A 115343-nucleotide genomic window follows, 5' to 3' on the forward strand; every position below is an offset into this window, starting at 1 on the left:
GTTGTCAAACATGTATGCTACAGCACCTGATACACCCATGTTCCCACCATTTTTACCAAATGCTGCTCGAACGTCTGCTGCTGTACGGTTGACATTATTTGTTAACGTATCAACAATCACCATCGAACCATTTGGCCCAAATCCTTCATAACGTAATTCAGAATAATTTTCATCTCCTGAACCTTTTGCTTTTTCTATAGCACGATCAATAATATGTTTTGGTACATTGTATGTTTTTGCGCGATCAATAACGAAACGAAGTTTTTGATTAGAGTGCGGATCTGGATCACCTGATTTTGCTGCTGCATAAATTTCAATTCCAAATTTGGCATAAACTTTACTGTTGTTTGCATCTTTAGCTGTTTTCTTAGCTACGATATTAGCCCATTTACGTCCCAATAGTCTCACTTCTCTTTCTTAATAAATTGTTTCAGTTGTAACGCAAAAACGTCCTGTTTTATTATACTTGCTTATTAGCATTTCGCAAAGTATTTTTTTCAATCTTAAACATAAAACACCGATTATCAACACGTTTTTTAACTTTTTTCCTCTAATACCTTTTATTTCCCAATAATATGAGCTATTCTTAGGTAGTAATAACTGTTCCATACAGATAGAAAGAGGTATATATTTTATGAAACATTTTAATACAATTGATTTTCCATCCATTCATATTCGATTACTTGATGGAAATAATGAAGCAGATTTGGTTATCTTTAAAGAATTTTTATTAAGAACCAAAGACTACTTTACTGATTATGTAACTGCTGTTCCAACGGATGAACAAGTAAAAGAATTCTTCACTTCGTTACCTCCCAAAGTATTACCTTCTCAAAAATACATGTATGGTATCTTTGATCGTGATAGATTAATGGGATTCATTGACTGGGTAGAAGATTATCCTCAAAAAGAAACTGGCATACTTGGTTACTTTATATTAGAAGAAGAATACAGAGGAACAAAACTCGCTCAAGAACTGTATAATGCCTTAGAAAAAACAGTATCTGATACAGGAACTAAAATCATGCATTTAACGTTTATAGAAGATGATAAACGTGCTTCTCGTTTCTGGGAAAAACAAGGTTATAAAGCTATCTCTACACATAATGGTGACTATGGCAAACAATTAGTCGTTGAAAAAATACTCGGATAATACAGAAGCGTAAAAATAAGATTAACTTATTTTTACGCTTTTTTACTTATGATATTTTATATTCACTAACAATTGTTTTGATTTCTTCAAATATTTCTTCCACTTCATCCATATCCTTAGCATTTGCTCCACTAGCCAATGGGTGACCACCACCATGATGTCGTTTTGCAACACCATTAATCACAGGACCTTTACTTCTCAAGCGAACTCTAAAAAATCCTTCAGGCTGCTCAACAAAAATTGCCCACGATAAAATCCCACGAATCTTTCCTGGTAAAGGAATAATAGCTGGTGTTTCCGAATCAACTACATCAAACTCTTTCAATGCATCCTGTGTTAATAACACCATCGCTGCACCATTTTCATCCGAAACCATATTTTCGTAGATGTATCCTGACAAACGCGAAATTTTTTCATCTACTTCGTCCATATATCGACTTAATCTTGCCGCATCGAAGTCGTATGTTAGCAATTGACTAGCTACCCATAATGTGTGAGACGTTGTTCCAGGATATAAAAATCGTCCAGTATCTCCAATAATACCGGCATAAAGTAATCTCGCAGCATTATCTGTCATAACAAGATGTTCTTTGTTTTCTTCATAAAAATCATAAATCAATTCACTTGTACTACTTGCTTGTGTATTTACCCATGATAAATCACCATAAGGCTCATCATCCGGATGATGATCTATTTTAATTAATTTTTTTCCTAAGTAATACTGCTCTCCACTTATTCGTGGAGCATTCGCAGTATCTGTCACAATAACTAAAGCATCTTGATACATCTCATCACTCACGTCATCCATCGTGACAAGGTAGTCTAAATCATTCACAGGGCCACCAACTAAATAAATGGATTTCTTAGGAAAACTTGCTTTTAATATTTCTCCTAAACCACCTTGTGAGCCTAGTGCATCTGGGTCTGGGCTTTGGTGGCGATGAATCATGATGGTATCATAATGTTTTATTTCTTTTAAAATTTCTTGACTAATAGTCATACTTTTCCTCCTAAACTGGATCCATTAACTGACATACTGCAATCGCTTTTGCAGAAACGATATTATCTTTATATACACTTACTTCAACTTTTCCTGAACGTCTACCAACTTCTATCACTTGAGTTCTGATTTCTATTTCGCTATCCATTTGGATTAATTTGAAATAATATAAGCTACTTTGCTCAATAACCGAATGAAAATTGTATCGTGATAACATCGTTGAACGAACAACACTTGAAATAATTTGATTTAATACACCAAAAGAGAGCGTTCCTAAATTATTAATCATCTGTGGCGTGACAACAAATGTAAAAATAGCATCTCCTTTTTCAGGCATTTCTTTTTCCACAATCTGGTTAGTAATATGATCCGTCAATTTATGTGCAGCCTGCGGTTGCTTTTGTGCTAATTGAACAGTTCTCATCACATCTTGTCGTGATATAATTCCGACAAGCGTTAGATCATCTTCCACCACAGGAATAATCTCCAAACCATCCCAAATCATTTGATGTCCGATACTTGCTACACTCATATGTGATTTAGCATATCGTGGATCTTTCGTCATAACTTTTTCAATAGATTGTGTCAGTGATTTATCAGACACGTCTTTTGCTGTTACCATCCCCACTAAGCGATTAGATTTATTTACTACAGGAAAACGTGTGTATCCAGTTTTCTCAACCAATTTAACATAATCTTCAACCGTATCTTTCGTTGTCATATAGAATGTTTCATTTTCAGGTGTTTGGATATCTTCTACCAACACGATATCCTTTTTAATCATCTGATCACTAATAGCACGGTTTATTAGCATTCCAACAGTAAAGGTATCATGAGATGTACGTAAAATAGGCATTTTAACTTCATCTGCTAAGTCTATAATATCTTGACTGATTTCAAATCCACCAGTTAACAGAACAGCCGCACCATTATTTAGTGCTAACCGCTGAACACCTTCTCTATCTCCAACAATCATTAAAGCTCCTGGCGTAATATAGCGTAACATGCTTTTTTCTGTCATCGCCCCAATAATAAATTTATCTAATGGTTTTTTTAATCCTTTTTTCCCCGCTAATACATCACCATCGATAATTTTAACAATTTCTTTGAAGGTTAGATTTTTTATGTTCTCTTTTGTTTTCGTTTCAATTCTTATCGTTCCAACTCGCTGTATAGTGGATACCAATCCCACATTTTCTGCCTCTTTAATGGCACGATAAGCCGTTCCCTCACTAACGCTTAACATTTTGGCAATGCCTCGAACAGAAATTTTATCTCCTACAGGCAAGGACTCAATATGTGCTAATATTTGATCATGTTTTGTCATGCTCATATGTGTCACCTTATTGCTTTCTTCTTGTTATAGTTAACTTAAAAAATCTGTATTAATACAAATCCTTTTGTAATGTTTATATTCTATCATAAAACACATTAAAAATACATTTGAATCCTATAACAGAAAACAAATAACTGATATAAAACAACACGTCAAAACGTAAATTCACGTTTTGACGTGTTGTACTTAATTTATTTTCTTTTCTGACTTGATTCCATAATAACTGGTAAAATAACTGGTCGACGTTTCGTTTGTTCGTAGAGATAACGACTTAATTGGTCTCTTATTTCTTGTTTCAAAATCCCCCAATCAAAATCTTGTTTCTCTAAGTTTTCTAAAACTACGGTTTCAACTATGTCGCCACTTTCTTTCATCAAATTGTTGCTTGATTTCATATAGACAAACCCACGTGACGTAATTCTAGCTGGTGAAATAATTTTTTTCTCACGGCGATTAATCGTAATCGCTGCAATAATAATCCCGTCTTCTGATAATATTTTTCGATCGCGTAACACAATGTTTCCAATATCACCAACACCTAATCCATCAATCAAGACATTTTCAACTTCAATTGAACCAGTCATACGCAAACGACCGTTTTCAAACTCTAAAACGTCTCCTCGACCTAAAATAAAGATATTTTTAAATGGAATGCCTATTTCATTAGCTAACTCTGCATGTTTTGCCAACACACGATACTCACCTTGAATTGGTATAAAGAATGTTGGTTTCATCAAATTCAGCATTAATTTTAAATCATTTTGATTCGCATGACCTGACACTTTTACTGTATCAGAAATAGTTTGTACTGTTCCACCGGCACGATAAACCATGTCTTCTGTTTTGGCTACCATTGTTTCAACAGCAGTTGATGGTGTTGTTGTGATGTAGATTAAGTCTCCTTCAGCAATGCGAATAAAACGATGGCGACCACTAGCCATTTTTTGTAATGTGTTTAACGGCTCACCCATACGACCAGTTTCTAAAATAACTAGCTCATGAGGCTCTTTATTTTTCATTTGTTTTTCTGTAATAATTAATTCGTCATTTGGTAAGGTTAATTTTCCTAAACGAATGGCTGTCCGAACAATTTGTTCAACGTCTTTGCCTGTTAACACAACAAAACGTTCACTTAAATAAGCTGCATCAAATACTTGTTGAATACGTTGTAAGTTACTAGCCACACTAGCAACAATGATTCTTCCTTCCCAATATCTAAAGGTATCAACAACTTCATCAGCCACTTCATTTTCAGAAGCTGACAACATATTACTTTCAGCATTTGTCGAATCACTTAATAAGGCTAAAACACCTTTTTTACCAATTTCTGCTAATCTTGCAAAGTCCGTTTGATACATTGGGCTAGCGCTTTGATCAAATTTAAAATCACCTGTATACACAATTTGTCCTTCAGGAGTTGTCAAGACAATTCCCATTGAATCTGGAACAGTATGTGTTGTCCTAAAGAAACTCACTTCAGATTGAGCAAACTCTATAATAGTATTTTCATCTATTACATGAAAATCATTAAAATCTTTTGTATTTGGATAATTTTTCACATTAATTTTTGCTAATTCAATAGTTAATTCTGACCCAAATACTGGAACTGAAACTTCTTCTAATAAATAGGGCAATGCTCCAATAGCATCTGCATGTCCATGACTTAAGAAGATACCCGCAATATTATCTTTTTTTTCAATTAAGTATGAAAAATCAGGAATAACCATATCAATTCCTAATTGTTCATTTTCTGGATACTTTAATCCACAATCTAAAACAAAGATTTCTTCTTCAATTTCTGCTACATAAATACTTTTTCCATTCTCTCTGACTCCACCAAGAGGAACTATTTTTACTTGACTCACTAAATTTCCACCTCAATTATGCTATACCAATTCATTCATATAGCTACTTTCATTATTTTTCTTGTTCACGATCTATATTTATTGATAATGCCACAAAATAATTGCCTACATAATTCTTGTGCGAATTATTTTTATCAATAAATTTTACACGTCTTAAGTTGATACCATTTTATCATAAAAAACAAAAAATTTCTGTAAGATATACTTTCTTACCCATTTATTATGAAATAAGTGTATCATTCTAGTATTTGTTTATTCCATTGTAGAATGATCTCTTTCAGTTTCAATACAAATAAATCCATTTTTTTCTTATCTAATCTTGCTATATTCACACGACAACTTTGACTGCTTTTGGTAATCGTAAAACTAGGTAATACTGCCAAACGGCTATCTATTAATAATAGCCAATCTTCTTTTGTCAATATTCTCCTATTGTAAGTTAACCAAATATAATACCCACCCTTTGGTAACGTAAAGTCAATATCTTTGGATAAAGTCATTTGAAGTAAATTAACAAAATAAGTCATTCGATTTTTAAGTGTTTCTTGTAGAAGAGATAATTTTTTTGAAAAATTTGGATCAGTTAATGCAAATGATGCCATAACTTGCGGAAAAATATTTAGCTGCGTTTCATACTCATCTCGTAATTTAACTACTTTATCTAATACATAGCTTGGTGCTTCAATCCATCCTAATTGCATACGACTTCCCAATATTTTAGATAAAGAACCTATATAAATAACAGATTGTGGTTCTAGCTCTTTTAACAATGGGTATGGATTTAGCGAATGAAATGATAGTTGACCAAACACATCATCTTCAATAATTGGAATACGATACCTCTGACACAATTCAATCAATTTTTTTCTGCGTGTCAAAGTCATAGTGGTACCAGTAGGATTTTGAAAATTAGGATTGGTTAAAACAAGTTGAATACTTTCTTTTTTCACGATTTTTTCTAAAACTGATACACTCATCCCGTCTTTATCAACTGGAATTTTAATCACCTTTATCGACATCGCATTTAAAACAGAAATACCATTAAAAAAAGAAGGATCTTCAACGGCAACTGTATCCCCAGACTTTAATAAAGCTTGAATCAATAAAACCAAACTTTGTTGACCTCCAGCAGTTAACATAAGTTCTTGTGATTTGGGATAATGTGAATACATATCATACACTAATTGGGCAATCTTGTTTCTTAATGGGAGGTACCCCAAATTAGATACTTCTTCCGATAAAAAAGATTGCCAATTAACATTAGGTAAACTAATATTCGGGATTAAGCTATAAGGTAATTCTCCAGTGTAACCATCCAATACACTGTATTTATCATTCAACAATAATTTTTCTAATTGCTGTTCGTACTCACTTTTTTGATATTTAACGTCATTATATTGAATTCTCCTTCTTAAATGATTTTCCTGTTTTTCTCCAGATTGACTCAAAATATACGTTCCACTACTTGCCTTTTTTTCTACGAATCCTTGTGCTTCTAATTCATCATATGCTCGAACGACTGTACTTCGATTAATAAGTAGCTGATTAGCTAATGTTCTTTCTGATGGTAAACGATCCCCTTCATATAAAAGCCCATCACTAATTTGATTAATTAATTGATTCATAATTTGTCGATATAAAGGAGTGTGGGATGATTTGTTGATTTTTATTTCCATAAAATCACCTCTTTGATGTTAGTATATCATAAATTGGATGGGTCCAGTTTTCTAAAACCGGATGTAGTTTTTTTTTATGAGCATGATAAACTTTAGTACAACATCACTAAGGAGCAAACTTTTATGGTAAAAAAAATATTAACAGTCGCAGGATCTGACGCTGGGGGTGGCGCAGGAATCCAGGCTGACTTAAAAACATTTGAAGAGTATGGCACATTTGGTTTAAGTACCATTACTAGCATTTTAACTGTTAGTCCTAAAACAAAAACACCTTTTATTTATCCTATCCCGATTGAGATTGTTGAAAAACAATTAGAGACAGCTTTTTCTGGTGGTCCACTGGATGCTTTAAAGATTGGATTACTTGGAAGTTTACCAGTGATTGATTTATTAGAAGCCTTTATCAAAAAAGTAAATCAACCACATATTGTTTTAGATCCTGTCATGGCTGTCAAAACAAATAAAGATGTCTTACAACCTGAATTAGTAGAAGCGATGATAAAGAAATTAATCCCCCTAGCTGATATCATCACACCAAACTTGGTTGAAACAAGTATTTTAGCCAATATGTCAGTTATTGAAACTGAAGATGATATGAAATTAGCAGCACAAAAGATAGTTAATTTGGGAGCAAAATCAGTTATTATCAAAGGTGGCGCTCGATTAAAGGGAGATAGTGCAACTGATTTATTTTATGATGGAAAACAATTTTTATTTATTCATGAAGATAAATTAGAGACCAATACTAATCATGGTGCAGGATGTTCATTTGCTGCAGCAATCACAGCAGGAATGGCTAAAGGTTTAAGTACCGAATCAAGTGTCAAACTTGCAAAACATTATGTCACCAGTGCCATAAAACATGGAATTTATTTAAATGATTTCACAGGATATGTTTGGCATGGTGCGTTTCGAGAAGCAACAGATCGAATGATTATAGGAGATGAATATAAATGATGACAAGTACTAAATGGAGTATCAAAGAAACAACTTTAATGGGATTATTTGCAGCATTAACTGTGGTGGGAACGAGTATACGTGTTCCTCTACCAGCTCTTGTGGGCAATCCTTTCTTTCACTTTGGGTTACCTATTCTTTCATTAGCTGTTTTAACACTTGGATTTTTCAAAGGTTCATTAGCTGGAGGAATCGGATTTGCTATTTTTGATATTTTAAATGGATTTGCTGCTGAAGCACCTTACTTTATCTTAGAAAGTTTTGTTGTGGGTGCCACTTTAACATTTGCTTATCACCGTTTTGAAAAATATGAAAGTAAAACCTGGTTTATCCCTGTTATTATGATTATTGCTGCAATTGCAAAAATTTCGATGACATTCCTGAAAAATTTAGTAATTCAATTGATGATGGGAAATGAATTTAGCGTTTCTGCATTCGCTAGTTTTTCAACTTTATATATTACGGTGATTAATGCTATTGCCGCTATTATCATTGTGTCACTACTATATAAACCCATTAAAGCTTTAACTAATAAGATGCTTTACTAAGATATAAAAAAAGTTGCCTTAATTGGCAACTTTTTTTGTGTGCTTAACTCCGATTCCAGTTAACGCACTTAAAATAGAAAAAATAGGTGATAACAAACTAAATAATACAAATGGCAAATAACTCATCGTTGAAACACCAAATGTATTGGCGACAAAACTTCCTGCTATTCCCCATGGAATTAAGTAATTAATTACCGTTCCGCCGTCTTCTAACGTTCTACTTAAAACAACTGGGTCTAAACCCATTTTTTTGTATACTTCTTTAAAGGCATTACCTGGTAAAATAACGGATAATAACTGTTCACCAATAAAGATATTAACACCTATACTAGAAAGCAAACTGACAATAATCAATTGACTTGGTGAAGCTAGACATTTAGCCAATGAGTCAATAACTGTTGTAACTAACCCTATCTTCATCAAAATCCCACCCAGAGATAAGGTTAAAATTATTAATAATACGGTAAACGTCATGCTATTTATTCCACCGCGAGTTAACAACATATCCACTTGTTCATTACCCGTTTTTGATACAAATCCATTCTCAACGACACTCGCTAAATTAGCTAAATCAATATTTCCTTGTTGGATTACAATCATCACCACTGCCACGATAACATTTAATAAAATAGTGATAATCGCTGGTAACTTCTTCCAAGCACATACTAGCATCAGTAGAATAGGGATGAGCGACCACATGGATATATGAAAATGTGTTTCAAGTACTTGTGTCACTTCTTTAACGTTTGTTAATTCTACTGTAGCATCTGATTTACCAATAATGGTAAATAAAATCAATGACACTAAAAAAGCAGGAATAGTAGACCACATCATATTTTTTATGTGATCAAATAAATCTGCCTCTACGACAGCTGAGGCTAAGTTAGTTGACTCAGAAAGTGGCGACATCTTATCTCCAAAGATTGCTCCTGAAGCAATTGCTCCTACAATTAGTGGTGGATTTAGTCCCAATGTGACGCCAATACCAAAAAAGGCGATGCCGATTGTTGACATGACAGTAAATGCACTCCCCACTGCACTCCCTACTATCGCACATACAAGAAAAATAGATGGAATAAACCATTTTACACTGAGTAATTTAAACCCTATCACCATAATCGTTGGGATAATACCTGCTTGTATCCAGACTGCAATCAGTGCACCAACCAACAAAAAAATAAAGATAGGGATAATACCTGGTTTTAAACCACTAACGATCCCTTCATTGACCCACTCTAACGGCATTCTTTTTATGACCATATAGCCAATGGTCAATGCAATAGCAAATAATATCACAACATTAGGAGAGAGTTTAAATACTATAACTCCCATTGAAATACAACATAGAATAATCAATAATACAATACTTGCTTCTAATAAACTAATCCTCTTTTGCATGATAATCCCTCTTTTCATTTAATAAATTTTTTATTTATCAAATGCAACGATATCGTATCATCCCACCACAACTCATGACCATTCTCCTTTTTTATAATAAAAAAAGTCGCCCTTATGCATTTAAACATAAGGGCGACTTTTTTCGCGGTACCACCTTAATTTAAAGATAGTCCATCTATCTTCATCTCTTTAGTTATATTTAATTAGATTCATCTTATGTGTAATTCAGATAAATAAGCTGGATCGATTTTCAGCAACCATCGACTTTCTAAACGCAGTTCTTATTCCCTACTTGCATAAAATGTAAAACTTTTACTCATACTATCTATTTATTTGATAAATGTCAATAGTTTATTTTTTATCCCATAAAAATTGACTCACTATCTCATCCACTTCCTGATTTTCATGAAGTCCACTATGATCTGCACCTTTTCCTTCTATCAACACGTGTTCTACTTGATTACCATGCTCTAATAACATCGCATTAACAGCAAAAGAACTGCTAAGTGGGACTACATTGTCACTCAAATTATCATCAGATAATTTCCCTGCAACTAATAACAGACTAACCTCTTTAGATAACCCACTTAACTCATTCCCATAGAGAATGTAACGATCACTTTTTTCATTTGGTCCGTTAGTTAATAAATCCTCCAAACTCTGACTAGTCAACGTATCAATAAACTCATTAAATGGTGATCCTATTGCTACTAACTTATTAACTTTAGGCAAATCAGTCGTTTGGCTATCTTGTAATAAATATCTCAATCCACTAATTCCACCCATAGAATGTCCTACAATATTTACTTCTTGAATATCATACTCTTTTTGCAAAAATTCTAATACTAGTTTTATCCATCTAGCTTGTTCCCATTCATTATTTCGATTATCTCGAAATAAAACTTGTATCATTGGATTATCCTCAGAAAATTGATTTGAGTCTAATTTATTTTCAGTTGAAATACTCCCGTCACTTGACACAATGACAACAAGTGATTTTGTCGCCACATCTTGACTAGCTAAACGATTAATCATGTGTCCTAATGATCCTCTTCCACCACCAGCGCCATGGATAAAAAGTGTAGGGACATTCGTATAATTTACGTTACTTTCTATTTTTTCATTAGTCGCGCCCGTTACTGATTTTTTTTCCTGCTGATTTATTTGACAAGACGTCAAAACAACTAATAAAAAAATCATAGGGATTAAAAAATGTTTCAAACGCATGAAAATCCCTCCTTAATAGAAAAAAAACATGAAAATAAAAACCGATAAAAATATCGGTTTTTATAGTTTATCTACTTGATCAAAGTCTAATTCTGTACTTGTTTCGCGACCAAACATATCAATATTTACTTTTAATTTTTGTTTTTCTAAATCGATTTCAGTAATCTCTCCAGTTAAACCAGAAAATGCTCCTTCTGTAATTGTCACGGTTTCACCTAGCTCAACATCTAAATCTGTGACACGTTTGCTCATTCCTATTTTACCTAAAATATGAGTCACTTCTTCTGGTAATAGTGGAGCAGGCTTACTACCAGCACCGTGTGATCCCACAAAGCCTGTTACACCTGGTGTATTACGTACAATATACCATGATTCATCAGTCATAATCATTTCAACTAACACATAGCCTGGGAAAGTCTTTCTAGCTGTTACTTTCTCTTGACCATTTTTGATTTCTCTTTCTTCTTCTTCAGGAACAACTACACGGAAAATAAAATCTTCCATCCCCATGCTTTGCGCACGAGATTCAATATTTGTTTTTACTTTGTTTTCATAACCTGAATATGTATGTAATACGTACCACTGTCTTTCAAACGATTCCACAGAATTCAACCATCCTTTTCATGATAAAATAAAAAAACCTCAGAGAGCCGAAGTTTTTCTTTCAACTTAATTGTAACACTCAAATGTGCATTTTTCTAGTTATATCTACAGACCTTTTAGCCCAAGATATGAAAGTTTTGCTAATAAAAAGTCAACCGCTGCGAAAAATAGAGCAAATAAGATAGTTGACTGAATCACTGTAATCACATCTTTAACTAATTTTTTACGACTAGGCCAAGTAACAAGTTTCATTTCTTCAATAACGCTTTTGAAAAATTTCATTCTTTTTCTCCTCCTTAATGATGACTATTTCGTCTCTTTATGAAGTGTATGCTTTTTACAATACTTACAGAATTTTTTTACTTCTAAACGCTCAGTACGTTGTGAATCACTAACTGCTTTTGAATAGTTACGAGAACCACATGCGGTACAAGCAAGTGCAGATTTTTTTTGAGCCAAGGGTAGAATCCTCCCACTTTATTAATAACGTTTAAAGTATAACGTTTAAAAGAAGTTTTGTCAAACACGCTCATTTACTGAACAGGTTATTGTTCTTTTATTTAATCATTTGTTTATGGTATTATTAGATTATAATAAAAAATGAAGGGAGCTACATATTATGTTAATTGAATCAGTCTGTATTCCAAAAAGATTGCTAACAACCGTTAGTGAAACTTGTACGCTAGAAGATGCGTTGAATATCTTAGAAGAATCTGGTTTTCGTTGCGTCCCTGTACTTGACGAAACTGGAAAATTCTTTAGAGGAAATATCTATAAAATGCATATATATCGTCATAAATCAAACGGCGGTGACATGACTCTACCTGTCACACATTTAATAAAAAATGCGACAAAATTTATTCATTTGAATTCATCTTTTTTCAAAATCTTTTTCACTATTAAAGAGTTACCATACATCGCTGTTTTAGATGCCAACGATCAATTTTACGGCATTTTAACACATAGTAGTTTATTAGGTATTTTATCTCAATCATGGAACGTTAAAGAAGGACGCTTCGCATTAACGATTGCTTCAACTGGCCGTAAAGGTGACCTAGCAAACATGACGAAAATTATTTCTAAATATTCTGATATTGCAAGTTGTATTACACTTGATGTTGGTCGCGATGAATACATTCGTCGAACGATTATCACACTACCAGCAGATACTGATAAAGAAACATGTGATTTAATCATCAAAGCATTAAACAAAAAAGATTTCTTTGTCGCTCAGGTCGAAGATTTACAACAACCCTTAAATTAAAAAAATGCAGCCAATTAAATTTGGTTGCATTTTTATTTTCATGATTAAAATTTTTCAAAGTGAACCATACGATTAATTCCAAACATAATTGGTGCTGATATACTCATAATAATTAATTCACTCAAAAATAGTGAGCCATATGTTGCCCAGAAAAAGTTTGAGCCAATCGATTGATTAGAAATAATGCAAATCATAATAGCAATTAGTATCATACTTACTGAAAAAGCAATCGTATTGATAACCATTCGTATTTTCTCACTCTTAATCCATCTAGCAGATATAGCTGTGATACTTAAAGCCAACAATGTTTGACCTCCACCAAACAAGACATCCATCATGCCTCCTTCAGAAAAGAACAAATTAAATGCCACGACTCCTAAAAGAACACCCCATAATAATTTTTTATTAAACACAACTAAATGATTCAAACTCTCAGATACTCTAAACTGAATCGGCCCTTGCGCAATAGGGGCTACAACAAGTGTTAACACAACATAAAGTGCTGCTATTAACCCATTGACAACTAATGTAGTCGTCTTTGATTGTGATACTGATTTTTCCATTTTTCTTTTTCTCCCTTCCTAGTTTTGATATCGCAGGATGGTATGAACGAACTGCGGTTATTCAACATAACGATATTATCCTACCTGTTGTTTACCCAAATGTCAAAGTTTTTTGGTATGATAAGAGCATGACTAACAAAAAGGAAGAAAATGATGTCACTTATTATTCAAAAAATCAAAACGATTACAACACAGCATTTCTCTTTATTAAAACAAGCAGATCCAGATGAGGATATGATTAATTCATATATTTATCGTGCTTTTTTGTTCGAATGCCTTTATAATAATAAAATTGTAGGTGTTCTAGTATTAAATCAGAATAAAGGGAACGCATTAGAAATTTTAAATATTTCTGTCCTTGAAGAATATCAACATCAAGGCATCGGGTCTTCTCTCTTAGTTTTTACTGAAAATTTTGCAAAAGAAAACCATTACTCTACACTTGAAGTTTGTACAGGTTCTACAAGTATCTGGCAACTTTATTTTTATCAAAAACACGGCTTTCGCATAACAGACATCCAGATTGACTACTTTCTCAAAAACTATTCTGAACCTATTTTTGAGCATGGTATTCAATTAAAAGACCAACTACGTCTTAAGAAAGTGGTTTAATCATATCGTGTTTATTAGTAGAACCGTCAGAATTTAAGGAGTTACTTTATGAAAAAATTAATCTTACATTTATTAGTTAATCAACATGCTGGTTCTGGAAAAGGAGCTAAACAATATAAAGAAGTTCAAAAACAATTGATAGCAAAAAACATTCCATTTAAAACCTATTTTACTGAATATGCTGGTCATGAAAAAGAGATTGTCCAAGAACTATTAAACGGTATTCTTACCCCTTATAAACAAGATGAACCATTTGAAAATTTATTAGTCGTATTAGGTGGTGATGGTACTTTACATGAAGTTGTCAATGCTTTAAAACACGAGCCGACTATTCCTATTGGCTACCTCCCAAGTGGTTCTGGAAATGATTTTGCTCGGGGGGTCGGCATTTCAAGAAAAATAAATGCGGCCTTAACACACTTGTTAGATGTAAACGAACCAAAACCAATTAGTTTAATGGAGGCAATGGATGTTGACTCAAATGATACTCGTCTTATTTTAAACAATGTTGGTGTAGGGATTGATGCGAAAATTGTGGCAACCGCCAATCATTCAAAGGCTAAATCATTATTAAATCAGATGAAATTAGGCTCTCTATCGTATGTTAGTGCGGCTCTATCTTCCCTGTTTAAGCAACCTTCTTTTCCCTTAATTATTGAAACAACCACAGAAAAAAAAGAATTTGAAAGTGCCTTTTTATGTACCACTACTAATCATCCTTATTTTGGTGGAGGAGTTGCGATTGATCCGACCGCTTCAGCTTATACAGATGACGTTCACTTAATTATTGTTGAAAAAATTTTCCCTTTATCTTTAGCTTGGTTAATTATAAAATTATTTTTTAAACAACATTTAACCTCCCCACATCTACATCGCTTTGTCGATTCAGAATTGACACTAACCTGTCCTCTTGCACAAGTGGGACAAGCAGATGGTGAAGAACTAGGAGAAAGAGACTTTAAACTACACTTTAAAACCACTCAACATTTATTTTGGATGTAAAAATAAGCCATGGCAAAAGCCATCGCTTATTTTTTTATTTCAAAATCGTGAGGAGTTTGGTCACTCATTCCAATCATTGGATCAATGGTAAGATAATTATCTAGTGTTAAAACATATGGTTTAGGAGTCTCTTCATCTACTTTTTCAAACAAAGACACTTCTTTAACGTTTGATTTTTTTGGTAACTGTTCAAGTTTTTCTTCTACTTTATGATGTAGAGTTTCTTTAACTTCTTGCTCTTTTTCATCTAAATAATTTTCTTCCTCTTTAGCTCGTTTAACTAATAACTCATCGCTTTCAACAAGTCGTTCCACTAAAGTTGTTTGTCGCTCTAATGTCTGACTTTCAATTGCTCTGACAAAAGCATCAGGTTCACCAAGTAAAATCAAAAAATCTCGGCTTCTTGTCACAGCTGTATAAAGGAGTTTTCTTTGAAGCATTCGACCATATTGATTCACTAATGGTAAAATCACCATTTGAAACTCGCTACCTTGTGATTTATGAATCGAACACGCATAAGCTAATGTAATTTTTTGCCATTCATTCCGTTTATAAACCACTTCTGTTTCATCAAATAAAATCGTCATCTCATCGACCTTATCATCTGTATCTTTTCCATAAGTAATCCCAACAATTTCTCCCATGTCACCATTAAAAACATTCACCTCTGGACTATTCACAAGATGTAGTACCTTATCACCAATACGATATAACTTGTCCAACCATTTTACTTCTTTTCTTTCGCCAGTATCATTGCTATTTAAAATCTGCTGCATCATAATGTTTAGTTGGTCAATCCCTGCTTTTCCACGATACATTGGCGCTAATACTTGGACTTCTTGATTAGAAAAACCTTTATCTTTCGCTCGTGATACCACTTGTTCAACAACTGACTCGATTTGACTAACATGGCATTGAATAAACGACCGGTCTTTTTTGTTTTCTGTTAAATCATTTGGTACCTTACCATTTTTGATATGATGTGCTAATGAAATGATAGAAGAACCATCATCTTGTCGATAAATATCCACTAATTCTTTTTTGGGTATTTCTTCTACTCTTAATAAATCTGTTAATACTTGACCTGGTCCAACTGAAGGCAACTGATCCTTATCCCCTACAAAAATAACTTGCATATTATTTGGCACAGATTTTAATAAAGTATTAACTAACCATGTATCAACCATTGACAACTCATCAACTATCAAAAGTCCACCTTCAAGTTCTCTAGCCTCTTCTACGCCTTCTTTTTCTCGACCTGTCAGACCTAATAAGCGGTGAATGGTACTAGCTGGAAGCCCCGTCATGTCATTCATCCGTTTAGCTGCTCGACCAGTTGGTGCGGCCAAAAGAATTGGAAATATCTTTTGCGTGTAATCCTCCAAATTTAGAGAAAAGCCATTTAATTCTGCATATAAAGACACCAAACCATTAATTACGGTTGTTTTACCTGTACCAGGTCCTCCTGTTAAAATAAAAAAATGGGACATGATGGCTTCTTTCAATGCTTCTTTTTGACTATTACCATACTTGATGCCATTTTGCTTTTCAATCATTTTAATCGTGGCATCAATTTCTTTTTCTTTATAAGGTAACTTTTTCTTTTTTTCAAGTAATCGTTTGATAGACGCAGCCGTACCAACCTCAGAAAAATACAACGATTTTTCAAACAAACGAGTTCCCTCTTGAATAATCACACCTTCTTCAGCTAGACGAATTACTTCATCTGCTACTAATTGTGGATCAATTTCAACAGGTCGACTATTTTCTAACACCTGAATCGAAGCTGATAATAATTGCTTTGCTTCCATGTAAGTATCACCAGCATTCAAGCAACCTTGATACAACTCATGAACCAATGCTGCTCGAATACGTTCTGAAGAAGTAGCAGAAATTCCAATTCGTTCTGCTAACATATCAGCTTTTTTAAACCCTACTCCCTCAATATCTTCCACCAACTGATATGGATTCTCTTCGATAATATTTAACGTATCACCTTTATAATATTGATAAATAGTAAAAGCTAGCTGGTTTCCAAAACCATAACGATTTAAGCCGACAACAATTTGTTCCATGCCGTAATTTTCTTTTAAAGAAGACACCAGTGTTTCTTTCTTTTTTTGATTAAGTCCTGCAACTTGATCAAGTAAATCTGGATTATCTAAGATGTCATCTATAGCCGTTTCACCAAGCAACTCAACAATTGTCTGAGCCGTTTTTTTCCCTATCCCAGGAAACTTACTACTTGATAAATAGTTTATCAATCCTTCTGTTGAGGTTGGTTTATCTTGTTCATATCGTTCTACTTTTAATTGTTCTCCATACCTTGGATGATTAACGATTTCTCCATAAAAACAATACAGTTCTCCCTCTTGAATCTGACCAAATGTTCCAGTGACAACAATCTCATCACCATCATAAGTTGTGTTAGTCTCTTTTACTTTTACCAACATGACCTTATAAAAATTTGTGGCATTTTCAAAAAAAATTGCTTCAACCACTCCCTTTAGAAAAGGCGTCTTTGGCATCTCTTCCATTGTCGTCACCTCCATCTATCATGATAAGAAATCTGTATTGTTCCAATCATCTAAAGTAAATTCTCCATCATTAAATGATAAAACTGTCACACTATTATTATCTAACATTCCCTCAACTTCACGAATACGTTCAATTGGTACACCTAAAAGCGTCCGCATACAGGCAATTAACATGGCACCATGCCCAACAAACAACAATGGCCCTGTTTCATTGTCTTCTATTGCTTCTTTTACAACAGTCGTGCTTCTTTTAATCATCGAGTCATAATTTTCTCCATTAAAAGCGGATGGATCATACTTATCTGGGTGATTTCTCAAATAAAACATCTCATTAGGAAACGTTTCCTTTGCTGTTAAAAACTTTTCTCCTTCTAAATCGCCAAAACTAAGCTCTACAAAGCCTGGTCTTTCATACATAGGGACATCATAGCCAAATTGTGACACAATGCCCTCAGCCGTTTCTTTTGCTCGTTTAATAGGACTTGTATACACTGCTTTAAACGGAATCTCTTTTAACGCTTGACCACATTTTTTCATGTCTTCATAACTTTGTGGTAATAAAGGAGAGTCTTTCACTCCTTGTAACCGATCGTCTAAATTCCATTCTGTTTTTCCGTGACGGACAAAATATAATTTCATTCAACTAACTCCTAGCTTAATTTATCATTGTCATAGATATGGACTGCTTCTAAATCAGGAAATGCCTGTTGTCTTAATGCTTCATAAACAACTAACGCAACGGTATTCGATAAATTCAATGATCGAACGTGTTCATCATTCATTGGAATACGGATGCATTTTTCTTCATTGTCTCTCATAAATGTTTCTGGTAATCCTGTTGTTTCTTTTCCAAAAATAAAATAATGGTCACGCCCATCATTAAACGCCACATCGCTATAAGTATTTCTAGCAAATTTTGTGACCAAATGTAGTGGCGAATCACCTAATGTTTCTAAAAAAGCATCTAAGCTTTTGTGATATGTAATATTCACATCATTCCAATAATCAAGCCCTGCTCGTTTTAAATGTTTATCATCTGTTGAAAATCCTAATGGCTCAATTAAATGTAATGGGGAATTTGTTGCAGCACAAGTTCGTGCAATATTTCCGGTATTTGCCGGTATTTGTGGCTCAAATAATACGATATGATTCATTATTTTGGGTCTCTTCTTTCCTATTTTTTTGCATAAAAAAAACGTATCGTCTCGGTGTTAGTTCACTGCGAGTCGCTACGTTGGCGGTTTGCCATCTCACCAACTTTTATCAGAACAGGAATCTGATAAAAACCGCTGAAAATGACTTGATGCTATTGTAGCACTAACAACTATAAAAAACAACCTTAGTTTTGGAAATCAATATTTTTTACCAACCAATATTTTCACATCTATTGTTAATTTCTGAAAATAATTATCACGAGCATGCTCTTTTGCCTGAATACTGGCTCCCCAATGCATTGGTGACATCATCAAAACATCTTGAAAATCTTCTTTTTCCACAACAAATTGATAGGTTATTCTTTTTTCTTCTATTAACTGCATATCTTTTAAAAATTTTTGATACACTTTTTCATTACTATATTGTTGTTTAGCTTGCTCATCATAATAAAATAGCTCACGTAATTCTTTTAAATAATGTTCTTCTGGAATAACTTTAATCACTAGCCCTTCTTTTTTTAAAACACGACTCATCTCTTCATAGTGACTAGGTGAAAAAATATTTAATAAAGTATCTACACTCTCGTCTTTAAATGGCATATTTGTGACATCTCCAATGAACCAAAAAGCCTCTTTTGAAAAGTCACTTGCTAATACCATACCATCCTTGGACAAATCAAATCCCATCTTAGTGCCAGAAATATCATTGTTTCTGATTAGCCTCTCTAAGATACTTCCTTCTCCAGCTCCCATATCCACTATTAAACCAATTTCCCCTTGATTTGAAATAATACGGGCTATTTCCTTTTCAATTGGCTGATATAATCCCTTTTGAATCATATTGCGTCGATGTTCAAGCATCTGATGATCATAATCACTTTCCATATGGTGAAGTGGAAAATGGATCGTTCCTTTTTTCGACAAATCAAAATGATGATTATTCTGACAAACTAAGCTATTATCTAATAATTCAAATGCACTATGACATTTGGGACATGCCATTGCACCCACTGTCGTTTTTAAGTGATCTATCGCATACTCTTTTTTCTTTTTTAGCATATTTAAACTCCTAAATAAATGTTACGACTATCATACCATAATTTTCATCGACAAATGATGGTTTATGCTATACTAATATTACAAGAATGAATGAATGAAACTCGGAGGATTTGTTTGTGATGATTAAAGAATTTTGTGCTGAAAACTTTACGAATATTCCAAATGCGATTGCTTCAGGTGCAACACGCATTGAACTTTGTGACAATTTAGCTGTCGGTGGGACAACAGTTAGTAAGGGTGTCTTGGCAGAAACCATGGCCTACTGTAGTGAAAAAGGCGTTCCTGTGATGGCGATTATCAGACCTCGTGGTGGAAATTTCGTCTATACTGACATTGAATTAAAAATTATGGAAGCAGATATTTTAGAAGCAAGACAACTTGGTGTTGATGGGGTAGTATTTGGTTGTCTAAATGAACAAAATAAAATCGATGAAGAGGCTATGTTAATCTTATTAGAAGCTTCTGAAGGTATGCAAGTCACCTTTCATATGGCGTTTGACTTAATGAAGCGTGATGACCAATTTGAAGCCATTGACTGGTTAAGCCAACATGGCGTTACTCGGATTTTAACTCATGGTGGAGCAAGTGTCGTACCAATTGAAAAACATTTAGAATACCTTAATGATTTAATTTCCTACGCTAATAACCGAATTACAATTCTACCTGGTGGTGGAATTACTTATAAGAATATTGATACAGTGACTTCCTTTTTAAATGTAAAAGAGGTACACGGAACTCGAATTGTTGATTTTCATTTTTAAAAAGTGCTTTGCGTTTTAGACGCAAAGCACTTTTTCTTTTACCAATTATTCTCAATAAACTGATCACGACCAGAAGTTCGTCGATAATTTTGATAATGCTCTTCGTTTTTTTGATAAAAATCTTGGTGATAATCTTCTGCAGGATAAAAAGTTTTAGCTTTTTCTATTTGCGTTACAATGGGTTGATCAAATTTTCCACTTTCCTCTAGCTCTTTTCTTGATTCTTTTGCTATCTCATATTGTTCATCATTCTCATAAAAAATAACTGGACGATAAGAATCACCTCTATCAACAAATTGCCCCATAGCATCTGTTGGATCTGTTTGATGCCAATAAATCTCAACCAAGTCTTTATAACTAATTATTTCAGGATCAAATGTAATTTCAACAGCTTCTGTGTGACCTGTTGTTCCACTACACACTTGTTCATACGTTGGATTAACTGTATGACCACCTGTATACCCCGAAACTACTTTAATAATTCCAGGTAACTCATCAAATGGTTTTACCATACACCAAAAGCATCCACCAGCAAATATTGCTTTTTCTTCCATTAAAATCATCTCCTTATCTTTTTCTAACCATTTTAAACAATCTTCTTTTATTCGTCACATAATATGATTTATTCACAAAATATTCCTTCTTTTAAAGGAATATTATTTTATAATATATAATATTTTAATTGAAAAAAAATTTCAATAAGATATAATAATCTTATCTCATATGAAAACGAATACAATCAAGAAAGGAGTTTAAAAAATAATGTTTGGTTTTTCTATTTTTATGAATCAACCTTTATCGAATGAAAAAAAGAGTTACATAGAAAAAATGAAAACAATTGGATTTACAGGTATTTTCACTTCGCTACATATTCCAGAAGATGATGCCGCTACCTACTATTCCAGACTAATTGAACTTGGCACGGAAGCTAAAAAAAACAATCTTAACTTAATGATTGACATATCAGGTGATGCTTTGTCTAAAGCAGGATTTTCTATTGATCGTCTTGATGAATTAAAACATATTGGTGTGACAGCTCTTCGAATGGATTACCATATTTCAAATGATACAATCGCCAAGTGCTCTCATCATATGACAGTTGGATTAAATGCTAGTACTATTACACAACATGATATTGATGACCTAATCAAACACAAAGCAAATTTCAAACACTTAGAAGCATGGCATAACTACTATCCTCGACCAGAAACTGGATTAGATAAAACCTGGTATTTAGAAAAAAATCAGTGGCTAAAAGAAAATGGATTTACTATTCAAGGTTTCGTTCCAGGTGATGATGATTTAAGAGGTCCACTTTATGAAGGCTTACCTACACTAGAGGAACATCGTTATATCCACCCTCTAGCAAGTGCTTTAGATTTAGCTAACCAACTTACTGATGACATTTATATTGGAGACGGCGGCTTAAGCGAGGTCACACAATCTCAGTTTAAAGAGTTTTTACAAAATGATACTCTCACTCTCCATGTTAATACCATTGATGAAGAATTTAGCTCTCTCTTTCTTGGTCAACATCACAATCGTCAAGATGAAGCACGCGATGTGGTAAGAAGCGCCAATGCACGATTTAAACAAATACCTGATATTCCCCCCAAAAAAAACCTACCACGCTTAAAAGGAAGTGTGACGTTAGATAATCACGCATATTTACGCTATATGGGAGAATTACAAATTGCCAAAAGAGATTTGGTTAAAGACGATAAAGTCAATGTTGTCGCATATGTGATTGAAAAAGACATTCCCATAATAGACCACATCAAAGCAGGCATGCGTTATGAATTAAGAAAGGATGATGATAATGAGTAAAGTCGATTTAACTAATTTAACTACTGAACAGCGCAACCAAGATACATTAGGTTTAGATACGATGAGTGTCAAAGAAGCTCTTTTATTAATGAATCAAGAAGATGAAAAAGTAGCCGAAGCAGTTAAAGATGAATTAGCTAGCATTGAACCAGTGATTATCCAGACAATTGAAGCCTTTAACCAAGGAGGACGTCTTATTTATATGGGGGCTGGCACAAGTGGCAGACTGGGTGTTTTAGACGCAGCTGAATGTGTCCCAACTTTTGGTGTTAGTCCTGATATGGTGATTGGTTTAATTGCCGGTGGAGAAAAAGCGATGACTATTGCAGTCGAAGGGGCTGAAGATTCCATGGAACTTGGTAGAAAAGATTTAGTTGATTTAAATCTTTCAAAACACGATATGGTCATTGGGATTGCCGCAAGTGGTAGAACTCCTTACGTGATTGGTGGTCTCAACTACGCTAGAGAAATAGGGGCAAAAACAGCTAGCTTATCTTGTAATAAAAACGCGTTGATTAGCCAAAGTGCTGACTTTCCAATTGAAGTTAGCGTTGGTCCAGAATTTTTAACAGGATCCACTCGACTAAAATCAGGAACAGCTCAAAAACTCGTTTTAAATATGATTTCAACTATTAGCATGATTGGAATTGGAAAAGTCTTTAATAATTTAATGGTCGATGTGAAAGCAACTAATGAAAAACTCGTAGAGCGTGCAAAACGCATTATTATGCAAGCAACAGAAGTAGATTATGAGACAGCTGAAACGTATTTTTATGAAGCAGATGAAGATGTCAAATTAGCTATTGTCATGATTTTGACAAATAGTAGCAAAGATGACGCAACGGAAAAGTTAACTCAGGCTAAAGGTTTTATAAAAAAAACATTATAAAGGAGAATCACTATGGCAAAGAATGACTTAAGTTTAAACGAATTATCACAACAAATTTACAATCATGTTGGTGGAATGAAAAACGTTGTCTCTATTGTTCATTGTATGACACGCGTTAGAATGACTCTTAAAAATCGTGATTTAGTTGATTTAGATGGGTTAAAAGCTATTCCTGGCGTACTAGGAGTAGTCGATGATGATCAATTACAAATTATTATTGGACCAGGAAAAGTCAATAAAGTAGCTAAAGAGATGGTTGATATGGCTGGCGTTGATTTAGGTGAAACGTTCCCTGAAGCCCATTCAGGAAAAGAAATGGTTAATGAAAAAGCAAGAGAAATGAAAGAAGCTCAAAAAGCCAAGCAAAAACAATCTACCTTAAAAGTCATTCTTAAGGACATTTCTAATATTTTCGTTCCGATGATTCCAGCTTTTGTTGGTACTGGTATTGTTGCAGGGATTGCTGCTATTTTAACCAACTTAGTAACAGCTGGTAGTATTAATGGGGCAACTTGGCAACAATATATCGACGTGATGAATATTCTAAAAAATGGGATGTTTGGTTATTTAGTTATTTATACAGGGATTAACGCTGCTCAAGTATTTAAAGCAACACCCACTCTAGGTGGGGTTATTGGGGCTGTTGTCATGCTAACAGGTATGAACCCTGAAGCACCACTTAAAAATCTCTTCACCGGGCAAGCTCTTTCTCCTGGCCAAGGTGGGATTTTAGGTGTTATCTTTGCTGTTTGGTTACTTTCTCTTGTTGAAAAAAGATTACATAAGATCATTCCTGATTCGATAGATATTATTGTGACTCCAACTCTATCTTTGATTATTATTGGACTAATTGAAATATTCTTTATTATGCCTCTAGCTGGATTTATCTCTGATGGTATGGTTGGTGGGATTAATTGGGTACTAAACGTTGGTGGAGCCTTCTCTGGATTTATTTTAGGAACATTCTTCTTACCAATGGTGATGTTTGGTTTACATCAAATACTAACACCCATCCATGTCCAAATGATTAATGAAACAGGACAAACCATGTTACTACCAATTCTAGCAATGGCAGGTGCTGGACAAGTCGGAGCTGCGATTGCACTATGGGTTCGATGCAAAAAAGACAAAGAATTAACAGAAATGATTAAAGGAGCTTTACCTGTTGGGATTTTAGGTATTGGTGAACCTTTAATTTACGGTGTAACCTTACCTTTAGGCCGTCCATTTATTACTGCTTGTATCGGTGGTGGTATTGGTGGGGCTGTTGTTGGATTAGTTGGAAATATCGGCGCGATTGCTATTGGCCCTTCTGGTGTAGCCTTAATTCCATTAATTGCGAATGGTAGATGGTGGGGATATGTTTTAGGATTACTTGCTGCTTACGCTGGTGGATTTTTAGCGACTTACTTCTTTGGTATTCCAAAAGAACAATTAGAAAAAAACACCTTAGCAGAAACAACAGAGGATATTATTGTCAAACCTACAACTCAAGTAAAAGAAGTGAGTTTAACTTCTATTGCAAATGGTGTAGCTCATACATTAGAAGAAGTAAGTGACCCTGTATTCCAAGAAAAAATGATGGGCGATGGTTATTTTATTGATCCAAGTGATGGTCATATCTATTCTCCAGTTGACGGAACAATTACCACTGTTTTCCCAACAAAACATGCCATTGGTATCACAACAACTAATGGACTAGATGTTTTAATCCACATGGGAATTGATACTGTCAATCTTGATGGAAAACCTTTTGATGTTAAAGTAACACAAGGTCAGAAAGTAAAACAAGGTGACTTATTGGCCAGGGTTGATTTAGAACAAATTAAAGAAGCGAAAAAAGAAACTTCTATGATTGTTGTTTTAACTAACATGGATGATATTGACACATTCGTTTTAACAAAAACAGGCACTGTAACACATACAGACCATCTTTTAAATGTAAAAATGACATAACGAAAAACGCTTGGAAAAATTTTCCAAGCGTTTCTTTTATCTTGTTTTTGTCACTTTTAACGCATCTTTAAATACTTGCATCATACTCTTATCACTATAAATTAAAACAGTTGATTTGTATACTTTAGCTGAAAGTTTAAGTAATAAAATAATTCCAACTAATAGTATGCCTAAAGAAATAAGAATTTCTGTATTGGTGACACTATCATTTGCGATTCTAACAGGCATAGCAAATGATGAGAAAAACGGTATGAATGAAAAGATTTTAATTAGCATATTTTGTGGATCAGACATTCCTAACATCATTGTTGGTAACGAGGCAATCATAATCAAATAAGTCACAGGTGTTACAGCTTTTGCAGCATCTTCTGATTTACTTACTAACGAGCCTGTAAAAGCTGATAAAATCGTATAGATTAACACACCTAATAGTAAATATAAGAGATTGTAACCTAAAATTCCTTTGATTAATTCATCAATTGATACTGTTTCCAAAAATCCTTTTACCATATCTATGTCTTTTGCTAAAACATAAGCAATCACGCCAGAAAACAGATAGATGAGAACTTGCGTTGAAATTACGAGGAAAATCCCCATAATTTTCCCGTAAAAATGTTTTGCTGCCGTTGTACTGGACAAGATGATTTCCATAATACGTGTCCCTTTTTCAGACGCCACTTCTTGCGCTGTAATAGAAGCATATAGTAAGACTATCATATACATCGCTAAAACAATAAAGAATCCCACTAGTGTTAATGCCATCCGATTATCTTTATTTTCCTTAATCTGTCCATCTGATACTTTGACTTGTTTTTCTGATAAAGTTGCTTGAGATAACAATGTCGTCACTTGCTCTTGCGTTAACCCTAATGAACCTGAATTAATACCTAGCTGCATTTGATTTAGAAATCCAAGTAGTATTTGTTGATTTGTTGTACCAAGTGTTTCTACTCCTGTATACTGTCCTTTTAATTGATTTTCAGAAACCGAAATAGAAAGATACCCATCAATTTCTTCGTTTTCAAGTGCTTTTTTTGCCTCAGATTCTGTCGTAATCTTCTTGTTTATATCGAAATCATCTTTAGCCATTTCTCTATAGGTTTCACTAATAGCCTTATCATCCGAGACAATCGCTATTTCATTTACGTCTGAAAATTTATCTCCAAAGTAACCCATTCCTAAAGAAAAGCCAATTAATAAAAATGGTGCTAAAACCATCATAATAAAACTTGCAGATTTAACATGTTTCTTATACGTTTCAAGTGCAACAACCCAAAATTTATTCATCCTCTTCACCAACCTTTAATTTAAATATTTCCTCTAATGTCGGTGGCTGTTGATTAAATATTGGAATATAATCAGTCACCTTGATTACTTCTTCAAATACATCTCGACCTACCTCTGAAGATTCCAATCTTAGATGATAATAATTTTCTCTTGAATTTTCTACTCTTAATACTCCAGGAATAGCCTCTAATTCTTCTTTAGATAGAGTTGTTTCTATCTCTAAGTGAGTTCTTCCAAATGATTCTCTAATAGCCTGAACAGATCCATCCAATACCATTTCACCATCTCGCAACATGACTAGATGATCACAAATTTTTTCAACATTTTCCATATTGTGACTAGAAAAAATAACACACGAACCGTTTTCTTTTAATTCGATAATACCTTCTTTTAAAAGCTCAGCATTTACTGGATCTAATCCACTAAATGGTTCATCTAAAATAATCAATTTAGGTTCATGGATAAGTGTTGCAATCAACTGAACCTTTTGTTGATTTCCTTTAGATAACGATTTTACTTTATCTGTTTTTTTCCCTTTTACTTGAAATTTTTCCATCCATTTATCAATTAGCGGAACAATTTCTTTTTTCTTTTTTCCACGTAAGCGACCAAAATAAATCAACTGGTCTTCAATTGTTACTTTAGGATAAAGTCCTCTTTCTTCTGGTAAATAACCAATAACATCATAATCTTTCTCTTTTAATGGTTTTCCATTCCATAAAATCGTTCCATCATCTGCATCTAAAAAGTTTAAAATCAAACGAAAGGTTGTTGATTTTCCCGCACCATTTTGTCCGATTAATCCTAAAATCTTGCCATCAGGTATACGAAAAGATACATCATCTACTGCTGCCATATCCCCAAAATATTTTGTTAATCCTTCTACTTCTAACATTCTTTCCCCTCCTATTGATTAAAAAATAACATACTACTAACAAATCCGAAAAGAGCCCCAATAATCATCGCAATAACCATATCTCTTCCAAATTTTTGGCTTCTATCTATTGCCTTGGGATTGTTATACAATTCTGGCCGTTTACGATATATCATTTTGAAATATAATAGTAAAACAGCCAACATCACTGGAAAAATAATCCCCAAAAATAATATGCCACTAATGATTGCTTTTAACCACAAGCCCATGTCAAAATGATTGAAATAAAACAACATCAGATATATAGCCAAACTTGGAAAAAAAGCCCATAAAGACTGTAATAACATCCAGACTGTTTCATTTTTCAAACGTTCTTTATAAGTTTGTCTGTCAGTATAGTTAAAAACATGGTTACCAGTTGATTTAAATACAAAATAACGATTTCGATAATTTTCGACTAGCGACCAACCTGAATCTTTATAAAACTCAACATACTCATTAATATCTTCTTTTTTCCCACTATAAAAATCAATGACCCAAGTTGATTCTTCTTCTGCTGCTTTTTTAAATACATAAAATCCTAAAGGACTAATTTTTTTTAGTTGCCACCCCTTACTAGCTTCTTTCGAAAAATAAATACTTTCTTTTTCAGCGTAAAAAGCTAAACCTTTAGATAGTTTAATTTTCGTGTTTTTCCATATCATACACATCCACCCTATCTCCCATTAATAGAGAACGTCCCGCTTCATAAAACATACGTCGTCTGTCAACTTCTTTTATCAATTCTTCTTGTCCTTGAGAAGTTATCACATATATTTTTTTTCTATCTTTATCCTCTTTGAGACGAATATCTCCTTTTTTTTCTAATTTTTTTAAAATAGTATACATACTTGCTGGACCAATTGTTACACTATCATGTGTCATCTCACTGATACCCTTCATTATTGCATAGCCATGTCTTGGTTCTAATAAACTTAACAAGATTAAATACGTCGAGTCTGTCATAGATTCCATTTTTTCACTCTCCTTTAATCCATATCCAACTATATCATTATATAATATATCTTTAACTGATATATTATATAATGATATAGTTTTTGTCAATAAAAAAAGATGATTTCAAGTTTTTGCTTGAAATCATCTTTTTAATAATAATCGTTTAAATTAGTTAACTCTTACACCAAAATCTGGTGAATAATATGACATACTTGTCACTTTAACTGATTCTCCTGGTTGTGGAGCATGAATATATTGACCTCCACCAACATAGATACCTACATGGTACGTCGCACCTCTAGAACCCCAGAATACCAAATCTCCTGGTTGTAATTCACCTAACGAAATTTGTGTTCCAGCACTTTCTTGTGGGACAGTCCATCCACCAATTTCTTTTCCTGCCGCTTGACGGAATACATAAGATGTAAATCCTGAACAGTCAAATGAACTAGGTCCTTTTGCTCCCCAAACATATGGTTTTCCAATATGTTTGTATGCTTCAGATACAACAGCATTACCATTTGCAGCTGGTGTTGTAGAAGTTTGTGATGGCGCTGGTGTTGTCGCAACAGGCGTACTTGTCTCTGTTGTATTTGTTTCTTCTACTTCTGGTTGTGTTTGAGCAGGTTTATTTTCATTAATATCGTTTGGTGTCACAACAGTCACTTGTTTATCGATTTTTCCAGAATTATCTGTTGTATTATTATTAGTTTCATTAGAAGTATTATCAGTATTATTACTATTAGCAGTATTATTACTGTCGCTATTAGTTTTAGCGGTGTCTACTTTTTCACTTTTGACAGTTTTAGTTTGTTCTTTCGCTGCTTGAGCTGCTGCTTCTACAGCTTTGCGTTGCTCTTCACGTTTTTCTTCTGCAGCTTTTTGTTCAGCTAAATACTGTTCTTTTTTATTTTCCTCTGTCGCTTTTTCAGCAGAAATTTGGCTAACAGTTGCTTGTTGTGCTAACTCCTGATCTTCTAATTCACCTTTTTTTGCTTCTAAAGTAACAGCTGTTTCCTGTACTTCTTTTGCTTTTTTTTCTGCAGATGCTTTTTTCGCTTCTACTGCTTCTTTATCTTCTTTTTGTTGTTTCATCATATCATTATTAGCACCTACTAGACGATTAGCCGCCATAACTTTTGTCAAAGCATCTGAAACAGAATCAGCGTTTAAAACTAAATCAATAACATTTGAGCTGTTTGATTCTACTTGAACCGATCTAGCTTGTTCTTTGATTGATGCATCACGTTTTGCAATACGTGCTTCTAAATCTTTTACTTCACTATTTAAACTAGAAATTTCTTTTGTTAATTCCACTTGTTTCGTTTGCAATGCTGATGCTTCTTCTTTAATTGATGAAATATTTTCTTTTATACTTGATAATTGCGTAGTTGCTTCTTCTTCTTTAGAGGCTAACTCCTTAATTTTTTTATTTTGTTCTTCTACTTTTGAGTCTGTGTTAGCTGCAGTAGCTAACGCTGGCGCACCCACTGTACTTAATAATATACTACTTAATAAAATCGTCGATAATACTTTCTTTTTCAAAGCTAGCCATCCTCCATTTTTTTCATTTCACATTTATTTTTATTTGATTAAATTTTTATTCATTTTTTTAAATTTACGTTAACTTTAACAATAACCAAATTCTAACATAGATACATGTCACTTTGATGATAGGAATGTTACAAAAACATTTCAAATAATCACTTTTTCTTGTAAACTCCATATACCTTTGATAGTGGTATAACTAACAGACATATATACAATACATTGATTAATAAAGATGGAGCTAGATTTCGCGTGAAAAAGTCTAAAAAGTTAGCATTAGTTAATTTGAAAATACTAAGTAAAACCGCTCTTCCTATGGACATAAGTGTGACAAACACAATAAAACTTAATATAAGTGTCAGAGTATTTGGTTCGACATATTCAAAAAGTCTATACATGAAAAAAACGAGGATGGGTAACAATATTAAATTAATTCCCAAAACGTTATAAAAATAAGAATCATATAATAATCCAATAACTGTTGCACAAATCATTAAATAAGTTTGATTTACTTTAAACGTCGAAAACATTAAAATTAGCAAAACTAAATGACTTGTAAATGTCATAGGAATAGATAACATCCCCATCATTGCACTGCTTACATGACCATCAACTAACATTGCAACAAACAATAAAACAGGTAAATAGTATGGATAGTATGATTTTTGTTCCATTACTCCACCCCTTGATTTCCAGCAAGACGTTTAATAACTGTTACGCTTGAAACGTCATACATATCAGCAACAGGAGTCACCAATACTTCTGCATTTAACCCTGTTTTATTTTTTTTCACTTCTTTGACTTCCCCAACAACTAACCCTTCTGGAGAATTGTTTCCTAAACCAGATGTTGAAACCAAATCTCCTTTTTTAATGTTATCCACACTCGTTAATTGGGAAACGATTAAAGTATGCGTCTTACTGTTATAACCTTCCATTAATCCATACGCAGATTTATCATCTTTCGTCTGAATCATTACAGGAAAATGATTAGTATTTTGATTTTGAGTGGTTAATAATTCTACCTTTGAACTACCAGATTCAGCAATAATCACTCGACCAATTAACCCTTTATCCCCCATTACTGCCATATTCACTTCTATACCATCTTTCGTTCCTTTATCAATAATCAACACATCTTGCCAACTGTCTGGTGAACGATTAATGACACTAGCATTAATCACATCGTAATCAGTTAATGTATCATTCAATTTTAATTGTTCTTTTAATTTTCTTGTCTCAGATTTTTGACTTGCTAACTCAGCTTCTAAAGAAGCACTTTTATCAATTTGTTTTTTTAATTCTTCATTTTCTGTATAGGTATTAAACAAATTATTAATACTCTTTACTCCGCTTTCAAGCATTCTAAAAGGAGCTTTCACGACATAGTCTACTTTTGCAATTACATTATTCGTTTGCGACTGACCTGGTAAACTTTTTTTATTATTATCTCGTTGCATCGCACTAAATGTCACTAATAAAATAATAACAATCACAACAGTGATCGCTATAATGATATTTCGACTCGAATTATTTTTTTTCACTATTTCACCCCGTAATATCTTATAATCTAAAAAACATACATCCTTGATTTTACCATTATTCTTCAATATAAACCACATAACTACCTATTTGTTTTCAAAATTTTAATAAACTAATTTACTATTGTCAGACTCTTTAGACTATAATAAGATTATCAACTCATCAGGAGGGTGTATTATGACAGTCAATGGTAATTATTGGCACCTTTCCGAACATTTAATTAACGTTGTATTACCTGTTATCTTATTTATAGTAGCTATCATTCTATTTATTTTATTTGATATTATCCCTTCAACTACAAATGCTAACAAAATTTATAAAATCATTGGACTAACTTTTCTTATTACTACTGTATGTATTTCCACTATTTTTTTAATAACAAAGGATTATCGTAAGCTCATTTCTTTTGAAACAAATGCTAATCGAAAAATAAAAATGGCTGTTTTACATTATCAAACACGACCTAATGATTCCTCAAATCGAGCCTCATTATACGATGTAGATAAAACATTAAATCTTCCATTTTATAAAAAAGAAGTCTCAATAGAACAAAATAGCATAAAATATCTTGGAAAAAACGACGTGTTTTATTATTTTACAGATGATAAGGACATCTACCAATCGGATATATCCCGTGACCTAATCCAGTTTAAACCTGTCAATCAAGTATCTATTTCCAAAGAATACGCTATTTTAACTGATGCCTCTTTTGCATCTGTTGGCTTCAAAGAAAAAATTGGACCAGGTATATCCTCTATTATGGTTCCTATATCTAAAGAAAATGTGCTCTATCAACCCAAAACAAAAACTTACGATTTATTAAAATAAAAGGTCGCCCCAACATTTGGGACGACCTTTTTTAACATGATTCTTTTAGTTACCTTCGTAAGAATCAATAATAATTTGTTTTAATTCACTAATTAATGGTTCTTTAGGGTTAGCAGTTGTACATTGATCTTCGTAAGCAAGTTCAGCCATACGATCAACTGTTTCATCCAATGTTTTTTTGCTTAATCCTTGTGCTGATAAGTTCATGTCGATTCCAACACGTTTTCCTAAATCATCAACAGCTTTAGCTAAAGATTCTACTAATTCTTCTGTTGTGTTACCTTTAAGTCCTAAGAAACGCGCGATGTCTGCATAATCCGTATCAGCTCTAAAGTAATCATATTTAGGGAACAATGCATGTTTTGAAGGATCTTTTGCATTGTAGCGAATAATATGTGGTAAAAGAATCGCATTAGTACGTCCATGAGGAATACCGTATTCTCCACCAATTTTATGAGCAATTGAGTGACAAATACCTAAGAATGCATTAGCAAACGCCATACCAGCCATTGTAGAAGCATTATGCATTTTTTCACGGTTTTCTAAGTTAGGATTTTTAACTGAGTCTTCTAAGTTTTCAAATACTAATTTAATAGCTTGTAAGCTTAAACCTCTCGTGTAATCACTTGCCATAACAGATACATATGACTCGATTGCATGTGTTAATACGTCCATACCAGTATCAGCTGTAACAGAAGCAGGAACACTCATAACAAATTGTGGGTCAATAATTGCCACATCTGGAGTTAATGCATAATCTGCTAATGGGTATTTCACGTGAGTTTCACTGTCAGTAATAACCGCAAATGGTGTTACTTCCGCACCAGTACCTGATGTTGTTGGAATAGCAACCATTTTAGCTTTTCTAGCTTCAGGAATTTTGTAAGCACGTTTACGAATATCTAAGAATTTTTGTTTAGCGCCAAAGAATTCTGTTTCTGGGTGTTCATAGAATAACCACATACCTTTAGCCGCATCAATAGCAGATCCACCACCAATAGCAATAATTGTATCAGGTTGGAATTTCATCATTTGTTCTGTACCAGCATAAACTGTATTGGTTGAAGGATTTGGTTCAACATCTGAGAACATTTCGAATTTCACTTTATTTTGTCGTTTCATTAATTCATCAATCACTTTTTGAGCATACCCAAATTCAACCATACCTGGGTCACAAACGATGAATACACGTTCAACGTCTTTCATTTTTTGTAAATATTGAATTGAATTTAATTCAAAGTAGATTTTTTCAGGTAATTTAAACCATTGCATGTTATTTCTCCGTTTCGTTAAAGTTTTAGTGTTAATCAAATTAACTGCTGAAACGTTTTTAGATACTGAGTTTTTACCATAAGATCCACAACCTAAAGTTAATGATGGAATCATTTCGTTGTAGATATCACCAATACCACCTTGAGCCGCTGGAGAGTTAATTAAAATACGACAAGCATTCATTCTTAAACCAAATGCCAATTGTAAATCTTCATCTTCAGAATGTAGAACAGCTGTATGTCCTTCACCATTAAGTTTTAACATTTTTTCACATAATTCTAAACCATGTTCAGTATTGTTAGCTTTAAACATTGCTAATACTGGAGATAATTTTTCACGTGATAATGGGTAATCTGGACCAGCATCTTCTAATTCAGCTACTAAAATTTTAGTTCCTTCTGGTACTTTAATTCCAGCATCTTTAGCAATAGATACTGCCGAGTGTCCAACAATTTTAGGGTTAACAGCAGTTTTTGTTTCATTCATTACTGCTTTTTCTAATTTTTCTAATTCGTTTGGTTTAACAAAGTATACTTGATGCGCTTCAAATTCTTTTTTCACTGCATCATAGATTTCTTTATCAACAATGACACCTTGTTCTGACGCACAAATCATCCCATTATCAAATGATTTAGATGTAATTAAGTCGTTTACCGCACGTTTAATTTTAGCTGTTTTTTCAACGTAAGCTGGTGTGTTACCAGGACCTACACCAAGAGCTGGTTTACCAGTAGAGTAAGCTGCTTTAACCATTCCAGAACCACCCGTTGCAAGAACAATTGCAACACCTTCATGGTTCATTAATGTATTTGTTGCTTCAATAGATGGCGTATCAATCCATTGAATACAATTTTCAGGAGCGCCAGCTTTAACTGCTGCATCTCTTACAACTTTTGCTGCTGCTGCAGATGATTTTTGTGCACTTGGATGGAAAGCAAAAATAATTGGGTTACGTGTTTTAATCGCAATCATTGATTTGAAAATGGTTGTTGATGTTGGGTTTGTTGTTGGTGTTACCCCACATACCACTCCGACTGGGTCAGCAATTTCAATGATTTGTTTTTGTTCATCTTCGTTAATCACACCAACTGTTTTATCATTTTTAATGTTGTTCCAAATACTTTCAGAAGCAAACATGTTTTTGATTGCTTTATCTTCATAAATACCACGGCCAGTTTCTTCTACTGCTAATTTGGCTAAAGGCATATGTTCATTCAAGGCAGCCATAGCCATTTGGTGAACGATATGATCCACTTTTTCTTGATCAAAAGTTTTCATTTCTTTTAATGCTTCTTGAGCATTAGCGACTAAATGATCAATTGTTTCTGTTACTGATTGTTCTTTTACTTCAGCTTTTTTATTTTTATCTTTCAAAGTAATACCCTCCTGAATTAAATTCGTTATGTATTTCACAAATATAATATACAACACTTTTTTCACCTTGTAAATACTTTTATGTGATTTTTTTCACTTTATTTAAATGAATACGTTTTCTCTTAATAAAACCTTAAAATAAACATTTAAATCTGATTTCATTCTTTATTCGAGTGATATTTTTCTTAATAATTACGATATTGTGACTTACATCACTTTATGTTTTCATTTAAGCTCTATTTAAGTCTTATATCTTAGACTGTATGCATATCCATTTTAAAGAGGTTGATTACGATGGGAATACTAGGAGTGCCTAGATAATAATTAAAAACGAATTAACTAATCAGTTTGTTTAAAACTGATTAGTTAATGTTTGTTTTTTGTGTACTTAAGGTACAAAAGAAGTGTAAATAAAGGAGTGAGATGATGATTAATATTTTAGTAATAGAAGATGAAAAAGAGATTTCTCAACATATCCGAGATATTTTAGTAGAGTTAGGTAATGTCACTCAAGTCTATGATGGAGAGGAAGCTCTTTATGAGGTAGAATCAGGCGGGTATGACTTTGTTATTCTTGATTTGATGTTACCAAATATGGATGGGGTATCTATATTAAAAAAACTTAGAAACGATAAAAATAATATACCTATTTTAATACTAACAGCCAAAGACAGTTTAGATAATAAACTGGAAGGATTTAAAGTCGATGCCGATGATTATTTGACCAAGCTATTTCACCGTGAATAATTACTAATGAGAAGTAAAGCTATCTTAAAACGAACCTTCGAATTATATGAAGACAATACCCTTAGTTATGGCGATTTGACCTGTCTTCTATTGCAACGAGAAGTCAAATACCAGGACAATATTCTACCCATTCAAGGAAAAAATATGATTTGCTTGTGTACTTGCTACAAAACAAAGACATAATACTAACGAAAGAACAAATTTTTAATCGTATCTGGGACTATGACTCTGATACAGCATTATCTGTAGTGGAAGTCTATATGGGTCATTTAAGAAAACATTTGAAAGAAACTAATCTAAACAAACAACTATCTACTATCCGAAACGTTGGTTACATCTTACAAAAAGAGGAAACGCTATGAAGTCACCTGCATCAAAAAAACAACGTTTAAGATTTTTCCTTATTAACTGTAGCGCTTTTGCCGTTATATTTTCTTTACTATCTTTTATCACTATTCAAGTCATCCAATACTCTGCTTATACAGAAACCGATTCTACTTTAGAAAGAATGGCTAGTGATCCCAGTCTATTAGACAGAGAAATCAGAATGTTAAATAAAGTTGGAAAAGACAGCCCTATTGGAACCCCAAAATTTAATTTTGATGGGCCCAATAATCAGTTTAATACAGTCGTTATTCTGTGGGATAAAAATGGAAAAATTTTAAATAACTCTTCGGTAGAAGATAGGTTAGAGAATTTAGAAGAACCTACACTAGATAAAAAAAAATACCGGTATTATTTCTACTCTATCTTTGAAGAATAAAAATAATGACTCTAAATTTTTATTTCGTAGTGTTACCATCTCCCCAAGTGAAAATAACCTGAACATAGCCTATACTCAAGTACTAGTCAATGTTAATCAAATAGATGAAGCAGTTAAACAATCTCGTCTGATTATTTTAATTTGTATGTTTATTTTTTGGATTCTATCGTTAGTTATCAGCTACGGATTATCTAATTTTACGATGAAACCCATATTAAAATCATGAAAAAAAACAACAAGAGTTTGTTGAAAATGCCTCTCATGAATTACGAACTCCTTTGACAATTATTCGTTTAAATTTGGAAAAATTATTTACGCACCCAAATAATACAATAATTAATGAATCTGAAACTATTGCTCAAGCCCTGAATGAAGCACAGCGACTTACCAAACTGACAAGTGACTTACTTCTTTTAGCTAAGGGAGATTCTAATACTTTAATCCTTGATAAAGAAACAATCGATACCAATACATTTATCCATAAAGTATTGGATCCCTTTCAATTACTCGCTGAAGAACAAGAAAAACAATTAATATTTAAAGAAAATAAGTCATTTAACGCCGATATAGATGTAGTAAAACTCCATCAAGTATTGCTAATTTTATTAGATAATGCCTTTAAATACACAAAAACTGGGGATTCTATTACTGTCACTTCCTCTCTTACCAATAAAAAGCAATGGGAAGTTTCGATTAAAAATTTCGAACCTCACATTAATGAAGATAAATTAAATCATATTTTCACTAAATTTTACCGTGAAGATGATTCAAGAAACAAAGAAACTGGTGGAAATGGTTTGGGGTTATCCATTGCTAAGCAGATTGTTGAAGAACATGGAGGCAATATACAAGCAAAAAACGTTTCTCCAACAGGTGTGGTGTTTACATTTAAACTACGAAATAAATGAAAAAAGATACCTCAATTTTGTTTTGAGGTATCTTTTATTGTCTCATTTTTCCAACTATATCTCCCTGAGAAACGTCAGTCTTTCCTAAAAATTCAAGTTGTTGATTCATCTCACTTAAATTAGTGAAAACAACAATAATATCTGATGATTTATTTTCAGTCTTCAACATATCTAAATCAACTAATGCTAATTTTGTATCTGAAGTAATCGTATCTCCTTCATTAACACATACCGTAAAAGGACGTCCATCTAAATCAACCGTATCTAATCCCATATGTACTAAACCTTCCACACCGTTAGTAGTGATAAATCCAATAGCATGTTTTGTTGGAAAAACAGATGTTACAGTTCCCTCTATTGGAGAATAAATCTCTTTATCAAAAGGTTTAACAGCAAATCCGTCACCCATCATTTTTTCAGAAAAAACAGGGTCTTCTACTTCTGTAATGTTAATAAATGTTCCTGTGACAGGCGCACTCAATTCGACTGCTTCTTTTTCTTTTTTATTCTTTTTAAACCTATTAAACAATAGAATCATCCTTTCAAATCTATTACTTGTTAAACACGTTAAAACTTATCAAACCCATCAATAATGATAAAACCAATATCAACCCCATGACAATTTTAGTTGATAAGGTTAATGACTCGTTCTCAGAAGAAGTATGCGACAATGAATAGAATGTTAATCCAGAAAGTATCACACCAACAATATTAAACGTCATGATTTGTTGGACGATAGAAAATAAAATAAACTTTCCAAAGATACTTTTTCGACTAGCATTACTTTTATCAACTTTAACTAACATTAATCCCATGACAAGCATAACACAACTTATTAAAAAACCCACAGAAAATGTTGGTGTGGTTGTCAACAACTCTTGAAAACTAATTGCTTGTTTTAAGCAGGTTAACCCAGTATAAGCTAGAAAAAGTGCTGGAACTAAAAACCAATACCCCATCAATAATTTATAAAATTTAGTTTGTTTTTTTATCATCATCATTCTTATTACTCCTCGTTTCCGTGACATATACTCTCAATAAATAATCTAATACTAAGTGTAAGGTAACAAATGATAGTGTGTCTTTATTATCAACAACTTCAAACTTTGTCAAATTGTAGAAAAAAGCATATTGGGCATGCTGTGATATAAAATTTGATCCATTACGAGTGATTGATACGATATCAATGTTTCTAATATTTAAATCTAAAATACTTTCTTTAATATCCGCTGTTTCGCCACTCAATGAAGCAATCAGCAACATATCTTGTGGGGTCATTATATCCGTCATGATTTCTAACTCTGTTTGATTAGGAATCACAATAACTTTTTTTCCACAAGTTATTAACTGTTTTCCAAACTCTTCCACTGCTTTTCTTTGAGAGTAACCAGTTCCGTAACAATAAACTATTTGACTATCTTTTATTAATTTTGAGGTTGCTTTCATTTTATCGAGATCAATATTTTTTAACGTGTTTTGAATATCTGCACTCTGACTTTTGAATAAATCGTATGTTGTTTTATTATTCATCTTTTTTTGTTTTATATCCCGACTTAGAGAAAACTTAAATTCAGAAAAGCCAGAAAAACCTAACTTTTTCATCAATCTTACAATCGTTGATTTAGAAACATACGTTGCATCGCTTAATTCACCAATACTCATCTTAACAACTGAATCGATATTTGAATTAATGAATGACAACAAACCTTTTTCTAAATCACTAAAATCATCTTGATTAATATTTAATAAAATTTTTGCTAACAATGATAAAATAACCTCCCCTTAGGCATTAACTATAGTTAATTATACCTTAAAATGAGTTAATAATAAGGGAAGGTGTTAACAATTTATTAAATTAATTTATTCTGAATTATTTTAATTCTGGCCAGAAATCTTTATTTGCTTCAACTAACGCATCTAATAATTCTTTTGCCACACCAGCATTTGGTACAGTTTTTGATAATGTCAAAGCTTGCCATAATTTTTGGTAAGATTTTTCAGCCCAAGCTTCAACAACTAATTTTTCCACAGCTACTTGTTGTTCCATTAAACCTTTTTGGAAACGTGGAATTTGACCTTGTACTAATGGTTCAGGTCCATTTACCCCTACAATACATGGTACTTCAACCATCGCTGTTTCATCAAAGTTAACTACTGCACCATTATTTTCAACAATTAAAAGCATTCTTTCATGTGTGTTGTACGCAATCGCACGAGCTAAATCGACAATATAACTTGCATGTTCATCAATTTCTAGTGCTGTTCCTTCAGATGTTCCTTTTTCAACAATTTTCGCACATTCACCAAAGACATGTTTTTCACGACCATCCATTACCTCATTAGCACGAGTATAGTCAGGATTAGCATGTTCTACTGCCTCTTGTGGGTAGTAGTAGTATTTTAAATAAGTATTTGGTAATGTATCTGGATCAACTGCATACAAATCTTTCGCTTTAGAGAATGTATCCATCCAACTAGCATCTGTATGTTGTGATTCTTCAATTTCTTCTTTTAATGAATAACCATACTCTGCTACATGTTTTTTGATTTGTGGCATCAAGTCATTTCCTTCTAAATCTCTAATATCTGTCCACCAACCAAAGTGGTTTAATCCATAATAACGAACAACCATTTCTTTTCTTGATTTTAGTCCAATTGATTTAGCCATACGTTCTTCAATACCAACTGGCATGTCACAAATGTTAATAATTTTAGAGTTTGGACGTAATTTTCTCGTTGCTTCCGCTACAATGGCTGCAGGATTTGAGTAGTTTAACATCCATGCATCTGGTGAATATTTTTCCATATAATCAATTAATTCTAATACGCCACCAATTGAGCGCATGCCATAAGCGATTCCACCAGGCCCACATGTTTCTTGTCCAACTACTCCATATTTCAATGGGATTTTTTCATCTAATTCACGCATTGCATATAATCCGACACGGATATGTGCCATCACAAAATCTACATCAGTAAATGCTTCCTTTGGATCTGTTGTTGCTAAAAATTTAATATCTGGTGCTTTTTCTTTAATTAAAATTTCACACGCATCAGCAATTTGTTTTTGTCTACTATCTAAATTGTCATAAAATTTAATTTGTCTAATTGGGAAACGATCCAAATTATTGAGTAACATTAATACAATCCCTGGTGTAAATGTACTTCCTCCACCTGCAATAACAATTGAAAATTTTTTCATGATTAAACGCTCCATTTCTATTTTTAAATTTATTTTTTATAATATTTTTTCAAACTGCTCTCTTACTTGTGGAACATCTAATCCAACGATTACTTGGAAAGCTGTTCCGTTTCTCACAACACCATGTGCCCCTCCTGCTTTAAAAGCAGCATCAGGCTGTACTAAACCCTCATCTTTTACTGTAATTCTAAGACGTGTGGCACAATTGTTTACTTTAGCTATATTTTCTGAGCCACCAAATGCTTCTAAGAAAATAATCGCACGATCAAGATATTGTGATTGTGTATCTGTTGCCCCTGTCCCTTTTGCTTGTTTCTCTTTGAAATCTTTTTTGCTATATAATTTAATATCTTGACTATCTGGTTCTCTACCAGGAGTCTCAAAATTAAATTTCAAAATTAAGAATCTAAAGACAACAAAGTAAATTAAAGTAAAGGCTAATCCAATAATTAACTGAGTAAAAATCATACCTTTATGATTTGTAAATAGTGGAATCCAGTTTTTCGCTAATAAATCGATAAACCCTCCACCCATGTCACCTACAACACCAAAAGCAAACATTGTTGCTGACATCGTTGCGGCAAGTAGTGCATGTACTAAGAAAAGAACTGGTGCAATAAATAGGAATGTAAATTCTAGCGGTTCTGTAATTCCTGCAAGCACCGCTGTTAAAGTAGTTGGAATTAAAATAGCCAGTACTTTTTTCTTATTCTCTGGCTTAGCTGTAAAGTAAAACGCCGCAGCAATACCAGGAGAAGCAAAGATTTTAGAGTTTCCATGTAAGGCAAAACCACCTTCAGGGAATAATTTTTTCAATGGTTCTTTTGTTTGAGCAAATTCATTTAAATGAGCCATCCAATATTTTGTAATTCCCTCTTCTACGACGGCTGGTCCAAATACAAATGGTGTGTAAATAAAGTGATGTAGTCCTGTTGGGATTAATATTCGCTCTAGGAATGTATAAAGCCAAACCCCAAATACTCCAGATGCTGCTAAGAACCCTTGCATTGAAGCAATCCCTAATTGTAACTTAGGCCAAATAACTGCGGTAATAAAAGCAATGGGTAGCATGACGAAGAATCCAATAATAACAACAAGTGATGATCCTTGAAACACTCCAAGGAAGTCTGGTAATTTAGTATCAAAGAAGCGGTCATGGATATAAACAACAATAGCTGAAATAATAATTGCTCCAACAATACCTGTATCTAGTGTTTTGATTCCTCCAATCAGTTTCAATCCACTATTACCACCTGCTTCCAAAGCAAAGTCTACATTAAAGAATGAACCAAAATATTTAATCATACCACTAACAAAATAATTAAATGTTGTATAGATAACAAAAGCTTCCATTGCTGCTCTGGCATTGGCTTTTTTTGCTAATCCGATTGCAAGACCTATAACGAATAATAATTCCATTTGATTAAATACTGTCCAAGCTCCATCTTCTATAATCGACCAAATGTTAAACCAAGTAGTCCCTTCAGTTGCAATACTTCCTACAAGAAGTGGATTCTTACAGATAATACATAATGCAACCATGATTCCGGAAAATGAAAATAAAAGAACTGGTGTAAACATTGCGCCACCAAAGCGCTGAACTTTTTCCATCATATTTGGATACAACTCCTTTCAATTTATAATTAAATTATGCAAGAATCTAACAACTTAAGCAACCGTTTACAACACTTAAAGAACAAGGTTCTTGTGATAAAACAAAGTATCACAGCTTGACACTTTGTTTCATAAATAACTAATAAAAAAAGGAGTAGAATTATCTACTCCAAAATGGTACGACTTTGAGAAAGCGATCATTTTTCTCTTATCTTCTATGTATTATATTTACTTCGCCACCTCAAATATTCTTTCAATCAGTGCTAAGACATTTCTTACTTCGTCATTTTTTACAATTGGTGTTGCATTATTAACAACGACATCATAGAAGTTTTGATAAAATCCATCATAATCAGCTTCAACTTCGATAATTGGTAACGTCGTTGTCGCATCTTCAGAAGGAGGCGACATTGTTTTAGTTAATCCTTGTCCTGCTTTAATTGGCACTAAATTGTGATGATCAATCACACCGGTTTGTTTCACTATTTTACCCGACAAATCCCAATCATCAATGACAGCCGTTCCTTCAAGGCCTTTGACATACCAACGTGGTAATTTCACAAAATTAGTTGTGCCAACTTCAACTAATGCTTTGATACCATTCTCAAACGTGATGTATGCAATAAATCCATCATCCACTTCGTCACCCAAGATATAGCTTAAATCAGCGGACACCTCTTTTACTGGACTATCTACCATAAAAAGAAGCTGATCCAGTAAATGAACGCCCCAATCAAGCAACATGCCCCCACCATGTTTTTCTAAATGACGCCAATCTCCTGGAATGCCATTCGCTCCATGAACACGTGACTCAATTTGAAATAACTCACCAATCGGTTTCTTTTGATACATATCTTGAATGATTAAAAAGTCATTATCCCAGCGTCTGTTTTGGTGTACCATAAACACTTGACCCGTTTCTTTTGACACTTTAATTACATCATCTAATTCTTTGGTTGACATCATAGCTGGTTTCTCACAAATCACGTGTTTTCCACTTGTCATCGCTTGGATAGACAACTCTTTATGGACATCATTAGGTGTCGCAATCAATACTGCATCAATCGTATTATCTGATAATAACGCTTCTAATGATTCATAACTTGTTAGTCCTGCATTTTTTGCTGCGTCTAAACGTTCTTTTTTTATATCATACGCCCCGACTACTTGTATCCCGTCTTCTTTTTTTATTAATTCCCGGTGATGGTAGCTTCCCATACCACCATACCCAATAATTCCTATATTAAGCATTTGACGACCTCCTATGCCCACCACATGTCAGTTGGTTTATCATGAATCATAATTGACTTAAGATTCGTCACTGCACGTGAAAAACCTTCATCAATCGACATCAACGGGTCTTCGTGTTCGATACTTAACACATAATCGTAACCATATAAACGCAACGCGCTAACTATATCTGACCAATCTTGTAAACTATGACCACATCCTACTGATCTAAATGTCCATGCTCTTGATTGAACGTTTGTATAAGGTTGCATATCTGTCACACCATACATATTCATGTTATCTTGATCTAGGTAAGTATCTTTTGCATGAAAATGATGAATCGCATTTTCTTTTCCTAAAATTTTAATCGCACCAACTGGTTCAATTCCTTGCCACCATAAATGAGAAGGATCCAAATTACACCCAATATTGACCCCAGCTGCGTCACGTAATTTCAACATAGTGTATGGTGTATGAGCTAAAAACCCACCATGAAGTTCAATCCCAATTTTCACTCCAGCTACTTGGCATTCGTGATTGATATCTTTCCAGTAAGGGATTAATTTAGTCTCCCACTGATAATGATAGATATCTGTGTAATCTGTTGGCCATGGTAAAACAGGCCAGTTCACAGATGTATCTGTTTCGTTTCCTCCACCAACACCAGAGAATCCATTTACCACTGGTACATTCATTAGAGATGCTAACTTAATTGTTTTTCTTAATAGTTCGTCCGCTTCTTTTGCTTCTGCAGGTGTTGGTGAAATAGGATTATGATGCGCACTAAAGGCACTAATTTCTAATCCTTTATCATTTAATTTTGCTTGGTATTCTTTTCGTTTATCACTACTGGCGAGTAACGCATCCACATCACAGTGCGCGCTTCCTGGAGAGCCACCTGTTCCAATCTCAACCATTTGTAACCCTTGCTCTGCTACTTTTTCAATCATCTCATCAAATGATAAATTGTTAAATAATGGGGTAAAAACGCCTAATTTCATGTTTGTTTCCTCCTTTTATAACTCTTCTAATGGTTCATGATGTCCATATGTTGGGTAGGTGCTATCCATTGGCTGACACCACTTCACTGCATTTTTAATCACTAGTTGAACTTGTTCGTTGTAATATGATGGATACGTTTCATGCCCAGGTTGGAAATAGAAAATTTTACCGTTTCCACGTCTAAACGTACAGCCACCTCTAAATACTTCGCCACCTTTATACCAATTCACAAAAATCAATTCATCAGGTGCTGGTATATCAAAATGTTCGCCATACATTTCTTCTTTTTCTAGTTCAATGTATTCACCAACCCCTTCTAGAATAGGATGACTAGGATTAACATTCCAAATACGACAGGTTTCATCTGCTTCACGCCACTTTAAATCACATGACGTTCCCATTAACGACATAAAAATTTTAGACATATGCCCTGAATGGAGTACAATCAATCCCATCCCTTGTAGGACACGTTGATGCACACGTTGAACAATTTCATCACTCACTTCATCATGAGCAATATGTCCCCACCAAACCAATACATCTGTGTTATTCAGTACACCTTCTGTTAAACCGTGTTCTGGTTCATCAAGTGTCGCTGTTTTAACGTCAAACTCTTCTTCTAAGAAAGAAGCTAATTGGTTATGAATGCCTTCTGGGTAAACTTTTTTTACCTCTTCATCTGTCTTTTCATGTCTGTATTCATTCCACACTGTTACGTGAATCATTTTTTCACCTACTTATTAAGATATACTGGCTCGCCAGTTTTTGAAGACTGGTAAATCGCTTCTAAAATTTCTGTGACAACTAAGGCTTGTTCTGGTAAAACAACTGGTTCTGTGTCATTTATAATTGCTTGTACCCAAGATTGTGCTTCTAAAAAAGCTGGGTCATTTCCTTCACCATCATAAAAATCAACGCCACCTGTTTCTAATTCAATGTGTTTTTCATATAGTAAACCATGATCCTCACCATTAATAGTCAAGCCATCAAACATATCTGCCCCACCTTTTGTGCCAGATAAACTGGTTTTGGCTTCTCCTATTTGACGACTATTTAATGCCCAACTTGATTCTAAAGAAATCGTTGCGCCATCTTCCATCGTAATAAAACCAAATGCTGAGTCTTCTACAGTAAATTTTTCTGGATCCCAAGGTCCCCATGCATTGGCTGCATTTTTTGTTGGTGACAGTTTATGATAGGTATTTCCTACCACATATTTCGGTTTATAATTATTCATCATCCACAAGGTTAAATCTAGTGCATGTGTCCCAATATCAATCAATGGACCTCCGCCTTGTGCCTCTTCATCAAGGAATACTCCCCAAGTTGGTACCGCACGGCGACGAATCGCATGTGCTTTTCCATAATAAATATCTCCCAACTCGCCTTCTTCACATACTTGATGTAAATAGTTAGCAGCTGTTGTAAAGCGATTTTGATATCCTATTGTTAATTTCTTTCCTGTTTCTTTCGCTGCTTCTAACATGGCTCTTGCTTCCTGACTTGTTTTAGCCATTGGTTTTTCACACATCACATGTTTATTCGCTTTCATTGCAGCGATGGAAATTCCCGCATGAGAATTATTTGGTGTACAAACGTGTACCACATCGATACTTTTATCTGCTAATAACTCATGATAATCTTGATACACAATTGCATCCATCGTCCCATACTCTACTTTTGCTTTTTCAGCACGTTCCACTATCACATCACAAAATGCGACCATTTCAACTTCTTCTACTTTGCTTAGTGCTGGCATATGTTTTCCATTAGCAATACCACCACAACCAATAATCCCTACTTTTAATGTCATAAAAAAACCTCCATCGTTTTCTTGTTGATAGATTCATCATACAAAAAAATGATAAGGTTTTCTTCCTGTTATTTTGGTCAATTATTCCCATATATTGTCTTTTGATATTTTAAAGGGGATAGTCCAACATGTTCTTTGAATACATGATGAAAGGTTTTAACACTATTAAATCCTGAACGTTCTGCCACTTCTATCATTGGAATATTTTCATGGGAAAGAATATATTTAGCTTGATTTAATCGGTACTCTGTCAGGAATTGACTAAAATTTTGCCCTGTATTTTTCTTAAAAAAACGTGAAAAATAATATGGGCTAAATCCTACATATTTGGCAACATCCTCTAGTGTAATCACCTCTTGAAAATGATTTTCTATGTAGATAAAGACATCATTCAGTCTTTCCAATGTCTGTTTTTGAAGAGTGGATTCGACAAAATTTCCTTCTTTGAGAGTACGATTTTTTTGAGGAATCTCACGATAATAGAAGACCAATAGTTGATGCAACAAACTTAATATAGCATAATCATAGCCCAACTTTTTTTGCTGTACTTCTTTAAATAATTTTTCTACAAGACTTCTCATCTCTTGCTCGACGTCGTTCCCCCAAAACCGACTAAGATTTTCCGCTTTTTCAAATAGCGTGACAATGTCTTTATAATCTGATTGATTTACTAAATAATTTTGAAAAACTGCTAAATCAAATTGATAAACAATCCGTGTACTGCCTGGTGAAGCTAAAAAATAATGAGATTCACCACTACCAAACATAAAAATTTCTCCCTCTTGTACTTGAAATAATTGATTATCATACCCAATATTGACTAGCCCTTTTGTCACATATATCATCTCAATTTCTTTGTGCCAATGTGGTGGTACAACAATCTCTCCTTGGTTTTCAAATGCCCTAAAAGGTAGGCTATTATCCCATTCTGGTATTTCTAAATATAAACTCATTATCTTCCCTCCTTAATTATCTCAAGTTGTCTTTCTTGTATTATATAAAAAAATCCACCAATATTCTAAAAAGAATGTGGTGAATTTTTTTATTAATAGTCTATGACACTTTCTCGTTCAATTAATTTGTGTGGAATAATCACTCTTTTTTTCAACTCATCCGGATAATTGACTTGGTTTAGACACTCCAGTACAGCTGACTTTGCTAGTTCACGTGTATTAATATCCACTGACGTAATATAAGGGTGAATTAATGTTGAAAAAATAGAATTATTAAAACTAATAACAGATACATCATCAGGAACTGTTAGACCAATCAATTGGATAAACTGAATCACTTTTAAAGCAAACATATCATCAATCGCAATGCATGCTGAGATTTTCCTTTCACTTAACAAGGTATCTAACTGAATAAATTCATTGCTTTTTTCTAAATCACATACCGGATAACAGGGTAAGTGATTATCTTTTAAACACATTTCATACCCATAAAAACGTTCCTTAAAGAAATTTTCAGTTGAATTATTTGTTACAAATAAGATATCCTTGTGTCCCTTATCAATAAGGTACTGTGTAACACTCCTACCTAGTAGCTGATTGTCATTATCAACACAGCTAGTATCATTATAATAACGATATGGGTGTCCAATAATTGTAAATGGGATGTTCTTCTCAATTAAAAAGTCTAAAATGAGATCATTTTCTTTTACATACATCAAGATAAAAGAGTCCACTCGTCTTTGTAAATAAAGTAGTGTCACTGCTTCCAGTAATTCGGTTTCGTTATTACCTGATGCTATAGCAAGACTTACTTGATGTTTACTTGCTTCTTCATTCATTGCCGTAATCGCTTCTAAATAAAACGGCTCACTTGCTCGCTCTTTGGATTCAATAATTGGCAAGACTACCCCAATAGCATTAGATAGTTTACTAACTAAGTTTCTTGCTGAAATATTTGGAACATAGCCTAACTTATCCATCGCTTTTCTTACGCGCTCTTTGGTTTCTCCTGAAATACTTGGATGATCTTTCAAAACACGCGATACTGTTGAAGGGGCAACACCTACTTCTTTTGCAACATCTTTAATTGTAACTCCCATAATCTACTCTCCCATTAGTTATTCCATATCAATCGACACAACGACACCATAATGATCACTAATACATGGATAATTTTCTCCATCGAAGATAACATCATGCGACCTCACCTGACAAGGTTCAGAGGCAAATATATAATCTATTCTTAACTGTTCTTTCGTGTGTTTCCATCCATCAATCTCTTCTGGGATGGTGTAACGCCCACTTGGATGTTCAGCTAATTCAAATGTATCCACAAAGCTTTTCGTGACTAAATCATATGTTTCATTTTTAATCGTATCAGGGCCATTAAAATCTCCACATAGCAAGATGAAACCAGATAATTTATCTAAAAAGAGTTTGCTTAAAGTCCATTCATCTTGAAACCCTTGTTTCGTTTCTTCATTCCACCAAGAATAATGACTACTTGTTACAAATAGTTCTTTATCCTGCACTGTTAGCTTTGAACAAAGCATCATTCGTCGTGTTACATCTGTCTTCTTATCCACTGATGATACTAACACTGCTTGTGATTGTAAAGGTTTTTTTGATAAAATTGCCACACCTTCTTCATAGATACCATATCCCACATGACTATAAGTCCAACTCCAATGATACTCTTCCCCTAACTCAGCTAATCGTTTAACTAAGCATAAGGCATAATTATCCTGTTTAATGATTGTCTTTTCATTGATTGGTGGAACAAAATGAAGTGGATTTTCCTCTGGTAACGCATCAATTCGTTGATTGACTTCTTGTAAAGACACTCCATCTAACCCACTAGATATAATATAGTGCACCAGTATATCCATCTTTTCTTCAGTATCTTCTTCCATCCAACTATGTATATTTAGTGTTAACCACTTCATCTTTTTTTCCTCACTTTATAATGATACTTGACCAATTTTTTCTGATGATTTATGTTCACCAACAGTTGATAACTCGAGCGTTTTAATTTCTTGTGTATTTGTAAAAACTACTACAATCGTGGTACCCTTCCCTTCATTCTCAACTGTTTTCCAATCGACTGTTGCTAATAATTGACCCGCTTTTACAGTATCACCTTCTTTAACTGATACGTCAAATACTTGTTTAGTCATCTCTACAGTATCTAGTCCCATATGTACTAACACTTCTAATCCTTCAGGTGTTAATAATCCTATGGCATGTTTTGTTGGAAAAATAGACTGAACCACACCAGATACTGGTGAAACCACTTGACTATTCGATGGTTTTACCGCAAAACCATCGCCCATCATTTTTTGCGAAAACACATCATCTGAAACAGTTTCTATCGAAATGACTTCTCCGTCTGCTACAGAAACAAATGGAATGGTAACATTTTTTTGAACAGTTGTTTGTTCGTTTGGCTCATTAATAACGGTATCAACAGTAAGAGAATCAATGTCAACCCCACTATCCAAAGCATCTTGCACATCAGATTTAATGACATCAGCTTTTGGTCCATAAATCGCCTGAACACCTTTATCTTTTATCACTAAACCAAGTGCTCCTGCTTTTTTCCATTCCTGTTCTGAGCCGACAAGTTCTGCATCTTTGACACTAACTCTTAAACGGGTCATACAAGCATCTACTTCAGAAATATTTAATTTTCCACCAAGTAGTTGGATGATTGATACAATTTGTGGAGAGATTCCTTCAGAACTTCCTGATGAAGTTGGGTTATCTAACGTATCCACATCATAGTTTCCATTTCTACCTGGTGTTGCTAAATTAAATTTCTTGATCATAAATCCAGCAATAAAATAAGAAACAATAGCAAACACAATAATACAAATTACAAAGTTAATCAAATCTTGTGATAAACCTGCTTTAATGGCTAATGGTGTTCTTGTTAATAACTCAATATTTCCAAATGAATGGACGCGTAATGAGATGATGTCGGCCATCGCAAATGCCGCTCCTTGAATCACTGCATACACTAGATACAACGGAACGGCTGCAAACATAAACATGAATTCTAACGGTTCCGTAACACCGGTTAAAAATACTGCCAACGCTGCTGAGACGTACATTGATTTATATTGTTTTCTCTTATCACTATCCACATTTTTATACATCGCCAAAGTAAAGCCCATTAAAATACCTGATGCGCCAATCATTTGCCCTACTTTAAAACGAGCTGGTGTCCAATTTGATAACACATAATTATATTGTTCGATATTTCCAGCATTTTTTAAGTTAAATAAATCAGTTGCCCAAGCAAGCCATAGAGGATCTTGTCCGTAGACAAGCGTTCCAGCTTGTGCCCCAGATAAAATCTCATAGGTTCCACCTAACTGAGTATAGTTGATTGGTATGGTCAACATATGATGCAATCCAAATGGTAGTAATAATCTCTCAAGTGTTCCATATAAAAACGGTGCCAAAATTGGTGCAGATTCTTGTGATTGAGCAATCCACAAACCAAAATTATTAATGCCTGATTGAATAACTGGCCATACAATAGCTAAACCAATTGAAACAATCGTTGACCAAAATATGACAACAAATGGAACAAAGCGCTTACCATTAAAGAATGATAATGCATCTGGTAATTTACGATAATTATAGTATTTATTGTAAGCCATCGCTCCGACAAATCCCGCAATAATTCCGACAAAAACACCCATATTTAATGCTGGTGCTTCAAGTACACTAGTGAAAAATCCTTTAACCATGATTTTAGTTCCAAATAATGTGTGAGTAAATGCTTCATCGTTTGTCAGCATTTCTGAAGTCACACCAAAAATTGAGCCAGTAATGCGATTAATCAAAATAAATGAAATACCTGCAGCAAAAGCTCCACCTGCACGTTCTTTAGCCCAACTACCACCAATTGCTAGTGCAAATAATAAATGAAGATTTCCAATAATTCCCCATCCTATATTTTCAATTACTCCACCAGTTGTTACTAAAAACGCCATATCTGGTGACATCATCGGAATCGTTTTTCCGATACTAATCATTAATCCAGCAGCAGGCATGACAGCTACCACAACCATTAATGCTTTTCCAAATTTTTGCCAAAACTCAAAACTTAGTAACTTTTTCATTGTACCTTACCTCTTTCTTAAATTAATCTTAAATGAAATCGTTTGCGTAATTCATATTATACGTATCAGTTTATGAAAAGTAAACACTTTTTTAAATCATAATTAAACAATATAAACAAAACATTTTTATTTTTATATTGCTTTCGCAATCGTTTGCGTATATCATGTAATTAACAACTTTAATCCATGGAGGGAATAGTATGACTCATTTAAAAAGACTGTTTGACATTAACCCATTTAAATTAACCACTCACTCATTACACAAAGAAGATATCCGTTTGCAAGAATCTTTAACAAGTATTGGAAATGGCTATATGGGATTAAGAGGAAACTTTGAAGAAGGTTTCTCAGGAGATAATCACAAAGGAACTTATTTGGCAGGTGTTTGGTATCCTGATAAAACACGTGTTGGTTGGTGGAAAAATGGTTACCCTGACTATTTTGGAAAAGTCATTAATGCAATTGATTTTATTGCTGTTGATATATATGTTAACAATCATAAAGTTGATTTAAATACGATAACACCTACAGATTTTTATCAAGAATTAGACATGCAACATGGCATTCTATCACGCCAGTTTACAGTAACTATTAACGATTGCACTGTTAAGTGTTCTTTCAAACGCTTGCTTAGCTTAACTATTAAAGAACTGGCTTTAGTTAACGTATCTGTCGAAATGTTAGAAGGCTCAGGCGAAATTACATTAGTCTCTAAATTAGATAACCATGTTCATAATGAAGATAGCAATTACGATGATATGTTTTGGGAACATAGACAAAGTGGTGAGAACTTTGTCACAGCGAAAACTATCAGCAACCCTTTTGGTATAGATGAATTCTGTGTGACAACGTTCATGCAAAATGATTTATCTCAACCAAACTTACCTACTAAAAAAGAATTCAAAGAGTTTGAAGCTTCAGAAATAATCACTACGACATTACAAACTGGCGATATCATCTCATTAGATAAAAAAGTGATTGTCGTTACAAGCCGAGATATTGCAGAAAATAATCAATTAGAGCATGCTAGAAATTTATTAAATCAAGTTAATAAAAATACTGTAGAAGAATTAATCTCTCAACATAAAAACGCTTGGTTAAAACGTTGGGAAGTAGCAGATGTGGTTATTACAGGTGATGACGAAGCTCAACAAGGTATTCGCTTCAATTTATTCCAATTATTTTCAACTTATTATGGTGAAGATGAACGCCTAAACATTGGCCCAAAAGGATTTACTGGTGAAAAATATGGCGGTGCTACTTATTGGGATACAGAGGCCTATGCTGTTCCACTTTATTTGTCCTTAGCAGAACCGAATGTAACGAAAAACTTATTAAAATATCGTCATAACCAGTTACCCCAAGCACAACATAACGCTAGACAACAAGGCTTACAAGGTGCTCTCTATCCAATGGTTACTTTCACAGGGGTTGAGTGCCATAATGAATGGGAAATCACCTTTGAAGAAATCCACCGAAACGGCGCTATTGCTTATGCTATTTATAATTACACAAACTATACTGGTGACACTTCTTACTTGAAACACGAAGGACTAGAAGTATTATCTGAAATTTCACGTTTTTGGGCTGACAGAGTTCATTTTTCTAAACGTCATGATGCTTACATGATTCATGGTGTTACTGGACCAAATGAATATGAAAATAATATTAATAATAACTGGTACACAAACTATATTGCACGCTGGGTATTAAGCTACACAATCGAAAATTATCAACTTTATAAAAACGATACAACTATATCCTTGTCTGAAGAAGAAATGGCACATTGGCAAGATATTATCGATAAAATGTATTTACCGAAAGATGAAGAACTTGGCATTTTTGTTCAACACGATACTTTTTTAGACAAGGATTTAATACCTGTCACTGATTTAGATAAAAAAGATGTTCCGTTGAATCAAAACTGGTCTTGGGATAAAATTTTACGCTCTTGTTTTATCAAACAAGCAGATGTACTACAAGGAATTTATTTCTTTAACGATCAATTTACTATTGAAGAAAAACGTAAAAACTTTGAATTTTATGAGCCAATGACCGTACATGAATCATCCCTTTCTCCATGTATCCATTCCATATTAGCTGCAGAATTAGGGATGGAAGAAAAAGCGGTAGAAATGTATCAACGAACTGCTAGACTAGACTTAGATAACTACAATAATGACACAGATGACGGGCTACATATCACATCAATGACTGGAAGTTGGTTGACCATTGTACAAGGCTTTGCACAGATGAAAGTTTTCAATGAATCACTTAGTTTTGCTCCTTTCTTACCAACAAAATGGGACAGTTATGCTTTCCATATAAACTATCGAGGTCGCCTACTTTATATCAGTGTATCAGACAACATTACCATTAATTTGTTAAATGGTGAACCTTTAGATGTCACAATTTATGGTAATAGGCACACACTAACCGACTCATTAACAGTTAAATTAATGACTAAAGGAGTGGAATAATATGTTTCAAGGAGTACTATTTGACTTAGATGGTGTCATCACAGATACGGCAGAATACCATTATAGAGCATGGAAAAGTTTAGCTCAGGAGTTAGGTATTGATATCGACCGAGAATTTAATGAACAATTAAAAGGTGTGAGTCGCGAAGATTCGCTAGACTTAATTTTGAAACACGGTAGAAAAAGGTCTGATATTGATGACGATACCTTTAAAGAGCTTGCTGCAAAAAAAAATGATGTTTACGTTGAGATGATACAATATTTTTCAGAAGACGATATTTTTCCAGGAATTCTTCCCCTACTAAAAGAATTAAAGCAACATCATATAAAAATAGCCTTAGCCTCCGCCAGTAAAAATGGCCCATTATTATTAGAAAAAATGAAATTAACGAGTTATTTTGATGCTATTGTTGATCCTACTAGTGTGGCTTCTGGCAAACCTGCACCAGATATTTTTATCGCTGCTGCAAAAGCCATTGATTGTCCGATATCAAGTTGTATTGGGGTTGAAGACTCAAAAGCAGGTATTACAGCAATCAAAAAAAGTGGTGCTTTACCAATTGGTGTTGGTAACAGCCAAGATTTAGGCACAGACATCACACTAGTTTCAACAACTAACGACTTAACCTATGAGTTTTTAACAAAAAATTGGGTGGACTAATCTATAAAAGCTTCGAGCCATGGAATAACCCAAGGCTCGAAGCTTTTTTCTTTGTTATAAAACTTGTTCAAACCATCTATTTTGACGTAACGTTAAAGAAACTTATCTGCTCTTAAAGTCAACTTAACCTTTTAACTAGCTTAGTTATTTTATTCAAAAAAGCAGTTCCTTTATATCATATAAGCCATTTTGTTGGAAAATACCGCAATTTATACTTTTTAAACAATATGAGATATTATAAAATATGTATCATATGATAATATTTTATAATATCTCATATGGCTACAAGTCTTGTCAATCATGAAAAATTTACCTTATTCGGTAACGAAAATATTACTTTTAGTCTAATAAAACTAAAAATAATACGCATAAAAAATAGTCCAATACCTTTATTAGACTATTTATCATAATACAGTATTAACATTTATTGATACTTTTTACTAATTTCTTCAGGTAAAGTGCACAACATATTAATTTCCCAATATCTTTGTGCATCATTTATTATCTTTTTAACTTTTAATCTATCCCTACTTTGATTAAATTGGTCTAAAATACTATCCAATAATTCTAAATCACATAAACAATCCTCTTTAAATACAAGTAAAAATTGCATTAATACCATATTAGAAAGTTTATTTAAAGATATCGCTTCTTTCACACCTAGTATAACCTTACTATGAATATCATTTCTTCGGTACTCACTCCACTCATAGTTATCTCTTTCAAAATATTGACCATCATAAACTTTTAATATTCTCCTCAAGGATTCTTCTGTTAACATGTCCACTAAAATTTTTTGAACTTCTTCACAATCACTTTTGATTTGTGCATTAATAAAATAAGTTCCAGATTTATACACGATAATATCAGGATAACCATGTTTATCAAACTCTTTCCTAATTTGATAAATGGTTGTATGTAAGTTACTTCCGCCTCGCTCACCAGTCATATCTGGAAATAATATATCAACTAGATCATCTTTAGTCACCAACTCTTCTCTATAATGGAAAAGATAAAAAAATAATTCATATGCTTTCTTTGTACGAAGTAAAATACGTTCTCCTTTGTCATTAAGTAAACGCCCTCTGCCAAAACTATTTATATAAATACTTTTTTGTTCCACCATTATATACCCCTTTTTCATTGTAATATCTGGTAGTTTATCATATAGCATATGCATATAATCATCATATGTAATAATAATAAACTTTTAATAAAAAAATAATTGATATTTTACATTAAATATCATTTAAATATATTTGATAATAAAAAAGACAACTTTTCAAAAAAAGATGTCTTTTTTTATTTATTTATAAATTATTTCAAATTCTTCACATACTACTTCCATATTTGTTATATCTACTTCTTTATTATAGATATCTTTAAATAATGTTTGCCAAAAATTGTAATGAACTTGTTTCCAGTATTTAAGTGATAAATCCCCTTCTCCTTCTTTATAGGCATGTTCTGGTGTTACTTCACAAAATTTTGTCATATAGACTTTAGTTGTCATAAGGACTGCTACTGGATTTCCACTTCCATCTAACAACATATCATAATGATGATTAGATTTTGGTAACGCCTCGTTTTCCCAGTCATACTCAACTTTAGCACTAGCTGTTGCTGTCTTGGTACCATTTAGTACAAGCTTTGCTAATTCATCAGCCATTTCATCTGTAGCTCCAAATGACCAAGCTTCACCGAATATTGGATTTTCAATCGTTGTTTGACTAAGAAACTTTTGCCAAAAAGCAGCTTCTTTTTTATTCATGCGATTATCCTTATATGATTATTTTTTTGATTGGTTATGTGTCATTTCGTGTACTTTTTTAATCGTTGTCATCTTATGATTCCAACACTCTGTTGATAAATCAACTGGATATTTTTGAGGGTTTAAATTACGTTTGTATTCTTCCCACAATGAGTCTTGATTGTCTTTAGATAATTTTTTGATTTCTTCTAATGTGGGCAACTCATACACTCGATTACCGTCTATGTAGATATCTTGTAAAACTGGACGTGCTGTAAAGTTTTTCACTGTTTTATTAATATAAGTATGAACTGGGTGGAACATGTATAACTCTTCTTGATTTCGTGGATCTTCTGTCCAAAGTGTGATGTAATCTCCTTCAGATTTCCCATCTTTACCAGTAATTCGCCAAACTTGTTTTTTACCAGGTGTTGAAACTTTTTCTGCATTACTTGATAACTTGATTGTATCCACCATTTTTCCATCATCATTCTCAATAGAAACTATTTTATAAACCGCACCCAGCGCTGGTTGATCGTAAGCTGTAATGAGTTTTGTTCCGATCCCCCAAACATCAATTTTTGCCCGTTGCATTTTTAAATTTAGAATGGTCGATTCATCTAAATCATTTGATGCATAAATTTTAACATCTGGGTATCCTGCCTCATCTAACTGCTTTCTTACTTTTTTGGAGATATAAGCCATGTCTCCACTATCAATTCTAACACCAATAAAATTAATTTTATCACCCATTTCATTGGCTACTCGTATCGCACTAGGTACACCAGAACGTAATGTATCGTATGTATCAACTAAAAACACACAATCTTTATGCGTTTGAGCATACGCTTTAAACCCTTCATAATCATTTAAATACGATTGAATTAAACTATGAGCGTGTGTTCCTGCAATAGGTATACCAAACATTTTACCCGCTCTAACATTACTTGTTGAATCAAAACCGCCTATATAAGCTGCTCTAGTTCCCCAAATTGATGCATCAAGTTCCTGTGCTCGTCGTGTTCCAAATTCCATAATTAAATCATCGCCACATACTGCACGGATTCTCGCAGCTTTTGTCGCAATCAGTGTTTGATAGTTTATAATGTTGAGTACGGCCGTTTCTATCAATTGACATTGTGCAAGAGGTCCTTCTACTTGGAATATTGGTTCATTATTGAAAACTAATTCTCCCTCTAGAGCAGATCGTACTGTACACTTAAATTTAAATTCTTTTAAATAAGTTAAAAATTCCTCAGGGTAGGTTGTAACTCGTCTTAAATAGTCAATATCTGTATCAGAAAATACTAAATTATCAAGATAATCAATCACTCTTTCTAATCCTGCAAAAATAGCATACCCATTTTTAAATGGCATATCTCTAAAATAGCACTCAAATACAGCATGTCTATCATCACGTCCTAATTCCCAATATGTTTTCATCATATTTAATTGATATAAATCCGTGTGTAATGCCAAACTATCGTCATGTAATCGATTAATCATCATCTTCTCCAATTCTTTTTCCTTTTATTCTATCATTTACATTTTACGTCTTATAAACAAAATTCTCAACTTTTATCCTTTTGAGACAATAAAAAAAAGAGGAAGATTTCTCTTCCTCTCAATTATTAAAATAAATGATTATTTTAATGTAATTGAAGCGCCAACTTCTTCTAATTTAGCTTTGATTTCTTCAGCTTCTTCTTTAGATGCGCCTTCTTTAATTGGTGATGGAGCTCCATCAACTAATGCTTTAGCTTCTTTTAATCCTAAACCAGTTACTTCACGAACTGCTTTGATTACTTTAACTTTTGAATCTCCAGCAGAAGTTAATTCTACAGTAAATTCAGTTTGTTCAGCAGCAGATCCGCCTTCAGCAGCGCCACCAGCTACAGCTACAGGAGCAGCAGCAGATACACCAAATTCTTCTTCAATAGCTTTAACTAAATCATTTAATTCTAAAATAGTTGATTCTTTTAAATCAGCAATAATTTGTTCAACGTTTAATGCCATGTTGTTTTCCTCCATTTTAAATCTTTCGATTATTTAATTTTTATTTTTTAATAAACTAAGCTGCTATTAAGCAACTTCTTCTTCTTTTTCTGCCACAGCTTTGACTGCATAAGCCACGTTTCTGACAGGAGCTTGAAGTACAGATAGTAACATAGAAAGTAAGCCTTCGCGACTTGGTAGTTTTGCCAAAGCAATGATTTCTTCTTTAGAAGAAACATTTCCTTCGATAATGCCACCTTTAATTTCTAGCGCTTCTGCTTCTTTTGCAAAATCATTCATGATTTTAGCAGGTGCAACAACGTCTTCGTTACTGAATGCTACAGCAGTAGGTCCAAAGAATACATCTTCCATACCTTCTAATCCAGCTTTTTCAGCGGCACGACGTAAGATACCATTTTTGATAACTTTCATCTCAACGTTTGCATCACGTAATTGTTTACGTAAGTTAGTTACTTCTTCTACCGTTAAACCACGATAATCCACTACAACAACAGATGCAGCTTCTTTTAGTTTAGCAGAAATCACTTCAACTTCTTGTGCTTTTTTTGCAATTGATGCTTCACTCATTTATTTTCACCTCCGTTAATTAATAGATGGTGGAATTTTTTATACAAAAAAACTCCATGCCACCGTTGACATAGAGGGACTATTGATTGTATTAATCATTGTCCTCGGTAGGAAATTAAGGTTCTAGAACCACCTACTGTCTTCGGCATAATATTTTAACCTAGATAACTATAACATCTACAGTTATCTAGGTCAACTGTTTTTATTAATTAGAATGAAAATTTATCAACTTTAACACCAGGTCCAAAAGTTGTTGTAATTGTTAAGTTTTGAATATAAGTTCCTTTAGTAGCAGCTGGTTTAGCTTTTACGATAACATCATTTAACGCTTCAAAGTTTTCAATTAATTTAGCATCATCAAATGATACTTTACCAATTGGGACATGAATATTCCCTTGTTTGTCTACACGGTAAGTTACTTTACCTGCTTTAACTTCTTCAACAGCTTTTGTTACGTCCATAGTAACTGTTCCTGTTTTAGGGTTAGGCATTAATCCTTTAGGTCCTAATACACGTCCTAATTGACCAACTTGCGCCATCATGTCTGGAGTAGCTACGACTACGTCAAAACCAAACCATCCACCTTTAATTTTTTCTACCATGTCAGCTTCACCAACAAAGTCAGCTCCAGCAGCTTCTGCTTCTTTAGCTTTTTCACCTTTAGCGAAAACTAATACAGATTGAGTTTTACCAGTTCCATTAGGTAATACCATAGCTCCACGTATTTGTTGATCAGCTTTTTTAGGGTCTACATTTAGACGGTAAGCAACTTCTACAGTTGCGTCGAATTTAGCAATGTTTGTTTCTTTAGCTAAAGCTACTGCTTCTGCTACAGAGTATTCTTTTGTTACATCTACTTTTTTCAATGCTTCTTGCATTTTTTTACTTTTCTTAGCCATTTTGTTTCCTCCTTGATTGTGGTTATAACGGTTGTACCTCCCACGTATTTATATTTTTCAATATAAATTCGACTGAGAAGCTACTTCAAGACTCGCTGTAGAAGTTTACTCTACAGTGATACCCATGCTTCGTGCAGTACCTTCTACCATGCGCATAGCTGCTTCAATATCAGCTGCGTTTAGGTCTTGCATTTTAGTTTCAGCGATTTCTTTTACTTGATCTTTAGTAACAGTTGCTACTTTTTTAGAGTTAGGCTCTCCTGAACCTTTTTCAATGTTAGCTGCTTTTTTAAGTAAAACTGCAGCTGGTGGTGTTTTTGTAATAAATGTAAATGAACGGTCTTCATATACAGAAATTACAACTGGAATAATTAAACCAGCTTGATCTGCTGTACGAGCGTTGAATTCTTTTGTGAATCCCATAATGTTAATACCCGCTTGACCTAACGCTGGACCTACCGGTGGAGCTGGTGTTGCTTTCCCTGCAGGAATTTGTAATTTAACTAATTTTTCAACTTTCTTTGCCACGAGACATACCTCCTTAAGTCCGTGATGTGGTTTAATGGAGATGTAAATTTCTCCTCCCACACTGTAAATAAAAAAGAAATACGTGTATTACACGCACCTTCATATTATACTATCATTTTTAAAATAATCAATACTCTTTTTTATATTTTTACTTTTTTGCAAGTTGCTACTATATTATACGCATGATATAGTAACAGTACTTAATTTATAGCAAAAGGAGGAACCGTTCAAAATGATTCGTTTTGCAGAAAAAAAAGATGCTAGCCAAGCCATCGACTTAGTGATGATCGTTCTAAGAGATATGGAATTAGATATCTTCGATAAATTACCTGAGGATGAGGTAAAAAATTTACTCGTTACTGGTTTTATAGAAAAGCCAACCCATCGTTACGGTTACAAAAATGCATTGGTAAAAGAAATTAATGGTGAAGTCGCTGGTGTGGCTTTTGGCTACCCACAACATTTAGAAAAAAATATTGATGAAGGATTCTTTGACATTCTAGAACAACACAACTTACCAATAGAAAAATATCGTTTATTTACTGAAAAAGAAGCCTTTGATAATGAATGGTATTTGGATACATTAGTAACCTCTCCTAATCATCGTGGTAAAGGTGTCGCAAAAGAGTTGCTTAACTCTCTTTCTGAATTAGCGACACAATCAAATCTTTCTACTATAGGTTTGAATTGTGATTTAGTTAATGACAATGCCAAAAGAATTTATTTGAACAATGGTTTTGAAAAATCAGGTGAAATTGATATTGCCGGTCATAGATACGAGCATTTACAGAAACATATTTAGCCAAAATTATAAAACCTCGATTATTCGAAAAAATAATCGAGGTTTTATTTGCTTTTTCTTGTATAAGGATATATAATTTAAACATGAACAAATATTCATATGATTGCCCACTTATATAAAAAGGAGTTGAACCACATGTCACAATCACAACATGCCGTTGACCATAATCATGAAAAATGTAGCCACGCACATAATCACAATCATGGTAATCTACCAGTCGTTCTATTCTTTCTAGGTTTCGCAACATTTCTGATTAGTTTATTTTTACCAGTTGGCACTTTAAAAACCATTCTTTCCGTTTCAACTATTGTTCTTTCTGGGTATCACATTATGATTGAGGGTTTTGAAGATACCATTAAAGAAACCAAACGACTTAAAAAATTTATGCCAAATGTCCATGTTTTAATGTCCCTTGCAGCAATCGGTGCAGTACTTATCGGAGATTATACCGAGGGGGCTCTTCTAATTCTTATCTTTGCTGCCGCTCACTTTTTAGAACATTATGTGGAAAATAAAAGTAAAAAAGAAATTACTTCTTTAATGAAAATGAATCCAACTGATGCTAAATTAATACTTTCAGACGGTTCTACTAAGACAGTAGATATTGCTCAACTAAAAATTGGCGATCATTTGAAAGTATTAAATGGGGAACAAATTCCAACTGACGGAATCATTCTAACTGGATACACATCAATTGATGAATCATCAATCAACGGTGAAAGTATTCCTGCTGAAAAAACAGTTGGTGATAATGTTTTTGGTAGTACAATCAATGGTGATGGAACTATTACAATGGTTGTAACAAAAGATAGTACAGACACTGTATTTGCTAAAATTTTACAGTTAGTCAATGAATCTCAATCAAACCTATCTAAAACTGCCACAAAGATTAAACGTTTAGAACCCAAATATGTCACGAGTGTTATGGTTCTTGTATTCTTATACATTGTATTAATGCCACTTGTTTTCAATATGGCTTGGTATGATAGTTTTTACAAAGGCATGGTATTCTTAACAGTTGCTTCGCCTTGTGCCCTTGCTGCGAGTGATATTCCAGCGACACTATCTGCCATTTCAAACTTAGCTAAACGCGGAGTTCTATTCAAAGGCGGCTCTTACCTTTCAAACCTTTCAGAAATTAAAGCTATCGCATTTGATAAAACTGGTACATTAACCGAAGGAAAACCAAAAGTCACTGATGTTCACTTTATTGATCACATCACAAACGAAGAAACATTCTATACTGATTTAATTATAGCCATGGAAAAACAAGCCAATCATCCATTAGCTAATGCGATTGTCGAATCAATTGAAATAGTTAATGACATTCCATTAACTATTGAAAATCAAATTGGGAAAGGACTCGTATCAACTTATAAAGGACATACATACAAAATCGGGAAAGCTTCTCAATTTACTAACGTATCTTCTGACATTGAATCATTTGAAAGAAAATATGCTGAAGAAGGAAAAACAGTCGTACTATTTTCTGAAGATGATGTGGTCATTGGCTTAATCGCCATGATGGACTTACCAAATCCAAAAGCACAACAACTTGTTGCATATTTCAAAGAACATAATATTCACACTACAATGATCACCGGTGATGCTGAACGTACTGGTCGTGCTGTAGCAAATACACTTAAAATTGACGAAGTTGCAGGAAATGTTCTACCTGAAAACAAATCACAAATTGTTAGCTCACTTCAAGACAAATATGGTTTAACAGCCATGGTTGGTGATGGGATCAATGATGCACCAGCTCTTGTAAAAGCTGATATTGGTGTGGCTATGGGTGATGGAACGGACGTTGCCATTGATGTAGCAGATGTTGTTTTAATGCAAAACGACTTAGACAAACTAGGTTACGCTTATCGTCTATCTAAAAAATTAGATAAAGTGGTTAAACAAAACATTATTTTCTCTATGGGTGTTGTCGCATTACTTGTTGTATTAAATATTTTTGGTCAAATGAACTTACCTATTGGTATTTTAGCCCATGAAGGATCTACATTAGTTGTCTTATTTAATGGATTAAGACTTTTAACACCACTTAAAAATTAAAATATATCATTATATTCAGGAGAGAGACTAAATTCTATCTCCTGTTTTTTTGTATCGCCGATTGTAAAATTAAGCTAGACAACCAAAGAAAACAAGGAAAGTGATCACAATAGTTTAAATAATTGGTTTAAAAAAATTTCCATGCCATCTATTTAAATCAATCAGCAAGCTAAATAATATTGATATTTATTTTGCCAATTCAGGAACACCCTAAAAAAGACTTAAACGAACTCTTTAATGGGTTATTACGCAAAGATAGATTACCTAATCAAATTGATTTCAATGGAGTTAAGGAATCTTTTATCCAATCTATCGCATCTAAAAGAAATAATATCCCTAGAAAATCATTAGACTATAAAACACCATTGGAAGTATTTTTGAGTTATATAGATAATGATATTTTGTCTAGCTTAATTTGACAAATAAAAAAAATAAAAAATAGCACTTAAAAAGTACTATTTTCTTATTATTCGTTATCTTTTTTTTCTTCTTCAGTGACTGGTTCTTCAACCACTTCAACTTCAGTTACTTCAACTTCTGACGTATTATCCTCTATAGGTTCATTAGATGTAGGTGCTGCAGGTGCTTTAACTGTTTTAATTGCTCCTCGTTCAAATTCTAAATAGATTCCTTCACAATCAAGAGTCACTGTGCCTTTTTCTTTATCTACTTCATGAACGATTCCGTATAGTCCACCAATAGTCACAACTTCACTACCAGGTTGCATACTATCTAATAATTGTTGACGTTGAGCTTGTTGTTTCTTTTGAGAACGACTCATAAAAAACATCATTCCACCCATCACTAATATCAATGGTATCAATGTTTGCATAACTTAGTTCACCTCTTTCTTATTTCACTCAACTATAACTGTAACAAATTTTTAATTATTTAACTACAAAAATTCTATAAATTTTAGAAATTCTTGGCATTTTCTTTATTAAAGCCATACTCTTCAAAAAACGCTTGTCTAAATTCTAATAAGTTATCATCCATAATAGCTTGTCTGACTTGTTTCATGGTATTTAATAAGAAATACAAGTTATGATAAGACGTCAAACGAATACCGAATGTTTCATCACATTTAATGAGATGACGAATGTAAGCTCGTGTGTAATTGCGACAAGTGTAGCAATCACATTTCTCATCAATTGGACGATAGTCTTCTGCGTATTTTGCATTTTTAACGACCAAACGTCCTTGACTTGTCATACATGTTCCGTTTCTTGCAATACGTGTTGGTAACACACAATCAAACATATCAACTCCACGAATTACGCCATCAATTAATGAGTCTGGCGTTCCAACACCCATTAAGTAACGAGGTTTATTTTCTGGAATCAGTGGTGTTGTGTATTCAAGCACTTTGTTCATCTCTTCTTTAGGTTCTCCTACTGACAATCCCCCGATAGAATAACCAGGGAAGTCTAAGCTAACTAATTCACGCGCACTTTGTTCACGCAAATCTTTGTACCCAGCTCCTTGAATAATACCAAATAGTCCTTGTCTATCAGGATTTTGATGAGCTTTTAGTCCACGTTCAGCCCAACGTGATGTTCTCTCAATAGATTTTTTCACGTAGTCATGACTTTCTTGGAATGGTGGACACTCATCAAAACTCATCATGATATCTGGTCCTAATTTATTTTGAATTTGAATAGCTTTTTCTGGTGATAAAAACATCTTAGAACCATTTAGGTGGTTTCTAAAATGAACACCAGATTCTTCAATTTGTCGCATATCTGATAATGACCAGACCTGGAATCCTCCAGAATCGGTTAAAATTCCTTGGTCCCAGTTCATAAATTTATGTAGTCCACCTGCACCTTCTACAATGTCCTCACCAGGGCGTAACCATAGATGATAGGTATTACTTAAAATAATTCCGGCACCCATCTCTTTTAATTCTTCCGGTGCCATTGTCTTTACAGTGGCAAGTGTTCCAACAGGCATAAACATTGGCGTTGGGAATGTTCCATGAGGGGTAATAATTTCACCTAGTCGTGCGCCAGTATGTTTTTCTTTTTTTATCAATCGGTATTTAATTGCTGGTTCTGTCATGTCTTTTCTCTCTTTCTTTATTTAACAAACATCGCATCGCCAAAGCTAAAGAAGCGATATTTTTCTTTTACAGCATGCTCATAGGCATTAAGGACGTTGTCTTTTCCGGCAAACGCACTGACTAACATAATCAATGTTGACATTGGTAAGTGGAAATTAGTTAAAAACGCATCGACTATTTTAAACTCATAACCTGGTTTAATAAATATATCTGTCCAACCGTTGTCTTCTTGTAATTTTCCATCAAACTTTGTCCCAATGGTTTCAAGTGTTCTGATAGATGTTGTTCCAACTGCTACAACTTTTCCACCTTGTTCTTTGACTTCATTCAATGTGTCTGCCGAATCTTTAGTTAAACGATAAAACTCACTATGCATTTTATGATTTTCCACATCATCCACACTGACTGGTCTAAATGTTCCAAGTCCAACGTGAAGGGTTAAATATACTAATTTAACCCCTTTATCTTCAATTTTTTTCAAGACATCTGGTGTGAAATGTAACCCAGCTGTTGGAGCGGCTGCTGACCCATTTTCTTTCGCATAAACGGTTTGATAGCGATCGTTATCACTTAGTCTCTCTTTGATATATGGTGGCAATGGCATTTCACCAAGTGACTCCAAAATCTCTAAAAAGACACCATCATAAGAAAAAGTAATCATGCGACCACCATGTTCTAGTTCTTCCTCAACGACTGCTTTTAATGCCCCATTTCCAAATGAAATCACGGTACCTTTTTTGGCACGTTTGGCTGGTTTAATTAAGGTTTCCCATGTGTCACCTGTTGTATTCGTTAACAATAAAACTTCTAAATGACCACCTGTATCAGGTTTTTCTCCGTGAAGCCTTGCAGGAAGAACTCTTGTATCATTCATAACAAGAGCATCTCCTTCATTTAATTCATCTATAATTGCAGGAAATTGCGTGTCCTCAATTGCTCCATTTTTCGAATCTAATATTAATAACTTTGATGCCGCACGATTTTCTAGTGGTGTTTGTGCGATTAACTCTTCTGGTAAATCAAAATCAAAGTCAGAGGTTTTTAATGTCATATCCTCACCTATTTCCTTTCTGTTCTATCTCCTGTTGTATTTTAACACTTTTACTCTTAAATAAAAACAGTCAAGATAGCTTAACTATTTTGATTATAAGGATAACCTAAATGTTGATACGCGTATTCTGTCACAACACGTCCTCGTTGTGTGCGTTTGATGAACCCTTTCTGTATAAGGTAAGGTTCATACATATCTTCTACTGTTTCACGTTCTTCGCTGATATTTACAGAAATGGTCGTTAATCCAACTGGTCCACCATTGTATAACTCAATCATCGCACGAAGCAATTTCTGATCGACATAATCTAATCCTTTATCATCGACTTGGAGCATTTTTAATGCATCATCAGCAATTTGTTTTGTGACTACACCTTCCCCTGTGACTTGAGCAAAATCTCTCACACGTTTTAATAAACGATTGGCAATACGCGGCGTGCCACGTGAACGTCTAGCAATTTCATACGCACCACTTTCCTCTATCACCACATCAAAAATATCTGACGAGCGAATAACAATTTCTTTCAAATCAGCTTCATCATAGTATTCCATATGACAAATAATCCCAAAGCGATCTCTCAAAGGTGCTGATAACATACCAGCTCGTGTCGTTGCCCCTACCAAAGTAAATGGAGGCAACTCAAAATGAACAGGATGAGAAGTAGGCCCTTGTCCTATCATAATATCGACATAAAAATCTTCCATAGCTGAGTACAAAAGTTCTTCCGCCACACGTGGTAAACGATGAATTTCATCAATAAATAACACGTCCCCTGGTTCTAACTCATTTAGTATTGCCACTAAATCTCCTGGTTTTTCAATGGCTGGTCCACTCGTTGTTTTAATGCTGACATCCATTTCATTTGCTATCACCATAGCCATCGTTGTTTTTCCTAATCCCGGTGGTCCATAGAGTAAGACATGGTCAAGTGCTTCATTTCGTTGTTTGGCTGCCTTGATGTAAATTGTCAATTCATCTTTCACTTTTTGTTGACCAATGTATTGCGATAATCGTGTTGGCCTAAGCGACTTTTCTACCATTTCTTCCGCGTCTAATGTTTCAGAAGAGACAAGTCTTTCTTCTTGTTCTGACATCTTCTTTACCATCCCCTACTTTTTCATTAATAATTTCAACCCAATACGTAAGTACTCGTCTGTTGTCTTATCTTGATAACTTTCAAGCTCTTTTTTGATTTTCTTAATCTCTCTTTCAGAATACCCAAGTGCTTTTAGGGCTTCGATTGCTTCATCTAATTGTTGCGTTGTCTCTACAGTAAATAAATCTTCTTGTGTGGAAATAGTGGTCGTTTCAGATGCTTCGACTGCAACATCATCTAATTTACCTTGTAAATCTAAAATCATTTGTTGTGCTGTTTTCTTTCCAACACCTGGGAATTTCGTTAAATACGTCGCGTCTTGCGCTTCGATTGCTTGAACTAAACCTGAATGGTCATCTAACGCCATAATCGCTAATCCACTTTTTGGTCCAATTCCTGAGACACTAATTAATTTTAAAAATAGTTGTTTTTCCTCTAATGTGGCAAACCCATAAAGTAAATGGGCATCATCACGAATAACCTGATGCAAGTAAACCGTCACCTCTTGATTTAAATAAGCTGAATAGCGAAATGGATTTGCCACCGCAATTTGATAACCTAATCCATTTGTTTCAACGACTATATAATAAGGACTAGTAAATGTTACTGTCCCTTTGATGTATTCATACACTTGTTTTCTTCCTTTCACGTACGCATGTTCCCTAAAATTGTACCATATCCCGAACAATTATCCTATGCTTTCCTTATTAAAAAAAGCCCCCATAAATATGGGAAGCCCTAGTTAATTAAACAGTGCTAAATATTCAGCATAGCCTTCTTTTTCTAAATCTTCAACTGGAACAAAACGTAACGCAGCACCATTAATACAATACCTTAGTCCACCTTTGTCTTGTGGTCCGTCTGGAAACACATGACCTAAGTGTGAATCAGCTTGGGAACTTCTGACTTCAGTTCGCACTCTTGCAAGCGTAGTGTCTTCAAGTTCTTTTAATGTTGCTATAGGCTTTGTAAATGATGGCCACCCACATCCAGCGTCATATTTATCCGTTGAAGAAAACAATGGTTCCCCACTAACGATATCTACGTAAATGCCATCTTTATCAAACTGGTCATACTCACTTGAAAAAGGACGTTCTGTGCCATTTTCTTGAGTGACTTGATACTGTAAAGGGGTTAATGTTTGTTTTAACTCTTCTTTATTTGCCAACTTTCTTCACCTCCCTAATTCTTTAAATAGTTGGTTTAAATAACCAACTGGTAAGCCAACGATAGAAAAATAATCCCCTTTTATCTCTTTGACAAACACACTTGCTTTTCCTTGGATACCATAAGCCCCTGCTTTATCCATTGGTTCACCAGTTTTAATGTAACCAGTGATGTCTTCTTCATCCAAATCATAAAACAACACATTCACAACTTCGATATGTTCATATATTTTTTCAGGGGTTATCACACAAACGGCTGTCATTACGCTATGTGTCTTACCACTTAGTTTTTCTAACATATCGTAAGCATCTTTTTCATCAATCGGCTTCCCCATAATGTCATTATCTAACACAACTGTTGTATCACACCCAATTACTGTTTCATTTGGATAAAGTTTAATAATTTCTTTAGCTTTTTCTCTGGCCATGCGACGAACATAATCTTTGGATAATTCATCTAAATTGACCGTTTCATCTATATCGGCTGGGCTTATCGTAAAATGACTTGTCACAAATGACAATAACTCTTTTCTTCTAGGTGATGCTGACGCTAGTATCATGTACGTCTTCCTTTCTAATGTGGCTCTTGAATTCGTTTAAATAATTTTTCCATATCCTGATTGGTAAAGTGAATCAACACAGGGCGACCGTGCGGACAATTAAACGGATTCTCACATGTTTCTAACTCGTCTAATAAGGCTCGTGCTTGACGTTCATCCAAATGATGGTTGGCCTTAATTGATTGCTTACAACTCATCATAATTGCTGTAGCCTCACGAAAGGATTTTACTTCAACTTTTCCTTCTTCTAGGAAAATATCAATCATTTCACGGATGGTCGACTCTTCTTTTCCAACTGGATACCACGTTGGATGAGAACGGATAATAAAACTCTGTTGTCCAAAATCCTCTAACTCAATCCCGACTTCTTCAAACACCGATAGATTTTCTTTAATCTTTATGTAATCATCTACTGAGTATTCCAAAATAATTGGCACAAGAAGTTGTTGTTTGTCTTCCCCAACGTCTCCTATTTTTTCTCTAAAATACTCATACTTGATACGTTCTTGAGCGGCATGTTGATCAATAATATAAAGTCCCTCATCACTTTGGGCAAATAAATAGGTGCCATGCATTTGACCAAAATATTCTAAATGGGGAAAACTGTGCGTTGATGTTTCTTGCGTATCAGTTTTTGGTAGATCAACCACTTCTTCAATCACTTCATGAGAAACAGTATTTGATTCTATGTCACTCTCTTGCGTATAAGTCGCATCATCTAATTTTTCTGAGACACCATTTGTGTAATCTTTTGCTTCTTTAAATAGTTCTTTTTCTTCATTATTTTTTAAATAAAATTCACCCGTCAATGAATCATACGCTAAATTGGTATCTTTAATTTGTTGTTCACGCTCTAGTGGTTTAGCAGAATGCTCAAATGGTAATTGTTGTTGCTCTACTTTAATCGTTTCAACTTGTTTTTTAAATGGTTTGCTATCATTCACGCGAGGAATCAGCACTTCCTCACCCAACGTTTTAGCAATGCTTGTTTCAATTAGCGTAACGAGTTCTTTTTCTTTACTTAGGCGAACTTCTTGTTTAGTTGGATGAACATTCACATCAACAAGCAATGGGTCCATCTCAATTGATAACACGGCAATCGGAAATCGACCAACCATCAGTTTTGAACCATATCCAGATACAATGGCTTTATTTAAAATAAAATTTTTGATGTAGCGACCATTGATGATGAGTGAGATATAATTACGGCTAGCTCGTGTCACTTCTGGTAAAGACACATAACCTGTTAGCTTAAAATCCAAATCATCCCCTGATACTTCAATCATTTTTTTTGCTGTATTAACACCATAAACACCGGCAATCGCTTGTTTTAAATCACCACTTCCTAGTGTTCGTAACATTCGATGACCATCATTAGTTAATGAAAACGAAATATCTGGATGGCTCATAGCTAACCGATTGACTACATCACCAATATTAGCTAACTCTGTTTGTAATGTTTTAACATATTTTAGTCTAGCTGGTGTATTAAAAAAGATATTTTCAACCGTTATACTAGTTCCTTTACGCAATGAGTGAGACTTATGCTCTTTCACCACACCTCCCGATAAGAAAAGATAGCTTCCTTCTTCACCAGTGGATGTTTCAAGTGTGACTTCAGATACTGAGGCAATACTTGGTAATGCTTCACCACGAAAACCGAGTGAACGAATACGAAACAAATCTTCACGTGTATGAATTTTACTGGTGGCATGGCGCTTAAAGGCATTTAACACGTCATCTGAAGAAATTCCTTCCCCATTATCAATTACTTGAATTTTCTTTAATCCTGATTCTTCAATAAAAATATCAATTTTCGTACTACCAGCATCAATCGAGTTTTCAAGCAATTCTTTAACGACTGAAGCGGGACGTTCCACTACCTCACCAGCAGCAATTTGGTTGGCTAAAATCTGTGATAACTCTTCAATTTTCGCCATGCTTCTAGCCTCCTTTTACTGCACTTTTTTTTGTAATTCAGATAAAATATTTAACGCTTCGAGTGGCGTTACACTTAACAGATTTAAATTTTTAATATCATTCACCACTTCAACTGATTCAGGTGTTTCTTCTGAAAACAATGATAGTTGTGCCGCATCTTCTGTTGATGTTATTTCTTTTTCAAAAATTAGATGTGCGTCACTAACTTCTGTTGTATGAACTGCTTGTGATTCAAAATTTTCTAATAAATCAGATGCTCTATGTAGTAAATTCGTTGGTAATCCTGCTAGTTTAGCTACATGAATCCCGTAACTTTTATCAGCTGGACCTTCCATCATTTTGTGTAAAAAGACGACTTCACCATTTTCTTCCACTGCTCCAACATGACGATTGCTAACACCTTTTAATTCTTGTTCAAGTGTTGTAATTTCATGATAATGCGTAGAGAAAAGAGTTTTAGCTCCCACATATTCGTGAATATATTCGATAATTGCTTGAGCTAATGCCATTCCGTCATACGTTGCAGTTCCACGACCTAACTCATCAAATAAAATCAAACTATTTGGTGTCGCATACTGCAATGCTTGATTTGCTTCCATCATCTCAACCATAAACGTACTTTGTCCTGATATCAAATCATCTGATGCCCCAATTCGGGTAAAAATCTGATCAAAAATAGGTAAAACTGCTTTTTCAGCGGGAACAAAACAGCCAATTTGAGCCATAATAACTGTTAGAGCTAGTTGCCTCATATAGGTACTTTTTCCTGACATGTTTGGTCCAGTTATTAGTAAAATCATCGTGTCTTTATCCATCTCAATACTATTTGGCACATATTCTTGACTGCCTAATACTTTTTCAACAACCGGATGTCTTCCATTATCTACTTGAATAATCGATTGATTCGTTGTCATTTCAGGTCGAACATATTGATATGTTTCACTAATTTCAGCAAATCCTTGTAAAATATCAAGTGTTGCCACAGCTTTTGCGAGTGACTGCAACCGTTCAATTGACTCTTTGACCGTTTCTCTTACTTCTAAGAACAAACGATATTCTAATTCTTGTGATTTTTCTTGTGACTCTAAAATTAGTGTTTCCATCTCTTTCAACTCAGGTGTAATATATCTTTCTGCGTTGGCTAGTGTTTGCTTTCTTTCATACCGATCAACTGGTACATCTTGAATATTACTTTTTGTCACTTCAATAAAATAGCCAAATACTCGGTTAAATTTAATTTTTAATGTTTTTATGCCTGTCGCTTGGCGTTCTTTGGCTTCCATTTCGGCTAACCATTGTTTGCCATTTTTCATAGCATCACGGTATTTATCTAACTCATCATTAAAGCCATCTTTAATAACATTCCCCTCAGTAATCGATAAAGGGGCTTCTTCATTAATTGACTCACTAATAATCGCAACTAAATCATCTATTGGTGTAATTTGTTCTAACAATGTACCAAACTGACCATTATCTAATCCTTGAATGATATTTTGAATCATCGGAATTTGCTCAAGTGATTGTTTTAATTGAAGCAAATCACGCCCATTAACTGTCCCAAATGCCACGCGTCCGGCTAATCGCTCTAAATCATAGACATGGCGTAAATACTCTTTTAAATCCATTCGCTCAAAATAAGCTTGAGTCAAACTTTCAACCATTTCTTGCCTCTCTTTAATAGCTGATAACTTTAATAAAGGGCGATCAATCCATTGTTTTAATAAACGCCCACCCATCGCTGTTTGGGTTTCATCAAGTAGCCAGAGCAATGTGCCTTTTTTATCTTTTGATCGAATGGATTGCGTTAATTCTAAATTATATTTAGAGTAATAATCCATTTTTAAAAAGTGACTTGGCTCATAGACTTGAGCTTGCTGTAAATGACTTAACTGTCTTTTTTGTGTGTTGGAAAGATACGTTAGTAATATCTGTGTTGATAATTTGGCTAACTTATCCTCTATTTTTTCCATCAAATAACTAAATTCAGATTCTATTTCGCCTATCGTTTGAGGTGACTGAACAATCGATTGTGATTCAAGCCACTCTAATAACGACTGTGGCAAGTCACTTCCGATTACGATTTCTTTCGTTCTTAACCCACTACACTCATTTTGAACTGTCTCTTCATCTAGCAATGTGGCAACATTCATTTCCCCTGTACTTAAATCCGTATAAGAAAAACCATAGCGGCCACTAACCTCATCATAGACAATCGCTGTTAAAAAATTATTTTGCTTTGCATCGGTTTCTTGCTTTCCTAGCGCAGTCCCTGGTGTGACTAACTGAACGACTTCACGTTTCACCATACCTTTTGTGGTTTTAGGATCTTCAACTTGCTCACAGATTGCCACTTTATACCCTTTTTCAACTAAAATATCAATATAATTGGCAGCAGAATGATGGGGCACCCCACACATTGGTATCGGATTTTCTGCATTTTTATTTCGACTAGTTAGCGTTAATTCTAATAATTGAGATACCTTTTCTGCATCCTCATAAAACATTTCATAAAAATCACCCAAACGATAAAATAAAAAAGCGTCTGGATATTGCGCTTTGATTTCAAAATACTGCTCCATCATTGGCGTATGTTTTGTTTTTTGTGGCATACAATCACTTCCCTACTCTTTTTCATTTAATAACTTTTCTAATGACTCGTTCACTTGCGATTGCAATAAAGACGTTAAATGATGCAACAAATCATTGGCTTCAACCAAACACTCCCTATATTCAAGTACTAGTGGATGATGATCAAATGCTTCTTGCAGTTCATCGGCTTGTCTTAACATTTCTTTTTCAGCATTTGGTTTGTCATAGTGAGCAAACTTCACTGCTTCTTTTTGCAGCTGTTTGATTTGTTCCACCATCTCTTTTAATCCATCGTGTTTATCAATTTTTTTCTCTATTCTTTTATAAGCTTTTATGGTGTCGTGATCTTCTAAACTCTCTAACAAGATAGATAAAGACTCATTTATTTGTGCATCATAGACTTCTCTTTTCTCCATCATAAAAGCCCCTTTCTTATTACACTATTCTCTAAACGGACTATCTGCACTAATGGTATTTGCTTCTATTTTTTTCGCTTTTCCTGTCTTATCATCAATATCAATCACACAATAAGATAAGATTGAACGCCCACTTGTAACCACTTCAAAACGATGTGGCAAAGCGGTACGAAACTTTTCAATAACAGCTGTTCTTTCCATACCTAAAATACCATCATATGGCCCTGTCATCCCAACATCTGATAAATAAGCTGTTCCTTCTGGCAAAATACGTGCATCATTTGTTTGAACATGTGTATGTGTCCCAACAATAGCAGAAACACGTCCGTCTAAAAACCAACCCATTGCTTGTTTTTCACTCGTTACTTCTCCATGAAAATCAATAAAAATATGAGATGTTCTTTGTGATGCTTCTTCAACTAATTTATCAATCACATCAAATGGATCATCTATTGGTATCATAAACGTTCTTGCTTGTAAGTTAATGACGGCTAACTCAATCGTATTTACTTTGACATAAACAATCCCTTTTCCAGGTGTTGTGTCTTTTGGAAAATTCACTGGTCGAACCATTTTTTTTGCGTCCTGTATAAACTCAAAAATATCGCGATTATCCCAAGCGTGGTTACCCAAAGTCACCACATCTGCCCCATATTGTAAGATTTCTTTGTATATTTTTTCTGTAATCCCACGACCTGCTGCGGCATTTTCACCATTCACAATCGTGACTTGGGGATGATATTTTTTCTTTAACTTTGGAAGATAGGTGCCTAAGGTTTCTCTTCCTAATGACCCGACAACATCTCCAACAAATAATAAACGCATTTATTTTCCTCTTTTCTAATTAGCTACCTATATATTTTAACAAGTTTCAAACCTAAATAAAAGAAATCAAAATTTTTTCTATCTTTCATTCTATTATTTTTATGTTAGAATGGAAAAAATAGTGTTTCTTGAAAGGGTGAAACATCATGCCAAACACACTACTTATCTTCGGAGGAAGCGGTTTTATTGGACAAAAAATTTGTCAAAAAGCGATAGAACAAGGCTATCACGTTTACAGCATTTCAACGCACGGTAAACCTAGTATAAATGAAAAATGGGTACATCATGCAAACATGACTTGGATTGCCAGTGATGTAGTAAAACATGACACTTGGCAAAACGATATTCCAAATTCTATTCACTATTGCATTAATTTAATTGGCATTTTAAAGCAAACAACGAAACAAACCTATGTTAATAGCATTATCAAACCAAATGACATTATTAGTAATTGGGCAACAACAAAGCAGATACCTTATCTGTTTCTCTCAGCAAAATTTGGGCCGTTAGGCTATATCAAAGCAAAAAAAGAAGCTGAATCTTTGATTATCTCTCAAGACAATCAAAATACTATTGTTTATTCTGGTTTAGTAACGGATAAAAACCATCTCTTAAAACAAACACAAGGCGTTTTATTGAAACTCGGTGCTAAGACACCTGTGCTTTCTCATTGGTGTAAACAAGTTTATCCAATAGACGTCAATCATTTGGCATGCGCCATTTTAAATGTCGTGAAGTCACCTAGTAAAACAAGTAAGTATGTTGATTTAACACAATAAAGGAGTGCGTTAACGTGAATATTTTAATTACGGCAGGAGGAACATCTGAAGCAATCGATTCAGTAAGAAATTTAACCAATCATGCAACAGGTTCGTTAGGGAAAGTAATAGCAGAAACATTTGCTGAATATGTTGATACTATTTTTTATGTTCATGGACCAAAAGCAGTCCTACCAAGTAATCCAGCTATCAAATTTTTTCCTATTGCTTCTGTTAGAGATTTAGAAAAAACGATGCAAGACATTTTAACTACGACACCTATCCATACTGTCATTCATAGTATGGCTGTTAGTGATTATGAGTTAGACTATACGACATCGGAAATTGACATAGCAAAAAACTTAGCCGATATGATATCAACTAAATCCCCTTCAACTAAAGATGAACTAGAAAATTTAATAAAAATAGCTCTTACTTCTGACGTATTAGCATCAAATACTGGTGAGAAAAAAATACGTTCAACTTCTGAACAACTCATTATTGCATTAAAAAAAGCACCTAAAGTAATTCACTCTATAAAAAAATGGCAACCAACCACTCAATTAATTGGGTTTAAGTTATTAGTTGGTGTGAGTGATGCTGATTTAGTAGCTGCTGCAACCGACAGTATCAAAAAAAATAAGGCTGACTACATTGTAGCCAATGACTTAGAAAATATTTTAGCAGATAAACACGAAGCCTTAATTATTAATCATCAAGGGATCAAAGAGAGATGTCATACGAAACAAGACATTGCAAACACACTACTGACATTGATTAAACAGGAGGGATAAACTTATGCCAAAAGTATTATTAGGAGTTTCTGCGAGCATTTCTGCCTATAAAGCAGCTGATATTATCAGTCAATTAAAAAAACAACAAATCGACGTCGAAGTAATTATGACAAAAAATAGCACACAAATAATTCCACCACTAACCCTTCAAGTGCTATCAAAAGAAACAGTCCATACAGACGTTATGTATGAACATAAACCAAGTGATATTAATCACATTGATATGGTAAAACGTGCGGATTTATTTTTAGTTGCACCTGCTACTGCTAATATTATTGGGAAAATGGCTAATGGAATTGCAGATGATATGCTATCTACCACAGCTTTAGCTGTCCATGATATTCCCAAATTGGTTGCTCCTGCCATGAATACCTATATGTATACAAACCCTGCGATGAAGCGTAATCTCACACAACTAGAAGAAGATGGTTACACGATTATTGAACCAAAAGAAAGTTTACTAGCTTGTGGTGATTATGGTAAAGGTGCCTTAGCTGATGTTGAGGTTATCGTTGATATAATCAAAAAGCAATTAATCAAAAAATAAAAAGGAGTTTCATTGTGAAAACAAAACGTTTAACACTTACCGCTATATTTTTAGCAATCATCATTTTATTTTCTTTTACACCACTAGGGTTTATCAACTTAGGTTTTATAAAAGCTACACTCGTACACATACCTGTTATTATTGGAGGAATTGTCTTAGGACCAAGAATCGGAGCATTTTTAGGGTTATCATTTGGATTACTGAGTATGACAATTAATACCATGACGCCATCTGCTTTATCATTTGCTTTCTCTCCATTTATACCAGTCATTGGGACAAACAATGGGAGTTTATGGGCAATTGTCATTGCGCTTATTCCTAGAATATTAACTGGTGTTGTCCCTTATTTTGTCTATAAATGGCTAAATTCAACTAATAAGCTACCTGATAGACTATCGCTCTTTATATCAGGTATTGCTGCTTCAATGGTTAATACACTTCTGGTTATGAATTTAATCTATCTATTATTCCAAGATGCCTATTCTCAATTAAAAGGGGTAGCCATCGGAGCTGGTCTTTATAAAGCTGTTTTAAGCGTTATTTTTATTAATGGTGTCCCAGAAGCATTAGTAGCTGGTATTGTAGTAAGTGCTATTACTGGCGTGTTGTTGAAAATCTATCAAAAAGGTGGACAACATCTATAGAAAAAATCGTTGTTTTTTTGAACAATTATGATAGAATAATAACTGACTTTATTATGAGACATAACCCGTATATCACTTACGCTTGCTTATGTACTTGTATCAGTCTACCCCACTTTAACCAAAGTGGGGTTTTATATTTAAATTAATCTACTAAAGAACAGAACATTTCCCTTAACTAATTAAAAATATAAAGTGCATTAACATGGTTGTTCTAACATCATTAATATTTTTCAAGTTTATTAATTGTCTGTCTCACTACTTTTCTAGGTGGTAAATATCTTCCTGATTCCTCATATCGTGTTGCTTTTAAATCCAATTGACCTATATTTGATAATTGACTCAACTCAGATAATGACATTCCATTTTTCTCAGCCAAATGCCACATATAATTTAATTCTTTTTGCCGTTTAATAGAATAATATTTTGCAACAGATAACATGGTTAGGTAAGCTATCATTAACCACATTTTTCCAGATATTAATAATACAACACAATAAATCCCAATCACTAGATATAAATAATATATTTTTTTCATTATTATGATACCTCCTTCTCTCTATTAGTATAACAAAAAAACTCTTACTTTTTCGTAAGAGTTTTAGTAAGTCATAATCATATCATCTTCATCATTTTCTGGATTTTTTGCTTTTATCTCAATCACTAGTTTATGTGGTAAACAGATACTGGTTTGGCCCACACGACTAATCCAACTTGTCATGACTGCTATTTGATCAGGACTATTGTCTTCTTTTACTCGAATACGTGTGCCGTCCACTTCCACTATATTATATTTATCTCCACCTGGATAATACGTTTTTTCAAAATGTTTGGTGTCCTCATTTAAATCAAACCGATCAACTTCTTTACCATTGATAGTTACAATAGCTATTGTGCCACTATCGTCTTTTTCTTTTGCTTGACTCATTCCAAAAACCACATACGGAACAAATGACAACACAACCAAACAAATGATTACAACGCCATCCATATATCGCCATTGTTTTTTTAATTCATGCCATAATTTCATCTTTTTATTTCCTTTCAAGCACTACTCTTAGTAAGATAACGTTAATTTCAAAAATCGTCAACTTTTTTATTTAAATATCTTTTTATGTACTTGTGAAAAAAACATCAATATTGCTATTTTTAAAACTTTTATCTATAATTGTTTGATACAAACTCTAGGAGGAATTACTGTGTCAAAGTATCAAGTATTATTATATTATTTATATGTCCCTATTGAAAATCCTGAAGAATTTGCCAAAGAGCATTTAGAATTATGTAAATCATTTAATCTTAAAGGTCGTGTATTAGTTGCCAAAGAAGGCATCAATGGTACTCTGTCTGGTCTAACTGAAGACACACAACGTTATATGGATTACATGCATGCTGATGAACGTTTCAAAGATATTTTCTTTAAAATAGATCCAGCTGACGAGCAAGCGTTCAAAAAAATGTTCGTCCGTCCTCGTCCTGAACTAGTCTCTTTAAAATTAGAAGATGATATCAACCCGTTAGAATTAACTGGAAATTATTTATCACCTCAAGAGTTTAAAGAAGCTATTTTAGATGAGGATACCATTGTCATTGATGCAAGAAATGATTACGAGTATGATTTAGGTCACTTTAGAGGAGCTGTTCGTCCAGATATTCGTACATTTAGAGAATTGCCTCAATGGATCCGTGATAACAAGGAAAAATTTATGGATAAACGTGTTGTGACTTACTGTACAGGAGGCATTCGTTGTGAAAAATTCTCTGGTTGGTTAGTTCGCGAAGGTTTTAATGATGTTGGCCAATTACATGGCGGTATCGCTACTTACGGTCGTGATCCTGAAGTTCAAGGTGAGCTATGGGATGGAAAAATGTATGTATTTGATGAACGTATTAGTGTCCCTATCAACCACGTTGATCCTGTTGTCGTCGGAGTTGATTGGTTTGATGGCACGCCTTGTGAGCGTTATGTCAACTGTGGTAATCCAGAATGTAACCGACAAATTTTATGTTCAGAAGAAAATGAAGCAAAATATGTTCGTGGTTGTTCTCATGACTGTCGTATTCATGAAAGAAATCGTTACATCACTGAAAATAACATTACACCAGAAGAATGGATTAAAAGAATTCATGACTTAGGTGAAGAATTTGATGTTGAAAGAATGGAAACAGTTGAGTGATCAATAAATATCTAAAGGAATCTTGCATTTTGCAAGATTCTTTTTTATATAAAAAAGCCACTAGTTTTCACTAGTGGCAAAAAGGAGTTATTTATTTACTTTGGAGGAGTAAATAAAATGAAAAAGTTTGTTAGGGTTGTTTTGTTGGTATGCTTATATACTAACCTCTTTTTATGAAAAAACGATGTCCTTTTTCATGCTTTTTGTGACCTTTTACTTAAGAAAACGTAAAGAACATCCCACATAAAAAAGCCACTAGTTTTTACTAGTGGCAAAAAGGAGTTGTTTATTTACTTTGGAGGAGTAAATAAAATGAAAAAGTTTGTTAGGGTTGTTTTGTTGGTATGCTTATATACTAACCTCTTTTTATGAAAAAACGATGTCCTTTTTCATGCTTTTTGTGACCTTTTACTTAAGAAAACGTAAAGAACATCCCACATAAAAAAGCCACTAGTTTTTACTAGTGGCAAAAAGGAGTTGTTTATTTACTTTGGAGGAGTAAATAAAATGAAAAAGTTTGTTAGGGTTGTTTTGTTGGTATGCTTATATACTAACCTCTTTTTATGAAAAAGCGATGTCCTTTTTTATGCTTTTTGTGACCTTTTACTTAAGAAAACGTAAAGAACATCCCACATAAAAAAGCCACTAGTTTTTACTAGTGGCAAAAAGGAGTTGTTTATTTACTTTGGAGGAGTAAATAAAATGAAAAAGTTTGTTAGGGTTGTTTTGTTGGTACACTTATATAGTAATATCAAACCATGATAAAACAATGCCTTTTTTTATTAGTTTATTTAAACTTTTACTTAAGAAAATATAAAGATAAATTCCTCTCTACTTTTCTTTATATAATTTAAATCCTGGAATAGTCAGCATGATACATAAACTTACTAAGTAAATAGCCGATAAACACACCACTACAGCTGTTAGGGAATAATTGTCCATTAAAAAGCCAATCACAACAGAAGAAAAACCACCAATTGCGCGACCTAAGTTCATAATCACATTATTAGCTGTCGCACGTATTTCAGTTGGGTAAAGTGAACTGATTATTGCACCGTATCCACCATACATACCATTAATAAAGTAGCCAACTAACATCGTTGACAGTAGTAAACTCCATTGACCTTTTGACAATATAATCAGATAAACTGATAAAGACGAAAAAATCAAAAATAATCCAAAAGATAATTTAGGGCCTAACTTATCCATCACCGTTCCAAATGTTAACATCCCTAAACTCATACCAAAGATAGTACTAATCATCCACAATGACGATCCTGATACAGACAAGCCTAGTTGTATTTGCATAATAGATGGTAACCAGTTCATCAACCCGAAATATCCCGCAATTTGGACCGTTACCATTAAAGTTAGTCCCACCGTTTGCCAAGTCGTTTGAGCGTCTTTAAATAATAAAGATAATGTTGGTTTTTCACCACTTTCTTGACGTTCTTTAAAACTTTCTGGCTCTGTTAGCCCTCTTCGAATAAACAAGACAAAAAATATTGGTAAAACACCTATAACATACAACATCTTCCAACCTAGTACAGGAATAATCAATGAGGCTAAAATAGCCGCAACAATTGCTCCTACTTGTCCACCAATCGCAACTACCGACGTTGCTCTTGCTAAGTTTTTCTTTGAAAATGTTTCTGAAACAAGTGACATACATGCCCCATACTCTCCACCTGCTCCCACACCTGCAATAAAACGGAATAAATAAACCAAATAAATATTTGAAGCAAAAAACATCAACAATGATGCCATAGAAAAAGTAACAACTGTATATGAAAAGACTTTAACTCTTCCTATTTTATCGGCTAAAAGGCCAAAAAAAATACCACCTGCCAACATGCCCAAATTAGTAATAGTGGAAATAAATCCCGCTTGAGCACTTGTAACCTGTAGTGATGAAATAATAGATGATAATGAAAATGCTAAAAACATGATATCCATGTTCTCTAACCCGATACCTGCTGCTGTTGATACTAAAACTTTTCGTTGATACTTAGACACGAACAATCGCTCCTTCTTTTAACCATTTTTACTATTAAATCATAATTATTCACAAAAAGAAAGAAAAATTTTCGTTTTTTATTATTTTGTTTTTTACAGCAATTAAAAAAGACATCAAACACCTCTTATTAGATGTTTGATATCTTTCTAATTATTTGTCATAAATAATCGTTACAGGTCCATCATTTTTTATATCAACTAACATATCCGCTCCAAAAATACCTTCTTTAACTTCTAGTCCTTCTTGACGTAATCGTTTATTAAAGTAATCATAGAGTTTACTTGCCATATTCGGATGACCTGCTTTAGCAAAACTTGGACGATTACCCTTTTTAATATCTGCTAATAAAGTAAACTGTGAAATGGATAAAATGCTACCTTCAATTTGATGGATATCAAGATTCATCTTTCCATCGTCATCTTCAAAAACTCTTAGTTTACTTATTTTTTTTGCCAGATAATCTGCTTCTTCTTTCGTATCTTCTTCTGCAATACCAACTAAAAGCATATATCCTTTTTTAATACTCGCTACTTTTTTGTTATCTATTGAGACACTTGCTTCTGATACACGTTGCAATACTACTCGCATACTGTTCTCACCTACCCTTTTGTTCGCTTCACGCTATGAACGTCTGGTATATTTTTTATCTTATCAACAATTTGTTCTAGATGAGCCAAATTACGAATACTTATTGTTAAATGGATGACACCCATTTTATTCTTAGCTGTCTTTGCTTCTACACTCATCAGTTTTTTAGTATTAGCATTCACAACGAGTAGCACATCATTTAATAATCCTGAGCGATTGTAGCCGTAAATTTCTAAATCAGCATTGTACTCCGTTTCACTATTGGCTGCTGTATCTTCCCACTCAACTTCAATTTGACGCTCTTTTACTTCAGGAGAACTATTCATATTTGGGCAATCCTTACGGTGAATAGACACACCCCGACCTTTTGTAATGTAACCAACAATTTCATCACCTGGTACAGGATTACAACAACGACTAATTCGGACTAATAAATTATCCGCACCCTGAATAACGACGCCACCTTCATGGCGAATTTTCATTCGATTAGCTTCTTTTTTCTGTGCAGATTGTTTCATTAATTCTTCGTTTTCTTCTTGTTGCTTTTTAATGCCTCGTTCTTTACGTTCTTTTTCTGTTAGACGATTAAACACAACTTGTGCGGTGATTTCACCAAAACCAACAGCCGCATACAAATCATCTAATTGCTGGAATGCAAATTTTTCTAATGCATCATCAACTTTTTCTTTTGTTAAAAAATCTTTGGCGACAAAATCATTGTCTTCAAACATTTTTTCAAGTTGATGTTTTCCTTTATCAATGTTTTCTTCTCTATCACGAATTTTGAAGAATCGTTTGATTTTATTTCTGGCTTTACTTGTCACCACCATATTAACCCAATCTTGACTAGGTCCAAATGAATTTTGAGAAGTTAAGACCTCAATGATGTCCCCGTTTTTTAGCTTATAATCAAGTGGAACCATCTTACCATTAACTTTTGCACCTGTAGTCTTATTTCCGACTTCAGTATGGATATTATAAGCAAAATCAAGGGGGCCTGAGCCTTTCGGTAATTCCGTTACGTCTCCTTTTGGTGTGAACACGTATACTTTATCACTAAAGATTTCACCTTTAACATTAGCCATAAACTCAGAGGCATCATAATTTTCATCTTGTAACTCAATGATTTCACGAAGTAGACTAATTTGGTTAGCATTATTATCCGTTTGTTGCTCTGTTTTTCCTTCTTTATACGCCCAATGAGCTGCTACCCCAAACTCGGCAATTTGATGCATCTCATGCGTTCTAATTTGAATTTCAATTGGACTACCATTAGGTCCAATAATTGTGGTATGGAGTGATTGGTACATATTTGTCTTAGGTACTGCAATATAATCTTTAAATCGTCCAGGAAGTGGTTTCCACTTTGTATGAATTGCGCCTAAAACAGCATAACAATCTTTAATTGAATCAACAATCACACGAATAGCTAATAAATCATAAATTTCAGAGAATTCTTTTTTCTTATCATGCATTTTACAATAAATTGAATAGATATGTTTTGGACGACCATAAATTTCACCGTAAATTCCCAACTCTTCTGTCGCTTCTCTAATCTCTTCTACTGCTTGAGCGACATATTGTTCTCGTTCACCACGTTTTGATTTCATCAAGTGAACAATGCGATAATATTGACGAGGATTCAAATAATGAAGAGAGCGATCTTCAAGCTCCCACTTAATCAAACTAATCCCCAATCGATGAGCTAAGGGAGCATAGATTTCCAAGGTTTCCTTTGCAATACGTCGTTGTTTGTCTTCTCTTAAATGATTCAGTGTTCGCATATTATGAACTCTATCTGCTAGTTTCACCATAATCACACGCAAGTCTTGTGACATGGCTAATAACATTTTACGATGATTTTCAGCGAGTTGTTCTTCATGTGATTTGTATTTAATTTTCCCAAGTTTTGTCACACCATCTACTAGCATGGCAACGTCTGGACCAAATTCTTTTTCCAAGTCTTCTAACGTAACATCTGTGTCTTCCACCACATCATGTAGAAACCCTGTGGCAACAGTATGAGGATCCATGTTTAATTCAGCCAAAATCCCTGCTACTTGGATGGGATGAATAATATATGGCTCCCCTGATTTTCTAAATTGTTCTTTATGTGCTTCTCTTGCGTAATCACTTGCTTTCTCAACAAATGCAACATGCTGAGGGTTCATATAAGTCGATACCATTTTTATTACTTCTTCAGCGGTCAAATCTTTTTCTTTTGGCATATTTTCCCCTCCTTATGAAAAAAAAGTACCACAATAGTACTTTTTAACTTAATTCTATTACTCTTATTATAACGCACTTAATTCACTATTTTCAATTTATCGTAATTTTTTTATTTGTTTATTCTTCACATAGTTCCCATTGATAACTCATAGCTGATAACGCGTAAAGTGGTGCTGTTTCAGCTCGTAAAATACGTGGCCCTAACGCACAACTTTTAACGTCATACTCTTCTAATATCTTAATCTCTTCTGGTGTTAAACCACCTTCTGGACCAAAAATAATCAGTAAAGACTCACCAAGGTTACAAGCCGATAATGTGGTAGTAAACTGGCTTTTCTCACCTTGCTTACTAGACTCTTCATAAGCCACTAAACAATGAGTGAAGCCCTTTGATTTTTCCAATAACTCTTTAAAAGAACGATATAGTTGGATATCAGGCACAACTTGTCTATGGGATTGTTCAGACGCTTCTTTTACGATTTTTTCCAATCGTTGCGTTTTCTTAATTCGTTTTTTCTCATCCCATTTGACGACAGACGTTTTTGAAGGAAAACCGATTAATTCATTCATGCCAAGCTCCGTACCTTTTTGTGCGACTAATTCTAGTTTATCGCCTTTAGTATACCCACAAGCGATTGTCACATTGACTGGCATCTCTTTTTTCATCTCTTCTTTTGAGACTTCACTAAATATAATCGTAGACTCTTCTATAGACACAATGATTGCTTTGATGGCCACTTGGTTTTGAAAGACTAAAAAGCATTCATCATCTACTGTCATACGCATCACATGTTTCGCATGATGAAAATCATCTCCAACTAATTCAAACGTTTCTTGTCCCTCATAATCATATGGCAAAAAATAACGTTGCATGTTTAATCCTCCAATTGTTTTTTAACAATGATGGCATACCAATCTTTTTGTTTAAATAATTGATCCACAATAAACTTTTCTTTTTCTAATTCTTCTAAAATCATTGGTACCTTGTCTTCAATAATTCCTGAAATAATCAGTGTTCCGTCATCTTTCAGGCAACGATGCGCATCTTTTAACATCAGCACAATAATGTCAGCCAAAATATTTGCCACAATGACATCCGCTTTTTTATCAACACCATTTAATAAGTCATTAGCCGAAACATGTACGTCTTTTGCAATAGGATTTAATGCCATGTTTTCTTTTGCGGAATTAACCGCAACCTCGTCTAAATCATAAGCAAACACATCTTCTGCTCCTAAAAACTTACTCGCAATACTTAATACGCCAGATCCTGTCCCCACATCTAATACCATTTCTCCCCCCCGAAGAGTCACTTCAAGCGCTTGTAACGTCAAACGTGTGGTTGGGTGTGTTCCTGTTCCAAATGCCATCCCTGGATCAAGATAAATGATATGTTCATCAGGATTGTTTGGTGTATACTCTTGCCACTCAGGGACGATCGTTAAATAACGACTAATATTTACTGGATGATAATATTTTTTCCAAGCAGTCGCCCAATCACTTTCTTCTACTTCAGAAGCTGTGATGCTATATTCACCAATATCTAACCCAAAAGAAGCTAGTTCTTCTACTTTTGGTTGAATACTAGGAATAATTTCTGGTAAAAATAACGTTTCTGGGAAATAAGCAATCACTTCTGCCCCTTCTTTTCGATGAGAAAATGTCTCCTTATCTAGAATCTCACCAAAAGGGTCACTCTCAAAATTTACTAAGTCCATCGCGTCTTCTATCGCAACACCATTAGCTCCTGCTTCCATTAAAATACTTGATACTGCTTCTACTGCCTCACTGGAAGTAATAACAGATAATTGATTCCACTTCATTGTCTAATCTCCCTTTTAATACTTTGGATAAGCTACCATAGCTGTCTCGTCATTATTTTTTTTCATCTCTTCAAATGCCTCATCATTCCACACTAATTCAAATGTTTCAATGGTTTCATCATTTAAAAAGTCTAGTAAATCATCTTGTCCATTCACTAACACTTCTGCCAAATAGTTTGCTAACGCTGTGATATCTCCTTTTGTCATCCCTTTTTTACGATTAAATGGAATCATAGCTAAATACTCTAACTCATCAGGTACTTCTTTATCATCAGCATATAATACTAAGCTGTCTTCAAATTCAATCACTTCTTCTTCAGATTGTGTTCCTTCTTCATCTTCAATGACATCATTTAATTTGTTTTCAGCAAATAATACGATAGATACTTCAATTCGGTGTTGTCTGACATCCCAATCAATAGCAAAGTCAAATTCTTCTAAGACTTTTTCAAGTTGTTTTTCTAATTCTGTTAACATATTGTCTTTCATTTTTTCACACACTTACACTTTCTTTGTATTGTCTCTCCTATCATACAAAAGTTGGTAGCATTTGCCAATACTAAACCTATGTTATAATGAGTTTATTAAAGGGGGAAGACAGATGAATAAACCTCTCGCTTATCGTATGAGACCAAAAACAATTGATGAAGTTGTTGGCCAAACCCATTTAGTTGGTGAAGGAAAAATCATTCGCCGCATGGTTGATGCTAAACAATTATCTTCTATGATTTTATATGGCCCACCTGGAACTGGAAAAACAAGTATTGCTAGTGCGATTGCAGGCTCAACTCACTATGCTTTTCGTATGCTAAATGCTGCAACCGATAGTAAAAAGGATTTACAAATTGTTGTAGAAGAAGCCAAAATGAGTGGAACACTTATCTTGTTACTAGATGAAGTTCATCGACTTGATAAACCAAAACAAGATTTTTTATTGCCTCATCTAGAAAATGGTCGGGTTATTTTAATTGGTGCGACAACTGAAAATCCCTATATTTCAATTAATCCAGCTATTCGAAGTCGAACACAAATTTTTGAAGTCAAACCTCTCAATGAAGAGGATATCAAACAAGCGATTGAACGAGCCTTAACAGACAGTCAAAATGGTTTAGGTGATTTGGATGTGACAGTGACTGATGAAGCCATGACACATTTAACACGTGCAACAAATGGTGATTTAAGAAGTGCGCTAAACGGTTTGGAACTTGCTGTAAAATCTACTAAATCTAATGATAAAGGAAAAATAGTTATTACATTAGAAGTGATAGAAGAATGTGTGCAACGAAAATCTCTCACGCATGATAAAGATGGAGATGCTCATTATAATGTGATTTCCGCCTTTCAAAAAAGTATTCGTGGAAGTGATGTGGATGCTGCCTTACACTATATGGCAAGACTAGTCGAAGCTGGGGATATGATGTCGATTTGTAGACGACTTATGGTGATTGCGTACGAAGACATTGGTCTAGCTAATCCAGGAGCTTGTGCAAGGACTGTGTCTGCTGTTCAAGCAGCTGAAAAATTAGGGTTTCCTGAAGCTCGTATTCCACTTGCTAATGCTGTGATTGATTTGTGTTTATCACCAAAATCAAATTCAAGTATTGTCGCCATTGATAACGCATTAAGTGACATCAGACAAGGAAATACAGGAGACGTGCCTGATCATTTGAAAGACTCACACTACAAAGGTGCTGAAAAACTAAATCGAGGTGTTGATTACAAATACCCACACAGTTTTGATAATCATTGGGTTAAACAACAATACTTACCAGATAAAATAAAATATGCCACTTACTACGAACCTGTTCAAACAGGGAAATACGAAATAGCTTTAGGAAAACAATGGGAATGGCTAACTTCACAAAAGAAACGTCAGCCCTAACAATTGAAGAATCTAATTTCCTGTGATATTATATAACTATAATATCTGTGATGTACGCAGTATCCCCATTAGTGTTGACCGAACAAATCGTTTTACTTTGGGAATCAACGAGTATTTATTAAAAACAGGCCTTTTCATTTGGTAGTTTGAGATATTTACAGCGATTCCCACCTGCATTTTTTAGCGGGTTCAACCATCAGGGATACAAAACGGCATCGACGGATATTTTTTTGCGTTTAAAATGAAAAGGTTGTGATACGTTGTATAAATTTATCCTTATAATTTTTGCTTTTATTTTATGTATAATCAGTTATTTTTTATCAAAAAAACAAAAGGCTTTGTTAGTTGTCTTTACAGAAAAAAATCAACCAATATTAAAAAAATTTTCAATATCACTTCTTTTATTAGCAATTATTGGCATAATTATTGGATTATTTTTTGCAACAAAGTTAACTAGCTTAGTTTTCATCATTATTGTACTTTGCGTATCGGCTGTATTTAGTGTAATATTATCTCAAAACATTCACTAAGGGGAGTATGGATTATCATGCAAAAAGAATACAAAAAAATATTGGTCGCAATGGATGGATCAAAAGAATCAGAACGTGCACTAAAAAAAGCAGTGCATGTAGCCAAACGAAACGATGCCACCCTTTATATCGCTCATATTGTTGATATGCGCGCATTTGAGACTGTTTCATCTTATGACGAGACACTTGCAACAAATGCTAAAAAAGAGGCTGATGAAGCCTTAAAACAATATATTGAGTATGCTCATGAGCATAATTTTGACAAAGTGGAAACAGTGATTCGCATCGGTGTGCCCAAAATCGTCCTATCAGAAGATTTACCAAAAGAATTAGGAATCGACTTAATTATGCTAGGAGCGACTGGGTTAAATGCTATGGAGAGAATTTTACTTGGCTCTGTATCAAGTTACGTCTCTATACATGCCAAAAGTGACGTTTTAGTTGTTCGTACAGATATGGATAATAAAACAATAAAATAAATTAATTAAACAAAAAAGCTGGGATCACCTACTTTAGGATCCCAGCTTTTTTGTTTAATTAATTTATTTTTTTAACGCTTCAACATCTCTAGCAATCATTAATTCTTCATCCGTTGGAATTAAAAATACTTTAACTTTAGAATCATCTGTCGAAATAACACGTTCTTCCCCACGAATATTATTTTTATCAGCATCGATTTCACAGCCGAAAACACTTAAGCCGTCAATAATATTTTTACGAATTTCGATAGCATTTTCACCAATACCTGCTGTGAAGACAATAGCGTCAACACCATTCATTGTTGCAACATAACTACCAATATATTTACGGATACGGTCTTCAAAAATTTCAATCGCTACTTTAGCTTCTTCTGTTTCAGATTGTTGTAAGTCACGCATGTCACTTGAAATACCTGATAAACCTAATAAACCAGATTTTTTGTTTAAAATCTCAACCATTTCTTTAATATCAGTAATGTTTAATTTACCCATTAAATATTGTAATAAAGACGCATCAATATCACCTGAACGAGTTCCCATTGTTACACCAGCTAGTGGAGTGAATCCCATTGATGTATCAATTGATTTACCACCATCAACTGCTGTAATAGATGCACCGTTGCCTAAATGACAGGTAATAATTTTTGTTTCTTCAATTGGTTTGCCTAACATATCTGCCGCACGTTCTGCTACATAACGGTGACTAGTTCCATGAGCACCATATTTTCTAGCTCCATATTTTTCATAGTATTCTGTTGGAATGCTATATAAATAGTTTACTTTAGGCATTGTTGTATGGAATGATGTATCGAATACTCCAACATTTAATGTGTTTGGTAATAATTTTTGGAATACACGAATAACCTTTGCTTCTGCTGGATTGTGCAATGGAGCAAACTCTGCTAAATCATCTACTAAAGCAAGAGCTTCATCATCAATAATTGCTGACTGTTTAAAGTGCTCTCCACCTGCTACAATACGATGTCCTGCACCGGTAATTTCTTCAAATGAGTCAATAATATTTAATTCAGTTAATTGTTCTAATAACATATTAATGGCAATTTCATGATCTTCAATATCTTTAATCACTTCATATTTTTTATCTTCACCATATTTAATCGTAAAAATTGAATCATTTAATCCAATTCTTTCCACAATTCCTTTAGCGATAACTGTTTCTTCCGGCATTGTATATAATTGCCATTTTAAACTTGAACTTCCAGCATTAATTGCGATTGTTTTTGACATGTTTATTTTCTCCTCTATTTTATATTCGATTCGCACCATTGACGAAACTGATTGACAAAGTTTAATACACTTTTATTTTCCTTTAAAGATGGTAACTCTGCTAGTAATACCTCTTGGGCTTGCTTAGCTTTATTTCCTTTGTTTTGGACAAGTACAATCGATTTTCCTAAACTTTTTTGACTAAAAAGAGTTTTTGGTAACTGTAATATACCTTGCAGATAAACTTCTTCAACTAACCATTTTTTAAGAGAATCAGCTTGTTCAGTTTCTAGGAAATTATTTGGCACTAAGAATAGGCCAAAGCCGTCCTCTTTCACATACTTCATACTCTGTTCCATTAATAAATGATGTGCATAACTGTGTTCAGTAGCAAAAGATGTCATGAAGTCTTTTGCTACATCATCTTTTGGGTAATACCCAATCGGTAAATCAGCAACTGCTACATCTAATGGTTCCATAAGCAATGGCTCTAAAGAATCTTGATGAAATAACTCTGCTTCTAATCCTAACCAATTTTTATTCACAGCAGCTACTTCTAATAATAACTCATCGATATCAACACCAATTCCTTTAATATTAGTATAACCGGCTACGCTTAAATTGCTTAAAATTGTATAAAGTAGATTACCCATACCAACAGACAAGTCCCCAACAACCATATCGTCTTGCTTATCTTTCATCAATTGTTCAATCATATAAACAAATAAAAAGCCAATACCATCTGGTGTTAGTTGATGATTTGCTTGAAGTGGTTCCACTTTTAATCCACTAAGTAATGTTAACTGAGTGATTTTTCTCTTTTCTTCAGTTGACAACGTCATGCCTAATAACTCTTGATAATACGCTTCAAGCTGTTTAACTGCTACTTGATTTGGAACATTATCAATAACACGAACGCTACCACCATCCAATAAATTCTCTCCGTTTTCGACATAAGCATCAAAAAAAGATGTATCCAGTTCTTGCTGAAGCAATTTCACAGATTCATGCATATTTTTAAAGCCCATCTCCACATTCGTTTGAGACAATTGTGTCACCTCTTCCTTGTCTTAATTCACAAATCCCTTACTTTCCTATTCTATCGAAAGCACTTGGATATTTCAAGGTATTAAAACTGAAAATGATAGGGTTTTTTGGAAGTTTTGATAGCCTTTACTTAATCTTTACAAAAACCTGTCGTTTAAAACCTGTATTTAAATCAATAAAAATAGTAACATACGCACCATACTTACTTTTTTCAAGTTGCACTGTTCCAATATTATATTCAATTATTTTTGATGTATTATCTTCCATTTCTAAAGCGTAATTTCGATATTTTTCTTCTAGAATATCTGCTAAATAAGCATCTGTTGCTTGTTTTATAACAAATTGTTTATGTTGATAATCATCGATAAAATATAATGTCGTTATTGTAAATAATAAAAGGACTGCTAAAAAAGGAAGAGCAATACTTCCTTCTTTATTTTTTAAGAAAGTAAACATATCGCTCCCCCTGTAATGTAATCAGTGTCATCTCAATTAAAGAATCAAGTTCGACAAATGTTGCTGATTTCAAACCAACTATAATAGGCTGAAATCCTGGTTTTTTTCGTAACTTGTCCTCATACATATCAAAAATAATCCGTTCATCTGCTTTTCCATCCACTGCTTTTTTATAAACTAATTCAGTTGGTTTTACTTCTAACAACGTTAAAGACTCAATTTCATGCTCTAACTGTCTCTTACCAATATGTATTTCTAAATATGAAGCATTTTCTTGATAAGCCCATAATTGATTTATTTGTTTAATAAACGGCATTAAAAACAATAACAAACCCACCAGAAGACTTAATGCTATTAAACACTCTAACAAAGTAAAGCCATCATTTAATTCGCATCTAAAATCATTATCTCTAAAATTGTTCCTTCTTTTTCTATAATAAAAGAGTCCTCACTACTTTCTATTAATTGAATCTTTTGTCTAACTGCTTTCTCTTGTAATCCTTGTTCATCAATTTTAGTTTCTATATATTCCCATTCTTTAGCAAAAATCGCTAACTCTAAATATAATTGATTTTGATTTTCTTGTTGCCTTACAAATAATATTATTTGTATCATAAACAAAATACCAACTGTTAATATAAATAAAGCTAACAAACTCTCGAATAATAAAAAGCCATCATTGCCTTTCCACATATTTAAACACCTTACTACTTCCTAATTGAACAATATAGTCAATCTTTGTTTGTGTTGATTGATCAAAAAAAGTGAACGTTTCCAATTTACTAGGACTTGCTGTTCCAGCTTGTAACTCAAGAGAACTTTCTCTCATAATGAGTAATGGTTTCTCTATGTAAAGAAACTCTTCCTTCTTTTGGCCTTTTAATGTGTAATTAAATATGATTCTCTGTGAATCTTTATCTGCAAATATTTTACTACTTTCCTTTTCTATCACTGCACTATGCTGACTTTTTTCATATAGTCTTTCAAACATTATTAATTGTGAAGCAATCGTCTTTTGTTCTTTCCACTTTTCTATTTTGATAATTGGTAGTAATCCAAAAATACTGATAATAAGCAACACACATAGGCATTCCCATAAAGTAAACCCATCATTACTCAACTTTAATGCCTATTTTTTCTGCCTTATCTTTTTGGTCTTTTGAAATATACCCACCTTGTACTAACTCATTTAAGTCTTTTGGTCTTTCATTATTATCTAAATAATACATTTCTGTTTGCGTTTGAATGACTTTACTTAAAGCATCATCACCTTGTTTATTAATACTAGCTTGTTGTTTAGAAAGATTTGGTACAAATAAAATAATTAATACAGCAATAACTAGTAATACGATCAACATTTCCAGTAACGTAAATCCATCATTCTTCTTTTTTAGTTTCTGTAATAGTTTCAATAAAAATCCCCCATTCCATTATATATTGGCAATAATAATGAGCCATAAACGGACACAATTAATATGGCAATGATTAAAAAAGTTATTGGTTGAAGCAATTGAATCTTTTTCTCACATTCTGTCATAAAATTCTCCCACTCTCGTTCGCCAAAAATGGTTAATTCTTGTCCAAGTCTCCCATGAATTTCACCTTGTCTAATAAGCCACGTCAGTTCTGGTTTCAAAAAACGCCATTGGCTAATCGGTTCATCAATAAAAATACCTTGTTCCAATTTTATTTTTATTTCTTTTGACATCTCTTGCATTAATTGTGAATACCCTTTTTGTTGCATAACCAATACAACCTCTTTAAATTCCATTCCTTGTGATAATAAGTTCCCCCATTCAGTTGCAAACAATGATGTATAGTAACTGGTTAAAAGTTTTCCAATAACAGGTAATCGAGCATAAAGCATCAGTTTCTTTATTTGCGAATATCGATTTAACTGGTTTACTACTAAATACCCAGATAATATCAAAGTACTAATGAAAAATAGGCCATATTTCAATCCCTTATCAATCAAACTAAACATCGATGGTGTCGCAGGATCTTGTGATAGTTCTGAAAGCTGCGGCAATATCACCCACTTCATTCCAATAATTATCCCTATTAAAAAGATTAATAACAAAATAGGATAGCTTAATACTTTTATCATTTCTTTTCGCTGCTTTTGTCGTTCTTTCATTTGTGAAGACATTCTCTTTAATGTTCCAACTAAATCCCCATGAACTTCTGAGAATTTAATTGGCGCTAACTGTTCTTTTGAAAAACCTACTCCCAGTAAACACTTCGCTAAAGACTCACCTTTTAGTAGTTTTCTTTCAATATAATTCAATTGTTTCCCTTGTTTGAAAGAAATAGTCTTCATGAATTGAATACTTTGTTCCAAACTAAACCCATTTTCTAACAAATTACCTAATAGATAGATAAACTCATATTTTTCTTGATGATTATACGGTTTAATTTTTATAGATTTGATAAGTTTTTTGTGTGATTTTCTTTTCATAATAGGCTTTTTGTAAACTTTTTTCCCACTCATCTTCTCCTTCTTTATAAAACATGTCATATAACACTCCATAATTTTTTCCTGATGTTAACGGTAACATCTCTTGATAGACAATTCCTTGTACACTTTGATTCATTTCTTCTCTAGGAATCCCTAATTCGATTAATCTTTCCTCAACTCCTTTCCTGTTTTTAGCATGTATAGTTGAAAAGACTAAATGTCCCGTTAAAGCTGCTCTCATAGCCATTTGTGCTGTTTCTGTATCTCTTATTTCTCCTATCATCAAGCAATCTGGTCGATGTCGTAAACATACCTTAATCAGCTCCTGATACGTTAAACCGATTTTTTCATTGACTTGAAATTGGAGACAATCTGTATCCTCTATTTCCACTGGATCCTCTATCGTGATAATATGTTTTTTTTCCTGATGAATTAAGTATTGCATCAATAAATGCATCGTAGTTGATTTTCCCGAACCTGTAGGACCAGAAAATAAGAATAAGCCATTGCGTGTAATTTGTTTTTTTATTTTTTCAATTTGATTATTATCAACAAACTGAAGACTTTTACTCGACATCGGGTATAAAAAACGAATCACAAGTGTTTCACGATTCAAGAAATCACCTACAACAGATAATCGAATCCGAAAGGTTTCTTTTTTAACTTTAATAGTCGTTCCACCCATCTGAACTTTACGCTTTTCGGCAATATCCATTCCTGCAAGATATTTAAAATATAAAATTAATTGTTCAGCTGTTTTATAAGATAATAAATCATAACTTGTCATATCATGATGCTTCCGAAATGATACGTCATACATTGATGAAGTTTTAGGGAGAATATACAAATCACTCACTTGGTTTTTATAACCAACTTCCAATAATTTTTTAGCTAGTTTTTTCATATTTTTTTCCTTTCTCATCTTTAATATTTGCTTTTTTAAAAAAATACTCTGAAAAAACCAAAAAAAAAAACAACCAGAATTTTTTCTAGTTGTTTTTTGCTTTATTGCTACATGTCTGCAGATGTGAATACCTCTGAAACATCATCATCATCTTCTAAAATATCAACAATCTTCTCTAATGTTTCTTTATCTGATTCACTCAATGCAACAAGTGTTTGTGGCACCATAGTTAATTCTGCTTGTGCTAACGTATACTCTTTTTCTAATTCATCTCGTACTGCTGTGAATGCACTTGGATCAGTATAAATTTCAAATACTTCCTCTGATACTTCTATATCATCACCACCAGCTTCTAGCACACTTAGCATCATAGTGTCTTCATCTACATCTAGTCCTTCTCTTTCAATCACAATGTAGCCTTTTCGATCAAACATATAAGAGACAGAACCAGATTCCCCTAGAGAACCACCATTTTTATTAAATGCAACACGTACGTTAGTTGACGTTCGGTTACGATTATCTGTTAAAGCATGAACTAAAATGGCCACACCTGCTGGGCCATAACCTTCATAAACTACTTCATCATAATTTTCACCTTCACCAGCACTTGTTGCCTTTTTGATTGCACGTTGAATATTATCATTTGGCATATTCGCAGTTCTTGCTTTATCTAACACTAATCTCAGCGAAGGGTTAGAAGACGGATCTGGACCACCACTTTTTGCTGCCATATAGATTTCACGTGATAATTTTTGAAACACTTTACCCCGTTTAGCATCCTGTGCTCCTTTTCTATTCTTAATGTTATTCCATTTTGAATGTCCTGCCATTTCAATTCCCCGCTTTCTAGCATAATATTAAACATATAATACCATTTTATCATAAGTTGATTAAAAAAGAGACCTCACCTATTTTGACTGTTTGCGACCAAATTCAAAATAAATTACTAACATCACACAAGCTGTTAATGCTCCCATGCTATCAAGCATCACATCTTGAAACAACGGCGTTCTATCACCTGTTAACATTTGATGAAACTCATCCATTGCTGCATAACCTGTCGCACTAAACCACGCAAAAAACAAACTCCAAATTGATTGCTTTAATTTAGAATGTAACACTAAAAACAAACTTCCCCCTAGAATAAAAAATGTAAAAAAATGAGCGGCTTTTCGGATAAAAAATTCAACAAATTTAAAATAACCCATTGCTCGAATACTGACTTCACTGTCACCATAATTAAACATTATTCCTTGAAGTTTTGATGCAAATGGCTCACTTTGCAACCACTTTTGAAGTAGCGGAACAGAACTTTGCTCTGTATAGGTTTTTGATGAACTATAAAATAAAATAATCATAATCACAATCGCGATTGCAGTATACACTTTAGGTTGACTTAATTTACTTTTCATAATGAACTTCTCCAATCTTAGATTTTTTTGCTTTTTTATCATTGTTTTTTAATAGTATAGGGTATAATATAACCATAATGAAAGGAGTCAGATAAAATGACATATTCAATAACATGGGATTTAGATTCAATTTTTAACGGAGGTATTGACTCAAAAGAATTAGAACAACGCCTATTATTACTAGATGACGAGATTACAGAATACCAATCACTTGTCACAGACTGGAATCCAGAAACAGATGCGCCTGATTTTCAAACATTTGAGGCAATCATGACTGTTCAAGAAAAACTATCTAAAGGATTTGGGCAAACAATTAGTTTTGTCAATGCCATTCAATCTGCAGATGTAAACAATAAAAAAGCTGGTAGTGTATTAGCTGGTTTATTGACTAAATTGACTGGTTTTAAAAACGCTAATGTCTTATTTAATAAGAAACTAACTAACCTTTCAACTGATACTTGGAACACACTTCTTCATTCTGACTTTGCAAAAAAACAAGGCGTGGCTTTTAATTTAACAGAAGCTCGTGAACAAAGCAAACGCTTATTAAGTGAAAATGAAGAGTCAGTTATTAACCAATTATCAACAGATGGATTCAATGCTTGGAGCTCTCACTACGACACAATTGTAGCAAACATCCAATTTCCATTTGAAGAAGATGGTAAAACAACGTATCTTTCAGCAGGTCAAGCTTTTAACCGCATGATGGGGGACGCTGATAAAGATGTTAGACAACGTTTGTTTGATACATGGGAAACAACTTGGGCAAATTATGCACCACTTTTTGCAGATACCTTAAATCATTTAGACGGATTCCGATTAACAAATAACAAACTACATGGTATCACTGATCATTTGCAAATTCCATTAGAGTATAACCGTATGAAAAAAGAAACATTGGATGCTATGTGGGGAACAATCGCTGCAAACAAACAACCATTCGTTGATTTCTTAACTCGTAAAGCACAATTATTTGGTAAAGAAAAAATGGATTGGCAAGATCAAGATGCACCTGTTATTTTAGGTGAGTTTGAAGAAAAACGTTACACATTCAATGAAGCAGCTGATTTTATTATTGAAAATTTCAATAAATTTAGTCCTAAAATGGCTGACTTTGCTAAAATGGCCTTTGAAAAAAGTTGGATTGAAGCAGAAGATAGACCAGGTAAACGTCCAGGTGGTTATTGCACTGGATTACCAGAAAATGAAGAATCTCGTATCTTCATGACATACGGTGAATCAATCAACGAAGTCTCTACATTAGCTCATGAATTAGGACATGCTTTCCATTCACACGTGATGTGGGATTTACCATCCGTTAGTCAAGATTACGCCATGAACGTAGCCGAAACAGCTAGTACATTTGCCGAACTGATTGTCGCTGACGCAACGCTGAAACAAGCTAAATCAGCTGAAGAAAAAATCAATTTACTTGATATTAAAATGCAAAATGCCACAGCGATGTTTATGAACATTCACGCGCGTTTCATTTTTGAAAATAATTTCTATACTGAACGAAAAGAAAAAGTCTTAACAGATACAGAAATCACTGATTTAATGGTCGCTGCTCAAAAAGAAAGCTACTGTGATTCATTGAATTCTTATCATCCACATTTCTGGGCAAGTAAACTGCACTTCTACATTGATGATGTGCCATTCTACAACTTCCCGTACACATTTGGGTACCTGTTCAGCTTAGGTATTTATGCCTTCGCTCAAAAACAAGGAACATCATTTGAAGATGACTATATCGCTTTATTACGTGATACAGCGTCAATGACAACTGAAGAATTAGCTAAAAAACATTTAGATGTTGACTTAACATCAAGTGAATTCTGGCAAGCTGGAATTGATATGATGATTCAAGACGTTAATACTTTCTTAGAATTAACCGAAGACTACGTTAAATAAATTAAAAACCTCTATGATTGAGCAATATCAATCATAGAGGTTTGTTTATTTAGTAAAATCAATTTTTTTACTCATCCAGTATATCATAACCCCACTAACTATCATGGAAAATAGTTCTCCTAAGCCAATAATCAGCCAGTTATAGAAAAATGGTAAATTATATAATATTGTGAGTTGTCCTGCAACAGTAAACATAGATATCGCAAACGTCATAGCTGTTATAACCATTTTTATTTTCATATTGTTGATACGTTTCGTGATGACATAATTGATGACCAATACTAGAAACGTACTAATACTTCCAACCAATACATCAATAATTCCTAATGGTGAAAAAGCATTGGCTATCGCCACACCTAATGTCACAGCAACTATATAGCGTTTGTTATAAAGTGACAAATAATTAAACATTTCAGATAATCTTAACTGGATCGCACCAAAACTAATGACCGATAACACTAACGTCACTACAACATACAATCCTGCCACAATGGCCATTTTTGCTGTATCTTGTGTTGTCCAAGACGCCACAGCAGATTGTTCTTTTTTATTTTCCATTTACATTTCTCCTTTACAAGGAATTACCTTGCTAATAACTACAACCAAAGGATGTGAGAAATATTTCCCAACGAAGTGTTGTAGTGCGAAAACCCGCTAATTAATAGGATACACTTTTTCTACAAAAAAACAATCCTATTGTGTCATCCATCCACCATCAATTGGAACTATACTTCCTTGTATATAAGATGATGCTTGACTTGCTAAAAAAAGGGTTAACTGAGCCACTTCTTCAGGAGATGCCCACCGTTTACAAGGTGTTTCATCTGCTACCCATTTAGCCATGTGTCCATCCCCTGAAAAATCAGCTGCATTCATTGGCGTTTTGATTGCTCCTGGTGCAACCCCAACCACATGAATCCCTTGTTCAGCATAATCTAAAGCCAATTGTTTTGTAAATCCAACGATAGCATGTTTTGACATGGTGTAACTAACTCCACCACCACCACCAATTAACCCAGCGATAGACGCCATATTGATAATCGTACCACCTTGTTGTTCTAACATCATTGGTAATATTAATTTAGTCAGTCGAAAATAACTTTTCACGTTCGTTTCATAAATATTATCCCATAGTTCCTCAGATGTTTCATTCAATGGCTTAAACTCATCCAATTTACCAGCAGTATTTAATAATATATCTATTTTGGGATACTTGGCTAGGCACTCACTAACTGCTTGCTCCAAATCATCTTTTTTAGTGACATCACCTTTAAAAAAAGTAAAATATTTTGAGTATTGTTTTTCTATTTCTTCTTTATCAAAGCCAAACACATATGCTCCTTGTTCTAAAAATAAACGAGCTTGTTCTTTACCTATACCAGATGCCACTCCTGTGACAAAGACTACTTTTCCTTTAAACTCTGTATAATTAATAGAATTCATTAATCTACTATCTCCCAATCATCTGCTAAGATATCGCACACAGTTGGCGCAAAACTTGAAAAACCTTCATCACTTGTTTTAATTAAAAAATAATCAGTCACGGGACAGTCATCATATGTTTTTCCTGACACAAGTGTGACATATAACTCAAAACCGCCCCAACCTTTTCTAATCACTTTTTTTCCTGTTTTTAATTCTGGTAGTATTTTTTCAAATGTCATGTTGTTCTCCTTATTTATTTACTATTGATATTATACGTTGTAATTCACTGATTGCATCCACATCTTCTGAATAACTAAACTCTTTTACATTAATTTGGCTTCTTGGAATAGTTCCTTCATCGCTTGCTTCATTAAAACCAGTTGATAATGATACATTACTTTTTAACTCATAAATCATACCATTATCACATAGAATATACTTAACAATTGGTTTAGTGGTATCAGCTACTTCACTAAATCCAGCTGCAAATGAACTTTGTTGACGCTCATTTGTGGCTCCAAGAATACCATTAGTCGAATAATAAAATGTTACACCACCTACGACATGAAGCGGGAAAAAATCATAGCCAGGATTTTCCAGATCTTGTGCCATAGCTAGTCCATCTGGTGTTACAGCAAACCAATCTCCTCGACCTGCTGCTCCGTGATCAAAAAACTCAGATGTAACAGCCATACCGCCCACCTTCGCTCTATCACTTGCCCAATTTAAAAATTGCTGATTTATGTTTTGTAACACGCCAGTTTGATAAAACATCTCTTTTGATAGAGTTGTTTCACCAGAACCATTTTGGTTTGTCTCTTCAGATGTAGTTGAACTCTGTTCAGATATTTCTGTCGTTGAACTTTGTTTTGTTGTTGATTGACTAGCTTCTTCACTAGAACTAGTTTGACTAATTTCCGTCTCGTCATTATTTGAGTTTTGACTACAACCAACCAACACTAAAGATAATAACAATAATGCTACCCATTTTTTCATCATACTCGCCTCATTTTTTATTTTGATAGACTAAGTTTAACACGAAATGATAACCGACTCGATAAAAAAACTAGCATAAGTCAAATAGACTTATGCTAGTGATAGAATTTATTCTTGATTTTTTAACGCTTCTGCAGCGGCCATTTGTGCTTCAATATCACTGATACTATACACATTTTCACTTGCTACACCCACTTCTTTTGGTTCCATGTTACGGTATTTCGCCATACCAGTACCAGCTGGAATGATTTTACCAATGATAACATTTTCTTTCAATCCAAGTAAGTGGTCTTTTTTACCTCTAATTGCAGCATCTGTCAAGACACGAGTTGTTTCCTGGAATGATGCAGCAGATAAGAAACTGTTTGTTTCAAGTGAGGCCTTAGTGATACCTAACAAGACTGGACGTCCAGTTGCAGGTGTTCCACCAGAAACAAGTGTGTTGTAGTTGCGGTCTTTAAATTCACTAATATCAACTAGTGTGCCTGGTAAGATATCTGAATCACCTGGATCCATAACTCTTACTTTACGTAACATTTGACGAACCATAACCTCAACGTGTTTATCTCCGATTTCTACCCCTTGCATACGATAAACTTTTTGTACTTCTTTAAGCAGATAATTTTCAACAGCTAATACATCTTTAACTGTTAATAATTGTTTTGGATCAATTGATCCTTCTGTTAATGGAGTACCACGGTCAATAATATCACCTTCAGCAACTTTCATACGAGAAGTATAAGGCACAGAATATGTTCTTGTATCTGTTGTACCTTTTACTATCACTTCTTTTGTACGATCCGCTTGATCTTCTGTAATTTCGATGACTTCACCAGCTACTTCAGAGATAACAGCTTGTCCTTTAGGATTACGTGCTTCAAAAATCTCTTGGATACGAGGTAAACCTTGAGTAATATCGTCTCCGGCAACCCCACCCGTATGGAATGTACGCATGGTTAACTGAGTACCAGGCTCACCGATTGATTGGGCAGCAATTGTACCAACTGCTTCTCCAACTTCAACTTCAGAACCAGTCGCTAAGTTACGGCCATAACAATGTTTACATACACCATGTTTTGTATTACATGTGAAGACTGAACGAATCGTAATTTGTTCAATACCTGCATCAACTATTTGTTTTGCAATGTCTTCTGTAATGATTTCATTCGCACCAACAATCACTTCTTTTGTTTCAGGATGAATCACTGATTTACGTGTATAACGACCTAACATACGCTCTTCAAGAGTCTCAATGACTTCGTTTCCTTCTTTCATCACCGAAATATCTAAACCACGGTCAGTTCCACAGTCAGTTTCACGAATGATGACATCTTGAGCCACATCAACTAAACGACGAGTTAAGTAACCTGAATCGGCTGTCTTAAGGGCTGTATCGGTCATACCTTTACGAGCACCGTGAGTCGAGATAAACATTTCTAAGACGGTTAACCCTTCACGGAAGTTAGATACGATAGGTAACTCCATGATACGACCATTAGGAGCGGCCATAAGTCCACGCATACCAGCTAACTGAGTAAAGTTGGAGATGTTACCACGGGCCCCAGAATCACTCATCATGAAGATTGGGTTACGTGCATCTAAACTTTCCATTAATTTTGCTTGAATAGCATCTTTTGTTGCATTCCAAATACCAATAACTCGTTCATAACGCTCGTCATCTGTGATTAAACCACGACGGAATTGTTTTGTTACTTTTTCTACTTGGTCATGTGCTTCTTCAATCATTGCTTGTTTTTCATGTAAAACAACGATATCGGCAATCCCTACAGTCATACCTGCATAAGTAGAATGTTTGTAACCTAAGTCTTTCATTCTATCTAACATTTTAGATGTTTCAGTAATTTTGAAACGTTTGAAGACTTCAGCGATAATATTACCAAGATTTTTCTTCTTGAATGGTCCAACTTCTGGTTGTTCTTTGATGAATGCAGGAATGTCTGATCCAGCTTCAACAAAGTATTTATCAGGTGTTTGAACTGTCAAGTTATAATCAGTTGGTTCATTTAAGTAAGGGAATTCTGGAGGCATAATCTCATTAAAGATTGCTTTACCAACAGTTGTTGTTAAAATACGTTCACGCTGCCACTCTGTAAATGGTTTCTCAGGCATTGAGCTTGTTTGTAAACCAATACGAGTATGTAAGTGGACACAACCATTTCTCCATGCTAAAACAACTTCGTCTAAATCACGGAAAATCATTCCTTCACCAATTTGTCCTGACTCTTCCATTGTTAAGTAGTAGTTACCAAGGACCATATCTTGAGATGGTGTAACAACTGGCTTACCATCTTTTGGATTAAGGATGTTTTGAGCAGCAAGCATTAACATACGTGCTTCAGCTTGAGCTTCTTCATTTAATGGAACGTGAACCGCCATTTGGTCCCCATCGAAATCGGCATTGTAAGCCTCACATACTAATGGGTGAAGACGAATTGCGCGTCCTTCAACTAAAACTGGCTCAAAAGCTTGGATACCAAGTCTATGTAGCGTCGGTGCTCGGTTAAGTAATACAGGATGTTCTTTAATAACATCTTCTAATACGTCCCAAACAGCGTCTTCTTGACGTTCGATTTGGCGTTTTGCATTTTTTATGTTGCTTGCAATTTCACGCTTAACTAATTCATGCATCACAAATGGTTTGAATAATTCAATTGCCATTTCTTTTGGCAACCCACATTGATACATTTTTAAGAAAGGTCCAACAACGATAACTGAACGGCCTGAGTAGTCAACACGTTTACCTAATAAGTTTTGACGGAAACGACCTTGTTTCCCTTTCAACATATGAGATAACGATTTAAGTGGACGGTTACCTGGTCCAGTAACTGGACGGCCTCGACGACCATTATCGATCAACGCATCTACCGCTTCTTGAAGCATACGTTTTTCATTTTGAACGATAATTCCTGGTGCATTTAAGTCTAATAAACGTTTCAAACGGTTATTACGGTTAATGACACGACGGTATAAGTCGTTCAAATCACTTGTTGCAAAACGTCCACCTTCTAATTGAACCATCGGGCGTAAATCTGGCGGGATAATTGGTACAACATCCATTACCATCCAGTCAGGATCATTTCCTGATGTACGGAATGCTTCTAAGATATCTAAACGACGAATAGCACGCGTTCTTTTTTGTCCAGACGCTTTTTTCAATTCTTCTTTTAATTCAGCGACTTCTTTTTCTAAATCAACTTGTTCTAATAAACGCTTGATTGCTTCAGCACCCATACCAGCTTTAAATGCTTGGCCATATTGCTGACGTTTTTCACGGTATTCACGTTCAGTTAGGAGTTGTTTTAATTCTAAGTTAGTGTCACCTGGATCTGTTACCACATAAGAAGCAAAATAAATGATTTCTTCTAGCGCTCTAGGACTCATATCTAATACAAGACCCATACGACTAGGAATCCCTTTAAAATACCAAATATGTGTTACTGGAGCTGCAAGTTCGATATGACCCATACGTTCACGACGAACTTTAGAACGTGTTACCTCAACCCCACAGCGGTCACAAACGATTCCCTTATAACGGATACGTTTATATTTACCACAAGCACATTCCCAGTCCTTAGTAGGACCGAAAATACGCTCGCAGAAAAGACCATCACGTTCTGGTTTTAAAGTACGGTAGTTTATTGTCTCTGGTTTTTTCACTTCACCATATGACCAGCTTCTAATTTTTTCAGAAGAAGCTAGTCCAATTTGCATACTTTCAAATTTATTTACATCGATCAAAAGATGTCCCTCCGTTTCTTTGTCTGTCAGAATAATTCAGCTGGATTATTCTTGGTTTTCTTGTGCATCTTTCAACGATTTTTCTGCTAATGCTTTTTCTTCTTGCTCTTTCGCATATTTTGCTAAGGCATCAACAGTAATCAAATCATCGTCCTCATCATCCATATCACGTAATTCAATCTCTTGATCGTCTGCATCTAATACTCGCATGTCTAATCCTAAAGCTTGTAACTCTTTAACAAGTACGCGGAATGATTCAGGAACACCTGGTTTTTGAATTGGTTCACCTTTAACGATAGATTCGTAAGTTTTCACACGACCTACAACGTCATCTGATTTATAAGTCAAGATTTCTTGTAAAGTGTAAGCAGCTCCGTATGCTTCAAGAGCCCAAACTTCCATCTCTCCAAAACGTTGTCCACCAAATTGTGCTTTACCACCAAGTGGTTGTTGTGTAACTAGTGAGTAAGGTCCAATAGAACGAGCATGTAACTTATCATCAACCATGTGAGCAAGTTTCAGCATGTACATTACACCTACAGAAATACGGTTATCGAATGGTTCACCTGTACGTCCATCATAAAGAACAGTCTTAGCGTCGCGAGCAAGTCCTGCTTCTTCAACAGTACTCCATACATCTTCTTCATTTGCCCCATCAAATACCGGTGTTGCAACATGGATGTTTAATGAGCGAGCTGCCATACCTAAATGCAACTCTAATACTTGTCCAATGTTCATACGAGAAGGTACCCCTAATGGGTTTAACATGATATCAACTGGTGTCCCATCTGGTAAGAATGGCATATCTTCTTCTGGCATAATACGAGATACTACCCCTTTATTACCATGACGACCAGCCATTTTATCCCCTTCATGAATTTTACGTTTTTGAACGATGTACACACGAACTAACATGTTAACCCCTGGAGATAACTCATCTCCGCCTTCACGAGTAAAGATTTTAACATCATGAACAATACCGCCCCCACCATGTGGAACACGTAGAGATGTATCACGAACTTCACGAGCTTTTTCTCCGAAGATTGCATGTAACAGACGCTCTTCTGCTGATAATTCTGTTACCCCTTTAGGAGTGACTTTACCAACAAGCAGATCACCATCTTTTACTTCAGCACCGATACGGATAATACCCATTTCGTCTAAGTTTTTAAGTGCATCTTCCCCAACGTTTGGTAACTCACGAGTAATTTCTTCAGGTCCTAATTTTGTGTCACGTGCTTCTGATTCATATTCTTCAATATGAATGGATGTGTACACATCATCTTTAACTAATCGGCGACTCATAATAATCGCATCTTCATAGTTGTAACCTTCCCAAGTCATGAAAGCTACTAAAACATTTTGTCCTAACGCCATTTCCCCTTCTTCCATAGAAGAACCGTCAGCTAATGTATCGCCTCTTTCAACGATTTCACCTTTTCTAACAATTGGGCGTTGGTTATAACTTGTACCAGCATTTGAACGGTGGAATTTAATCACATTATATTTATCTAAAGCACCGTCATTACGACGAACACGTACTTCACGTGCATCAACGTACTCAACGACACCATCATGTTTACATAGAAGTGCTGCTCCTGAGTCATGGGCAGCTTTGTATTCCATACCTGTTCCAACAAGTGGAGAACGTGGTTGAATCAAAGGTACTGCCTGACGTTGCATGTTCGCTCCCATAAGCGCACGGTTAGAGTCATCGTTTTCCAAGAAAGGAATGCATGCTGTCGCTACTGCAACTACTTGTTTAGGTGAAACGTCCATGTAGTCCACTTTATCTACTGAAACTTCCAAGTTTTCACTTTGAATACGGGCCATTACAACATCTTCAGCAAATGTACCATCTTCATTTAATGGAGAGTTCGCTTGCGCTACCATGTAATGGTCTTCCTCGTCAGCTGTTAAGTAATCAATATGTTCTGTAACACGTTTCGTTTCACGGTCAACACGACGATATGGTGTTTCGATGAAGCCGTATTTATTTACTTTCGCATAACTTGATAAACTATTGATTAACCCAATGTTTGGTCCCTCAGGCGTTTCAATCGGACACATACGACCATAATGTGAGTAATGCACGTCACGAACTTCATATCCAGCACGGTCACGTGTTAAACCACCAGGTCCTAAAGCTGATAGACGACGTTTATGCGTCAACTCACCTAATGGATTAGTTTGATCCATGAATTGTGATAACTGAGAAGAACCAAAGAATTCTTTCATTGAAGCCACAACTGGACGAATGTTAATCAATTGTTGTGGTGTTAATGTTTCGGTGTCTTGGATAGACATTCTTTCACGAACCACACGTTCCATACGAGATAACCCGATACGGAATTGATTTTGTAATAACTCACCAACCGAACGAATACGACGGTTTCCTAAATGGTCAATGTCATCTACTTTTCCAATATCTTCCATTAAGTTTAAGAAATAACTGATTGTAGCCACGATATCAGCAGGACGAATTGTTCTTACGTCTGCATCAAGTTGGCCATTTCCAATCACGTTTACAACACGTTCAGGATCTTTTGGTGACACAACTTTAATAACTTGAACAGTCATTGGTTCAGTGACAACGCCATCTTCACTTGGATAGTATGTTTCGTTGTTTAATCCGTTGTCTAAATGTTTTTCTAGCTCGTCCATCACTGTATGCGTGATAACTGTTCCTTTTTCTACAAGGATTTCTCCAGTTTCAGGATCAACTAATGTTTCAGCTAACGTTTGGTTTAACAAACGTGTTTTAAGGCTTAATTTTTTATTTACTTTGTAACGACCAACTGCTGCTAAGTCGTAACGTTTTGGATCAAAGAAACGAGAGTTCAATAAGTTTCTTGAACTTTCAGCAGTCTTTGGCTCGCCTGGACGAAGTCTTTCATAAACATCTTTTAAAGCTTCTTCCGTACGAGAATCGCTAGAATTTTTATGAATATCTTTTTCAATTGTTAATTGTAAACTTTCGCTTTCACCAAAAATTTCTGTAATAGTCGTATCTGAACCAAATCCTAATGCTCTAACTAATACTGTTAAAGGAATTTTTCTTGTTCTATCAATACGAGCATAAGAAAGGTTTTTCGCGTCTGTTTCAAGTTCTAACCATGCACCACGGTTAGGAATAACAGTTGTTCCAAACCCCTCATGTCCATTTTTTTCTTTCTTCTCATTGAAATAAACTCCGGGTGATCTTACTAACTGTGATACCACTACACGCTCAGCACCATTGATAATAAATGTTCCCATCTCTGTCATTAGCGGGAAATCTCCAAAGAACACTTCTTGTGACTTGATTTCTCCTGTCACTTGATTATCCAAACGTAATGTTACGTGGATAGGAGCTGAGTAGTTAGCATCATGCGCACGAGCTTCCTCAACTGTATACTTTGGTTCTTTCATTTCGTAATCGACAAATTCTAATGATAATTTATCACTAAAATCTGTAATTGGCATAATGTCCTCAAACATTTCGCGCAAACCTTCATCTAAAAACCACTTATAAGAATCAGTTTGAATTTCAATTAAGTTTGGCAATTCTAGTACTTCACTAATCCTAGAATAGCTACGTCTTTCTCGGTGTTTTCCGTATTTCACTACGTGTCCAACCAAATTAGTCACCCCTCTGAGTTTTTTCAAAAATACCTTATGTTACAAATGTTAAAAAAATATAACAATTTCATTACTTATCTGTTTTAAAGTAAAAAAAAACCAAAAATAGATGGTGAACATATCTCGATATGGTCTATCTATCTTTGTTTTCCTATAAAATAAAGGCTGATGGACAATATTTCATCACCTTTCACATTTAAAACATAAAGGTTTCTGCAACTAACCATTTTAGCCTATAAAAGTAAAAATGTCAACATAAAAATAAAATAAAAAAAAGCTAGAATTTCTTCTAGCCTCTCCCCCATAAAACAATCCCTCATAACAAACTGACCCGTAACTATTTTTCCCCTACAAAAAACAATTACATGAGTTAATTATTCAAGACTGGCGTTCCAATATGCTTTCTAAATGCATTCCCCTTAACAGACATTAGATAAGCCATTAAATGTTATTTTGTTTTCATTATATTTAAACCATTAACTTGTATGCCCTTACCCATACTTGTATAGTGTTCCAAACACTTGGTCTTCCTTATAGACATAAAAGGTCAATAAGTTTTATAATAAACCATCACTAAACGGAACTGCAATTTCATTATAATGATTTTCTATACTTTTTTTATCCCACTTTTTTCCTATGCATATGCAAACCGTTCGTTTAATCGTTTTTGAATACTGTTTCTTATAATTCAATGTTCGTGTTTTATTTTTATGATTTATAACTTTTGAAAATATAATATCCTTTCGAACTCGTCACTACTTCAACTTGTCCAAAGACTTCTTCCATCTTTTTCTTTGCACTTGGTGCACCTTGTTTTTTCTGAATAACAATCGTTAAAGTACCTTTTTGTTGTAAATGTTCCTTAGCTCCTTCAATAATACTATGAACAATTTTTTTTCCAGCACGTATTGGTGGATTACTTACAATCGCTGCAAAATCTTTTTTTGTTACATTCTCATAAACGCTTGATTCATATACTTCAATATTTTCAATTTTATTTAAACTAGCATTTTCCTTAGCTAATTCCATTGCTCTTTCATTCACATCAACCATATGAACAACTCGTTTGGTTGAATGAGCCAAAGATAAACCAATAGGACCATATCCACAACCGACATCTAAAATTTCTCCTCTAGGGATATCTTCATCTGAAAAAGCTTCTATTAAAAGACGTGACCCAAAGTCCACTGTATTTCTTGAAAACACATTACTATCCGTTACAAATTGATATGTTTCACCTAATAATGGGTATGTCCATGTTTTTCTATCATGAGCCGTTTCTGGTTTATGCGTATAATAATGGGCACTCATTTTTTCACACTCTTTCTTTAATTGTTTCTACTATTAATTTTGCTAACAAATCATAACCCTCATCTGAGAAATGAAGCCCGTCTGGTTCTAAAAAACGCGTTGGAGCTTCTGAAACAATCATCTCTTTTAGTATATCAATATAACGAATATTAAATGTTTTCGCAACACGTTGAGCCGCATTATTATATTGCATTAATTCAACTAAAGGACGTTCATCACGATACATCATTTGATGGGCATAAGGTGGGCCAATCAGTACGACCTTTTTTGCCCCAATCTGTTCCACTAAATAAGTTAAATTCTCTTCATATTGTAATAATGAAATACCTGAACGTTTTTCAGCATCATTAGCACCAAAAAAGATGGTCACAATATCTGGTTCATAAAAAATAACATGTTCTTTAAACCGACTTAACGCTCCTTTAGTTGTATCACCAGGAATACCAGCATTAATAATTTCTATTTTAGTATTGAGTAGTCGCTTAATTTTAGTATTCAATACAATATCAATTTCACCATTTCTATAGCCAGCTGTGATACTATCACCAAATAATATGATTTTTTTCATCTTTCAAACCTCATTTCCTTATCTCAGCGTTTATCTATGATATAATCAGTTAGACTTTATAATATCATACCACGAAAAAGGAGTTTTTAACGTGTTTGTACCATTACCTAACGAAAAAAAATGTAAAGAGTCTTACGCTATCCAAACACATCGCGTTTTTCCAAATGATCTTAACTCGTTTGGTGCGTTATTTGGAGGGAAATTGATGGCGTTAATTGACGACACGGCTTCTATCGCTGTATCGCGTCATTGCCGTATTCCAACAATGACTGCCTCAACAGATAGTTTAGATTTTTTACATCCAATCTATGAAAATGATGCTGTAACGGTTGAAGCATATGTTTCAGGTACAGGAAAAAAATCGATGGAAGTTTTTGTCAAAGTAACTGGCGAAGACTTAAACACAGGACAACACTATTTAGCTGCAACATGTTTTATGACGTTTGTTGTCGTAAAAGTGGATGAGACATTTACAAGCGTTCCTGCGATTATACCTGAATCTATTGAAGAAAAAATGATTCATAAAGGATACAAAAAAAGACGCGAAAATAGATTAAGAGAATTGTCATTTAATAAAGAATTAGGTCAATATATCACTCAACAATTACCCAATTTGATTGAAGATAATAAGTAGAGGATACTGTTTATGGATGAAAAAACGAATTTCTATCATTTAACTCGTGATGAATGGCAAAGCTTTTATCGTAATGGAACAGCGCCTCTAACAGATGAAGAACTACAACAAATTAAAAGCTATAATGACACTATCTCATTACAAGATGTGCAAGATATTTATATTCCGCTAACTCATTTAATCAATATTTATATGAAAGAGTACGAATCCCTCCATCTTAGTAAAGGATTATTTATGCAAAAATTTTTACCTTCCTCTCCCTTTATTATTGGGGTTGCTGGTAGTGTAGCTGTTGGAAAAAGTACGACAGCTCGTTTGTTACAAATGATGCTCTCCCGTATTTTTAAGCGACGTCATGTCCAACTGATTACAACAGACGGATTTTTATATTCAACGGATGAACTAACCAAACAAGGTATTTTAAATAAAAAAGGATTTCCTGAGAGTTATGACATGGAAAAATTACTATCTTTTTTAAATGCTGTTAAAAATGGTGGAGATAATTTAAAAATTCCTATCTATTCTCATGAGATTTATGATATTATTCCTGGAGAATTTGAAACAATTTCGCAGCCAGATATCTTAATAGTCGAAGGGATTAACGTCTTGCAATCACCAGCCAACCAACACATTTATATCAGTGACTTCTTCGACTTTTCAGTCTATGTTGATGCCGATCCAAAACTGATTGAAAGTTGGTATTTAAAACGCTTTGAAGATTTATTGGTTCTTGCAAAAAATGATAAAACTAATTATTATTATGAATATGCTAATGGTCCGCGTGAAGATGCATTAGCAATGGCTCGTCGTGTGTGGAAAGATGTCAATCTAAAAAACCTCAATGAGTTCATTTTGCCAACTCGTAGTCGTGCAGATGTTATTTTACATAAAGCACTAAACCACGAGATTGATGAAATTTATTTACGTAAGTTTTAATAAAATTAATATATAGAAAGAAAAGGTGAAGTAAGTGACGAAAGTATCTGAACTTAAAGATATGGAAAAGATTATAGTGTTAGATTTTGGTAGCCAGTACAATCAATTAATTACGCGACGTATTCGTGAATTGGGTGTATTCTCAGAATTATTGAGCCACAAAATCACTGCAGCAGAAATCAAAGAAATTGCTCCTAAGGGAATTGTTTTCTCTGGTGGGCCAAATAGTGTCTATGATGAAGGAAGTTTTAACATTGATCCAGAAATATTTGAATTAGGGATTCCTATTTTAGGTATTTGTTACGGTATGCAATTAATGACACATAAATTAGGTGGCGTTGTATCTGAAGCTAACAGCCGTGAGTACGGTAAAGCTATGTTGTCTTTAACAACTGAATCAACTTTATTTGATTCTTTACCAAAAGAACAACAAGTTTGGATGAGTCATGGTGATTTAGTGACAGAAGTTCCTGAAGGATTTACTGTTACAGCGACAAGTGAAAACTGCCCAATCTCCGCTATGGAAAATCATGCGAAAAAAATGTATGCTGTTCAGTTCCATCCAGAAGTTCGTCATTCAATCAATGGTAATGACATGCTACGTCAATTTGCTTTTGACATCTGTGGATGTAAAGGGGATTGGTCAATGGATAGCTTTATCGATATTGAAACTGCTAAAATCCGCGAACAAGTTGGCGATAAAAAAGTCTTACTTGCTTTATCAGGTGGGGTTGATTCAAGTGTTGTTGGGGTATTATTACAACGCGCGATTGGGGATCAATTAACTTGTATCTTTGTTGATCATGGTCTATTACGTAAAGGTGAAGCAGAACAAGTAATGGAAAGTTTAGGTGGAAAATTTGGCTTAAATATCATTAAAGTGGATGCAAAAGATCGCTTCTTGGATAAATTAAAGGGTGTATCTGACCCTGAACAAAAACGTAAAATCATCGGTAATGAATTTATCTACTTATTTGATGATGAAGCAGCAAAACTTGATGGGATTGAATTCTTAGCTCAAGGAACACTTTATACAGATGTTATCGAAAGTGGAACTGACACAGCTGAAGTGATTAAATCACATCATAACGTTGGTGGACTTCCTGAGGATATGGCGTTCAAATTAATTGAACCATTAAACACATTATTTAAAGACGAAGTTCGTGCCTTAGGTACTGAACTTGGCATGCCTGACTCAATTGTATGGCGTCAACCATTCCCAGGTCCTGGTTTAGGAATCCGTGTCTTAGGCGAAATTACTGAAGAAAAATTAGAAATCGTGCGTGAAAGTGACGCTATCTTACGTGAAGAAATCGCAAATGCTGGTTTAGATCGTGACATTTGGCAATACTTTACTGTTTTACCAGGTATCCGTTCTGTTGGGGTTATGGGAGACGGTCGTACTTATGACTACACTATCGGTATCCGCGCGATTACATCTATTGATGGTATGACTGCTGACTTTGCTCGTATTGATTGGGACTTACTACAAAAAATCTCAGTACGTATCGTAAATGAAGTCGATCACGTTAACCGTATCGTGTATGATATTACAAGTAAACCACCTGCAACTGTAGAGTGGGAATAAAATTGTTATTTTATATAACAATAAATACTTACACATAGCTTATACATCAACATCTATAAAAATAAAACCGTCATATATTTATACCTATTTTCATAATATGGCATTAACTTTTTATCATTTATTGGGGAACAAACTGAAACACTTACCTTAAGTTGGTAGGTGTTTTTGTTTATAAAAAATACCATCTAAATTAATAGATGGTATCAAAATAAATTATATTATTATCTTTCATATAGATAAAAAGTTACATTTAAATTATATTTTTAACATAATAAATTTTTCTATGTATCTTCATAAATTGTTTTTGCTTATCACTCATTTTGATTTGCATGTCTTTGTGTATCCCTAGTGAATCATAGTGTTCTTCTTTTATTTTACTTGATATTAATACATTACCATCATCATCAAAACTTATCAAGTATTTATCAAATAACTTATCATGGTTAGCACATAATAAAAGTATATTATTAATATCTCCTCTTATATTATATCCAAATTTAGTAATAATTTCTTTTTTGTCAGAATCCCTCCAAGGAATAATATGAGAAGCTATCAATAGTTCAGGATAATTTATTTCACATAATTGACAGCTTCTAAATTTTTTTAAAATTGCATTTCTTACTACGTCCTGACCTACTCTCGAATTAATTTTTCTTTCGATAGTGCCTGTTGTATATATAGATTCGGTTTCTTCCACATAATCTTCAAAAAGAAGCTCATTTCGTATATCACTATTCGAGTCCCTACCATTGCTTTCTAAAAAATTAACCCAAGATTCTGGAGCATATTTTTGACTATTTTCTATACCTATGGTTAAAGAGTTTAACCATTCTCTTGTAACTATTGTCGTCGAATCTATTGTAAATAAAAATTTATAATTATCAATAACACCATTTCCAGATTGGATTTTTATATTTTTGCAAACCTCTTCCAATTTTTTATTTTTAACAAAAGGATACGCAATCCCCATATATCTATAGTTACGACCTTTATCACCAATTTTTTCAAAATAAAAACATGGGAATATTTTTATCAAGTTACCAGAATATACCTGTTCAAATAATCCTTTCACATTTATATTACCTTTATGCTTAGTTTCTGAATAGTGTTTATTAGCTACTCTTTGATCACCATAATAAGTTAACACACTATTAGAAATATCAAACTTATCGGGATATTCATGGAAATTAGCTGGGTTACTTAGTAAAACAATATATGCTATTTCTTTGTCCTGATTTACTTTCGACCTCATTCCTCCCGAATTACCTACTCCTAATAGACGAGTAATGGGATCATCTCCGACATGTCCTTTGTTTCCTCCTTGATAGATAAATCCAGGAATTAATGAAGCAGTAGATAATTCATTAAAATGTATTGTGTTTTTCATATTTAAATCTCCAAACTATATAGTTTCTACCAAGAATCTTCTAACATTTATACTAAGGTTTTAAATATTAAAATTTGTTTTATAATCTATAATATCTTAGAAAAATTACTAACTATTTTTATCTACACTTCAGTATACAATTTCCTTATTTAAAACTCCATAAAACAAGTAGTAATATTAATTTTTTTAAATAAGAGAATCAATATAACACTATATAATAATTATAAAAAATAAAGGAAGAGAAAAAATTTTTTCTCTTCCTTTATACTTACATAACACTTTATTAACCTAAA

The 115343-nt window shown here is 34.1% G+C and carries 110 protein-coding genes, 1 other RNA gene, 5 pseudogenes and 1 other annotated feature (2 of these 117 cut by a window edge); of the genes and pseudogenes, 32 read left to right on the forward strand and 84 right to left on the reverse strand.

All coding sequences use genetic code 11. From position 1 onward, the window contains the following. On the reverse strand, positions 1 to 399 hold the 5' portion of the coding sequence (locus MN187_RS07765; protein ID WP_117973260.1) for a YebC/PmpR family DNA-binding transcriptional regulator. The gene continues 318 nt to the left of window position 1, outside the view; 399 of the gene's 717 nt are visible here — the first part of the coding sequence; its start codon is at positions 397 to 399; its stop codon lies off the left edge, out of view. Between the two features lie 235 nt (positions 400 to 634). Between MN187_RS07765 and MN187_RS07770 the strand changes: the two genes are divergently transcribed. Then, positions 635 to 1153 carry a GNAT family N-acetyltransferase gene (locus MN187_RS07770; protein ID WP_117973261.1) on the forward strand — a complete coding sequence of 173 codons (519 nt, stop codon included), beginning with the start codon at positions 635 to 637 and terminating at the stop codon, positions 1151 to 1153. A 46-nt stretch (positions 1154 to 1199) separates the two neighbouring features. Here the strand turns inward: MN187_RS07770 and MN187_RS07775 are convergent, their stop codons facing one another. The 4 genes from MN187_RS07775 to MN187_RS07790 form a co-directional block, all read right to left on the reverse strand. Continuing rightward, positions 1200 to 2153, reverse strand: coding sequence for a DHH family phosphoesterase (locus MN187_RS07775; RefSeq protein WP_117973262.1), 954 nt, complete (start codon positions 2151 to 2153; stop codon positions 1200 to 1202). Between the two features lie 10 nt (positions 2154 to 2163). Beyond that, positions 2164 to 3480, reverse strand: a complete 1317-nt coding sequence (locus MN187_RS07780) for a DRTGG domain-containing protein (protein ID WP_117973432.1) — start codon at positions 3478 to 3480, stop codon at positions 2164 to 2166. A gap of 200 nt (positions 3481 to 3680) precedes the next feature. Further along, positions 3681 to 5354: a ribonuclease J gene (locus MN187_RS07785; RefSeq protein WP_241699433.1), complete on the reverse strand. Its 1674-nt coding sequence runs from the start codon at positions 5352 to 5354 to the stop codon at positions 3681 to 3683. A 236-nt stretch (positions 5355 to 5590) separates the two neighbouring features. Next, positions 5591 to 7030 carry an aminotransferase-like domain-containing protein gene (locus MN187_RS07790; RefSeq protein ID WP_117973264.1) on the reverse strand — a complete coding sequence of 480 codons (1440 nt, stop codon included), beginning with the start codon at positions 7028 to 7030 and terminating at the stop codon, positions 5591 to 5593. 123 nt (positions 7031 to 7153) lie between these two features. On the opposite strand from MN187_RS07790, the gene thiD reads away from it, so the two are divergent. Both thiD and MN187_RS07800 read left to right on the forward strand, forming a co-directional pair. Further along, on the forward strand, positions 7154 to 7987 hold the full coding sequence (gene thiD, locus MN187_RS07795; RefSeq protein ID WP_117973265.1) for a bifunctional hydroxymethylpyrimidine kinase/phosphomethylpyrimidine kinase: 834 nt from the start codon (positions 7154 to 7156) through the stop codon (positions 7985 to 7987). Beyond that, positions 7984 to 8535 (forward strand): ECF transporter S component, encoded by a 552-nt coding sequence (locus MN187_RS07800; protein WP_347247403.1) that lies wholly within the window; start codon positions 7984 to 7986, stop codon positions 8533 to 8535. The genes thiD and MN187_RS07800 overlap by 4 nt, the downstream gene beginning before the upstream one ends. An 18-nt stretch (positions 8536 to 8553) precedes the next feature. On the opposite strand, the gene nhaC is transcribed toward MN187_RS07800, so the two are convergent. From nhaC to rpmG, 5 genes are all read right to left on the reverse strand, one after another. Further along, positions 8554 to 9933, reverse strand: a complete 1380-nt coding sequence (gene nhaC, locus MN187_RS07805; RefSeq protein WP_370448237.1) for a Na+/H+ antiporter NhaC — start codon at positions 9931 to 9933, stop codon at positions 8554 to 8556. Between the two features lie 351 nt (positions 9934 to 10284). Continuing rightward, positions 10285 to 11160, reverse strand: a complete 876-nt coding sequence (locus MN187_RS07810; protein WP_117973267.1) for an alpha/beta fold hydrolase — start codon at positions 11158 to 11160, stop codon at positions 10285 to 10287. A 60-nt stretch (positions 11161 to 11220) separates the two neighbouring features. Continuing rightward, on the reverse strand, positions 11221 to 11763 hold the full coding sequence (gene nusG / locus MN187_RS07815) for a transcription termination/antitermination protein NusG (protein WP_117973268.1): 543 nt from the start codon (positions 11761 to 11763) through the stop codon (positions 11221 to 11223). Between the two features lie 105 nt (positions 11764 to 11868). Then, positions 11869 to 12045 (reverse strand): preprotein translocase subunit SecE, encoded by a 177-nt coding sequence (gene secE / locus MN187_RS07820; protein WP_117973269.1) that lies wholly within the window; start codon positions 12043 to 12045, stop codon positions 11869 to 11871. Between the two features lie 24 nt (positions 12046 to 12069). Continuing rightward, the gene (gene rpmG / locus MN187_RS07825) at positions 12070 to 12222 is read right to left on the reverse strand and encodes a 50S ribosomal protein L33 (RefSeq protein WP_117973270.1); all 153 of its coding nucleotides are present in this window, start codon (positions 12220 to 12222) and stop codon (positions 12070 to 12072) included. A gap of 160 nt (positions 12223 to 12382) precedes the next feature. On the opposite strand from rpmG, the gene cbpA reads away from it, so the two are divergent. Beyond that, positions 12383 to 13027 (forward strand): cyclic di-AMP binding protein CbpA, encoded by a 645-nt coding sequence (gene cbpA / locus MN187_RS07830; protein WP_117973271.1) that lies wholly within the window; start codon positions 12383 to 12385, stop codon positions 13025 to 13027. A gap of 44 nt (positions 13028 to 13071) precedes the next feature. Here cbpA and MN187_RS07835 read toward each other — a convergent pair whose 3' ends face one another. After that, positions 13072 to 13590 carry a QueT transporter family protein gene (locus MN187_RS07835; protein WP_117973272.1) on the reverse strand — a complete coding sequence of 173 codons (519 nt, stop codon included), beginning with the start codon at positions 13588 to 13590 and terminating at the stop codon, positions 13072 to 13074. A 153-nt stretch (positions 13591 to 13743) separates the two neighbouring features. On the opposite strand from MN187_RS07835, the gene MN187_RS07840 reads away from it, so the two are divergent. After that, entirely contained in the window at positions 13744 to 14202 is a 459-nt protein-coding gene (locus tag MN187_RS07840) for a GNAT family N-acetyltransferase (RefSeq protein ID WP_242093751.1), read from the forward strand. A gap of 48 nt (positions 14203 to 14250) precedes the next feature. Continuing rightward, positions 14251 to 15204: a diacylglycerol/lipid kinase family protein gene (locus tag MN187_RS07845; RefSeq protein WP_242093753.1), complete on the forward strand. Its 954-nt coding sequence runs from the start codon at positions 14251 to 14253 to the stop codon at positions 15202 to 15204. A 26-nt stretch (positions 15205 to 15230) separates the two neighbouring features. Here the strand turns inward: MN187_RS07845 and recD2 are convergent, their stop codons facing one another. The 4 genes from recD2 to MN187_RS07865 form a co-directional block, all read right to left on the reverse strand. Continuing rightward, positions 15231 to 17741, reverse strand: a complete 2511-nt coding sequence (gene recD2 / locus MN187_RS07850; protein WP_117973275.1) for an SF1B family DNA helicase RecD2 — start codon at positions 17739 to 17741, stop codon at positions 15231 to 15233. An 18-nt stretch (positions 17742 to 17759) separates the two neighbouring features. Beyond that, positions 17760 to 18380, reverse strand: coding sequence for a histidine phosphatase family protein (locus MN187_RS07855; RefSeq protein WP_242093755.1), 621 nt, complete (start codon positions 18378 to 18380; stop codon positions 17760 to 17762). An 11-nt stretch (positions 18381 to 18391) separates the two neighbouring features. Further along, positions 18392 to 18898, reverse strand: coding sequence for a tRNA (uridine(34)/cytosine(34)/5-carboxymethylaminomethyluridine(34)-2'-O)-methyltransferase TrmL (trmL, locus tag MN187_RS07860; RefSeq protein WP_117973277.1), 507 nt, complete (start codon positions 18896 to 18898; stop codon positions 18392 to 18394). A gap of 195 nt (positions 18899 to 19093) precedes the next feature. Continuing rightward, the gene (locus MN187_RS07865) at positions 19094 to 19954 is read right to left on the reverse strand and encodes a putative RNA methyltransferase (protein ID WP_242093757.1); all 861 of its coding nucleotides are present in this window, start codon (positions 19952 to 19954) and stop codon (positions 19094 to 19096) included. Between the two features lie 119 nt (positions 19955 to 20073). Between MN187_RS07865 and MN187_RS07870 the strand changes: the two genes are divergently transcribed. After that, positions 20074 to 20715, forward strand: a complete 642-nt coding sequence (locus tag MN187_RS07870) for a copper homeostasis protein CutC (RefSeq protein WP_242093759.1) — start codon at positions 20074 to 20076, stop codon at positions 20713 to 20715. Positions 20716 to 20753: 38 nt separating this feature from the next. On the opposite strand, the gene msrA is transcribed toward MN187_RS07870, so the two are convergent. Next, a complete protein-coding gene (gene msrA, locus MN187_RS07875) occupies positions 20754 to 21269 on the reverse strand; it encodes a peptide-methionine (S)-S-oxide reductase MsrA (RefSeq protein ID WP_241699441.1) in 516 nt (171 codons plus the stop codon). Between the two features lie 208 nt (positions 21270 to 21477). On the opposite strand from msrA, the gene MN187_RS07880 reads away from it, so the two are divergent. Genes MN187_RS07880 through MN187_RS07890 form a run of 3 tightly spaced genes read left to right on the forward strand, consistent with a single transcriptional unit; the run spans position 21478 to position 25387 of the window. Further along, positions 21478 to 22542 (forward strand): DUF871 domain-containing protein, encoded by a 1065-nt coding sequence (locus tag MN187_RS07880; protein WP_242093760.1) that lies wholly within the window; start codon positions 21478 to 21480, stop codon positions 22540 to 22542. Further along, positions 22535 to 23431 (forward strand): N-acetylmuramic acid 6-phosphate etherase, encoded by an 897-nt coding sequence (gene murQ / locus MN187_RS07885; RefSeq protein WP_117973281.1) that lies wholly within the window; start codon positions 22535 to 22537, stop codon positions 23429 to 23431. Before MN187_RS07880 ends, murQ begins: the two co-directional genes overlap by 8 nt. Positions 23432 to 23443: 12 nt before the next feature. After that, positions 23444 to 25387: a glucose PTS transporter subunit IIA gene (locus MN187_RS07890; RefSeq protein WP_241699443.1), complete on the forward strand. Its 1944-nt coding sequence runs from the start codon at positions 23444 to 23446 to the stop codon at positions 25385 to 25387. Positions 25388 to 25423: 36 nt separating this feature from the next. Here the strand turns inward: MN187_RS07890 and MN187_RS07895 are convergent, their stop codons facing one another. From MN187_RS07895 to mreC, 7 genes are all read right to left on the reverse strand, one after another. Next, positions 25424 to 26674: an ABC transporter permease gene (locus tag MN187_RS07895; protein WP_117973283.1), complete on the reverse strand. Its 1251-nt coding sequence runs from the start codon at positions 26672 to 26674 to the stop codon at positions 25424 to 25426. Next, the gene (locus tag MN187_RS07900; RefSeq protein ID WP_117973284.1) at positions 26667 to 27569 is read right to left on the reverse strand and encodes an ABC transporter ATP-binding protein; all 903 of its coding nucleotides are present in this window, start codon (positions 27567 to 27569) and stop codon (positions 26667 to 26669) included. The genes MN187_RS07895 and MN187_RS07900 overlap by 8 nt, the downstream gene beginning before the upstream one ends. Before the next feature lie 11 nt (positions 27570 to 27580). Further along, on the reverse strand, positions 27581 to 28252 hold the full coding sequence (locus MN187_RS07905) for a DUF2812 domain-containing protein (RefSeq protein ID WP_158559442.1): 672 nt from the start codon (positions 28250 to 28252) through the stop codon (positions 27581 to 27583). Next, positions 28227 to 28562: a PadR family transcriptional regulator gene (locus tag MN187_RS07910; RefSeq protein WP_117973286.1), complete on the reverse strand. Its 336-nt coding sequence runs from the start codon at positions 28560 to 28562 to the stop codon at positions 28227 to 28229. The genes MN187_RS07905 and MN187_RS07910 overlap by 26 nt, the downstream gene beginning before the upstream one ends. A gap of 150 nt (positions 28563 to 28712) precedes the next feature. Then, positions 28713 to 30089: a C40 family peptidase gene (locus tag MN187_RS10570; protein WP_305853357.1), complete on the reverse strand. Its 1377-nt coding sequence runs from the start codon at positions 30087 to 30089 to the stop codon at positions 28713 to 28715. 158 nt (positions 30090 to 30247) lie between these two features. After that, entirely contained in the window at positions 30248 to 30766 is a 519-nt protein-coding gene (gene mreD / locus MN187_RS07920; RefSeq protein WP_117973288.1) for a rod shape-determining protein MreD, read from the reverse strand. Then, complete coding sequence (gene mreC, locus MN187_RS07925) at positions 30766 to 31635, reverse strand: rod shape-determining protein MreC (RefSeq protein ID WP_242093762.1); 870 nt, start codon at positions 31633 to 31635, stop codon at positions 30766 to 30768. The genes mreD and mreC overlap by 1 nt, the downstream gene beginning before the upstream one ends. A gap of 175 nt (positions 31636 to 31810) precedes the next feature. On the opposite strand from mreC, the gene MN187_RS07930 reads away from it, so the two are divergent. After that, complete coding sequence (locus tag MN187_RS07930) at positions 31811 to 32461, forward strand: hypothetical protein (RefSeq protein WP_242093764.1); 651 nt, start codon at positions 31811 to 31813, stop codon at positions 32459 to 32461. Between the two features lie 45 nt (positions 32462 to 32506). Here the strand turns inward: MN187_RS07930 and adhE are convergent, their stop codons facing one another. Next, the gene (gene adhE / locus MN187_RS07935; protein WP_305853358.1) at positions 32507 to 35107 is read right to left on the reverse strand and encodes a bifunctional acetaldehyde-CoA/alcohol dehydrogenase; all 2601 of its coding nucleotides are present in this window, start codon (positions 35105 to 35107) and stop codon (positions 32507 to 32509) included. Between the two features lie 426 nt (positions 35108 to 35533). Between adhE and MN187_RS07940 the strand changes: the two are divergent. The 4 genes and pseudogenes from MN187_RS07940 (at position 35534) to MN187_RS07950 (ending at position 37525) form a co-directional block, all read left to right on the forward strand. Continuing rightward, a pseudogene (locus MN187_RS07940) lies at positions 35534 to 36216 on the forward strand (response regulator transcription factor). After that, positions 36213 to 36617: a hypothetical protein gene (locus tag MN187_RS07945; protein WP_233519186.1), complete on the forward strand. Its 405-nt coding sequence runs from the start codon at positions 36213 to 36215 to the stop codon at positions 36615 to 36617. Before MN187_RS07940 ends, MN187_RS07945 begins: the two are co-directional and overlap by 4 nt. Positions 36618 to 36862: 245 nt before the next feature. Continuing rightward, positions 36863 to 37036 (forward strand): annotated as a pseudogene (locus tag MN187_RS10650) (histidine kinase dimerization/phospho-acceptor domain-containing protein); the annotation flags it as partial. Positions 37037 to 37075: 39 nt separating this feature from the next. Continuing rightward, positions 37076 to 37525 carry a sensor histidine kinase gene (locus tag MN187_RS07950; protein WP_371821059.1) on the forward strand — a complete coding sequence of 150 codons (450 nt, stop codon included), beginning with the start codon at positions 37076 to 37078 and terminating at the stop codon, positions 37523 to 37525. A gap of 34 nt (positions 37526 to 37559) precedes the next feature. On the opposite strand, the gene MN187_RS07955 is transcribed toward MN187_RS07950, so the two are convergent. The 13 genes from MN187_RS07955 to MN187_RS08015 all read right to left on the reverse strand — a co-directional run bounded on the left by MN187_RS07955 (position 37560) and on the right by MN187_RS08015 (position 51472). Next, positions 37560 to 38063, reverse strand: a complete 504-nt coding sequence (locus MN187_RS07955; RefSeq protein ID WP_371821037.1) for a PTS sugar transporter subunit IIA — start codon at positions 38061 to 38063, stop codon at positions 37560 to 37562. A 13-nt stretch (positions 38064 to 38076) separates the two neighbouring features. After that, positions 38077 to 38526, reverse strand: coding sequence for a hypothetical protein (locus MN187_RS07960; protein ID WP_242093769.1), 450 nt, complete (start codon positions 38524 to 38526; stop codon positions 38077 to 38079). Beyond that, on the reverse strand, positions 38501 to 39289 hold the full coding sequence (locus tag MN187_RS07965) for a MurR/RpiR family transcriptional regulator (RefSeq protein WP_242093772.1): 789 nt from the start codon (positions 39287 to 39289) through the stop codon (positions 38501 to 38503). The genes MN187_RS07960 and MN187_RS07965 overlap by 26 nt, the downstream gene beginning before the upstream one ends. 106 nt (positions 39290 to 39395) lie before the next feature. Next, positions 39396 to 40727, reverse strand: coding sequence for a 6-phospho-alpha-glucosidase (locus tag MN187_RS07970; protein ID WP_242093773.1), 1332 nt, complete (start codon positions 40725 to 40727; stop codon positions 39396 to 39398). Positions 40728 to 40763: 36 nt separating this feature from the next. Further along, positions 40764 to 42341: an alpha-glucoside-specific PTS transporter subunit IIBC gene (locus MN187_RS07975; RefSeq protein WP_242093775.1), complete on the reverse strand. Its 1578-nt coding sequence runs from the start codon at positions 42339 to 42341 to the stop codon at positions 40764 to 40766. Between the two features lie 228 nt (positions 42342 to 42569). Beyond that, complete coding sequence (locus MN187_RS07980) at positions 42570 to 43592, reverse strand: Gfo/Idh/MocA family protein (RefSeq protein ID WP_242093777.1); 1023 nt, start codon at positions 43590 to 43592, stop codon at positions 42570 to 42572. An 11-nt stretch (positions 43593 to 43603) separates the two neighbouring features. Further along, entirely contained in the window at positions 43604 to 44572 is a 969-nt protein-coding gene (locus MN187_RS07985; RefSeq protein ID WP_241699455.1) for a sugar phosphate isomerase/epimerase family protein, read from the reverse strand. A 15-nt stretch (positions 44573 to 44587) separates the two neighbouring features. Further along, complete coding sequence (locus MN187_RS07990) at positions 44588 to 45298, reverse strand: ThuA domain-containing protein (RefSeq protein ID WP_242093779.1); 711 nt, start codon at positions 45296 to 45298, stop codon at positions 44588 to 44590. 8 nt (positions 45299 to 45306) lie between these two features. Beyond that, on the reverse strand, positions 45307 to 46386 hold the full coding sequence (locus tag MN187_RS07995; protein ID WP_241699456.1) for a Gfo/Idh/MocA family protein: 1080 nt from the start codon (positions 46384 to 46386) through the stop codon (positions 45307 to 45309). A 77-nt stretch (positions 46387 to 46463) separates the two neighbouring features. Continuing rightward, the gene (locus MN187_RS08000) at positions 46464 to 47339 is read right to left on the reverse strand and encodes an AraC family transcriptional regulator (RefSeq protein ID WP_242093781.1); all 876 of its coding nucleotides are present in this window, start codon (positions 47337 to 47339) and stop codon (positions 46464 to 46466) included. A 92-nt stretch (positions 47340 to 47431) separates the two neighbouring features. Further along, positions 47432 to 48439 (reverse strand): LacI family DNA-binding transcriptional regulator, encoded by a 1008-nt coding sequence (locus MN187_RS08005; protein WP_117973304.1) that lies wholly within the window; start codon positions 48437 to 48439, stop codon positions 47432 to 47434. Between the two features lie 18 nt (positions 48440 to 48457). Beyond that, entirely contained in the window at positions 48458 to 49285 is an 828-nt protein-coding gene (locus tag MN187_RS08010; protein ID WP_242093783.1) for an endonuclease/exonuclease/phosphatase family protein, read from the reverse strand. Between the two features lie 15 nt (positions 49286 to 49300). Continuing rightward, positions 49301 to 51472 carry a PTS transporter subunit IIBC gene (locus tag MN187_RS08015; RefSeq protein ID WP_242093785.1) on the reverse strand — a complete coding sequence of 724 codons (2172 nt, stop codon included), beginning with the start codon at positions 51470 to 51472 and terminating at the stop codon, positions 49301 to 49303. Between the two features lie 200 nt (positions 51473 to 51672). On the opposite strand from MN187_RS08015, the gene mdxK reads away from it, so the two are divergent. Continuing rightward, on the forward strand, positions 51673 to 53952 hold the full coding sequence (mdxK, locus tag MN187_RS08020) for a maltose phosphorylase MdxK (RefSeq protein ID WP_241699459.1): 2280 nt from the start codon (positions 51673 to 51675) through the stop codon (positions 53950 to 53952). 1 nt (position 53953) lies between these two features. Further along, the gene (gene pgmB, locus MN187_RS08025) at positions 53954 to 54613 is read left to right on the forward strand and encodes a beta-phosphoglucomutase (RefSeq protein ID WP_242093787.1); all 660 of its coding nucleotides are present in this window, start codon (positions 53954 to 53956) and stop codon (positions 54611 to 54613) included. A 424-nt stretch (positions 54614 to 55037) separates the two neighbouring features. On the opposite strand, the gene MN187_RS08030 is transcribed toward pgmB, so the two are convergent. The 7 genes from MN187_RS08030 to rplK all read right to left on the reverse strand — a co-directional run bounded on the left by MN187_RS08030 (position 55038) and on the right by rplK (position 60373). After that, a complete protein-coding gene (locus tag MN187_RS08030; RefSeq protein WP_241699461.1) occupies positions 55038 to 55736 on the reverse strand; it encodes a winged helix-turn-helix domain-containing protein in 699 nt (232 codons plus the stop codon). 183 nt (positions 55737 to 55919) lie between these two features. Next, positions 55920 to 56384 carry an ASCH domain-containing protein gene (locus MN187_RS08035; RefSeq protein WP_242093789.1) on the reverse strand — a complete coding sequence of 155 codons (465 nt, stop codon included), beginning with the start codon at positions 56382 to 56384 and terminating at the stop codon, positions 55920 to 55922. Between the two features lie 18 nt (positions 56385 to 56402). Then, a complete protein-coding gene (locus MN187_RS08040) occupies positions 56403 to 57869 on the reverse strand; it encodes a nicotinate phosphoribosyltransferase (RefSeq protein WP_117973310.1) in 1467 nt (488 codons plus the stop codon). A gap of 138 nt (positions 57870 to 58007) precedes the next feature. Next, entirely contained in the window at positions 58008 to 58379 is a 372-nt protein-coding gene (gene rplL / locus MN187_RS08045) for a 50S ribosomal protein L7/L12 (protein WP_117973311.1), read from the reverse strand. A gap of 66 nt (positions 58380 to 58445) precedes the next feature. Continuing rightward, positions 58446 to 58946 carry a 50S ribosomal protein L10 gene (gene rplJ, locus MN187_RS08050; RefSeq protein ID WP_117973312.1) on the reverse strand — a complete coding sequence of 167 codons (501 nt, stop codon included), beginning with the start codon at positions 58944 to 58946 and terminating at the stop codon, positions 58446 to 58448. Between the two features lie 36 nt (positions 58947 to 58982). Beyond that, positions 58983 to 59110 (reverse strand) — a sequence feature (ribosomal protein L10 leader region). A 45-nt stretch (positions 59111 to 59155) separates the two neighbouring features. Next, positions 59156 to 59845 (reverse strand): 50S ribosomal protein L1, encoded by a 690-nt coding sequence (gene rplA, locus MN187_RS08055; RefSeq protein ID WP_117973313.1) that lies wholly within the window; start codon positions 59843 to 59845, stop codon positions 59156 to 59158. A 105-nt stretch (positions 59846 to 59950) separates the two neighbouring features. Continuing rightward, complete coding sequence (rplK, locus tag MN187_RS08060; protein ID WP_071457521.1) at positions 59951 to 60373, reverse strand: 50S ribosomal protein L11; 423 nt, start codon at positions 60371 to 60373, stop codon at positions 59951 to 59953. A gap of 232 nt (positions 60374 to 60605) precedes the next feature. On the opposite strand from rplK, the gene MN187_RS08065 reads away from it, so the two are divergent. From MN187_RS08065 to MN187_RS08075, 3 genes and pseudogenes are all read left to right on the forward strand, one after another. Further along, the gene (locus tag MN187_RS08065; RefSeq protein ID WP_117973314.1) at positions 60606 to 61175 is read left to right on the forward strand and encodes a GNAT family N-acetyltransferase; all 570 of its coding nucleotides are present in this window, start codon (positions 60606 to 60608) and stop codon (positions 61173 to 61175) included. Between the two features lie 135 nt (positions 61176 to 61310). Continuing rightward, positions 61311 to 63239, forward strand: coding sequence for a heavy metal translocating P-type ATPase (locus MN187_RS08070; protein WP_241699464.1), 1929 nt, complete (start codon positions 61311 to 61313; stop codon positions 63237 to 63239). 108 nt (positions 63240 to 63347) lie between these two features. Continuing rightward, a pseudogene (locus MN187_RS08075) lies at positions 63348 to 63658 on the forward strand (transposase); the annotation flags it as partial. Positions 63659 to 63705: 47 nt separating this feature from the next. Here the strand turns inward: MN187_RS08075 and yajC are convergent. From yajC to MN187_RS08130, 11 genes are all read right to left on the reverse strand, one after another. Further along, positions 63706 to 64071, reverse strand: coding sequence for a preprotein translocase subunit YajC (gene yajC / locus MN187_RS08080; RefSeq protein ID WP_117973316.1), 366 nt, complete (start codon positions 64069 to 64071; stop codon positions 63706 to 63708). 83 nt (positions 64072 to 64154) lie between these two features. After that, positions 64155 to 65300 carry a tRNA guanosine(34) transglycosylase Tgt gene (gene tgt / locus MN187_RS08085; RefSeq protein WP_117973317.1) on the reverse strand — a complete coding sequence of 382 codons (1146 nt, stop codon included), beginning with the start codon at positions 65298 to 65300 and terminating at the stop codon, positions 64155 to 64157. A 17-nt stretch (positions 65301 to 65317) separates the two neighbouring features. Next, positions 65318 to 66352 carry a tRNA preQ1(34) S-adenosylmethionine ribosyltransferase-isomerase QueA gene (queA, locus tag MN187_RS08090; RefSeq protein WP_241699465.1) on the reverse strand — a complete coding sequence of 345 codons (1035 nt, stop codon included), beginning with the start codon at positions 66350 to 66352 and terminating at the stop codon, positions 65318 to 65320. A gap of 80 nt (positions 66353 to 66432) precedes the next feature. Continuing rightward, positions 66433 to 67446, reverse strand: coding sequence for a Holliday junction branch migration DNA helicase RuvB (gene ruvB, locus MN187_RS08095; protein ID WP_241699466.1), 1014 nt, complete (start codon positions 67444 to 67446; stop codon positions 66433 to 66435). Positions 67447 to 67461: 15 nt separating this feature from the next. Then, on the reverse strand, positions 67462 to 68079 hold the full coding sequence (gene ruvA, locus MN187_RS08100; protein WP_241699467.1) for a Holliday junction branch migration protein RuvA: 618 nt from the start codon (positions 68077 to 68079) through the stop codon (positions 67462 to 67464). Positions 68080 to 68190: 111 nt separating this feature from the next. Next, positions 68191 to 68616 carry a peptide-methionine (R)-S-oxide reductase MsrB gene (msrB, locus tag MN187_RS08105; protein WP_241699468.1) on the reverse strand — a complete coding sequence of 142 codons (426 nt, stop codon included), beginning with the start codon at positions 68614 to 68616 and terminating at the stop codon, positions 68191 to 68193. A gap of 6 nt (positions 68617 to 68622) precedes the next feature. Beyond that, positions 68623 to 69174 (reverse strand): Maf family protein, encoded by a 552-nt coding sequence (locus MN187_RS08110; RefSeq protein ID WP_241699469.1) that lies wholly within the window; start codon positions 69172 to 69174, stop codon positions 68623 to 68625. Between the two features lie 14 nt (positions 69175 to 69188). Then, positions 69189 to 71114, reverse strand: a complete 1926-nt coding sequence (mutL, locus tag MN187_RS08115) for a DNA mismatch repair endonuclease MutL (protein ID WP_242093791.1) — start codon at positions 71112 to 71114, stop codon at positions 69189 to 69191. A 15-nt stretch (positions 71115 to 71129) separates the two neighbouring features. Beyond that, positions 71130 to 73724, reverse strand: a complete 2595-nt coding sequence (gene mutS / locus MN187_RS08120; RefSeq protein WP_242093793.1) for a DNA mismatch repair protein MutS — start codon at positions 73722 to 73724, stop codon at positions 71130 to 71132. 12 nt (positions 73725 to 73736) lie between these two features. Continuing rightward, positions 73737 to 74120, reverse strand: a complete 384-nt coding sequence (locus MN187_RS08125) for a YlbF family regulator (protein ID WP_242093795.1) — start codon at positions 74118 to 74120, stop codon at positions 73737 to 73739. A gap of 24 nt (positions 74121 to 74144) precedes the next feature. After that, complete coding sequence (locus MN187_RS08130) at positions 74145 to 74945, reverse strand: TIGR00282 family metallophosphoesterase (RefSeq protein ID WP_117973326.1); 801 nt, start codon at positions 74943 to 74945, stop codon at positions 74145 to 74147. Between the two features lie 146 nt (positions 74946 to 75091). Here MN187_RS08130 and MN187_RS08135 point away from each other — a divergent pair, with 146 nt between their 5' ends. The 4 genes from MN187_RS08135 to MN187_RS08150 are packed head-to-tail and all read left to right on the forward strand — an operon-like array spanning position 75092 to position 77688. Continuing rightward, a complete protein-coding gene (locus tag MN187_RS08135) occupies positions 75092 to 75724 on the forward strand; it encodes an NAD-dependent epimerase/dehydratase family protein (RefSeq protein WP_117973327.1) in 633 nt (210 codons plus the stop codon). A gap of 14 nt (positions 75725 to 75738) precedes the next feature. Then, the gene (locus MN187_RS08140) at positions 75739 to 76497 is read left to right on the forward strand and encodes a phosphopantothenoylcysteine decarboxylase domain-containing protein (protein ID WP_158559444.1); all 759 of its coding nucleotides are present in this window, start codon (positions 75739 to 75741) and stop codon (positions 76495 to 76497) included. 4 nt (positions 76498 to 76501) lie between these two features. Next, complete coding sequence (locus tag MN187_RS08145; RefSeq protein ID WP_241699473.1) at positions 76502 to 77044, forward strand: phosphopantothenoylcysteine decarboxylase; 543 nt, start codon at positions 76502 to 76504, stop codon at positions 77042 to 77044. Between the two features lie 11 nt (positions 77045 to 77055). Continuing rightward, entirely contained in the window at positions 77056 to 77688 is a 633-nt protein-coding gene (locus tag MN187_RS08150; protein ID WP_117973330.1) for an ECF transporter S component, read from the forward strand. A gap of 220 nt (positions 77689 to 77908) precedes the next feature. Here MN187_RS08150 and MN187_RS08155 read toward each other — a convergent pair whose 3' ends face one another. Further along, entirely contained in the window at positions 77909 to 78223 is a 315-nt protein-coding gene (locus MN187_RS08155; protein ID WP_117973331.1) for a hypothetical protein, read from the reverse strand. Positions 78224 to 78286: 63 nt separating this feature from the next. Then, complete coding sequence (locus tag MN187_RS08160; protein ID WP_117973332.1) at positions 78287 to 78715, reverse strand: NusG domain II-containing protein; 429 nt, start codon at positions 78713 to 78715, stop codon at positions 78287 to 78289. Between the two features lie 169 nt (positions 78716 to 78884). Here MN187_RS08160 and trhO point away from each other — a divergent pair, with 169 nt between their 5' ends. Then, positions 78885 to 79862: an oxygen-dependent tRNA uridine(34) hydroxylase TrhO gene (gene trhO / locus MN187_RS08165; protein ID WP_117973333.1), complete on the forward strand. Its 978-nt coding sequence runs from the start codon at positions 78885 to 78887 to the stop codon at positions 79860 to 79862. Positions 79863 to 80693: 831 nt separating this feature from the next. Here the strand turns inward: trhO and MN187_RS08170 are convergent. The 6 genes from MN187_RS08170 to MN187_RS08195 form a co-directional block, all read right to left on the reverse strand. Beyond that, positions 80694 to 81878: an MFS transporter gene (locus tag MN187_RS08170; protein ID WP_117973334.1), complete on the reverse strand. Its 1185-nt coding sequence runs from the start codon at positions 81876 to 81878 to the stop codon at positions 80694 to 80696. Between the two features lie 151 nt (positions 81879 to 82029). After that, a complete protein-coding gene (dtd, locus tag MN187_RS08175; RefSeq protein ID WP_117973335.1) occupies positions 82030 to 82467 on the reverse strand; it encodes a D-aminoacyl-tRNA deacylase in 438 nt (145 codons plus the stop codon). Between the two features lie 11 nt (positions 82468 to 82478). Beyond that, the gene (locus MN187_RS08180) at positions 82479 to 84695 is read right to left on the reverse strand and encodes a RelA/SpoT family protein (RefSeq protein WP_241699475.1); all 2217 of its coding nucleotides are present in this window, start codon (positions 84693 to 84695) and stop codon (positions 82479 to 82481) included. Between the two features lie 118 nt (positions 84696 to 84813). Next, positions 84814 to 85569, reverse strand: coding sequence for a 16S rRNA (uracil(1498)-N(3))-methyltransferase (locus MN187_RS08185; protein WP_117973337.1), 756 nt, complete (start codon positions 85567 to 85569; stop codon positions 84814 to 84816). A 2-nt stretch (positions 85570 to 85571) separates the two neighbouring features. Continuing rightward, the gene (gene prmA / locus MN187_RS08190) at positions 85572 to 86519 is read right to left on the reverse strand and encodes a 50S ribosomal protein L11 methyltransferase (protein ID WP_117973338.1); all 948 of its coding nucleotides are present in this window, start codon (positions 86517 to 86519) and stop codon (positions 85572 to 85574) included. Between the two features lie 15 nt (positions 86520 to 86534). Further along, a complete protein-coding gene (locus tag MN187_RS08195; protein ID WP_117973339.1) occupies positions 86535 to 87008 on the reverse strand; it encodes a DUF3013 family protein in 474 nt (157 codons plus the stop codon). Between the two features lie 112 nt (positions 87009 to 87120). Between MN187_RS08195 and MN187_RS08200 the strand changes: the two genes are divergently transcribed. The 3 genes from MN187_RS08200 (at position 87121) to MN187_RS08210 (ending at position 89410) form a co-directional block, all read left to right on the forward strand. Further along, positions 87121 to 88401, forward strand: a complete 1281-nt coding sequence (locus MN187_RS08200) for a replication-associated recombination protein A (protein ID WP_117973340.1) — start codon at positions 87121 to 87123, stop codon at positions 88399 to 88401. A 39-nt stretch (positions 88402 to 88440) separates the two neighbouring features. Further along, positions 88441 to 88630, forward strand: a non-coding RNA gene (gene ssrS, locus MN187_RS08205) — 6S RNA. A 318-nt stretch (positions 88631 to 88948) separates the two neighbouring features. Beyond that, entirely contained in the window at positions 88949 to 89410 is a 462-nt protein-coding gene (locus MN187_RS08210; RefSeq protein WP_117973342.1) for a universal stress protein, read from the forward strand. A 63-nt stretch (positions 89411 to 89473) separates the two neighbouring features. Here the strand turns inward: MN187_RS08210 and MN187_RS08215 are convergent, their stop codons facing one another. The 11 genes and pseudogenes from MN187_RS08215 to MN187_RS08265 all read right to left on the reverse strand — a co-directional run bounded on the left by MN187_RS08215 (position 89474) and on the right by MN187_RS08265 (position 96914). After that, positions 89474 to 90658 carry an acetate/propionate family kinase gene (locus tag MN187_RS08215; protein WP_117973343.1) on the reverse strand — a complete coding sequence of 395 codons (1185 nt, stop codon included), beginning with the start codon at positions 90656 to 90658 and terminating at the stop codon, positions 89474 to 89476. A gap of 14 nt (positions 90659 to 90672) precedes the next feature. Continuing rightward, entirely contained in the window at positions 90673 to 91686 is a 1014-nt protein-coding gene (locus tag MN187_RS08220; RefSeq protein ID WP_370448238.1) for a class I SAM-dependent methyltransferase, read from the reverse strand. A 124-nt stretch (positions 91687 to 91810) separates the two neighbouring features. After that, entirely contained in the window at positions 91811 to 92140 is a 330-nt protein-coding gene (locus MN187_RS08225) for a hypothetical protein (protein WP_117973344.1), read from the reverse strand. Next, positions 92118 to 92516 (reverse strand): annotated as a pseudogene (locus MN187_RS08230) (competence type IV pilus minor pilin ComGF); the annotation flags it as partial. The pseudogene MN187_RS08230 and the gene MN187_RS08225, both read right to left, overlap by 23 nt. Positions 92517 to 92524: 8 nt before the next feature. Next, entirely contained in the window at positions 92525 to 92833 is a 309-nt protein-coding gene (locus tag MN187_RS08235) for a hypothetical protein (RefSeq protein WP_242093797.1), read from the reverse strand. Next, a complete protein-coding gene (locus MN187_RS08240) occupies positions 92817 to 93260 on the reverse strand; it encodes a type II secretion system protein (protein WP_117973347.1) in 444 nt (147 codons plus the stop codon). Before MN187_RS08240 ends, MN187_RS08235 begins: the two co-directional genes overlap by 17 nt. Continuing rightward, entirely contained in the window at positions 93253 to 93498 is a 246-nt protein-coding gene (gene comGC / locus MN187_RS08245; protein WP_117973437.1) for a competence type IV pilus major pilin ComGC, read from the reverse strand. The genes MN187_RS08240 and comGC overlap by 8 nt, the downstream gene beginning before the upstream one ends. 50 nt (positions 93499 to 93548) lie before the next feature. After that, positions 93549 to 94631: a competence type IV pilus assembly protein ComGB gene (gene comGB / locus MN187_RS08250; protein ID WP_158559446.1), complete on the reverse strand. Its 1083-nt coding sequence runs from the start codon at positions 94629 to 94631 to the stop codon at positions 93549 to 93551. Next, positions 94552 to 95502, reverse strand: a complete 951-nt coding sequence (comGA, locus tag MN187_RS08255) for a competence type IV pilus ATPase ComGA (protein ID WP_242093800.1) — start codon at positions 95500 to 95502, stop codon at positions 94552 to 94554. The genes comGB and comGA overlap by 80 nt, the downstream gene beginning before the upstream one ends. 107 nt (positions 95503 to 95609) lie before the next feature. After that, positions 95610 to 96332 carry a YebC/PmpR family DNA-binding transcriptional regulator gene (locus tag MN187_RS08260; protein ID WP_117973350.1) on the reverse strand — a complete coding sequence of 241 codons (723 nt, stop codon included), beginning with the start codon at positions 96330 to 96332 and terminating at the stop codon, positions 95610 to 95612. Positions 96333 to 96410: 78 nt separating this feature from the next. Then, complete coding sequence (locus MN187_RS08265; protein WP_117973351.1) at positions 96411 to 96914, reverse strand: VanZ family protein; 504 nt, start codon at positions 96912 to 96914, stop codon at positions 96411 to 96413. Between the two features lie 96 nt (positions 96915 to 97010). Between MN187_RS08265 and MN187_RS08270 the strand changes: the two genes are divergently transcribed. Beyond that, on the forward strand, positions 97011 to 98825 hold the full coding sequence (locus MN187_RS08270) for a M3 family oligoendopeptidase (RefSeq protein WP_117973352.1): 1815 nt from the start codon (positions 97011 to 97013) through the stop codon (positions 98823 to 98825). A 45-nt stretch (positions 98826 to 98870) separates the two neighbouring features. Here the strand turns inward: MN187_RS08270 and MN187_RS08275 are convergent, their stop codons facing one another. The 8 genes from MN187_RS08275 to MN187_RS08310 all read right to left on the reverse strand — a co-directional run bounded on the left by MN187_RS08275 (position 98871) and on the right by MN187_RS08310 (position 110505). After that, entirely contained in the window at positions 98871 to 99383 is a 513-nt protein-coding gene (locus tag MN187_RS08275; protein ID WP_242093802.1) for a QueT transporter family protein, read from the reverse strand. 135 nt (positions 99384 to 99518) lie between these two features. After that, positions 99519 to 100268, reverse strand: a complete 750-nt coding sequence (locus MN187_RS08280) for a 3-oxoacyl-ACP reductase (RefSeq protein WP_117973354.1) — start codon at positions 100266 to 100268, stop codon at positions 99519 to 99521. Continuing rightward, entirely contained in the window at positions 100268 to 100489 is a 222-nt protein-coding gene (locus MN187_RS08285; RefSeq protein ID WP_117973355.1) for a DUF2829 domain-containing protein, read from the reverse strand. Before MN187_RS08285 ends, MN187_RS08280 begins: the two co-directional genes overlap by 1 nt. Positions 100490 to 100499: 10 nt before the next feature. Further along, positions 100500 to 101246 (reverse strand): hypothetical protein, encoded by a 747-nt coding sequence (locus MN187_RS08290; RefSeq protein WP_117973356.1) that lies wholly within the window; start codon positions 101244 to 101246, stop codon positions 100500 to 100502. Between the two features lie 108 nt (positions 101247 to 101354). Then, a complete protein-coding gene (rpoC, locus tag MN187_RS08295; RefSeq protein ID WP_256463825.1) occupies positions 101355 to 105005 on the reverse strand; it encodes a DNA-directed RNA polymerase subunit beta' in 3651 nt (1216 codons plus the stop codon). Between the two features lie 45 nt (positions 105006 to 105050). Continuing rightward, a complete protein-coding gene (gene rpoB / locus MN187_RS08300; protein WP_199500913.1) occupies positions 105051 to 108626 on the reverse strand; it encodes a DNA-directed RNA polymerase subunit beta in 3576 nt (1191 codons plus the stop codon). 708 nt (positions 108627 to 109334) lie between these two features. Further along, positions 109335 to 109937: a class I SAM-dependent methyltransferase gene (locus tag MN187_RS08305; RefSeq protein WP_242093804.1), complete on the reverse strand. Its 603-nt coding sequence runs from the start codon at positions 109935 to 109937 to the stop codon at positions 109335 to 109337. Positions 109938 to 109941: 4 nt separating this feature from the next. After that, on the reverse strand, positions 109942 to 110505 hold the full coding sequence (locus MN187_RS08310; RefSeq protein WP_117973360.1) for an SGNH/GDSL hydrolase family protein: 564 nt from the start codon (positions 110503 to 110505) through the stop codon (positions 109942 to 109944). 91 nt (positions 110506 to 110596) lie between these two features. Between MN187_RS08310 and MN187_RS08315 the strand changes: the two genes are divergently transcribed. The 3 genes from MN187_RS08315 (at position 110597) to guaA (ending at position 113663) form a co-directional block, all read left to right on the forward strand. Next, positions 110597 to 111139 carry an acyl-CoA thioesterase gene (locus MN187_RS08315; RefSeq protein WP_117973361.1) on the forward strand — a complete coding sequence of 181 codons (543 nt, stop codon included), beginning with the start codon at positions 110597 to 110599 and terminating at the stop codon, positions 111137 to 111139. Positions 111140 to 111151: 12 nt separating this feature from the next. Next, positions 111152 to 112075, forward strand: a complete 924-nt coding sequence (gene coaA, locus MN187_RS08320) for a type I pantothenate kinase (protein ID WP_117973362.1) — start codon at positions 111152 to 111154, stop codon at positions 112073 to 112075. A 61-nt stretch (positions 112076 to 112136) separates the two neighbouring features. Further along, entirely contained in the window at positions 112137 to 113663 is a 1527-nt protein-coding gene (gene guaA / locus MN187_RS08325; RefSeq protein ID WP_199500917.1) for a glutamine-hydrolyzing GMP synthase, read from the forward strand. A gap of 250 nt (positions 113664 to 113913) precedes the next feature. Here the strand turns inward: guaA and MN187_RS08330 are convergent, their stop codons facing one another. Both MN187_RS08330 and MN187_RS08335 read right to left on the reverse strand, forming a co-directional pair. Next, positions 113914 to 115050, reverse strand: coding sequence for an HNH endonuclease (locus tag MN187_RS08330; RefSeq protein WP_242093806.1), 1137 nt, complete (start codon positions 115048 to 115050; stop codon positions 113914 to 113916). Between the two features lie 283 nt (positions 115051 to 115333). Beyond that, positions 115334 to 115343 (reverse strand): annotated as a pseudogene (locus tag MN187_RS08335) (family 1 glycosylhydrolase) (its annotated part continues 269 nt past the right edge of the window); the annotation flags it as partial.

This window comes from Vagococcus sp. CY52-2 (genome assembly GCF_022655055.1).
Taxonomy (GTDB): Bacteria; Bacillota; Bacilli; order Lactobacillales; family Vagococcaceae; genus Vagococcus.

Excerpts from the sequence above, each read along its gene's own strand:
- nhaC (WP_370448237.1), bottom strand. The coding sequence starts at position 9,933 with ATGCAAAAGAGGATTAGTTTATTAGAAGCAAGTATTGTATTATTGATT.
- MN187_RS08210 (WP_117973342.1), top strand. The coding sequence starts at position 88,949 with ATGCAAAAAGAATACAAAAAAATATTGGTCGCAATGGATGGATCAAAA.
- MN187_RS07980 (WP_242093777.1), bottom strand. The coding sequence starts at position 43,592 with ATGCTTAATATAGGAATTATTGGGTATGGTGGTATGGGAAGCTACCAT.
- MN187_RS07845 (WP_242093753.1), top strand. The coding sequence starts at position 14,251 with ATGAAAAAATTAATCTTACATTTATTAGTTAATCAACATGCTGGTTCT.
- mutS (WP_242093793.1), bottom strand. The coding sequence starts at position 73,724 with ATGCCACAAAAAACAAAACATACGCCAATGATGGAGCAGTATTTTGAA.
- murQ (WP_117973281.1), top strand. The coding sequence starts at position 22,535 with ATGAGTAAAGTCGATTTAACTAATTTAACTACTGAACAGCGCAACCAA.
- MN187_RS08035 (WP_242093789.1), bottom strand. The coding sequence starts at position 56,384 with ATGAATAAAAAAGAAGCTGCTTTTTGGCAAAAGTTTCTTAGTCAAACA.
- mutL (WP_242093791.1), bottom strand. The coding sequence starts at position 71,114 with ATGGCGAAAATTGAAGAGTTATCACAGATTTTAGCCAACCAAATTGCT.
- secE (WP_117973269.1), bottom strand. The coding sequence starts at position 12,045 with ATGAAATTTTTCAAAAGCGTTATTGAAGAAATGAAACTTGTTACTTGG.
- MN187_RS08275 (WP_242093802.1), bottom strand. The coding sequence starts at position 99,383 with ATGGAAAATAAAAAAGAACAATCTGCTGTGGCGTCTTGGACAACACAA.
- MN187_RS07890 (WP_241699443.1), top strand. The coding sequence starts at position 23,444 with ATGGCAAAGAATGACTTAAGTTTAAACGAATTATCACAACAAATTTAC.
- MN187_RS08235 (WP_242093797.1), bottom strand. The coding sequence starts at position 92,833 with ATGTGGAAAGGCAATGATGGCTTTTTATTATTCGAGAGTTTGTTAGCT.
- MN187_RS08005 (WP_117973304.1), bottom strand. The coding sequence starts at position 48,439 with ATGGGAGTTACAATTAAAGATGTTGCAAAAGAAGTAGGTGTTGCCCCT.
- MN187_RS08265 (WP_117973351.1), bottom strand. The coding sequence starts at position 96,914 with ATGAAAAGTAAATTAAGTCAACCTAAAGTGTATACTGCAATCGCGATT.
- MN187_RS08015 (WP_242093785.1), bottom strand. The coding sequence starts at position 51,472 with ATGAAAAAGTTACTAAGTTTTGAGTTTTGGCAAAAATTTGGAAAAGCA.
- MN187_RS07865 (WP_242093757.1), bottom strand. The coding sequence starts at position 19,954 with ATGCTAAAAAAGAAAAAAGAGTATGCGATAGATCACTTAAAAACGACA.
- MN187_RS07790 (WP_117973264.1), bottom strand. The coding sequence starts at position 7,030 with ATGGAAATAAAAATCAACAAATCATCCCACACTCCTTTATATCGACAA.
- MN187_RS08065 (WP_117973314.1), top strand. The coding sequence starts at position 60,606 with ATGATTCGTTTTGCAGAAAAAAAAGATGCTAGCCAAGCCATCGACTTA.
- MN187_RS08260 (WP_117973350.1), bottom strand. The coding sequence starts at position 96,332 with ATGGCAGGACATTCAAAATGGAATAACATTAAGAATAGAAAAGGAGCA.
- ruvB (WP_241699466.1), bottom strand. The coding sequence starts at position 67,446 with ATGTCAGAACAAGAAGAAAGACTTGTCTCTTCTGAAACATTAGACGCG.
- MN187_RS07960 (WP_242093769.1), bottom strand. The coding sequence starts at position 38,526 with ATGATGATGATAAAAAAACAAACTAAATTTTATAAATTATTGATGGGG.
- MN187_RS07880 (WP_242093760.1), top strand. The coding sequence starts at position 21,478 with ATGTTTGGTTTTTCTATTTTTATGAATCAACCTTTATCGAATGAAAAA.
- comGA (WP_242093800.1), bottom strand. The coding sequence starts at position 95,502 with ATGAAAAAACTAGCTAAAAAATTATTGGAAGTTGGTTATAAAAACCAA.
- comGB (WP_158559446.1), bottom strand. The coding sequence starts at position 94,631 with ATGAGTGGGAAAAAAGTTTACAAAAAGCCTATTATGAAAAGAAAATCA.
- pgmB (WP_242093787.1), top strand. The coding sequence starts at position 53,954 with ATGTTTCAAGGAGTACTATTTGACTTAGATGGTGTCATCACAGATACG.
- MN187_RS07800 (WP_347247403.1), top strand. The coding sequence starts at position 7,984 with ATGATGACAAGTACTAAATGGAGTATCAAAGAAACAACTTTAATGGGA.
- MN187_RS08000 (WP_242093781.1), bottom strand. The coding sequence starts at position 47,339 with ATGAGTTTATATTTAGAAATACCAGAATGGGATAATAGCCTACCTTTT.
- cbpA (WP_117973271.1), top strand. The coding sequence starts at position 12,383 with ATGTTAATTGAATCAGTCTGTATTCCAAAAAGATTGCTAACAACCGTT.
- MN187_RS07895 (WP_117973283.1), bottom strand. The coding sequence starts at position 26,674 with ATGAATAAATTTTGGGTTGTTGCACTTGAAACGTATAAGAAACATGTT.
- MN187_RS08280 (WP_117973354.1), bottom strand. The coding sequence starts at position 100,268 with ATGAATTCTATTAATTATACAGAGTTTAAAGGAAAAGTAGTCTTTGTC.
- MN187_RS07985 (WP_241699455.1), bottom strand. The coding sequence starts at position 44,572 with ATGAAATTAGGCGTTTTTACCCCATTATTTAACAATTTATCATTTGAT.
- MN187_RS07910 (WP_117973286.1), bottom strand. The coding sequence starts at position 28,562 with ATGGAATCTATGACAGACTCGACGTATTTAATCTTGTTAAGTTTATTA.
- MN187_RS08155 (WP_117973331.1), bottom strand. The coding sequence starts at position 78,223 with ATGAAAAAAATATATTATTTATATCTAGTGATTGGGATTTATTGTGTT.
- MN187_RS08125 (WP_242093795.1), bottom strand. The coding sequence starts at position 74,120 with ATGGAGAAAAGAGAAGTCTATGATGCACAAATAAATGAGTCTTTATCT.
- prmA (WP_117973338.1), bottom strand. The coding sequence starts at position 86,519 with ATGAAGTGGAATCAATTATCTGTTATTACTTCCAGTGAGGCAGTAGAA.
- recD2 (WP_117973275.1), bottom strand. The coding sequence starts at position 17,741 with ATGGAAGAGATGCCAAAGACGCCTTTTCTAAAGGGAGTGGTTGAAGCA.
- MN187_RS08270 (WP_117973352.1), top strand. The coding sequence starts at position 97,011 with ATGACATATTCAATAACATGGGATTTAGATTCAATTTTTAACGGAGGT.
- MN187_RS07990 (WP_242093779.1), bottom strand. The coding sequence starts at position 45,298 with ATGATTCACGTAACAGTGTGGAATGAATACAGACATGAAAAGACAGAT.
- coaA (WP_117973362.1), top strand. The coding sequence starts at position 111,152 with ATGGATGAAAAAACGAATTTCTATCATTTAACTCGTGATGAATGGCAA.
- MN187_RS08285 (WP_117973355.1), bottom strand. The coding sequence starts at position 100,489 with ATGACATTTGAAAAAATACTACCAGAATTAAAAACAGGAAAAAAAGTG.
- MN187_RS07770 (WP_117973261.1), top strand. The coding sequence starts at position 635 with ATGAAACATTTTAATACAATTGATTTTCCATCCATTCATATTCGATTA.
- guaA (WP_199500917.1), top strand. The coding sequence starts at position 112,137 with ATGGAAAAGATTATAGTGTTAGATTTTGGTAGCCAGTACAATCAATTA.
- MN187_RS07780 (WP_117973432.1), bottom strand. The coding sequence starts at position 3,480 with ATGACAAAACATGATCAAATATTAGCACATATTGAGTCCTTGCCTGTA.
- MN187_RS07835 (WP_117973272.1), bottom strand. The coding sequence starts at position 13,590 with ATGGAAAAATCAGTATCACAATCAAAGACGACTACATTAGTTGTCAAT.
- MN187_RS07900 (WP_117973284.1), bottom strand. The coding sequence starts at position 27,569 with ATGTTAGAAGTAGAAGGATTAACAAAATATTTTGGGGATATGGCAGCA.
- MN187_RS08070 (WP_241699464.1), top strand. The coding sequence starts at position 61,311 with ATGTCACAATCACAACATGCCGTTGACCATAATCATGAAAAATGTAGC.
- MN187_RS08145 (WP_241699473.1), top strand. The coding sequence starts at position 76,502 with ATGCCAAAAGTATTATTAGGAGTTTCTGCGAGCATTTCTGCCTATAAA.
- MN187_RS07775 (WP_117973262.1), bottom strand. The coding sequence starts at position 2,153 with ATGACTATTAGTCAAGAAATTTTAAAAGAAATAAAACATTATGATACC.
- MN187_RS08200 (WP_117973340.1), top strand. The coding sequence starts at position 87,121 with ATGAATAAACCTCTCGCTTATCGTATGAGACCAAAAACAATTGATGAA.
- MN187_RS08010 (WP_242093783.1), bottom strand. The coding sequence starts at position 49,285 with ATGAAGTGGTTAACACTAAATATACATAGTTGGATGGAAGAAGATACT.
- MN187_RS08180 (WP_241699475.1), bottom strand. The coding sequence starts at position 84,695 with ATGCCAAAAGAAAAAGATTTGACCGCTGAAGAAGTAATAAAAATGGTA.
- MN187_RS07810 (WP_117973267.1), bottom strand. The coding sequence starts at position 11,160 with ATGCGTTTGAAACATTTTTTAATCCCTATGATTTTTTTATTAGTTGTT.
- MN187_RS08130 (WP_117973326.1), bottom strand. The coding sequence starts at position 74,945 with ATGCGTTTATTATTTGTTGGAGATGTTGTCGGGTCATTAGGAAGAGAA.
- rplL (WP_117973311.1), bottom strand. The coding sequence starts at position 58,379 with ATGGCATTAAACGTTGAACAAATTATTGCTGATTTAAAAGAATCAACT.
- MN187_RS08135 (WP_117973327.1), top strand. The coding sequence starts at position 75,092 with ATGCCAAACACACTACTTATCTTCGGAGGAAGCGGTTTTATTGGACAA.
- MN187_RS07840 (WP_242093751.1), top strand. The coding sequence starts at position 13,744 with ATGTCACTTATTATTCAAAAAATCAAAACGATTACAACACAGCATTTC.
- MN187_RS07955 (WP_371821037.1), bottom strand. The coding sequence starts at position 38,063 with ATGATTCTATTGTTTAATAGGTTTAAAAAGAATAAAAAAGAAAAAGAA.
- MN187_RS07945 (WP_233519186.1), top strand. The coding sequence starts at position 36,213 with ATGAAGTCACCTGCATCAAAAAAACAACGTTTAAGATTTTTCCTTATT.
- rplJ (WP_117973312.1), bottom strand. The coding sequence starts at position 58,946 with ATGAGTGAAGCATCAATTGCAAAAAAAGCACAAGAAGTTGAAGTGATT.
- MN187_RS08310 (WP_117973360.1), bottom strand. The coding sequence starts at position 110,505 with ATGAAAAAAATCATATTATTTGGTGATAGTATCACAGCTGGCTATAGA.
- MN187_RS07855 (WP_242093755.1), bottom strand. The coding sequence starts at position 18,380 with ATGAAATTATATTTTGTCCGTCACGGAAAAACAGAATGGAATTTAGAC.
- MN187_RS08160 (WP_117973332.1), bottom strand. The coding sequence starts at position 78,715 with ATGAAATTATGGCATGAATTAAAAAAACAATGGCGATATATGGATGGC.
- yajC (WP_117973316.1), bottom strand. The coding sequence starts at position 64,071 with ATGCAAACATTGATACCATTGATATTAGTGATGGGTGGAATGATGTTT.
- MN187_RS07970 (WP_242093773.1), bottom strand. The coding sequence starts at position 40,727 with ATGAAAAAATTTTCAATTGTTATTGCAGGTGGAGGAAGTACATTTACA.
- comGC (WP_117973437.1), bottom strand. The coding sequence starts at position 93,498 with ATGTTGATCGTATTACTAGTTATTGCTGTATTAATTATTTTATTTGTA.
- MN187_RS08330 (WP_242093806.1), bottom strand. The coding sequence starts at position 115,050 with ATGAAAAACACAATACATTTTAATGAATTATCTACTGCTTCATTAATT.
- MN187_RS08110 (WP_241699469.1), bottom strand. The coding sequence starts at position 69,174 with ATGATACTAGCGTCAGCATCACCTAGAAGAAAAGAGTTATTGTCATTT.
- MN187_RS07930 (WP_242093764.1), top strand. The coding sequence starts at position 31,811 with ATGACAGTCAATGGTAATTATTGGCACCTTTCCGAACATTTAATTAAC.
- mdxK (WP_241699459.1), top strand. The coding sequence starts at position 51,673 with ATGACTCATTTAAAAAGACTGTTTGACATTAACCCATTTAAATTAACC.
- MN187_RS07995 (WP_241699456.1), bottom strand. The coding sequence starts at position 46,386 with ATGACATTAAAAGTAGGGATTATTGGTTGTGGTGGTATTGCTAATGGA.
- MN187_RS08215 (WP_117973343.1), bottom strand. The coding sequence starts at position 90,658 with ATGTCAAAAACAATCGCAATTAATGCTGGAAGTTCAAGTTTAAAATGG.
- tgt (WP_117973317.1), bottom strand. The coding sequence starts at position 65,300 with ATGACAGAACCAGCAATTAAATACCGATTGATAAAAAAAGAAAAACAT.
- MN187_RS08195 (WP_117973339.1), bottom strand. The coding sequence starts at position 87,008 with ATGAAAGACAATATGTTAACAGAATTAGAAAAACAACTTGAAAAAGTC.
- MN187_RS07905 (WP_158559442.1), bottom strand. The coding sequence starts at position 28,252 with ATGATATGGAAAAACACGAAAATTAAACTATCTAAAGGTTTAGCTTTT.
- MN187_RS08040 (WP_117973310.1), bottom strand. The coding sequence starts at position 57,869 with ATGATTAATCGATTACATGACGATAGTTTGGCATTACACACGGATTTA.
- MN187_RS08185 (WP_117973337.1), bottom strand. The coding sequence starts at position 85,569 with ATGCAACGTTATTTTTTGCCATATGATTATGAGGGACAAGAAACGTTT.
- mreD (WP_117973288.1), bottom strand. The coding sequence starts at position 30,766 with ATGGAACAAAAATCATACTATCCATACTATTTACCTGTTTTATTGTTT.
- dtd (WP_117973335.1), bottom strand. The coding sequence starts at position 82,467 with ATGCGAGTAGTATTGCAACGTGTATCAGAAGCAAGTGTCTCAATAGAT.
- MN187_RS08305 (WP_242093804.1), bottom strand. The coding sequence starts at position 109,937 with ATGAGTGCCCATTATTATACGCATAAACCAGAAACGGCTCATGATAGA.
- msrA (WP_241699441.1), bottom strand. The coding sequence starts at position 21,269 with ATGGAAGAAAAAGCAATATTTGCTGGTGGATGCTTTTGGTGTATGGTA.
- MN187_RS07870 (WP_242093759.1), top strand. The coding sequence starts at position 20,074 with ATGATTAAAGAATTTTGTGCTGAAAACTTTACGAATATTCCAAATGCG.
- MN187_RS07975 (WP_242093775.1), bottom strand. The coding sequence starts at position 42,341 with ATGATGGAAAAAGTTCAGCGCTTTGGTGGCGCAATGTTTACACCAGTT.
- MN187_RS08290 (WP_117973356.1), bottom strand. The coding sequence starts at position 101,246 with ATGAAAAAATGGGTAGCATTATTGTTATTATCTTTAGTGTTGGTTGGT.
- rplA (WP_117973313.1), bottom strand. The coding sequence starts at position 59,845 with ATGGCTAAGAAAAGTAAAAAAATGCAAGAAGCATTGAAAAAAGTAGAT.
- MN187_RS08225 (WP_117973344.1), bottom strand. The coding sequence starts at position 92,140 with ATGTTTACTTTCTTAAAAAATAAAGAAGGAAGTATTGCTCTTCCTTTT.
- queA (WP_241699465.1), bottom strand. The coding sequence starts at position 66,352 with ATGACATTAAAAACCTCTGACTTTGATTTTGATTTACCAGAAGAGTTA.
- thiD (WP_117973265.1), top strand. The coding sequence starts at position 7,154 with ATGGTAAAAAAAATATTAACAGTCGCAGGATCTGACGCTGGGGGTGGC.